This window comes from Streptomyces sp. NPDC101166 (genome assembly GCF_044768125.1).
Classification (GTDB): Bacteria; Actinomycetota; Actinomycetes; order Streptomycetales; family Streptomycetaceae; genus Streptomyces.
The window spans coordinates 1-110,131 of the sequence record NZ_JBIWPF010000013.1 but is presented as its reverse complement, the minus strand read 5'-3'; the positions used below and the strand labels follow the sequence as shown (position 1 = coordinate 110,131).

The 110,131-nt window shown below is 70.2% G+C and carries 116 protein-coding genes and 4 tRNA genes (1 of these 120 cut by a window edge); 93 read left to right on the top strand and 27 right to left on the bottom strand.

All coding sequences use genetic code 11. The features are described 5' to 3' along the window. The 11 genes from ACIRS4_RS23495 to ACIRS4_RS23445 form a co-directional block, all read left to right on the top strand. Positions 1–1,193, top strand: partial view of an NADH-quinone oxidoreductase subunit C gene (locus ACIRS4_RS23495; protein ID WP_404199139.1) — the 3' portion only. The gene continues 433 nt to the left of window position 1, outside the view; the window shows 1,193 of its 1,626 coding nt (coding positions 434–1,626); its start codon lies beyond the left edge, outside the window; it ends in the stop codon at positions 1,191–1,193. Further along, positions 1,190–2,158 (top strand): NADH-quinone oxidoreductase subunit H, encoded by a 969-nt coding sequence (locus ACIRS4_RS23490; protein WP_404199136.1) that lies wholly within the window; start codon positions 1,190–1,192, stop codon positions 2,156–2,158. The genes ACIRS4_RS23495 and ACIRS4_RS23490 overlap by 4 nt, the downstream gene beginning before the upstream one ends. 2 nt (positions 2,159–2,160) lie before the next feature. Then, a complete protein-coding gene (locus tag ACIRS4_RS23485; RefSeq protein WP_404199133.1) occupies positions 2,161–2,757 on the top strand; it encodes a NuoI/complex I 23 kDa subunit family protein in 597 nt (198 codons plus the stop codon). After that, positions 2,754–3,398, top strand: a complete 645-nt coding sequence (locus ACIRS4_RS23480; RefSeq protein ID WP_404199130.1) for an NADH-quinone oxidoreductase subunit J — start codon at positions 2,754–2,756, stop codon at positions 3,396–3,398. The genes ACIRS4_RS23485 and ACIRS4_RS23480 overlap by 4 nt, the downstream gene beginning before the upstream one ends. After that, on the top strand, positions 3,398–3,823 hold the full coding sequence (nuoK, locus tag ACIRS4_RS23475) for an NADH-quinone oxidoreductase subunit NuoK (protein ID WP_404199126.1): 426 nt from the start codon (positions 3,398–3,400) through the stop codon (positions 3,821–3,823). The genes ACIRS4_RS23480 and nuoK overlap by 1 nt, the downstream gene beginning before the upstream one ends. Next, positions 3,820–5,814, top strand: coding sequence for an NADH-quinone oxidoreductase subunit L (locus tag ACIRS4_RS23470; protein ID WP_404199123.1), 1,995 nt, complete (start codon positions 3,820–3,822; stop codon positions 5,812–5,814). The genes nuoK and ACIRS4_RS23470 overlap by 4 nt, the downstream gene beginning before the upstream one ends. Positions 5,815–5,820: 6 nt before the next feature. Next, positions 5,821–7,395 (top strand): NuoM family protein, encoded by a 1,575-nt coding sequence (locus ACIRS4_RS23465; RefSeq protein ID WP_404199120.1) that lies wholly within the window; start codon positions 5,821–5,823, stop codon positions 7,393–7,395. Beyond that, positions 7,392–8,906, top strand: a complete 1,515-nt coding sequence (locus ACIRS4_RS23460) for an NADH-quinone oxidoreductase subunit N (protein ID WP_404199117.1) — start codon at positions 7,392–7,394, stop codon at positions 8,904–8,906. Before ACIRS4_RS23465 ends, ACIRS4_RS23460 begins: the two co-directional genes overlap by 4 nt. Before the next feature lie 219 nt (positions 8,907–9,125). Then, a complete protein-coding gene (gene htpX, locus ACIRS4_RS23455; protein WP_130440993.1) occupies positions 9,126–9,989 on the top strand; it encodes a zinc metalloprotease HtpX in 864 nt (287 codons plus the stop codon). Continuing rightward, positions 9,986–10,378, top strand: coding sequence for a YccF domain-containing protein (locus ACIRS4_RS23450; RefSeq protein ID WP_404199114.1), 393 nt, complete (start codon positions 9,986–9,988; stop codon positions 10,376–10,378). Before htpX ends, ACIRS4_RS23450 begins: the two co-directional genes overlap by 4 nt. Positions 10,379–10,530: 152 nt before the next feature. Next, complete coding sequence (locus tag ACIRS4_RS23445; RefSeq protein ID WP_404199111.1) at positions 10,531–10,797, top strand: GlsB/YeaQ/YmgE family stress response membrane protein; 267 nt, start codon at positions 10,531–10,533, stop codon at positions 10,795–10,797. Between the two features lie 109 nt (positions 10,798–10,906). Here ACIRS4_RS23445 and ACIRS4_RS23440 read toward each other — a convergent pair whose 3' ends face one another. Next, positions 10,907–11,395 carry a YajQ family cyclic di-GMP-binding protein gene (locus ACIRS4_RS23440; protein WP_404199108.1) on the bottom strand — a complete coding sequence of 163 codons (489 nt, stop codon included), beginning with the start codon at positions 11,393–11,395 and terminating at the stop codon, positions 10,907–10,909. Positions 11,396–11,621: 226 nt separating this feature from the next. On the opposite strand from ACIRS4_RS23440, the gene ACIRS4_RS23435 reads away from it, so the two are divergent. Next, positions 11,622–11,703 (top strand) — tRNA-Tyr (locus ACIRS4_RS23435). Positions 11,704–11,804: 101 nt separating this feature from the next. Here ACIRS4_RS23435 and ACIRS4_RS23430 read toward each other — a convergent pair. After that, on the bottom strand, positions 11,805–12,095 hold the full coding sequence (locus ACIRS4_RS23430) for a hypothetical protein (RefSeq protein WP_404199105.1): 291 nt from the start codon (positions 12,093–12,095) through the stop codon (positions 11,805–11,807). A gap of 103 nt (positions 12,096–12,198) precedes the next feature. Here ACIRS4_RS23430 and ACIRS4_RS23425 point away from each other — a divergent pair, with 103 nt between their 5' ends. Further along, positions 12,199–12,411 carry a hypothetical protein gene (locus ACIRS4_RS23425; RefSeq protein ID WP_351094572.1) on the top strand — a complete coding sequence of 71 codons (213 nt, stop codon included), beginning with the start codon at positions 12,199–12,201 and terminating at the stop codon, positions 12,409–12,411. Positions 12,412–12,434: 23 nt separating this feature from the next. On the opposite strand, the gene ACIRS4_RS23420 is transcribed toward ACIRS4_RS23425, so the two are convergent. Next, a complete protein-coding gene (locus ACIRS4_RS23420) occupies positions 12,435–13,091 on the bottom strand; it encodes an SDR family oxidoreductase (RefSeq protein WP_404199102.1) in 657 nt (218 codons plus the stop codon). 87 nt (positions 13,092–13,178) lie between these two features. Continuing rightward, complete coding sequence (locus tag ACIRS4_RS23415) at positions 13,179–14,447, bottom strand: amidohydrolase family protein (protein ID WP_404199099.1); 1,269 nt, start codon at positions 14,445–14,447, stop codon at positions 13,179–13,181. Positions 14,448–14,703: 256 nt separating this feature from the next. Between ACIRS4_RS23415 and ACIRS4_RS23410 the strand changes: the two genes are divergently transcribed. The 6 genes from ACIRS4_RS23410 to ACIRS4_RS23385 all read left to right on the top strand — a co-directional run bounded on the left by ACIRS4_RS23410 (position 14,704) and on the right by ACIRS4_RS23385 (position 17,258). Next, positions 14,704–14,776: transfer RNA gene (locus tag ACIRS4_RS23410), tRNA-Thr, on the top strand. Between the two features lie 45 nt (positions 14,777–14,821). After that, positions 14,822–14,894, top strand: a tRNA-Met gene (locus ACIRS4_RS23405). A 90-nt stretch (positions 14,895–14,984) separates the two neighbouring features. Continuing rightward, the gene (gene rpmG, locus ACIRS4_RS23400; protein ID WP_003948671.1) at positions 14,985–15,149 is read left to right on the top strand and encodes a 50S ribosomal protein L33; all 165 of its coding nucleotides are present in this window, start codon (positions 14,985–14,987) and stop codon (positions 15,147–15,149) included. Positions 15,150–15,249: 100 nt separating this feature from the next. Next, the gene (locus ACIRS4_RS23395; RefSeq protein WP_404199096.1) at positions 15,250–15,702 is read left to right on the top strand and encodes a MaoC family dehydratase N-terminal domain-containing protein; all 453 of its coding nucleotides are present in this window, start codon (positions 15,250–15,252) and stop codon (positions 15,700–15,702) included. Position 15,703: 1 nt separating this feature from the next. Continuing rightward, a complete protein-coding gene (locus ACIRS4_RS23390; RefSeq protein ID WP_404199093.1) occupies positions 15,704–16,132 on the top strand; it encodes a MaoC family dehydratase in 429 nt (142 codons plus the stop codon). A 70-nt stretch (positions 16,133–16,202) separates the two neighbouring features. Continuing rightward, on the top strand, positions 16,203–17,258 hold the full coding sequence (locus tag ACIRS4_RS23385; RefSeq protein ID WP_404199090.1) for a UDP-N-acetylmuramate dehydrogenase: 1,056 nt from the start codon (positions 16,203–16,205) through the stop codon (positions 17,256–17,258). A gap of 130 nt (positions 17,259–17,388) precedes the next feature. On the opposite strand, the gene ACIRS4_RS23380 is transcribed toward ACIRS4_RS23385, so the two are convergent. Both ACIRS4_RS23380 and ACIRS4_RS23375 read right to left on the bottom strand, forming a co-directional pair. Beyond that, a complete protein-coding gene (locus ACIRS4_RS23380) occupies positions 17,389–18,426 on the bottom strand; it encodes an adenosine deaminase (RefSeq protein WP_404199087.1) in 1,038 nt (345 codons plus the stop codon). 128 nt (positions 18,427–18,554) lie between these two features. Beyond that, positions 18,555–19,781, bottom strand: a complete 1,227-nt coding sequence (locus ACIRS4_RS23375; RefSeq protein ID WP_404199084.1) for a pyridoxal phosphate-dependent aminotransferase — start codon at positions 19,779–19,781, stop codon at positions 18,555–18,557. A 293-nt stretch (positions 19,782–20,074) separates the two neighbouring features. Here ACIRS4_RS23375 and ACIRS4_RS23370 point away from each other — a divergent pair. From ACIRS4_RS23370 to ACIRS4_RS23315, 12 genes are all read left to right on the top strand, one after another. Beyond that, positions 20,075–20,147: transfer RNA gene (locus tag ACIRS4_RS23370), tRNA-Trp, on the top strand. A gap of 105 nt (positions 20,148–20,252) precedes the next feature. Further along, positions 20,253–20,537 carry a preprotein translocase subunit SecE gene (gene secE, locus ACIRS4_RS23365; RefSeq protein WP_404199082.1) on the top strand — a complete coding sequence of 95 codons (285 nt, stop codon included), beginning with the start codon at positions 20,253–20,255 and terminating at the stop codon, positions 20,535–20,537. 79 nt (positions 20,538–20,616) lie between these two features. Next, positions 20,617–21,492 carry a transcription termination/antitermination protein NusG gene (gene nusG / locus ACIRS4_RS23360; protein ID WP_404199079.1) on the top strand — a complete coding sequence of 292 codons (876 nt, stop codon included), beginning with the start codon at positions 20,617–20,619 and terminating at the stop codon, positions 21,490–21,492. 190 nt (positions 21,493–21,682) lie between these two features. Continuing rightward, on the top strand, positions 21,683–22,117 hold the full coding sequence (gene rplK, locus ACIRS4_RS23355) for a 50S ribosomal protein L11 (RefSeq protein WP_130441023.1): 435 nt from the start codon (positions 21,683–21,685) through the stop codon (positions 22,115–22,117). Between the two features lie 108 nt (positions 22,118–22,225). After that, the gene (rplA, locus tag ACIRS4_RS23350; RefSeq protein ID WP_130441025.1) at positions 22,226–22,951 is read left to right on the top strand and encodes a 50S ribosomal protein L1; all 726 of its coding nucleotides are present in this window, start codon (positions 22,226–22,228) and stop codon (positions 22,949–22,951) included. A 198-nt stretch (positions 22,952–23,149) separates the two neighbouring features. Beyond that, the gene (locus ACIRS4_RS23345) at positions 23,150–24,064 is read left to right on the top strand and encodes a hypothetical protein (protein WP_404199076.1); all 915 of its coding nucleotides are present in this window, start codon (positions 23,150–23,152) and stop codon (positions 24,062–24,064) included. Positions 24,065–24,180: 116 nt separating this feature from the next. Further along, the gene (locus tag ACIRS4_RS23340; RefSeq protein WP_404199074.1) at positions 24,181–25,158 is read left to right on the top strand and encodes a hypothetical protein; all 978 of its coding nucleotides are present in this window, start codon (positions 24,181–24,183) and stop codon (positions 25,156–25,158) included. 332 nt (positions 25,159–25,490) lie between these two features. Continuing rightward, positions 25,491–26,021, top strand: coding sequence for a 50S ribosomal protein L10 (gene rplJ, locus ACIRS4_RS23335; RefSeq protein ID WP_130441031.1), 531 nt, complete (start codon positions 25,491–25,493; stop codon positions 26,019–26,021). Positions 26,022–26,145: 124 nt separating this feature from the next. Beyond that, positions 26,146–26,529, top strand: a complete 384-nt coding sequence (gene rplL / locus ACIRS4_RS23330; RefSeq protein ID WP_358798442.1) for a 50S ribosomal protein L7/L12 — start codon at positions 26,146–26,148, stop codon at positions 26,527–26,529. A gap of 567 nt (positions 26,530–27,096) precedes the next feature. Next, positions 27,097–30,582 carry a DNA-directed RNA polymerase subunit beta gene (rpoB, locus tag ACIRS4_RS23325; protein WP_404199071.1) on the top strand — a complete coding sequence of 1,162 codons (3,486 nt, stop codon included), beginning with the start codon at positions 27,097–27,099 and terminating at the stop codon, positions 30,580–30,582. Between the two features lie 94 nt (positions 30,583–30,676). Continuing rightward, on the top strand, positions 30,677–34,576 hold the full coding sequence (locus ACIRS4_RS23320; RefSeq protein ID WP_351094554.1) for a DNA-directed RNA polymerase subunit beta': 3,900 nt from the start codon (positions 30,677–30,679) through the stop codon (positions 34,574–34,576). Between the two features lie 237 nt (positions 34,577–34,813). Then, a complete protein-coding gene (locus ACIRS4_RS23315; RefSeq protein ID WP_404199507.1) occupies positions 34,814–35,296 on the top strand; it encodes a DUF1707 and DUF4190 domain-containing protein in 483 nt (160 codons plus the stop codon). Between the two features lie 70 nt (positions 35,297–35,366). Here the strand turns inward: ACIRS4_RS23315 and ACIRS4_RS23310 are convergent, their stop codons facing one another. After that, the gene (locus ACIRS4_RS23310) at positions 35,367–36,644 is read right to left on the bottom strand and encodes a hypothetical protein (protein ID WP_404199068.1); all 1,278 of its coding nucleotides are present in this window, start codon (positions 36,642–36,644) and stop codon (positions 35,367–35,369) included. A 217-nt stretch (positions 36,645–36,861) separates the two neighbouring features. Between ACIRS4_RS23310 and ACIRS4_RS23305 the strand changes: the two genes are divergently transcribed. The 5 genes from ACIRS4_RS23305 (at position 36,862) to tuf (ending at position 42,454) form a co-directional block, all read left to right on the top strand. After that, positions 36,862–37,842, top strand: coding sequence for a glycosyltransferase family 2 protein (locus tag ACIRS4_RS23305; RefSeq protein WP_404199504.1), 981 nt, complete (start codon positions 36,862–36,864; stop codon positions 37,840–37,842). A 252-nt stretch (positions 37,843–38,094) separates the two neighbouring features. Further along, the gene (gene rpsL, locus ACIRS4_RS23300; RefSeq protein WP_003948652.1) at positions 38,095–38,466 is read left to right on the top strand and encodes a 30S ribosomal protein S12; all 372 of its coding nucleotides are present in this window, start codon (positions 38,095–38,097) and stop codon (positions 38,464–38,466) included. Between the two features lie 2 nt (positions 38,467–38,468). Then, positions 38,469–38,939, top strand: coding sequence for a 30S ribosomal protein S7 (gene rpsG / locus ACIRS4_RS23295; RefSeq protein WP_130441039.1), 471 nt, complete (start codon positions 38,469–38,471; stop codon positions 38,937–38,939). Between the two features lie 39 nt (positions 38,940–38,978). After that, complete coding sequence (gene fusA / locus ACIRS4_RS23290) at positions 38,979–41,105, top strand: elongation factor G (RefSeq protein ID WP_404199065.1); 2,127 nt, start codon at positions 38,979–38,981, stop codon at positions 41,103–41,105. Positions 41,106–41,260: 155 nt separating this feature from the next. After that, complete coding sequence (gene tuf / locus ACIRS4_RS23285; protein WP_130441043.1) at positions 41,261–42,454, top strand: elongation factor Tu; 1,194 nt, start codon at positions 41,261–41,263, stop codon at positions 42,452–42,454. A 76-nt stretch (positions 42,455–42,530) separates the two neighbouring features. On the opposite strand, the gene ACIRS4_RS23280 is transcribed toward tuf, so the two are convergent. Both ACIRS4_RS23280 and ACIRS4_RS23275 read right to left on the bottom strand, forming a co-directional pair. Next, positions 42,531–43,211 (bottom strand): LuxR C-terminal-related transcriptional regulator, encoded by a 681-nt coding sequence (locus ACIRS4_RS23280; RefSeq protein ID WP_404199501.1) that lies wholly within the window; start codon positions 43,209–43,211, stop codon positions 42,531–42,533. Next, on the bottom strand, positions 43,208–44,440 hold the full coding sequence (locus ACIRS4_RS23275) for a sensor histidine kinase (RefSeq protein WP_404199061.1): 1,233 nt from the start codon (positions 44,438–44,440) through the stop codon (positions 43,208–43,210). Before ACIRS4_RS23275 ends, ACIRS4_RS23280 begins: the two co-directional genes overlap by 4 nt. Positions 44,441–44,652: 212 nt before the next feature. On the opposite strand from ACIRS4_RS23275, the gene ACIRS4_RS23270 reads away from it, so the two are divergent. Both ACIRS4_RS23270 and ACIRS4_RS23265 read left to right on the top strand, forming a co-directional pair. Next, positions 44,653–45,429 (top strand): ABC transporter ATP-binding protein, encoded by a 777-nt coding sequence (locus ACIRS4_RS23270; protein ID WP_404199058.1) that lies wholly within the window; start codon positions 44,653–44,655, stop codon positions 45,427–45,429. 15 nt (positions 45,430–45,444) lie between these two features. Beyond that, complete coding sequence (locus ACIRS4_RS23265; RefSeq protein WP_404199056.1) at positions 45,445–46,908, top strand: FtsX-like permease family protein; 1,464 nt, start codon at positions 45,445–45,447, stop codon at positions 46,906–46,908. 436 nt (positions 46,909–47,344) lie between these two features. On the opposite strand, the gene ACIRS4_RS23260 is transcribed toward ACIRS4_RS23265, so the two are convergent. The 5 genes from ACIRS4_RS23260 to ACIRS4_RS23240 form a co-directional block, all read right to left on the bottom strand. Then, positions 47,345–48,034: a toxin glutamine deamidase domain-containing protein gene (locus tag ACIRS4_RS23260; RefSeq protein ID WP_404199053.1), complete on the bottom strand. Its 690-nt coding sequence runs from the start codon at positions 48,032–48,034 to the stop codon at positions 47,345–47,347. Continuing rightward, positions 48,027–49,073, bottom strand: coding sequence for an ADP-ribosylglycohydrolase family protein (locus tag ACIRS4_RS23255; RefSeq protein ID WP_404199498.1), 1,047 nt, complete (start codon positions 49,071–49,073; stop codon positions 48,027–48,029). The genes ACIRS4_RS23260 and ACIRS4_RS23255 overlap by 8 nt, the downstream gene beginning before the upstream one ends. Positions 49,074–49,519: 446 nt before the next feature. Beyond that, on the bottom strand, positions 49,520–51,508 hold the full coding sequence (locus tag ACIRS4_RS23250) for a putative T7SS-secreted protein (RefSeq protein ID WP_404199051.1): 1,989 nt from the start codon (positions 51,506–51,508) through the stop codon (positions 49,520–49,522). Next, positions 51,508–52,239, bottom strand: a complete 732-nt coding sequence (locus tag ACIRS4_RS23245; RefSeq protein WP_404199048.1) for a hypothetical protein — start codon at positions 52,237–52,239, stop codon at positions 51,508–51,510. The genes ACIRS4_RS23250 and ACIRS4_RS23245 overlap by 1 nt, the downstream gene beginning before the upstream one ends. Further along, positions 52,236–52,844 (bottom strand): hypothetical protein, encoded by a 609-nt coding sequence (locus tag ACIRS4_RS23240; RefSeq protein ID WP_404199045.1) that lies wholly within the window; start codon positions 52,842–52,844, stop codon positions 52,236–52,238. The genes ACIRS4_RS23245 and ACIRS4_RS23240 overlap by 4 nt, the downstream gene beginning before the upstream one ends. Positions 52,845–53,351: 507 nt before the next feature. Between ACIRS4_RS23240 and rpsJ the strand changes: the two genes are divergently transcribed. From rpsJ to truA, 31 genes are all read left to right on the top strand, one after another. Then, positions 53,352–53,660 carry a 30S ribosomal protein S10 gene (gene rpsJ / locus ACIRS4_RS23235; protein ID WP_003948644.1) on the top strand — a complete coding sequence of 103 codons (309 nt, stop codon included), beginning with the start codon at positions 53,352–53,354 and terminating at the stop codon, positions 53,658–53,660. Positions 53,661–53,677: 17 nt separating this feature from the next. After that, positions 53,678–54,322 (top strand): 50S ribosomal protein L3, encoded by a 645-nt coding sequence (gene rplC / locus ACIRS4_RS23230; RefSeq protein ID WP_393253876.1) that lies wholly within the window; start codon positions 53,678–53,680, stop codon positions 54,320–54,322. An 8-nt stretch (positions 54,323–54,330) separates the two neighbouring features. Continuing rightward, positions 54,331–54,990 carry a 50S ribosomal protein L4 gene (gene rplD, locus ACIRS4_RS23225; RefSeq protein ID WP_130441053.1) on the top strand — a complete coding sequence of 220 codons (660 nt, stop codon included), beginning with the start codon at positions 54,331–54,333 and terminating at the stop codon, positions 54,988–54,990. Further along, a complete protein-coding gene (rplW, locus tag ACIRS4_RS23220) occupies positions 54,990–55,409 on the top strand; it encodes a 50S ribosomal protein L23 (protein ID WP_351094523.1) in 420 nt (139 codons plus the stop codon). The genes rplD and rplW overlap by 1 nt, the downstream gene beginning before the upstream one ends. Positions 55,410–55,449: 40 nt before the next feature. Then, entirely contained in the window at positions 55,450–56,286 is an 837-nt protein-coding gene (gene rplB / locus ACIRS4_RS23215) for a 50S ribosomal protein L2 (protein ID WP_030788280.1), read from the top strand. A gap of 12 nt (positions 56,287–56,298) precedes the next feature. Next, positions 56,299–56,580 carry a 30S ribosomal protein S19 gene (rpsS, locus tag ACIRS4_RS23210; protein WP_055718840.1) on the top strand — a complete coding sequence of 94 codons (282 nt, stop codon included), beginning with the start codon at positions 56,299–56,301 and terminating at the stop codon, positions 56,578–56,580. Positions 56,581–56,622: 42 nt separating this feature from the next. Continuing rightward, positions 56,623–56,970: a 50S ribosomal protein L22 gene (gene rplV, locus ACIRS4_RS23205; RefSeq protein WP_019329637.1), complete on the top strand. Its 348-nt coding sequence runs from the start codon at positions 56,623–56,625 to the stop codon at positions 56,968–56,970. After that, positions 56,970–57,797, top strand: coding sequence for a 30S ribosomal protein S3 (rpsC, locus tag ACIRS4_RS23200; protein WP_130441059.1), 828 nt, complete (start codon positions 56,970–56,972; stop codon positions 57,795–57,797). Before rplV ends, rpsC begins: the two co-directional genes overlap by 1 nt. A gap of 5 nt (positions 57,798–57,802) precedes the next feature. Beyond that, entirely contained in the window at positions 57,803–58,222 is a 420-nt protein-coding gene (gene rplP, locus ACIRS4_RS23195) for a 50S ribosomal protein L16 (RefSeq protein ID WP_003992362.1), read from the top strand. Beyond that, complete coding sequence (gene rpmC, locus ACIRS4_RS23190; protein WP_030930505.1) at positions 58,222–58,446, top strand: 50S ribosomal protein L29; 225 nt, start codon at positions 58,222–58,224, stop codon at positions 58,444–58,446. Before rplP ends, rpmC begins: the two co-directional genes overlap by 1 nt. Then, complete coding sequence (gene rpsQ, locus ACIRS4_RS23185; protein WP_067249205.1) at positions 58,446–58,730, top strand: 30S ribosomal protein S17; 285 nt, start codon at positions 58,446–58,448, stop codon at positions 58,728–58,730. The genes rpmC and rpsQ overlap by 1 nt, the downstream gene beginning before the upstream one ends. 128 nt (positions 58,731–58,858) lie before the next feature. After that, entirely contained in the window at positions 58,859–59,227 is a 369-nt protein-coding gene (gene rplN / locus ACIRS4_RS23180) for a 50S ribosomal protein L14 (protein ID WP_003998823.1), read from the top strand. A gap of 2 nt (positions 59,228–59,229) precedes the next feature. Further along, positions 59,230–59,553, top strand: a complete 324-nt coding sequence (rplX, locus tag ACIRS4_RS23175) for a 50S ribosomal protein L24 (RefSeq protein ID WP_358800133.1) — start codon at positions 59,230–59,232, stop codon at positions 59,551–59,553. Next, entirely contained in the window at positions 59,553–60,110 is a 558-nt protein-coding gene (gene rplE, locus ACIRS4_RS23170; RefSeq protein ID WP_016434630.1) for a 50S ribosomal protein L5, read from the top strand. Before rplX ends, rplE begins: the two co-directional genes overlap by 1 nt. A gap of 5 nt (positions 60,111–60,115) precedes the next feature. Continuing rightward, positions 60,116–60,301 (top strand): type Z 30S ribosomal protein S14, encoded by a 186-nt coding sequence (locus ACIRS4_RS23165; RefSeq protein WP_003948630.1) that lies wholly within the window; start codon positions 60,116–60,118, stop codon positions 60,299–60,301. A gap of 212 nt (positions 60,302–60,513) precedes the next feature. Further along, positions 60,514–60,912: a 30S ribosomal protein S8 gene (gene rpsH, locus ACIRS4_RS23160; RefSeq protein WP_013001411.1), complete on the top strand. Its 399-nt coding sequence runs from the start codon at positions 60,514–60,516 to the stop codon at positions 60,910–60,912. Between the two features lie 24 nt (positions 60,913–60,936). Further along, positions 60,937–61,476, top strand: coding sequence for a 50S ribosomal protein L6 (gene rplF / locus ACIRS4_RS23155; protein WP_404199039.1), 540 nt, complete (start codon positions 60,937–60,939; stop codon positions 61,474–61,476). Positions 61,477–61,479: 3 nt separating this feature from the next. Then, positions 61,480–61,863: a 50S ribosomal protein L18 gene (rplR, locus tag ACIRS4_RS23150; protein ID WP_351094518.1), complete on the top strand. Its 384-nt coding sequence runs from the start codon at positions 61,480–61,482 to the stop codon at positions 61,861–61,863. Between the two features lie 39 nt (positions 61,864–61,902). Beyond that, a complete protein-coding gene (rpsE, locus tag ACIRS4_RS23145) occupies positions 61,903–62,511 on the top strand; it encodes a 30S ribosomal protein S5 (protein WP_013001409.1) in 609 nt (202 codons plus the stop codon). After that, positions 62,511–62,693 carry a 50S ribosomal protein L30 gene (gene rpmD, locus ACIRS4_RS23140; RefSeq protein WP_009190145.1) on the top strand — a complete coding sequence of 61 codons (183 nt, stop codon included), beginning with the start codon at positions 62,511–62,513 and terminating at the stop codon, positions 62,691–62,693. The genes rpsE and rpmD overlap by 1 nt, the downstream gene beginning before the upstream one ends. A 2-nt stretch (positions 62,694–62,695) precedes the next feature. Next, positions 62,696–63,151, top strand: coding sequence for a 50S ribosomal protein L15 (gene rplO, locus ACIRS4_RS23135; protein WP_003974249.1), 456 nt, complete (start codon positions 62,696–62,698; stop codon positions 63,149–63,151). A gap of 245 nt (positions 63,152–63,396) precedes the next feature. After that, on the top strand, positions 63,397–64,710 hold the full coding sequence (gene secY / locus ACIRS4_RS23130) for a preprotein translocase subunit SecY (protein WP_404199035.1): 1,314 nt from the start codon (positions 63,397–63,399) through the stop codon (positions 64,708–64,710). Continuing rightward, the gene (locus tag ACIRS4_RS23125) at positions 64,710–65,381 is read left to right on the top strand and encodes an adenylate kinase (RefSeq protein WP_404199033.1); all 672 of its coding nucleotides are present in this window, start codon (positions 64,710–64,712) and stop codon (positions 65,379–65,381) included. The genes secY and ACIRS4_RS23125 overlap by 1 nt, the downstream gene beginning before the upstream one ends. Positions 65,382–65,503: 122 nt before the next feature. Continuing rightward, positions 65,504–66,340: a type I methionyl aminopeptidase gene (gene map / locus ACIRS4_RS23120; RefSeq protein WP_404199030.1), complete on the top strand. Its 837-nt coding sequence runs from the start codon at positions 65,504–65,506 to the stop codon at positions 66,338–66,340. 161 nt (positions 66,341–66,501) lie between these two features. Next, positions 66,502–66,723 carry a translation initiation factor IF-1 gene (gene infA, locus ACIRS4_RS23115; RefSeq protein WP_003948620.1) on the top strand — a complete coding sequence of 74 codons (222 nt, stop codon included), beginning with the start codon at positions 66,502–66,504 and terminating at the stop codon, positions 66,721–66,723. Positions 66,724–66,793: 70 nt separating this feature from the next. Then, on the top strand, positions 66,794–66,907 hold the full coding sequence (gene rpmJ, locus ACIRS4_RS23110; RefSeq protein WP_003948619.1) for a 50S ribosomal protein L36: 114 nt from the start codon (positions 66,794–66,796) through the stop codon (positions 66,905–66,907). Positions 66,908–67,124: 217 nt separating this feature from the next. Next, the gene (gene rpsM / locus ACIRS4_RS23105) at positions 67,125–67,505 is read left to right on the top strand and encodes a 30S ribosomal protein S13 (RefSeq protein WP_030811707.1); all 381 of its coding nucleotides are present in this window, start codon (positions 67,125–67,127) and stop codon (positions 67,503–67,505) included. A gap of 68 nt (positions 67,506–67,573) precedes the next feature. Then, entirely contained in the window at positions 67,574–67,978 is a 405-nt protein-coding gene (gene rpsK / locus ACIRS4_RS23100; protein WP_010354218.1) for a 30S ribosomal protein S11, read from the top strand. Between the two features lie 142 nt (positions 67,979–68,120). Continuing rightward, positions 68,121–69,143 (top strand): DNA-directed RNA polymerase subunit alpha, encoded by a 1,023-nt coding sequence (locus tag ACIRS4_RS23095; protein WP_003966937.1) that lies wholly within the window; start codon positions 68,121–68,123, stop codon positions 69,141–69,143. 163 nt (positions 69,144–69,306) lie between these two features. After that, a complete protein-coding gene (gene rplQ / locus ACIRS4_RS23090; RefSeq protein ID WP_404199026.1) occupies positions 69,307–69,789 on the top strand; it encodes a 50S ribosomal protein L17 in 483 nt (160 codons plus the stop codon). A gap of 142 nt (positions 69,790–69,931) precedes the next feature. Further along, positions 69,932–70,789, top strand: coding sequence for a tRNA pseudouridine(38-40) synthase TruA (gene truA, locus ACIRS4_RS23085; RefSeq protein WP_404199023.1), 858 nt, complete (start codon positions 69,932–69,934; stop codon positions 70,787–70,789). 27 nt (positions 70,790–70,816) lie between these two features. Here the strand turns inward: truA and ACIRS4_RS23080 are convergent, their stop codons facing one another. Further along, complete coding sequence (locus tag ACIRS4_RS23080; protein ID WP_404199021.1) at positions 70,817–71,689, bottom strand: hypothetical protein; 873 nt, start codon at positions 71,687–71,689, stop codon at positions 70,817–70,819. 288 nt (positions 71,690–71,977) lie between these two features. On the opposite strand from ACIRS4_RS23080, the gene rplM reads away from it, so the two are divergent. From rplM to glmM, 3 genes are all read left to right on the top strand, one after another. Continuing rightward, on the top strand, positions 71,978–72,421 hold the full coding sequence (rplM, locus tag ACIRS4_RS23075; protein ID WP_130441081.1) for a 50S ribosomal protein L13: 444 nt from the start codon (positions 71,978–71,980) through the stop codon (positions 72,419–72,421). Between the two features lie 43 nt (positions 72,422–72,464). After that, entirely contained in the window at positions 72,465–72,977 is a 513-nt protein-coding gene (gene rpsI, locus ACIRS4_RS23070) for a 30S ribosomal protein S9 (RefSeq protein ID WP_404199018.1), read from the top strand. A gap of 219 nt (positions 72,978–73,196) precedes the next feature. Next, positions 73,197–74,555: a phosphoglucosamine mutase gene (gene glmM / locus ACIRS4_RS23065; RefSeq protein WP_404199015.1), complete on the top strand. Its 1,359-nt coding sequence runs from the start codon at positions 73,197–73,199 to the stop codon at positions 74,553–74,555. Positions 74,556–74,729: 174 nt separating this feature from the next. Here the strand turns inward: glmM and ACIRS4_RS23060 are convergent, their stop codons facing one another. Further along, positions 74,730–75,650, bottom strand: coding sequence for a DUF389 domain-containing protein (locus tag ACIRS4_RS23060; RefSeq protein WP_404199013.1), 921 nt, complete (start codon positions 75,648–75,650; stop codon positions 74,730–74,732). 17 nt (positions 75,651–75,667) lie between these two features. Beyond that, the gene (coaA, locus tag ACIRS4_RS23055; protein ID WP_404199495.1) at positions 75,668–76,636 is read right to left on the bottom strand and encodes a type I pantothenate kinase; all 969 of its coding nucleotides are present in this window, start codon (positions 76,634–76,636) and stop codon (positions 75,668–75,670) included. Between the two features lie 234 nt (positions 76,637–76,870). Between coaA and glmS the strand changes: the two genes are divergently transcribed. Next, complete coding sequence (glmS, locus tag ACIRS4_RS23050) at positions 76,871–78,718, top strand: glutamine--fructose-6-phosphate transaminase (isomerizing) (protein WP_404199010.1); 1,848 nt, start codon at positions 76,871–76,873, stop codon at positions 78,716–78,718. Between the two features lie 116 nt (positions 78,719–78,834). On the opposite strand, the gene ACIRS4_RS23045 is transcribed toward glmS, so the two are convergent. Beyond that, positions 78,835–80,586: a M16 family metallopeptidase gene (locus tag ACIRS4_RS23045; protein ID WP_404199007.1), complete on the bottom strand. Its 1,752-nt coding sequence runs from the start codon at positions 80,584–80,586 to the stop codon at positions 78,835–78,837. Next, positions 80,583–81,560: a hypothetical protein gene (locus ACIRS4_RS23040; RefSeq protein ID WP_404199005.1), complete on the bottom strand. Its 978-nt coding sequence runs from the start codon at positions 81,558–81,560 to the stop codon at positions 80,583–80,585. Before ACIRS4_RS23040 ends, ACIRS4_RS23045 begins: the two co-directional genes overlap by 4 nt. A 123-nt stretch (positions 81,561–81,683) precedes the next feature. Between ACIRS4_RS23040 and ACIRS4_RS23035 the strand changes: the two genes are divergently transcribed. The 5 genes from ACIRS4_RS23035 (at position 81,684) to tsaE (ending at position 86,730) form a co-directional block, all read left to right on the top strand. Further along, the gene (locus ACIRS4_RS23035) at positions 81,684–82,055 is read left to right on the top strand and encodes a holo-ACP synthase (RefSeq protein WP_404199002.1); all 372 of its coding nucleotides are present in this window, start codon (positions 81,684–81,686) and stop codon (positions 82,053–82,055) included. Positions 82,056–82,134: 79 nt separating this feature from the next. After that, the gene (locus ACIRS4_RS23030) at positions 82,135–83,571 is read left to right on the top strand and encodes an NAD(P)H-hydrate dehydratase (RefSeq protein WP_404198999.1); all 1,437 of its coding nucleotides are present in this window, start codon (positions 82,135–82,137) and stop codon (positions 83,569–83,571) included. 76 nt (positions 83,572–83,647) lie between these two features. Next, positions 83,648–84,844, top strand: a complete 1,197-nt coding sequence (gene alr, locus ACIRS4_RS23025; RefSeq protein ID WP_404198997.1) for an alanine racemase — start codon at positions 83,648–83,650, stop codon at positions 84,842–84,844. A gap of 142 nt (positions 84,845–84,986) precedes the next feature. Beyond that, the gene (locus ACIRS4_RS23020; protein WP_404198994.1) at positions 84,987–86,243 is read left to right on the top strand and encodes an alpha/beta fold hydrolase; all 1,257 of its coding nucleotides are present in this window, start codon (positions 84,987–84,989) and stop codon (positions 86,241–86,243) included. Continuing rightward, a complete protein-coding gene (gene tsaE, locus ACIRS4_RS23015) occupies positions 86,209–86,730 on the top strand; it encodes a tRNA (adenosine(37)-N6)-threonylcarbamoyltransferase complex ATPase subunit type 1 TsaE (protein WP_404198991.1) in 522 nt (173 codons plus the stop codon). Before ACIRS4_RS23020 ends, tsaE begins: the two co-directional genes overlap by 35 nt. Positions 86,731–87,004: 274 nt before the next feature. On the opposite strand, the gene ACIRS4_RS23010 is transcribed toward tsaE, so the two are convergent. The 3 genes from ACIRS4_RS23010 to ACIRS4_RS23000 form a co-directional block, all read right to left on the bottom strand. Continuing rightward, complete coding sequence (locus ACIRS4_RS23010; protein ID WP_404198988.1) at positions 87,005–87,628, bottom strand: hypothetical protein; 624 nt, start codon at positions 87,626–87,628, stop codon at positions 87,005–87,007. A 141-nt stretch (positions 87,629–87,769) separates the two neighbouring features. After that, positions 87,770–87,946 (bottom strand): hypothetical protein, encoded by a 177-nt coding sequence (locus tag ACIRS4_RS23005; protein ID WP_404198986.1) that lies wholly within the window; start codon positions 87,944–87,946, stop codon positions 87,770–87,772. Between the two features lie 153 nt (positions 87,947–88,099). After that, complete coding sequence (locus ACIRS4_RS23000; RefSeq protein WP_404199492.1) at positions 88,100–88,645, bottom strand: hypothetical protein; 546 nt, start codon at positions 88,643–88,645, stop codon at positions 88,100–88,102. A gap of 142 nt (positions 88,646–88,787) precedes the next feature. Here ACIRS4_RS23000 and tsaB point away from each other — a divergent pair, with 142 nt between their 5' ends. From tsaB to ACIRS4_RS22980, 4 genes are read left to right on the top strand one after another with little or no spacing between them, the layout of a single operon-like run. After that, the gene (gene tsaB / locus ACIRS4_RS22995; protein WP_404198983.1) at positions 88,788–89,441 is read left to right on the top strand and encodes a tRNA (adenosine(37)-N6)-threonylcarbamoyltransferase complex dimerization subunit type 1 TsaB; all 654 of its coding nucleotides are present in this window, start codon (positions 88,788–88,790) and stop codon (positions 89,439–89,441) included. 44 nt (positions 89,442–89,485) lie between these two features. Further along, a complete protein-coding gene (rimI, locus tag ACIRS4_RS22990) occupies positions 89,486–90,010 on the top strand; it encodes a ribosomal protein S18-alanine N-acetyltransferase (protein WP_404199489.1) in 525 nt (174 codons plus the stop codon). Further along, positions 90,003–91,130 carry a tRNA (adenosine(37)-N6)-threonylcarbamoyltransferase complex transferase subunit TsaD gene (tsaD, locus tag ACIRS4_RS22985; RefSeq protein WP_404198980.1) on the top strand — a complete coding sequence of 376 codons (1,128 nt, stop codon included), beginning with the start codon at positions 90,003–90,005 and terminating at the stop codon, positions 91,128–91,130. Before rimI ends, tsaD begins: the two co-directional genes overlap by 8 nt. A 10-nt stretch (positions 91,131–91,140) precedes the next feature. Continuing rightward, on the top strand, positions 91,141–91,401 hold the full coding sequence (locus tag ACIRS4_RS22980) for a hypothetical protein (protein WP_404198978.1): 261 nt from the start codon (positions 91,141–91,143) through the stop codon (positions 91,399–91,401). Positions 91,402–91,414: 13 nt separating this feature from the next. Here the strand turns inward: ACIRS4_RS22980 and ACIRS4_RS22975 are convergent, their stop codons facing one another. Continuing rightward, on the bottom strand, positions 91,415–93,784 hold the full coding sequence (locus tag ACIRS4_RS22975; protein ID WP_404198975.1) for a glycoside hydrolase family 3 N-terminal domain-containing protein: 2,370 nt from the start codon (positions 93,782–93,784) through the stop codon (positions 91,415–91,417). A gap of 140 nt (positions 93,785–93,924) precedes the next feature. Here ACIRS4_RS22975 and ACIRS4_RS22970 point away from each other — a divergent pair, with 140 nt between their 5' ends. Next, complete coding sequence (locus tag ACIRS4_RS22970; RefSeq protein ID WP_404198973.1) at positions 93,925–95,004, top strand: LacI family DNA-binding transcriptional regulator; 1,080 nt, start codon at positions 93,925–93,927, stop codon at positions 95,002–95,004. Positions 95,005–95,110: 106 nt separating this feature from the next. Beyond that, entirely contained in the window at positions 95,111–96,172 is a 1,062-nt protein-coding gene (locus ACIRS4_RS22965; RefSeq protein WP_404198970.1) for an LCP family protein, read from the top strand. Between the two features lie 38 nt (positions 96,173–96,210). On the opposite strand, the gene ACIRS4_RS22960 is transcribed toward ACIRS4_RS22965, so the two are convergent. Continuing rightward, positions 96,211–97,401 carry an SAM-dependent methyltransferase gene (locus tag ACIRS4_RS22960; protein ID WP_404198968.1) on the bottom strand — a complete coding sequence of 397 codons (1,191 nt, stop codon included), beginning with the start codon at positions 97,399–97,401 and terminating at the stop codon, positions 96,211–96,213. Positions 97,402–97,491: 90 nt separating this feature from the next. Here ACIRS4_RS22960 and ACIRS4_RS22955 point away from each other — a divergent pair, with 90 nt between their 5' ends. The 4 genes from ACIRS4_RS22955 (at position 97,492) to groL (ending at position 101,603) form a co-directional block, all read left to right on the top strand. After that, on the top strand, positions 97,492–98,418 hold the full coding sequence (locus ACIRS4_RS22955) for a polysaccharide deacetylase family protein (RefSeq protein WP_404198966.1): 927 nt from the start codon (positions 97,492–97,494) through the stop codon (positions 98,416–98,418). Continuing rightward, on the top strand, positions 98,415–99,185 hold the full coding sequence (locus ACIRS4_RS22950; RefSeq protein ID WP_404198963.1) for a polysaccharide deacetylase family protein: 771 nt from the start codon (positions 98,415–98,417) through the stop codon (positions 99,183–99,185). The genes ACIRS4_RS22955 and ACIRS4_RS22950 overlap by 4 nt, the downstream gene beginning before the upstream one ends. A gap of 347 nt (positions 99,186–99,532) precedes the next feature. Next, on the top strand, positions 99,533–99,841 hold the full coding sequence (gene groES / locus ACIRS4_RS22945) for a co-chaperone GroES (protein ID WP_020132158.1): 309 nt from the start codon (positions 99,533–99,535) through the stop codon (positions 99,839–99,841). 136 nt (positions 99,842–99,977) lie between these two features. Further along, positions 99,978–101,603: a chaperonin GroEL gene (gene groL, locus ACIRS4_RS22940; RefSeq protein WP_358798739.1), complete on the top strand. Its 1,626-nt coding sequence runs from the start codon at positions 99,978–99,980 to the stop codon at positions 101,601–101,603. 227 nt (positions 101,604–101,830) lie between these two features. Here groL and ACIRS4_RS22935 read toward each other — a convergent pair whose 3' ends face one another. Next, positions 101,831–102,520, bottom strand: coding sequence for an ester cyclase (locus ACIRS4_RS22935; RefSeq protein WP_404198961.1), 690 nt, complete (start codon positions 102,518–102,520; stop codon positions 101,831–101,833). Positions 102,521–102,607: 87 nt separating this feature from the next. Beyond that, the gene (locus tag ACIRS4_RS22930; RefSeq protein WP_404198958.1) at positions 102,608–103,381 is read right to left on the bottom strand and encodes an SDR family NAD(P)-dependent oxidoreductase; all 774 of its coding nucleotides are present in this window, start codon (positions 103,379–103,381) and stop codon (positions 102,608–102,610) included. 124 nt (positions 103,382–103,505) lie between these two features. Between ACIRS4_RS22930 and ACIRS4_RS22925 the strand changes: the two genes are divergently transcribed. Then, the gene (locus ACIRS4_RS22925) at positions 103,506–104,405 is read left to right on the top strand and encodes a LysR family transcriptional regulator (protein ID WP_404198955.1); all 900 of its coding nucleotides are present in this window, start codon (positions 103,506–103,508) and stop codon (positions 104,403–104,405) included. A gap of 146 nt (positions 104,406–104,551) precedes the next feature. Here ACIRS4_RS22925 and ACIRS4_RS22920 read toward each other — a convergent pair whose 3' ends face one another. Next, a complete protein-coding gene (locus ACIRS4_RS22920; RefSeq protein WP_130441147.1) occupies positions 104,552–104,878 on the bottom strand; it encodes a WhiB family transcriptional regulator in 327 nt (108 codons plus the stop codon). Positions 104,879–105,257: 379 nt separating this feature from the next. Here ACIRS4_RS22920 and ACIRS4_RS22915 point away from each other — a divergent pair, with 379 nt between their 5' ends. From ACIRS4_RS22915 to ACIRS4_RS22900, 4 genes are all read left to right on the top strand, one after another. After that, a complete protein-coding gene (locus ACIRS4_RS22915; RefSeq protein WP_003948568.1) occupies positions 105,258–105,869 on the top strand; it encodes a response regulator transcription factor in 612 nt (203 codons plus the stop codon). 609 nt (positions 105,870–106,478) lie between these two features. Continuing rightward, on the top strand, positions 106,479–107,072 hold the full coding sequence (locus tag ACIRS4_RS22910) for a sigma-70 family RNA polymerase sigma factor (RefSeq protein ID WP_404198952.1): 594 nt from the start codon (positions 106,479–106,481) through the stop codon (positions 107,070–107,072). Between the two features lie 163 nt (positions 107,073–107,235). Next, positions 107,236–108,738, top strand: a complete 1,503-nt coding sequence (gene guaB, locus ACIRS4_RS22905; RefSeq protein WP_404198950.1) for an IMP dehydrogenase — start codon at positions 107,236–107,238, stop codon at positions 108,736–108,738. A 137-nt stretch (positions 108,739–108,875) separates the two neighbouring features. Then, positions 108,876–110,000, top strand: a complete 1,125-nt coding sequence (locus tag ACIRS4_RS22900) for a GuaB3 family IMP dehydrogenase-related protein (RefSeq protein WP_404198948.1) — start codon at positions 108,876–108,878, stop codon at positions 109,998–110,000. Positions 110,001–110,131: the final 131 nt, after the last annotated feature.

Sequence of the window (110,131 nt, the reverse complement as noted above, 5' to 3'; positions counted from 1 at the left end):
TCGCCGCCCGCGTCGCCAAGGCCTGGCCCGGCGCCAAGGAACCCGGCGAGTCCGAACACGGCGGCCCCAAGCGCCGGCAGATGCTTCCCCCCGGCGTCCCGGACCCCAACGACTGGGGCCCCCTCAAGGGCCAACTCCCCCCGGCCCCCGCCCGCCCGGCCCGCGGGGCGGCAACCTCCCGCGCGGCGGGCGAACGCCCGGCACGCCCCACCGGACCGGCCGGCGAGCGCCCGCCACGGCGCATGCGCTCAGCATCCGCAGGCTCAGCCAGCCAGACCGACCCCGCCCCGACGACGCCGACGCCGACGCCCGCGCGGGAGGCAGCGCCCCGGCAGGCGGCGGCCCCCGAACGGCGCGCCGCCCGGGACGCGGCGAGCGGACCGGCGACCCCGACCGCGGGGGAAGCGGCGACTGCCCGGCGAGCCACGCCGGATGCGGCCCTCCAGCCACAGACCGCGCCCGGGTCGGCCACCGACCCGCGTGCCGTGGGCGACGCCGTGACCGAGCCCTCGGCCGAGTCGCGAATCACCGCCGCCGAAGCCGCCGAAGCCGCCGGAGCCGCCGGAGCCGCCGGAGCCGCCGGAGCCGCCGGAGCCGCCGAAGCCGCTGGAGCCGCCGGAGCCGCCGGAAACGAAGAAGCCGCCGGAGCCGTCCGGTCTGGCGGCGCAGGCGAGACCGGCGGTGCCGACCGGCCCCTCGCGTCCGAGCCCCAGGCCCCGCGACCGTCGCGGGGCCCCCGGCGGGCGCGCAGTGCCTCTCAGGGATCGGCCAGTCAGCGAGCCGTCGCCCCGGACGGGCCCGCCCCGGAAACGCCCCCTCCCGGTGAAGCCGCTGCCGAGGGACCCGCCACCGGTGAGGCCCCTGCGGAGGAACCCGCCCCCGGAGCGGTCACCCGCCGCGCCCGGCCTCCCCGCAGCTCCGACGCTCCCTGGCACCACGCCCGCCCCGCCTTCGACGACTCCGAGCGCCAGCAGGAGCGGACAGCCTCGGACCGACCGGACGCGGACCGACCGGACGTGGACCCACCGGACGCGGACCGGCCGGACCCTGACCGCCTGACGCCGCCCGCCGACGACCAAGGCGCCGAAGACCCTCCCGCCGACCGCGCCCCCGGCGAAGCCCCGCCCGAAGAAGCAACTCCCGCCGCCCCTCCGGGCGACGGCCACGACACCCCCCGAGGAGGCCCGCAGTGAACGACGCTCTGGACGTCGCCCTGCGACTCCTCATCGTCTTCGTCGTCTTCCTCACCTTCCCCCTGATCGTCGGTCAGACCGAGCACAAGGTCATGGCCCACATGCAGGGCCGCCTCGGACCCATGTACGCCGGCGGCTTCCACGGTTGGGCCCAGCTCATCGCGGACGGCGTGAAGTTCGCGCAGAAGGAGGACGTCGTCCCCGCGGGCGCGGACCGCCGTGTCTTCCAGCTCGCTCCCGCCGTGGCGCTCCTGCCGTACCTCCTCGTCCTCCTCGCCATCCCCATCGGCCCCGGTGAGGGCGCGGTCGGCGAGGTCGTCGACGCCGGAGTGTTCTTCGTCCTCGCGGTGATGGGCGTGGGCGTTCTCGGCTCGCTCATGGCCGGCTGGGCCTCCGCCAACAAGTTCTCCCTTCTCGGCGGCCTGCGCACCGCCGCCCAGCTCCTCGCCTACGAACTCCCCATGCTCCTCACCGCCGCCTCCGTCGCGATGGCCGCCGGGACGGTCTCGGTACCCGGCATCGTCGACGCCTTCGAGTGGTGGTGGCTGCCCTGGCAGATCGTCGGCGGGATCGTCTTCTTCGTCGCCGGCCTAGCCGAACTCCAACGGCCTCCCTTCGACATGCCCGTCGCCGACTCCGAGATCATCTTCGGCGCGTACACCGAGTACACAGGCCTCCGTTTCGCTCTGTTCCTCCTCGCCGAGTACGCCGGCATCATCGTCCTGTGCGGCCTGACCACCGTCCTCTTCCTGGGCGGCTGGCACGGCCCCTGGGGCGCCGACGGCCTCGGCTGGGTCTGGACCCTGCTGAAGACCGCCCTCCTCGCCTTCGTCGTCATCTGGCTCCGCGTCACCTATCCGCGGCTGCGCGAGGACCAGCTCCAGAAGCTCTCCTGGACCCTCCTCGTCCCCCTCTCCCTCGCTCAGATCGCTCTCACCGGCGTCGTCAAGGTGGTGATCCGGTAACCATGGCCCCCATCCCCGGAAGCGGCCTCGCCAAGGGCCTGGCCGTCACCCTCCGCACGATGACGCGGAAGACCGTCACCGAGCAGTACCCGGACACCCAGCCCGACCTCCCGCCCCGCACCCGCGGAGTGATCGGCCTGTTCGAGGAGAACTGCACGGTCTGCATGCTGTGCGCCCGCGAGTGCCCCGACTGGTGCATCTACATCGACTCCCACAAGGAGACGGTCCCGGCGGCGACCCCCGGCGGCCGGGAACGCAGCCGCAACGTCCTCGACCGTTTCGCCATCGACTTCTCCCTGTGCATGTACTGCGGTATCTGCATCGAGGTGTGTCCTTTCGACGCCCTGTTCTGGTCTCCGGCGTTCGAGTACGCCGAGACCGACATCCGCGACCTCACCCACGAGCGGGACAAGCTCCGCGAGTGGATGTGGACGGTCCCGGCCCCGCCCGCCCTCGACCCCGGAGCGGAGGAGCCCAAGGAGATCGCCGCCGCCCGCAAGGCCGCCGAGAAGCTGGCAGCCGCCCAGGAGGCGCAAGCCGCTCAGGAGTCCCAGGCCGCTCAAGCCGCACCGAACACGCCCCCGGAGGGAGAGGCATGACCCTCGCTCAGGCCCCGCAGGGCTTCCTCTCCCCGACCGGCGTCGAGATCGCGTTCCTCCTCGTCGGTCTGGTCACCTTCGGCGCCGCCCTCGTCACCGTCACCACCCGTCAACTGGTGCACGCCGCTCTGTGGCTGGTGGTCGCCCTCGGCGGCCTCGCCGTCGAATACCTCCTCCTCACCGCAGAGTTCATCGCCTGGGTGCAGGTCCTCATCTACGTCGGTTCCGTCGTCGTCCTCCTCCTGTTCGGTCTGATGCTCACCAAGGCGCCCATCGGCCACTCACCGGACGCCGACTCCGGCAACCGCTGGGCCGCCCTCACGGTCGCCGTCGCCGCCGCGGCCGCCCTGGTCTGGGTGGTCGTCGACGCCTTCCGCGCCACCTGGATCGACCTCGACGGCCCGGCCGCCGGCTCCACCGAGGTCACCGGCGCGAGCCTCTTCCAGCACTGGGTCCTTCCCTTCGAGGCCCTCTCCGTCCTCCTCCTCGCCGCACTGGTCGGCGCGATCGTCCTGTCCCGCAAGGCGAAGGCGGAGTCGAGCTCTCCCCCTGTGAACTCCCGACCGGTCACCAAGAGTTCCCGGGCCGTCACGGAAAGTTCCGGAACTTCGCCGGTCGAGCCGGAAGGCGGCGCCCGCTGATGCACCTCGCCTATCCCGCCGTCCTCGCCGCCCTCCTTTTCTGCACGGGCCTGTACGGCGTGCTCGCCCGCCGCAACGCGATCCTGGTGCTGATGTCGGTCGAGCTGATGCTCAACGCCGTCAACCTCAACCTCGTCGCCTTCGACGTCTGGCTCAGCCGGACCGCCGAGGAGAACCTGCACTCCGGCCAGGCCCTCACCCTGTTCACCATCGCCGTCGCCGCCGCCGAGATCGGCATCGGCCTGGCCATCGTCCTCGCCGTCCACCGCAACCGCGGCACCGCGGACATCGACAAGCTCCGCGACACCGCCGAGGGCCGCGAAGGCCCGGACGCCGACGGCCCTGACGGCCCCAACGAACCCGACAGCGGCGCCCGCGCGGCCGAACAGGCCGGCCGGGCCGGGAAGTCCGAGGCCACCGCGTGACCACCACCACCCTCGCCGTCCTCGTCCCGCTCCTGCCGTTCCTCGGCGCGGTCGCCGGACTGCTCCTCGGCCGCACCGCCCCCGGATTCGTCCGCCCGCTCGCAGTCCTGCCGACCCTCGCCTCCCTCGTCCTGGCCGCCGTGGTCGCCGTACGGCAGGGCGGGGACGCCGCCGTCGACGCGGCCACCGAGCTCGCCCCCACCGGTTCGGTGCCCATCGAACTGGCCCTGCACATCGACGGCTTCGCCGCGCTCGTCGCCGTTCTGGTCGGTCTGGTCGCCGGCTGCGTGCAGATCTACTCGACCGCCTACCTGCGCGAGGACCCGCGCTACCCGTCCTACGCCGCGCTCGTCTCCCTGTTCACCTCCGCGATGTTCCTGGTCGTCTACTCCGGCGACCTGATCGTGCTGCTGGTCGGCTGGGAAGTCATGGGCATCTGCTCCTACTTCCTCGTCGGCCATTACTGGGAGACCCCGGAGGCCCGCGCCGCCTCCATCAAGGCCTTCCTCGTCACCAAGCTCGGCGACGTCCCCTTCCTCCTCGGCCTGTTCGCCCTGGCCACCGACGCCGGCTCCTTCCGCATCACCAAGGTCCTCGGCGCCGTCGCCCACGACGGACTCGACCACCCGACCCTCATCGCCCTGCTGCTCCTGGCGGGCGTGGCCGGCAAGTCGGCCCAGTTCCCGCTGCACACCTGGCTCCCGGACGCCATGGCGGGCCCGACACCGGTCTCCGCGCTGATCCACGCCGCGACGATGGTCGCCGCCGGCGTCTACTTCGTCGCCCGTCTCCTCCCGGTCTTCGAGGCCTCCCAGGCCGCGATGGTCGTCCTCGCCGTCATGGCCGCCGTCACCATGGCCGGCTCCGGTGTCGCCGCACTCGCCCAGGACGACATCAAGCGCGTCCTCGCCTACTCGACGATCGGCCAGCTCGGTTACATGACCGGGGCCCTAGCCGTCGGCGACCGCGGCGCCGCCGTCTTCCACCTCCTGTCGCACGGCGCCTTCAAGGCGCTGCTGTTCCTCGCCGCCGGCGTGATCATCCACGCCGCCGGCACCAACTCCCTGGCCGCCATGTCCCGCATGAGCCACCTGCGCGACCGCGTCCCCGACGCGTTCTGGACGATGACCGTGGCGCTCCTCGCGCTCGCCGCGATCCCGCCGTTCAGCGGCTTCTTCTCCAAGGAGTCCGTCCTCGGGGCCGCCGAACACGCCTCCACCGGCCACAGCGAGTACGCACCCGCCGCCGCGGGCTGGATCGTCCTCGTCACCGGACTGCTCACCGCCCTCCTCACCGCCGCCTACGCGGCCCGCCTGTGGCTGCTGGCCTTCAACGGCCGGGGCGCCGAAGCCCCCGACCACGGCCGCGAGCCGCTGCCGATGACCGCCGTGCTGTGGGTGCTCGCCGTCCCCTCCCTCGCCGTCGGTGGACTCGCCTACCGCACGCTGCCCGACTGGTTCGACGGCGGCGACCTGGCCCCGACCCTCACCACATCCGTCCTCGGCACGGGCCTGGCGCTGACCGGTGTCCTCGTCGTGGTCGCCGCCTGGCGGCACACCACCGCGCAAGCCGCACGCGTCCCCATGGGCGCGGTCGCCGCCCACCCCGAGCGCGACGCCGCGGCCGTGGAGGCCGAGGCCATCGCGGCGCACACGCCCGCCTACGGTGACGTGGCCGCCGCGCCCGACCCGGCGGACCCCGGTCGGCTCCTGCTCGGCCCGCTGCACCGCCACGCCGCCGCCGGCTTCCACCTCGACGCCGTCTACGGGGCCCTGTTCGTGCGCCCGGTGCAGGCCGGAGCGAGCCTCGTCCGGTTCCTCGACCGCGAGGTCGTCGACACCTACGTGAGCGGAGCGGGCGCCCTGCCCCGCTGGCTCGGCGCCGCCGTGCGGCGCGCCCAGACCGGCAACGTCCAGACCTATGTGAGCGCGCTGCTCGCCGGCGCCGTCGTCCTGGCGGTCGCCGCCGTCCTCGTCGCGACGGGAGCGTGAGCAGGAGTGATCGATATCAACGAGTCCGTGATGCAGTTCCTTCTGGCGTTGATCGTGGTCGGCCCGCTCCTCGGCGCGGCCGCCGCTCTCCTGCCCGCCCCGCCCGGACTGAAGGGGACGTCACCCGAGCAGGCCGTCCTGCGGCACGGCGTCACCGTGACCGGCGCGATCCTTCTCGCCGCGATCGCCCTCGCGGTGGGCTTCGACCATGACCATCCCTCGAAGATGCAGGCCACGACCGACATCAGCTGGATCCCCGCACTCGACGTGCGCATCCACCTCGGCGTCGACGGCATCTCCCTCCCCCTCCTGGTCCTGACCGCGCTGCTGACCTTCCTCTGCGCGCTCTACTCCTACTTCAACCCGCCCAAGGGCCCGAGCCCCAAGGCCTTCGTCGCTCTCCTGCTCGTCCTGGAGGCCGGCACCCTCGCCACCTTCGCCGCCCTCGACCTGATTCTTTTCTTCCTCGCCTTCGAGACCGTGCTGATCCCGATGTACTTCCTCATCGCCCGCTGGGGCGGCGAGGGCCGGACCCGGGCGGCCTGGAAGTTCATCCTGTACACGCTGCTCGGATCCGTGGTCATGCTGCTCGGCCTGCTCGTGATCGGCGTCACGGCGGGCACGTTCGACATGATGGCACTCGCCACTGACAACGGCCGGTCGCTGAGCACGTCCGTGCAGCTCATCGCCGTTCTCTCGGTCGGGATCGGGCTCGCTGTGAAGACCCCGATGTGGCCCCTGCACAGCTGGCTGCCCGACGCCCACACCGCCGCCCCGACCGTCGGCTCGGTCCTCCTCGCCGGCGTCCTGCTGAAGATGGGCACGTACGGTTTCGTGCGGATCCTCCTCCCGGTCGCGCCCGACGGCTTCCACACCTTCGCGCCCTACCTCGCCGCCTTCGCCGTCGTCGGCATCGTCTACGGCTCCCTGGCCTGTCTCGCCCTCGCCAAGCGGGGCGCCAAGGGCGACCTCAAGCGCCTCATCGCCTACTCCTCCGTCGGCCACATGGGCTTCGTCCTCCTCGGCATCGCCTCCACCACCCCGACCGGAGTGAACGGCGCCCTGTTCGCCAACGTCGCCCACGGCCTCATCACCGGCCTGCTCTTCTTCCTCGTCGGCGCCCTCAAGGACCGCACCGGCACCACCGACCTCGACACCCTCGCCCAGCAGACCGGCGCCGCGCTCTACGGCAAGGCCCCGCGCCTCGGCGGCCTGCTCGCCTTCGCCGCGGTCGCCTCCCTCGGCCTGCCGGGACTCGCCGGATTCTGGGGCGAGATGCTGGCGATGTTCGGCGCGTTCGACCCCGCCGCCGGACTCAGCCGTCCCGCCTTCCTCACCTTCACGGCGATCGCCGCGTTCGGCACCCTGCTGACCGCCGCCTACCTCCTCGTCGTCGTCCGCCGCGTCTGCATGGGCGCCATCCCGCAGGACGCGCCGCGACTCGCCGACGTCCGCGGGTACGAGTTCGCGGCCTGGACCCCGCTCGTCGTCCTCACCGTCGTCGCGGGCCTGTGGCCCAAGGCACTGCTCGGCCTCACCGACCCGGCCGTGCAGCAGCTCCTCGCAGGAGGCACCCGATGAGCTCCCCGGCCGCACCGTCCCTCGTGCAGTCCGTCGACTGGCTCGCGATCGCCCCGCCCACCCTCGCGGCGGTCGTCGCGCTCGTCGTCCTCGTCGCCGACCTGTTCCTCGACGGCCACCGCAAGGCACTCCTCGGATGGTTCTCCGTCGCCGGCCTCGCCGCCTCCACCGCCCTCCTCCTGCCCCTCCTGGACGGCGACCGCTCCACCTTCTGCCTCACGAGCGACACACGCGTGTGCAGCTACACGGCCGACCACTTCACCCTCGTCATCCAGTTCCTGGTCCTCGGGGGAGCGCTGCTGACCGCCCTGCTGTCGGTCACCGCCCTGAAGGACGCGCGCGGACGGCTCCCCGAGGGCGAGTTCTGGTTCCTGCTGCTGTCCTCCGCCGCCGGCGCCGCCCTGCTGCCCGCCTCCCGCGACCTCGCCACCCTCGTCGTCGCCCTGGAGGTCGCGTCCCTGCCCGCGTTCGCCCTCGTCGGCATCCGCCACGGCGACCGCAGGTCCTCCGAAGCAGCCCTGAAGTTCTTCCTGTCGTCCGTCACCGCGACCGCCGTGAGCCTCCTGGGCATCAGCTTCGTCTACGCCACCACCGGCACCCTGCACCTCACCCGGGTGGCCGAGCGCATCCAGGACGTCGGCGGACAGTTCCACACCCTGGCCCAGGCCGGAGTCGTCCTCACCCTCGTCGGCTTCGCCTTCAAGACGGCCGCCGTCCCCTTCCACTTCTGGGTCCCCGACACCTACGTCGGCGCCCCCCTGCCCATCGCGGCCTACCTCTCCGTCGTCGGCAAGGCGGTCGGCTTCTCCGGCCTCATCCTCGTCACCGTCGTCGCCTTCCCCTCGTACGCCGACGTGTGGGGCCCGGCTCTGGCCGCACTGGCCGCCCTCACCATGACCGTCGGCAACGTCGGCGCCCTGCGCCAGCAGGCCACGCGCGCGTACAGCGCCGTACGCCTGCTCGCATGGTCCTCCGTCGGCCAGGCCGGCTACCTCCTCGTCCCGATCGCCGCCGCCGCGTACTCCGACGCCCCCCAGCGCTCCATCGGCTCCACCGTCGCCTACGCCCTGACGTACGCCGCCGTGAACCTCGGCGCCTTCGCCGTGGCCGCCCTGGTCGGCCGCACACGCCCCGCGAACCGCCTCGCCGACTACCGGGGCCTCCACGCGAAGAACCCGCTCGCCGCGCTCCTCCTGGCCTTCTTCCTGCTCTGCCTGGCCGGCCTGCCGCCGGGCGTCATCGGCCTCTTCGCGAAGGTCACCGTGTTCTCCGCCGCCGTCGACGCGGGCCTGGGCTGGCTGGCGGTCGTCATGGCCGTCAACGTGGTGATCGCCCTGTACTACTACCTCCAGTGGACGGCCCTGCTGTTCCGCGCCCCCGAGGGCGAGCCCGTACGGCACCGGATCCCCGCCCCCCTCACCGCCGCGCTCGCCCTCACCGCCGTCGTCGGCGTCGTCCTCTCCGGAGCACCCCAGCTGGTCCTGCGCTTCGCCGGCACAGCCCTCTTCTGAGGGTTCACCCGCCCTGTCACAGGCCCTCACCGGCCCTCACCCGGACGGCCCACCCCGGCCGCCGGTCGCGCAAGGGAACCCGAGCCCCCCGTCTGGCGTTGACCAAAACGGGAGGTTCCACTGGACGTGGCACCACGACACCAGGGGCCTCGCACATCAGACGGCAAGATCAGGCAACACGTTCAGGGGTCCCCTGCCGCACGACTTGGAGGGCGCACCGTGCACCGCCGGCACAACGGGCTAAGGACCGCAGTACTCCTCGGGGGGCTGTCGGCACTCATCATCGTCATCGGCAGCTTCTTCGGGCGAGCGGGGCTCGTCGTGGCGGTCCTCGTCGCGCTCGGCACCAACGCGTACGCGTACTGGAACAGCGACAAGCTGGCGCTGCGCGCGATGCGCGCCCGGCCGGTCAGCGAGTTCGAGGCCCCGGCGCTCTACCGCATGGTCCGCGAGCTCTCCACGCAGGCCCGCCAGCCCATGCCCCGGCTGTACATCTCCCCGACCGAGGCACCCAACGCCTTCGCCACCGGCCGCAACCCGCGCAACGCCGCCGTGTGCTGCACAGAAGGCATCCTCCGCCTCCTCGACGAACGCGAACTGCGTGGCGTCATCGGCCATGAACTGAGTCATGTCTACAACCGGGACATCCTCATCTCCTCGGTCGCCGGCGCCCTCGCCTCCGTGATCATGTTCTTGGTCAACTTCGCCTACTTCATCCCGATCGGCCGCTCCAGCGACGACGACGGTCCCGGCATCCTCGGCATGCTCCTGATCATGCTGCTCGGCCCGCTGGCCGCCAGCCTCATCCAGCTCGCCATCAGCCGCTCACGCGAGTACGAGGCCGACGCCTCCGGCGCCCAGCTCACCGGCGACCCCCTGGCCCTCGCCGGCGCCCTGCGCAAGCTCGAACTGGGCACCAAGCAGCTCCCACTGCCCCCCGAGCCCCGGATCGAGACCGCGAGCCACATGATGATCGCCAACCCGTTCCGCCCGGGCCAGGGGCTCTCCAAGATGTTCTCGACGCACCCGCCCATGGCGGAGCGCATCGCCCGTCTCGAGAAGATGGCAGGTCACCGACAGTGAAGACCATCCTCAACGTCATATGGCTCGTCCTCAGCGGCTTCTGGCTGTTCCTCGGCTATCTGCTGGCCGGCCTGCTGCTGTGCGTCACGATCATCGGAATCCCCTTCGGTCTGGCGGCGTTCCGGATCGGTGTCTACGCCCTCTGGCCCTTCGGCTACACCACGATCGAGCGCCGCGACGCCGGCGCACCCTCCTGCGTGGGCAACGTGCTGTGGCTGGTCCTCGCCGGGTGGTGGCTCGCCCTCGCCCACATCGTGACCGGCATCGCCCTGTGCGTCACGATCATCGGCATCCCGTTCGGCATCGCCAACTTCAAGCTGATCCCCGTGTCCCTGCTGCCGCTCGGCCGCGAGATCGTCAGCACTGACCAGCCGTTCGCCGCCCGCTGAACCGACCCGCCCGGGGAACCGGTGGGCGCCGCCCGATCGTCGTCACATCGACAGGGCGCGAAACGGGGCACGAGCCGCGAACGCCGCCGCCGGGGAGCGAGATCACAGCGCCCGGACGGTCAGCGCACAGCGCGGAAGGGCAGGTTCAGGGCATGAGCATCATCAGCTGGATCATTCTGGGGCTGCTGGCCGGCGTCATCGCCAAAGTCCTGCTGCCCGGCCGCGACCCGGGCGGTTTCATCGGCACGACGGTCATCGGCGTCGCCGGCGCGTTCATCGGCGGCTGGATATCGGCCCGCTGGCTGGACCACCCGATCAGCAAGGACTTCTACGACGGCGCCACCTGGGCCGCGGCGATCGGCGGATCACTGGTGCTCCTCATCGCCTACCGCATCCTGTTCGGCCACTCACGCGACTGAGGGGTCCTCAACCATGAGCGTCGTTCCCGTCGGCGCGCGACCACGGGAACACGCCGAGCACGCCGACGGGCGGACACCCTGAGGCGTCCGCCCGTCAGCACGGCCATCCCTACCGGTAGTTCACGAACTGCAGGGCGAACTCGAAGTCCTGGCCCTTCAGAAGGGCGATGACGGTCTGGAGGTCGTCGCGGCTCTTGGAGCTGACGCGCAGCTCGTCACCCTGGACCTGGGCCTTCACTCCCTTGGGGCCCTCGTCACGGATGAGCTTGGCGACCTTCTTCGCGTTCTCCTGAGAGATGCCCTCCTCGATCGACGCGAAGATCTTGTACTCCTTGCCGGACAGCTGCGGCTCGCCCGCGTCCAGCGCCTTCAGCGAGATCCCGCGCTTGATCAGCTTCGACTGGAAGACGTCGAGGACAGCGTTCACCCGGTCCTCGGAGTTCGCCTCCATCAGGATCTTTTCTCCGGACCACGAGATCGAGGCGCCGACGCCCTTGAAGTCGTAGCGCTGGGAGATCTCCTTGGCGGCCTGGTTGAGGGCGTTGTCGACCTCCTGCCGCTCGACCTTCGAGACGATGTCGAAACTGGAGTCGGCCATGTCCTGTGGCTCCTTGTATTCGGTGTGCGTATCGGGTGCGTGTCGGCGTCCGTGGGGCTGCCGCCGAGCCCGCCGAAAGCCGCGGGCCGCATCCGGACAAGCCTAGCCACCCGGCAGGGCCCGGGCGGCGCGGAATCGGGTGGCGAAGCACCCCTCCGCATCAGGTATCGTTTACGTCGTTGCCAGGGAGCACCGCCGAAAAGCGGTTCGAACGGCAGCAAACCCCGGCGGTGTGCCCGAGCGGCCAAAGGGAGCAGACTGTAAATCTGCCGGCTCAGCCTTCCCAGGTTCGAATCCTGGCGCCGCCACACGGGAACGAAGGGCCCGTGATCCGCTGTCACAGCGGATCACGGGCCCTTCGTCATGCGCTGATGGCATCCTCGGCTCTCAGGGACGGGAGTGCACGGCCCTACTCCTCCTCCGCGGCAGCCCGTTCCGGGGATTTCGCCGCCCTTCTCACCTCCGCCTCCACGTCCGTCCGCGGTCTGCCCGCCTCCTTGGCGAAGTCGGTCGTCGCGGACCTCACATCACGGGCGAGGTCGCGCGAGGCGCGCCAGGCGGTCTCGTAGGTGTCGCTCTGGATCTCCGACCAGGCGGCCGCCGTGGGCGCGCCGTAGGTGTCCCGCAGGTGCAGGACCCTCGCGTGGGCCTCGTCGGCCGCGCGCTGCTTCTCCACGAGTTCCTCGAAGGTATGTGCCATATGTACGGATGCTAGGGAGGAGCGCCGGGTTCCGCGCGACGAGCGACGAGGGTAACCGGAGCGGGCCGGATGCCCGCCCCGCCCGCTGGGGCACACTGACGGCATGTCCAGCCGTCGTAGAACCTGCCCCGAGTGCCGCCGCGAGATCGCCGTCGTCGCCGGACGGTTCGCCCGGCACGACCCGCCGGGCGCGCGCGGGAGCGGGCAGCTCACCTCCTGCCCCGGCTCGCGCCGCGCGGCTCAACTGGGCGCGGCGCAGCCCTCCTTGGACGGATACGTCGTCCCCGAGGTCCCCGGGCAGCTGCCGCTGTTCTGACGCCCGGCGTCCAGGGTGCCCCGTCAGTTCCCCGCGACCGACTTCACCGCCACCGACACCGGCGTCGACCCGCCGATCAGCTCCAGCGTCAGGCCGGCCGTCGCCGGGGTGTCCAGCAACTCCGCCAGCACGGCCGCCACGTCGTCGCGCGGGATCGAGCCGCGGCCCGTCCGCGCCTCCAGACGGACCAGCCCGTTGCCCGTGTCGTCCGTCAGCGAACCGGGGCGCAGGACCGTCCAGTCGAGGGCGTCCAGGCCCTGCACGTACGCGTCCGCCTCGCCCTTGGCCCGCAGGTAGACGTCGAAGACCTCGTCGCCCTGGTGCCCGGCGTCCGCGCCGTAGGACGACACGACCACGAACCGCCGTACGCCGGCCCGTACCGCCGCGTCCGCGAACAGCACCGCCGCACCCTTGTCCACGGTCTCCTTGCGTCCCGTCCCGCTGCCCGGGCCCGCGCCCGCGGCGAACACGGCCGCGTCCGCGCCCCGCAGCCGCTCCGCGACCTCGTCGACCGACGCGGACTCCAGGTCCAGCACGACGGGTTCGGCACCCGCGGCCCGCAGGTCCTCGCCCTGCTCCGCATTGCGGATGATCCCCGCGACCTCATGTCCGCGCGCGGCGAGCACCCGCTCCAGCCGCAGCGCGATCTGACCATGACCTCCAGCAATGACAATGCGCATGCTTTCGACCGTACGCCCGACCCACCCGTACCGCCCCACGGGCGAACGCGCGTGCGACGCCCCCGCTCCACAAGGCCTCGGCTCGGCCTACGACAGTTCGCCCCGCCCCTGCCGAGGCAGCCCCAGCTCCGCCGCCGGGCCCTCGGCCGAAGCGCAGTACTCCCGCACCGCGCTGGTGCGCGCCACCACACGCCCCGCGTGGATGACGATCCGGCTGTACGCCAGGGACAGGGCGCTCGCCAGCCGGTCGCCGCGGATCGCCAGCAGGTCGGCCGGGAAGCCCGCCTCGACGCGGACCTCGGGCAGCCCGAGGGCGGCACGCGCGGACGTGCTCACCGTGTCGTAGGCGTCCTCGGGGCGCAGGCCGTGGCGGGAGGCGAGGCGGTAGGCCGCCTCCAGGGGGTCGCCGCGGCCGACGGGGTTCGACACGTCGCGCAGGGCGCCGCTCCCGGCCGCCACCCGGACCCCGGCCGCGCGCAGCAGCCGTACGGGCGCGGTGCCCCGGCGTTCGACGGCCCCGCAGCCGCCCTGCGGGAGGCAGACCACCGTCACGCCGGCCGCGGCGAGCTGGTCGGCGGTGCGGGCGGCGGCTTCGGCGGGGAAGGCGGAGAGGCCGGCGCACGGCCCGAGGGACACGCCGGGGCGCAGACCGCCGGCCATCGCGGCGAGGCGGGCGAGCCGGGCCGGGTCGGTGGCGTCGGTGTGCAGGTCGACGGGGCGGCCGTATTCGGAGGCGAGCGCCAGGACGGTCTCCGCGTAGCCGACCGGGTCGGGATCGAGATCCGGGCAGCCGCCCACCACCGAGGCGCCCATGCGCACCGCGTCCCGCAGTATCGCGAGCCCCTCCGCTCCGGCCGGCCCGGTCAGTACCCGGGGCATCGCCACCGTCGTCAGCTCGGCGAGGCCGCGCAGCGAACGACCGGCCTCCAGGACGGCGGCCAGCGCGCCGAGGCCCTGCACATCGCCCACGCGTACGTGTGCGCGCAGTGCGGTCGTGCCGTGGCCGAGATGCAGCAGCGCCGCCTCGGTGGCCCGGCGCCGGACGTCGTCCGGGGCGTAGGAGACGGGGCCGTCGGTGTCGGCGGACAGGGCGGTGTCGGCGTGCAGATGCGGTTCGGCGGGCGCGGGGAGGAGGAGATAGCCGCTGAGATCCACGCGGGCGCCGCGAGCCGTGCCGGACGCCAGGCTGCCCGCCGTGCCGACCGCCTCGATGCGGCCGCGGCCGAGCCGGACGTCCACGGTCCGGCCGTCCGTCAGACGCGCGCCGCACAGCAGGAGCGCGGCGGGCTCCGGCCGGCCTGCCGGCGAGGCCGAGGAAGAGGACGACCAAGGCGGGGGCGGCGGGCTGTCGGGCATCGCGCTCCTGGGGCGTCGGCGGTGCGAAGGGCTCAGGCGCCCCGTGCGCGGGGCACGGGGCAAGATCACGCAGAGTGAGTCGAGCCTAGGGCGGAGCTCCGGCGCCGGCGGGGAGGAGCGCAATAGTCGTACCGGTGTGGTCCAGGGGCGGAAGGGGCGGTGGAGGCCGCCGGGGCGCTGAGGAAACGGCACCTGGCGGGGTACACGGAACGGATTTGGGCGATCGGCTGCGGACCGTGTAATGTCTTCATCGCTCGCCCCAATAGCTCAGTCGGTAGAGCGTCTCCATGGTAAGGAGAAGGTCTACGGTTCGATTCCGTATTGGGGCTCTGGTGTGAGAGGTCCCCGCCGTGAGGCGGGGCCGATCGCATCAAAGCGGTGTAGCTCAGTCGGTAGAGCAAGCGGCTCATAATCGCTGTGTCACCGGTTCAAGTCCGGTCACCGCTACACACAGTAGCCGATTGCGGGGTCGGTCCTTCGATCGGCTACTCTTTCTTGCGTTAAACCAGTCCTATCCGTTCGTCAAGGAGCACTCACGTGGCTGCCACCGACGTCCGCCCGAAGATCACGCTGGCCTGCGTGGAGTGCAAGGAGCGGAACTACATCACCAAGAAGAACCGGCGTAACAACCCGGACCGTCTTGAGATGAAAAAGCACTGCCCGCGTTGCAACGCGCACACCGCGCACCGCGAGACGCGATAAATCAGGTTCGTATGCGAGGCCGTCCCCGAGTGATCGGGGGCGGCCTCGCGTCGTTGAGAGACGCGTACCGTTCAGTAGAGCAACCAGGAGGTGCCGAGCCATGGCGCTCGACCAGTCCTTCGTGGGGCGGACCTACCCGCCCACCGAGCCCTACGAGGTGGGCCGGGAGAAGATCCGTGAGTTCGCGGAGGCGGTGGGGGACCCGAACCCCGCGTACACCGACCCGGAGGCCGCCAAGGCCCTCGGCCACTCGGATGTGATCGCTCCGCCGACCTTCGTGTTCTCCATCACCTTCAAGGCCGCCGGCCAGGTCGTCCAGGACCCCCAACTCGGCCTGGACTACAGCCGCGTCGTGCACGGCGACCAGAAGTTCGCCTACCGGCGCCCCGTGCGCGCCGGGGACCGGCTCACCGTCACCTCGACCATCGAGGGCATCAAGTCCATGGCGGGCAACGACATCCTGGACATCCGCGGCGAGGTCCACGACGAGGCCGGCGAACACGTCGTGACCGCGTGGACCAAGCTCGTGGCCCGCGCGGCCGAGGAGGGCTGACATGACGGCGACCATCTCCTACGACGACGTCGAGGTCGGCGCCGAGCTCCCGGCGCGGACCTTCGACGTCACCCGGGCCACCCTCGTGCGCTACGCGGGCGCCTCCGGCGACTTCAACCCGATCCACTGGAACGAGAGGTTCGCCAAGGAGGTCGGCCTGCCGGACGTCATCGCGCACGGCATGTTCACCATGGCCGAGGCGATCCGGGTCGTCACCGACTGGATCGGCGACCCGGGTGCGGTCGTCGAGTACGGCGTCCGCTTCACCCGGCCCGTCGTCGTCCCCGACGACGAGCAGGGCGCGACCATCGAGGTCAGCGGCAAGGTCGCCGCCAAGCTCGACGACAACACGGTCCGCGTCGACCTGACGGTGACCAGCGCGGGGCAGAAGGTCCTGGGCATGTCTCGGGCGCTCGTGCGACTCGCCTGAGGAGACAAGCGGCAGTAAGGGGCGTCCGCCATTGCGAGCGCCCCTTACCCATGCCCTTAGGCTTGGGCGCGTGCAGGAACTCCACGACGCCCCCCTCGCCCCGCTGACCACCTTCCGGCTGGGCGGCCCCGCCACCCGGCTGGTCACCGCGACGACCGATGCCGAGGTGATCGCCGCCGTCCGCGAGGCCGACGCCGACGGCACACCGCTGCTGATCATCGGCGGCGGCTCCAACCTCGTCATCGGCGACAAGGGCTTCGAGGGCACCGCCCTGCGCATCGCCACCAGCGGCTTCGAACTCGCCGGCACCACGCTGGAGCTGGCGGCCGGCGAGGTGTGGTCCGACGCCGTCGCCCGCACCGTCGAGGCCGGGCTCGCCGGCGTCGAATGCCTCGCCGGCATCCCCGGCTCCGCGGGCGCGACCCCCATTCAGAACGTCGGAGCGTACGGACAGGAGGTCTCCTCCACGATCACCGAGGTGATCGCCTACGACCGCCGCGCCGGCGAGACCGTCGCCCTCAGCGCCGCCGAGTGCGCCTTCTCCTACCGGCACAGCCGCTTCAAAGCCGACCCCGACCGGTACGTCGTCCTGCGCGTCCGTTTCGCGCTGGAGGACGCGGACGGGCTGTCGGCGCCCCTGAAGTACGCCGAGACGGCCCGCGTGCTCGGCGTGGAGCCCGGGGAGCGCGTAGCGCTGGCCGACGCCCGCGAGACCGTGCTCAAGCTGCGCGCGGGCAAGGGGATGGTGCTCGACCCCGAGGACCACGACACCTGGTCCGCCGGGTCGTTCTTCACCAACCCGATCCTCACCGACGCCGACTTCGCGGTGTTCCACACGCGCGTGAAGGAGCGGCTCGGAGACGGCGTCGAGCCGCCCGCCTACCCGGCGGGGGAGGGGCGCACGAAGACCTCCGCGGCCTGGCTCATCGACAAGGCGGGGTTCACCAAGGGGTACGGCGACGGGCCCGCGCGCATCTCCACCAAGCACACTCTTGCGCTCACCAACCGGGGGGCGGCCACGACGGAGGATCTGCTCGTGCTGGCCCGGGAGGTCGTCGCCGGGGTGCGCGAGGCTTTCGGCGTGACGCTGGTCAACGAGCCGGTGACGGTCGGCGTGAGCCTCTAGGAACGGCGCTCACCGCGCCCGGCGCGCATCCGGCCCCCAGGGGGCGGATGCCAGACGCACGGCATCTGACGCAGCCCGGCCATGGGAGACGCGGCCGCCCGCAGCCACGAGGGGACGCGGCCGCCCGCCGTCACGGGGACGCCGTCAACCAGTCGTCCACTCCCGACAACAGCTTGGTGCGCACGTCCTCCGGGGCCGCCGAGGCGCGGATGGACTGGCGGGCCAGTTCCGCCAGCTCCTCGTCGGTGAAGCCCTGGTGCTGCCGGGCCAGTTCGTACTGGGCGGCCAGGCGGGAGCCGAAGAGCAGCGGGTCGTCGGCGCCCAGCGCCAACGGGACGCCCGCGTCGAACAGCGTGCGCAGCGGCACGTCCTCGGGCTTCTCGTAGACCCCCAGCGCCACGTTCGAGGCGGGGCACACCTCGCAGGTCACCCCCCGCTCCGCCAGCCGCTTCAGCAGCCGCGGGTCCTCCGCGGCCCGCACGCCGTGCCCGATGCGCGAGGCGTGCAGATCGTCCAGGCAGTCCCGCACCGACGACGGCCCCGTCAACTCGCCCCCGTGCGGCGCGGACAGCAGCCCGCCCTCCCGCGCGATGGCGAACGCCCGGTCGAAGTCACGGGCCATGCCCCGCCGTTCGTCGTTCGACAGCCCGAAACCGACGACGCCCCGGTCCGCGTACCGCACCGCGAGCCGGGCCAGGGTGCGCGCGTCCAGCGGATGCTTCATCCGGTTCGCCGCCACCAGCACCCGCATCCCGAGCCCCGTCTCCCGCGAGGCCGAGTCCACGGCGTCCAGGATGATCTCCAGCGCCGGGATCAGCCCGCCCAGCCGGGGCGCGTACGACGTCGGGTCCACCTGGATCTCCAGCCAGCCCGAGCCGTCCCGCACGTCCTCCTCGGCGGCCTCGCGCACCAGGCGCTGTATGTCCTCGGGCTCCCGGACGCATCCGCGGGCGGCGTCGTACAGACGCTGGAAGCGGAACCAGCCCCGTTCGTCCGTCGCCCGCAGCTGCGGCGGCTCCCCGCTGGTCAGGGCCTCGGCCAGCGTCTCCGGCAGGCGCACGCCGTACTTGTCGGCCAGCTCCAGCACGGTCGAGGGCCGCATCGATCCGGTGAAGTGCAGGTGCAGATGGGCTTTCGGCAGTTCAGAGACATCACGTACACGCTCCATCTGGCGATCCTGCCGTACACGGGCGCCGTTCGGACAGTCGATTCCCCGAACGTGGTCTTGCTCGCACAAAGCAGCGGGGCCCACCCGCCGCGTCCGGCGAGTGGGCCCCGTACGACGACGGGCCGACGTCAGTCGGTGGCCTCCGCCAGCAGCTTCTGGATCCGGCTCACGCCCTCGACGAGGTCCTCGTCGCCCAGCGCGTAGGACAGCCGCAGGTAGCCCGGGGTGCCGAAGGCCTCGCCCGGGACGACCGCGACCTCGGCCTCCTCCAGGATGAGCGCCGCGAGTTCGACGGTGTCCTGCGGACGCTTGCCGCGGATCTCCTTGCCGAGCAGGTCCTTCACCGACGGGTAGGCGTAGAACGCGCCCTCGGGCTCCGGGCAGAGCACTCCGTCGATCTCGTTGAGCATCCGCACGATGGTCTTGCGGCGCCGGTCGAAGGCCTCGCGCATCTTCTCGACGGCCGACAGGTCACCGGAGACGGCGGCCAGCGCGGCGACCTGGGCCACGTTGGAGACGTTCGAGGTCGCGTGCGACTGGAGGTTCGTCGCGGCCTTCACCACGTCCTTCGGGCCGATGATCCAGCCGACCCGCCAGCCGGTCATCGCGTACGTCTTGGCGACGCCGTTGACCACGACGCACTTGTCCCGCAGCTCCGGCAGGATCGCCGGAAGCGAGGTGAACGTCGCGTCGCCGTAGACCAGGTGCTCGTAGATCTCGTCCGTCATCACCCACAGACCGTGTTCCACGGCCCAGCGGCCGATCGCCTCGGCGTCCTCGGCGCTGTAGACCGCGCCGGTCGGGTTGGACGGGGAGACGAAGAGCACGACCTTCGTCTTCTCCGTGCGCGCCGCCTCCAGCTGCTCCACGCTCACCCGGTAACCGGTCGTCTCGTCCGCGACGACCTCGACCGGGACACCGCCGGCCAGCCGGATCGACTCCGGGTACGTCGTCCAGTACGGCGCCGGGACGATGACCTCGTCACCCGGGTCGAGGATCGCGGCGAACGCCTCGTAGATGGCCTGCTTGCCGCCGTTGGTGACCAGGATCTGCGACGGGTCGACCTCGTAGTTCGAGTCGCGCAGGGTCTTCGCGGCGATGGCGGCCTTCAGCTCGGGCAGACCGCCCGCCGGCGTGTAGCGGTGGTACTTGGGGTTCTTGCAGGCCTCGACGGCCGCCTCGACGATGTAGTCCGGGGTCGGGAAGTCGGGCTCGCCGGCGCCGAAGCCGATCACCGGACGTCCGGCGGCCTTCAGGGCCTTGGCCTTGGCGTCCACGGCGAGGGTGGCGGACTCGGAGATCGCGCCGACTCGGGCGGAGACCCGGCGCTCGGTGGGAGGGGTTGCAGCGCTCATGGGCCCATGGTTCCAGACCGGAAACGAGCCGGGCACGCGGGTTTCACAGACTGAACAGGTACGGGCAAACCCCTGAACATCCGTACGGATCGAAGCCGGGGTGAGGCGGTGGCCTGGGTGATCTTCCGGCCGTTTCCCGACGATCTTGCGCGGATGGCGCTCCACGGCCCGCTTTCCGTTCGACGGAGGGCCCGGGACCACGTACACTCCTACGTCGTTGGCCTTCGACAGCCGTGCCGTGACGGGTGCACACCGAGCATCCGGGTGGATGCGGTACGTTGGGGGACACACAAAGGGTCGTAGCTCAATTGGTAGAGCACTGGTCTCCAAAACCAGCGGTTGGGGGTTCGAGTCCCTCCGGCCCTGCTACACACACCGCCAGGATGTGTGCGCATGTACGTACAGCAATGCACCGCCGTGCGGCTCAGACCGGGCGCGGCACGGCCACGACCCGGGAACAGGTGAGGACGAATGGCGGATGCCGTGGGCTCCATCGACACGCCTGATGCCCAGGACGAAGCGCCTGAGACGCAGAAGGCGCGCAAGGGCGGCAAGCGCGCCAAGAAGGGCCCGCTGAAGCGGCTCGCCCTCTTCTACCGCCAGATCATCGCGGAGCTCCGCAAGGTCGTCTGGCCCACGCGGAATCAGCTGACGACGTACACGACCGTGGTGATCGTCTTCGTCGTGATCATGATCGGCCTGGTGACCGTGATTGACTATGGACTCAGCCACCTCGCCAAGTACGTCTTCGGCTGAGCCAAGAGCGAAGGGCGCCGGGTGATCGGCGCCCCTTTCGCGTGTTCCACCCCTATGTATCCAGGAAGAAGCAGCCACCGTGTCTGACCAGAACCTGAACGACGCCATCGAGCCGGACCAGGCTGACGACGAGCTCGACATCGTCGAGGGCGCTGACGAGGACCTGGACGAGTTCGAGGCTGCCGACGCCGAGGCCGGGGACCCCGCGGAGGAAGCCGCGCTGCACGTCGAGGGTGACGAAGAAGAGGGCGCCGAGGGCACCGCCGCCGACGACGAGGACGCCGAGAGCGCCGAGGCCGTCGCGGAGGACGAGGTCGAGGAGGAGCCGGCCGAGCCCGTCGACCCCATCGCCGCCCTGCGCGAGGAGCTGCGCACCCTGCCCGGCGAGTGGTACGTGATCCACACCTACGCCGGCTATGAGAACCGCGTGAAGACCAACCTGGAGCAGCGCGCCGTCTCGCTGAACGTCGAGGACTACATCTTCCAGGCCGAGGTGCCGCAGGAAGAGGTCGTCCAGATCAAGAACGGCGACCGCAAGACCATCCGCCAGAACAAGCTCCCCGGCTATGTGCTGGTGCGCATGGACCTGACGAACGAGTCCTGGGGCGTCGTCCGCAACACCCCCGGCGTCACCGGCTTCGTGGGCAACGCCTACGACCCGTACCCGCTGACCCTGGACGAGATCGTCAAGATGCTCGCCCCGGAGGCCGAGGAGAAGGCCGCCCGCGAGGCCGCCGAGGCCGAGGGCAAGCCGGCTCCGGCCCGCAAGGTCGAGGTCCAGGTGCTGGACTTCGAGGTCGGCGACTCGGTCACCGTCACGGACGGTCCGTTCGCCACGCTGCAGGCCACGATCAACGAGATCAACGCCGACTCGAAGAAGGTCAAGGGTCTCGTGGAGATCTTCGGCCGTGAGACCCCGGTCGAGCTCAGCTTCGACCAGATCCAGAAGAACTAGCTTTTTCTGGACCACCTGCCTCCGAACAGGTCAGACAGGCTGATGAGGCCGGTCTGACCTGCTCGGTTTTTGGCCGCGCATCTATACCCGCTATCGTTGTGCGGTATGCCTGCGTCCGGAGCGGCTTGTCGGCTTTCCGGACGGTGTCCCGAACGCGGGCAGGACCCGAACCGAAAGGACCCGGAGAGCAATGCCTCCCAAGAAGAAGAAGGTCACGGGGCTCATCAAGCTCCAGATCAACGCCGGTGCGGCCAACCCCGCGCCGCCGGTCGGCCCCGCGCTCGGCCAGCACGGCGTCAACATCATGGAGTTCTGCAAGGCCTACAACGCCGCGACCGAGTCGCAGCGTGGCTGGGTGATCCCGGTGGAGATCACGGTCTACGAGGACCGCTCCTTCACCTTCATCACCAAGACGCCGCCGGCCGCGAAGATGATCCTCAAGGCCGCCGGTGTCGAGAAGGGCTCGGGCGAGCCCCACAAGACCAAGGTCGCCAAGATCACCCAGGAGCAGGTCCGCGAGATCGCGCAGACCAAGCTCCCCGACCTCAACGCCAACGACCTGGACGCCGCCGCGAAGATCATCGCCGGCACCGCGCGTTCCATGGGCGTCACGGTCGAGGGCTGACCTTCTCGACCCCCGCAGCACCTTCGTAGAACTCATGCGGCCTCGGCCGCGCGTGGCAGGGCCTGCTCGGCCCGCACCACGACTCCTCAGAACACATCAGGAGCAGCAGTGAGCAAGCGCAGCAAGTCTCTCCGCGCTGCGGACGCCAAGATCGACCGGGAGAAGCAGTACGCCCCGCTCGAGGCCGTCCGTCTCGCCAAGGAGACCTCCACGACCAAGTTCGACGGCACCGTCGAGGTCGCCTTCCGCCTGGGTGTCGACCCGCGCAAGGCCGACCAGATGGTCCGTGGCACCGTGAACCTGCCGCACGGCACCGGCAAGACCGCCCGGGTCCTGGTCTTCGCGACCGGTGACCGTGCTGCGGCCGCGGAGGCCGCGGGCGCCGACATCGTCGGCTCCGACGAACTGATCGACGAGGTCGCGAAGGGCCGTCTGGACTTCGACGCCGTCGTCGCCACCCCGGACCTCATGGGCAAGGTCGGCCGCCTCGGCCGCGTGCTCGGTCCGCGTGGCCTGATGCCGAACCCGAAGACCGGCACCGTCACCCCCGACGTGGCCAAGGCCGTCACCGACATCAAGGGCGGCAAGATCGAGTTCCGTGTCGACAAGCACGCGAACCTGCACTTCATCATCGGCAAGACGTCGTTCGACGACAGCAAGCTGGTGGAGAACTACGGCGCGGCGCTGGAGGAGATCCTCCGTCTGAAGCCGTCCGCCGCCAAGGGTCGCTACATCAAGAAGGCCGCCATCTCCACCACGATGGGCCCCGGCATTCAGCTCGACCCGAACCGCACGCGCAACCTCCTCGTCGAGGAGGACCCGGCCGCTGTCTGACCGGGTGGAGCATCCGCTCACAGCGATCGGCGACGAGCCCCGCAACCTTTCGAGGTGCGGGGCTCGTCCCTTTTCCCGTGCGGGGCCCCTGGGGCGTCGGTCGGTACCCGAGTCACGACCATCGGAACCCGAGTACCGGCATCAATGTCAGTGCCGTGCGTTAGCGTGCGAGCACGGGATTCGTTGGGGGTGGGACGGATGGGGAAGTCCACGAGCGCGCGCCGCGCGGGCGTGTCGATCGTCGCGGTGGGCCTGCTGGCCGGGGTGGCCGGGTGCGGGGGGAGCGGCTCCGCAGGGGCGCGCGAGGGGTCCGGCGGGGACAGCGGGGCGTCGGGCCGAGGCGGCGCCGTCCTCAGCCCCGTCGCGGCGCTGCTCAGTGCGGAGAAGTCCACGAACGCGGCCGACTCCGCGAGGGTGGAGTCCACGACGACCATGGGCTCGCTGATGTCGGTGACGGCCGAGGGCTCCGTGGGCTGGAGCGACGGGCTCAGCGGCAGACTCACCCTCACGTACACGGGCGGCACGATGGCCGCCACCATGCGCCAGATGGGCAGCACCTCGATGGAGGCCCGCTACCTGCCCGACGCCTACTACGCGCGGATGGGCGACTCCTTCGCGGCGCAGGCCGGGGGCAAGCACTGGATCAGATACCCCTACGACGCCCTGGCGGACCTCGGGGGCGGGTCGGGCGCGTATCTGAAGGACCAGATGCAGAACTCCACGCCGAACCAGTCGGTGAAGCTGCTGCTGGCCTCCGGGGACGTGCGCCGGGTCGGCGAGGAGACGGTGCGCGGCAAGGAGACCACGCACTACTCGGGCACGCTCGATGTCGCGGACCTCGCCTCCCGCAACTCCGGCCTCAGCGCGGCCCAGCTCGCCGACCTGAAGAAGCAGCTGGAGCAGGTCGGCGTGACCACCGAGACGATCGACATCTGGGTCGACGGCGACGACCTGCTGGTCAAGAAGGTCGAGCAGGGCCGGACGACCAACGGGACGTACTCGCAGACCGTCCACTACAGCGACTACGGCGCCGACGCGTCCGTGCAGGCGCCGCCGGCGGGCGACACCGCCGAGTTCACCGAGCTGCTGCGGAAGCAGTCCTCGACCCGGTAGACGGCCCTGAAAAGCGCCCGAAACTCGCACGACGGCGAAGAGACCACCGGGATAAGGTCCCGGTTGGGTGATGGACGCGGGGGACGAACGCGTCCCGATGTCCTGGGGGGACACACATGAGCGTAACTAGAAACACCGCCGCGGCCACGGTCGTGGTCCTGATGCTCACGGGCGCGGTGGGCTGCGCGGGGGCGGGCAAGGGCGTCAAGCGGGGGGCCGAGCGGTCCGCGGCTCAGGTGCTGACGGCCGCCTACGAGAAGACGTCCGAGGCCAAGTCGGCCAAGGTCTCCATGACGATGTCGATGCCGGCCGCCATGAAGGGCGGCGGCGACATGAAGATGTCCGGGACCATGGGCTGGGACCCGGCCGTCATGGACCTGACGATGGAGAGCTCGGCGCTGGCGCAGGAACCCGGCGCCCCGGAGCGGGTACGCATGATCATGCGCGACAACGTCATGTACCTGGACATGGGGGACAAGGCGGCCGCCGAGATGGACGGCAAGCGCTGGATGAAGATGGACCTGAACGCGATGGCGGAGGCCACCGGCGATCCGGCGCTGCGCAAGCAGATGTCCTCCGGCCTGGAGAACATGAACCAGGACCCGGCGCAGCAGCTGGCCATGCTCCTCGACTCGCCCAACCTGAAGCACGTGGGCAGCGAGAAGATCGGCGGCGAGGAGGCCGAGCACTACAAGGGCACCCTCACGGTGAAGGAGATGCTGGAGGCCAACGACTCGCTGGACGTCCTCGACCCGAAGAAGCGTGCCGAGGTGCTCAAGCAGGTCGAGAAGGCCGGCATCAAGGGCTACGACACGGATGTGTGGGTCAACGGCGACGACCTGCCGGCGCGGATGGACATCGGCATGGACGCTCCGCAGGGCAAGGTCCGCATGTCGATGACCTTCTCCGACTACGGTGCCAAGGCCGAGGTCAAGGCGCCGCCGGCGGCCCAGACCTTCGACATGGCGCAGATGTTCAAGGAGATCGCGAAGGGCATCGGCGAGAGCACCGGCGACCCGGCGCTCGACAAGGAGCTCTCCGACATCGGGTCGGACCTGGACGTCTCCGGGCTGGACCCCGCGCCCGCGGCCTGACCCGTTCTCCTCACCGCGTCCCCTGACTTACTCACTCACTCACGACCGTGCGGGGAACGGATTTGCTTGACGGCGATCCGTTCCCGTACTCTTCCGGAGAAGCCAAAGACCGCTGGTCGTTGCCGTGCCCTTGCGAAAGAGCCCGGTGACCGAAGGATCCGCTGATATGCGGGCGACCCGCGCAGGTGTGAGTGGAAGTGCTCCCGGCCGCAGTCCGTCCTTCGACGGATGTCGTCCGGTCGAGCTACGCCCCGTGCGCCTGCGCCGGGGCGTTTCGTCTGTCGTAGCCCCTTCTGAGCGGTCCTCATCACCCGGAAGGAGGCCGACGCTCTATGGCAAGGCCCGACAAGGCTGCCGCGGTAGCCGAGCTGACGGAGCAGTTCCGCAGCTCGAACGCCGCTGTGCTGACCGAGTACCGGGGTCTCTCCGTGGCGCAGCTCAAGAACCTGCGCCGTTCGCTCGGTGAGAACGCCCAGTACGCCGTGGTGAAGAACACGCTGACCAAGATTGCGGCCAACGAGGCCGGGATCACGACGCTCGACGACCTGTTCAACGGTCCGACGGCGGTCGCCTTCGTCACCGGTGACCCGGTGGAGTCGGCCAAGGGTCTTCGTGACTTCGCCAAGGACAACCCCAACCTCGTCATCAAGGGCGGTGTCCTTGACGGCAAGGCGCTGTCCGCCGACGAGATCAAGAAGCTTGCGGACCTCGAGTCCCGCGAGGTTCTGCTCAGCAAGCTGGCGGGTGCCTTCAAGGGCAAGCAGTCTCAGGCTGCTCAGCTCTTCCAGGCGCTTCCCTCGAAGCTCGTCCGCACCGTGGACGCTCTTCGTGCCAAGCAGGCCGAGCAGGGCGGTGCCGAGTAACTCGGCTCGCGAAATGACCGTGGCCTCCAGGCAAGCCTGAGGCGACGGTCGTAGCGGGCCGCACGTACGCCCGCCAGACATGTACATCCGGCACCAGCCGAATTAAGTGGAAGGATCGCCCACCATGGCGAAGCTCAGCCAGGAAGACCTGCTCGCGCAGTTCGAGGAGATGACCCTCATCGAGCTCTCCGAGTTCGTGAAGGCGTTCGAGGACAAGTTCGACGTCACCGCCGCCGCCGCGGTCGCCGTCGCCGGTCCGGCCGGTCCGGCCGCCACCGCCGAGGCCGAGGAGGAGAAGGACGAGTTCGACGTCATCCTCACCGGTGCGGGCGACAAGAAGATCCAGGTCATCAAGGTCGTGCGTGAGCTGACCTCCCTGGGTCTGAAGGAGGCCAAGGACCTCGTGGACGGCGCCCCGAAGCCCGTCCTCGAGAAGGTCGCCAAGGACGCCGCCGAGAAGGCCGCCGAGTCCCTCAAGGGCGCCGGCGCCTCCGTCGAGGTCAAGTAAGCGCCGGCCCCGAGAGGGGCTGTAACGCTCACGTACCGAGGAGCGATCATCCATCTGGGTGGTCGCTCTTCGGCGTTTCCGGGGTCCGGCCACGGTTGCCTTGCACCTGAGTGCGTGAGGGGTATGGTGATCTTCGTCGTGTCGCCGGGCACCTCTGTTCGGGCAACGGTTCGGACAGGGAGTTCGAGCCGGGGGGCCTTGACGAACCGCACGCAGCGCGCAATTCTCAGGACGCGTCGTCACAACGATCCGGGTTCCGAGGCATGGATCGACGACGAAGAGGGCAGTATCACCGTGCGTTGAGGACTAGCAGACCGAGGGCGTTGAGAACAACGAGGGTCGCGAGAAACCCGCACTGGACATCAGTGTGCCAAGTGGCTACACTGACCCTTTGCGCTGCCTGTTAGCTGTCCCCTGCCCGTCACCAGGGGCATGCCCTCGCCTTAGCACCGACGACCGGATACGTCTGACCTGGCCCTTCGGCCGATCGGGCACCACCTGTCCTCCGTGCGTGGGAGAGGGGCCGGCACGCGCGTAGTGAGTCCGAGCCCTCGGAAGGACCCCCTCTTGGCCGCCTCGCGCAACGCCTCGACCGCGAATACGAACAACGGCGCCAGCACCGCCCCGCTGCGCATTTCCTTTGCAAAGATCAAGGAGCCTCTCGAGGTTCCGAACCTGCTCGCGCTGCAGACCGAGAGCTTCGACTGGCTGCTCGGCAACACCGCTTGGCAGAGTCGGGTCGAGGAGGCTCTGGAGAACGGTCAGGACGTCCCCACGAAGTCCGGGCTCGAGGAGATCTTCGAGGAGATCTCCCCGATCGAGGACTTCTCCGGGTCGATGTCCCTGACCTTCCGTGACCACCGTTTCGAGCCGCCGAAGAACTCCATCGACGAGTGCAAGGACCGCGACTTCACCTACGCCGCGCCGCTCTTCGTCACGGCCGAGTTCACCAACAACGAGACCGGCGAGATCAAGTCCCAGACGGTCTTCATGGGCGACTTCCCGCTCATGACCCACAAGGGCACCTTCGTCATCAACGGCACCGAGCGTGTCGTGGTGTCGCAGCTGGTCCGTTCGCCGGGTGTCTACTTCGACTCCTCCATCGACAAGACGTCCGACAAGGACATCTTCTCCGCCAAGGTCATCCCCTCCCGGGGCGCCTGGCTGGAGCTGGAGATCGACAAGCGCGACATGGTCGGTGTGCGCATCGACCGCAAGCGCAAGCAGTCCGTCACCGTCCTTCTGAAGGCTCTCGGCTGGACCACCGAGCAGATCCTCGAGGAGTTCGGCGAGTACGAGTCCATGCGCGCCACCCTGGAGAAGGACCACACCCAGGGCCAGGACGACGCGCTGCTCGACATCTACCGCAAGCTGCGTCCGGGCGAGCCCCCCACGCGTGAGGCCGCGCAGACGCTGCTGGAGAACCTCTACTTCAACCCCAAGCGCTACGACCTCGCCAAGGTCGGCCGCTACAAGGTCAACAAGAAGCTGGCCGGCAACGCGCCGCTCGACGCGGGCGTCCTGACGGTCGAGGACGTCATCTCGACCATCAAGTACCTGGTCAAGCTGCACGCCGGTGAGACCGAGACGGTCGGCGACAACGGTCAGACGATCGTCGTCGAGACCGACGACATCGACCACTTCGGCAACCGTCGTCTGCGCAGCGTCGGCGAGCTCATCCAGAACCAGGTCCGCACGGGTCTGGCTCGTATGGAGCGCGTCGTCCGCGAGCGCATGACGACCCAGGACGTCGAGGCGATCACGCCGCAGACCCTGATCAACATCCGGCCGGTCGTCGCCTCCATCAAGGAGTTCTTCGGCACCAGCCAGCTGTCGCAGTTCATGGACCAGAACAACCCGCTGTCCGGGCTGACGCACAAGCGTCGTCTGTCCGCGCTCGGCCCGGGTGGTCTCTCCCGTGAGCGGGCCGGCTTCGAGGTCCGTGACGTGCACCCCTCGCACTACGGCCGCATGTGCCCGATCGAGACGCCCGAAGGCCCGAACATCGGTCTGATCGGTTCGCTCGCCTCCTACGGCCGCGTCAACGCGTTCGGCTTCGTGGAGACGCCGTACCGCAAGGTCGTCGAGGGTGTCGTCACCGACGAGGTCGACTACCTGACGGCCGACGAAGAGGACCGGTTCGTCATCGCGCAGGCCAACGCCACGCTCGACGACGACCTGCGCTTCACCGAGAACCGCGTCCTGGTCCGCCGCCGTGGCGGCGAGGTCGACTACGTCCCCGGTGACGACGTGGACTACATGGACGTCTCGCCGCGCCAGATGGTGTCGGTCGCGACCGCCATGATCCCGTTCCTCGAGCACGACGACGCCAACCGTGCCCTCATGGGCGCGAACATGATGCGTCAGGCCGTGCCGCTCATCAAGAGCGAGTCCCCGCTCGTCGGCACCGGCATGGAGTACCGCTCCGCCGTCGACGCCGGCGACGTGGTCAAGGCCGAGAAGGCGGGTGTGGTCCAGGAGGTCTCCGCCGACTACATCACCACCACCAACGACGACGGCACGTACATCACGTACCGCCTGGCCAAGTTCGCCCGCTCCAACCAGGGCACCTCGGTCAACCAGAAGGTCATCGTCAACGAGGGCGACCGGATCATCGAGGGCCAGGTCCTGGCCGACGGTCCGGCCACCGAGAACGGCGAGATGGCGCTGGGCAAGAACCTGCTCGTGGCGTTCATGCCGTGGGAGGGTCACAACTACGAGGACGCGATCATCCTGTCGCAGCGCCTCGTGCAGGACGACGTCCTCTCCTCGATCCACATCGAGGAGCACGAGGTCGACGCCCGTGACACCAAGCTCGGCCCCGAGGAGATCACCCGGGACATCCCGAACGTCTCCGAGGAGGTCCTCGCCGACCTCGACGAGCGCGGCATCATCCGCATCGGCGCCGAGGTCGTCGCCGGCGACATCCTCGTCGGCAAGGTCACGCCCAAGGGCGAGACCGAGCTGACCCCGGAGGAGCGCCTGCTGCGTGCGATCTTCGGTGAGAAGGCCCGTGAGGTCCGTGACACCTCGCTGAAGGTGCCGCACGGCGAGATCGGCAAGGTCATCGGCGTCCGCGTCTTCGACCGCGAGGAGGGCGACGAGCTTCCCCCCGGTGTGAACCAGCTGGTGCGCGTCTACGTCGCGCAGAAGCGCAAGATCACCGACGGTGACAAGCTCGCCGGCCGCCACGGCAACAAGGGCGTCATCTCCAAGATCCTGCCGATCGAGGACATGCCGTTCCTTGAGGACGGCACCCCGGTCGACATCATCCTCAACCCGCTCGGCGTCCCGTCCCGAATGAACCCGGGACAGGTGCTGGAGATCCACCTCGGCTGGCTCGCCAGCCGCGGCTGGGACGTCTCCGGTCTCGCCGAGGAGTGGGCGCAGCGCCTCCAGGCGATCGGCGCCGACTCGGTCCAGCCGGGCACCAACGTCGCGACCCCGGTCTTCGACGGCGCCCGTGAGGACGAGCTGGCGGGTCTGCTGCAGCACACCATCCCCAACCGCGACGGCGAGCGCATGGTGCTCCCGTCCGGCAAGGCGCGGCTGTTCGACGGCCGTAGCGGTGAGCCGTTCCCGGACCCGATCTCGGTCGGCTACATGTACATCCTGAAGCTGCACCACCTGGTCGACGACAAGCTGCACGCCCGTTCGACCGGCCCGTACTCGATGATCACCCAGCAGCCGCTGGGTGGTAAGGCCCAGTTCGGTGGCCAGCGCTTCGGTGAGATGGAGGTGTGGGCGCTGGAGGCTTACGGCGCCGCCTACGCCCTCCAGGAGCTCCTGACCATCAAGTCCGACGACGTCACCGGCCGCGTGAAGGTCTACGAGGCCATCGTCAAGGGCGAGAACATCCCCGAGCCCGGCATCCCCGAGTCCTTCAAGGTGCTCATCAAGGAGATGCAGTCCCTGTGCCTGAACGTGGAGGTGCTGTCCAGCGACGGCATGTCCATCGAGATGCGCGACACCGACGAGGACGTCTTCCGCGCTGCGGAGGAGCTTGGCATCGACCTGTCCCGGCGCGAGCCGAGCAGCGTCGAAGAGGTCTGACGGGAGTCCGGCCGGGCTCGTCACGAGCCCGGCCGGCCCCAGGACCCCCGTATCAGACCCCATGACTTACAACCCTGAGAGGGATTGACGCATAGTGCTCGACGTCAACTTCTTCGATGAGCTCCGGATCGGTCTGGCCACCGCTGACGACATCCGTCAGTGGAGCCACGGCGAGGTCAAGAAGCCCGAGACCATCAACTACCGCACCCTCAAGCCCGAGAAGGACGGACTCTTCTGCGAGAAGATCTTCGGTCCGACCCGGGACTGGGAGTGCTACTGCGGCAAGTACAAGCGCGTCCGCTTCAAGGGCATCATCTGTGAGCGCTGCGGCGTCGAGGTGACCCGCGCCAAGGTGCGCCGTGAGCGGATGGGCCACATCGAGCTGGCCGCCCCCGTCACCCACATCTGGTACTTCAAGGGCGTTCCGTCGCGGCTGGGCTACCTGCTCGACCTCGCCCCGAAGGACCTCGAGAAGGTCATCTACTTCGCGGCGTACATGATCACGTACGTCGACGAGGAGCGCCGCACCCGCGACCTGCCCTCCCTGGAGGCGCACGTCTCCGTCGAGCGGCAGCAGATCGAGAACCGCCGGGACGCCGACCTGGAGGCCCGCGCCAAGAAGCTCGAGACCGACCTGGCCGAGCTGGAGGCCGAGGGCGCCAAGGCCGACGTGCGCCGCAAGGTGCGCGAAGGCGCCGAGCGTGAGATGAAGCAGCTGCGCGACCGCGCGCAGCGCGAGATCGACCGTCTCGACGAGGTGTGGACCCGCTTCAAGAACCTCAAGGTCCAGGACCTGGAGGGCGACGAGCTCCTCTACCGCGAGCTGCGTGACCGCTTCGGTACGTACTTCGACGGCTCGATGGGCGCCGCGGCGCTGCAGAAGCGCCTGGAGTCCTTCGACCTCGACGAGGAGGCCGAGAAGCTCCGCGAGATCATCCGCACCGGCAAGGGCCAGAAGAAGACCCGTGCGCTCAAGCGCCTGAAGGTCGTCTCCGCGTTCCTGCAGACCAGCAACAGCCCCAAGGGCATGGTGCTGGACTGCGTGCCGGTCATCCCGCCGGACCTGCGTCCGATGGTGCAGCTGGACGGTGGCCGCTTCGCGACCTCCGACCTGAACGACCTGTACCGCCGTGTGATCAACCGCAACAACCGTCTCAAGAGGCTCCTCGACCTCGGCGCGCCCGAGATCATCGTCAACAACGAGAAGCGCATGCTTCAGGAGGCTGTTGACGCCCTCTTCGACAACGGTCGTCGCGGCCGCCCGGTGACGGGCCCCGGCAACCGCCCGCTGAAGTCCCTCAGCGACATGCTGAAGGGCAAGCAGGGCCGCTTCCGTCAGAACCTGCTCGGCAAGCGTGTGGACTACTCCGCGCGTTCCGTGATCGTCGTCGGTCCGCAGCTGAAGCTGCACCAGTGCGGTCTGCCGAAGGCGATGGCGCTGGAGCTGTTCAAGCCGTTCGTGATGAAGCGCCTGGTCGACCTGAACCACGCGCAGAACATCAAGAGCGCCAAGCGCATGGTCGAGCGCGGCCGCACCGTGGTGTACGACGTCCTCGAAGAGGTCATCGCCGAGCACCCGGTGCTGCTGAACCGTGCGCCCACCCTGCACCGCCTCGGCATCCAGGCCTTCGAGCCGCAGCTGGTCGAGGGCAAGGCCATCCAGATCCACCCGCTCGTCTGCACCGCGTTCAACGCGGACTTCGACGGCGACCAGATGGCCGTGCACCTGCCGCTGTCCGCGGAGGCGCAGGCCGAGGCCCGCATCCTGATGCTGTCCTCGAACAACATCCTCAAGCCCGCCGACGGCCGTCCGGTGACGATGCCGACCCAGGACATGGTCCTCGGTCTGTTCTTCCTCACCACCGACGGCGAGATGCGGGACGTGAAGGGCGAGGACCGCTCCTTCTCCTCCGTCGCCGAGGCGATCATGGCCTTCGACGCGGGCGAGCTGTCGCTCCAGTCGAAGATCGACGTCCGCTTCCCGGTGGGCACCATCCCGCCGCGCGGCTGGACGCCTCCGGCCCAGGAGGAGGGCGAGGCCGAGTGGCAGCAGGGTGACAGCTTCCGGCTGAAGACCACGCTGGGCCGTGCGCTCTTCAACGAGCTGCTGCCCGAGGACTACCCGTTCGTCGACTACGAGGTCGGCAAGAAGCAGCTCTCCGAGATCGTCAACGACCTCGCCGAGCGCTACCCCAAGGTCATCGTGGCGGCGACGCTCGACAACCTGAAGGCGGCCGGCTTCTTCTGGGCCACCCGTTCCGGCGTCACCGTCGCCATCTCCGACGTCGTCGTCCCCGAGGCGAAGAAGGAGATCGTCGCCGGGTACGAGGCCAAGGACGAGAAGGTCCAGAAGCAGTACGAGCGCGGTCTGATCACCAAGGAAGAGCGCACGCAGGAGCTCATCCAGATCTGGACCCAGGCGACCAACGAGGTCGCCGAGGCGATGAACGACAACTTCCCGAAGACCAACCCGATCTTCATGATGGTGAACTCGGGCGCACGAGGCAACATGATGCAGATGCGTCAGATCGCCGGTATGCGTGGTCTGGTGTCGAACGCGAAGAACGAGACGATCCCGCGTCCGATCAAGGCGTCGTTCCGTGAGGGTCTGTCCGTGCTGGAGTACTTCATCTCCACGCACGGCGCCCGTAAGGGTCTCGCGGACACCGCTCTGCGTACCGCCGACTCGGGTTACCTGACCCGTCGTCTGGTCGACGTGTCGCAGGACGTCATCATCCGCGAGGAGGACTGCGGCACCGAGCGCGGTCTGAAGCTGCGGATCGCCTCGAAGGACGAGAACGGCGTTCTGCGCAAGGCCGGGGACGTCGAGACCAGCGTCTACGCCCGCATGCTCGCCGAGGACGTCGTCATCGACGGCAAGGTGATCGCGCCGGCCAACGTGGACCTGGGCGACGTGCTCATCGACCAGCTGGTGCGCCACGGCGTCGAGCAGGTGAAGACCCGCTCGATCCTGACCTGTGAGTCGCAGGTCGGCACCTGCGCCATGTGCTACGGCCGCTCGCTGGCCACCGGCAAGCTGGTCGATATCGGTGAGGCGGTCGGCATCATCGCCGCCCAGTCCATCGGTGAGCCCGGCACCCAGCTGACGATGCGTACCTTCCACACCGGTGGTGTGGCCGGTGACGACATCACCCAGGGTCTGCCGCGTGTCGTCGAGCTCTTCGAGGCCCGTACCCCGAAGGGTGTCGCCCCGATCTCCGAGGCCTCCGGCCGCGTGCGGATCGAGGAGACCGAGAAGACCAAGAAGATCGTCATCACGCCGGACGACGGCAGCGACGAGACGGCCTACCCGATCTCCAAGCGCGCCCGTCTGAAGGTCAGCGAGGGCGAGCACGTCGAGGTCGGCCAGCAGCTGACCGTGGGTACGCAGAACCCGCACGACGTGCTGCGCATCCTCGGCCAGCGCGCCGTCCAGGTCCACCTGGTCGGCGAGGTCCAGAAGGTCTACAACTCGCAGGGCGTGTCGATCCACGACAAGCACATCGAGATCATCATCCGGCAGATGCTGCGCCGGGTGACGATCATCGAGTCCGGCGACGCGGAGCTGCTGCCGGGCGAGCTCGTCGAGCGCGGCAAGTTCGAGACCGAGAACCGTCGTGTGGTCCAGGAGGGCGGTCACCCGGCCTCCGGTCGTCCGCAGCTCATGGGTATCACCAAGGCCTCGCTGGCCACGGAGTCCTGGCTGTCGGCGGCGTCCTTCCAGGAGACGACCAGGGTCCTCACGGACGCGGCGATCAACGCCAAGTCCGACTCCCTGATCGGCCTCAAGGAGAACGTCATCATCGGTAAGCTCATCCCGGCCGGTACGGGTCTGTCCCGCTACCGCAACATCCGGGTCGAGCCGACCGAGGAGGCCAAGGCCGCGATGTACTCGGCCGTCGGCTACGACGACATCGACTACTCGCCGTTCGGCACGGGCTCCGGCCAGGCCGTTCCGCTGGAGGACTACGACTACGGTCCGTACAACCAGTAAGGCGTACGTCTGACGCTCTGAAGGGCGGTCACCCCCTGGGGTGGCCGCCCTTCGGCGTGGACGGGGGCGTCCGCCCCGTCGTCGCACGGTTTCCGGCGAGTCGGTGCGAGGGGGGAACCATCGCGCCGCGCCGAGCGTAGGTGAATGATGGAGGCGTTCATGCCGTCCGGGGGAGGTGAGGTGCCCGTGTCGTTTCCGTCGCCATGGCAGCCGTGGCAGGGCCAGAGCAGCCCGTCGATGCTGGCCGCGAACGCGGACCGCGAGCGCGCCGTCGACGTGCTCAGAGCCGGTTTCGCCGAAGGACGCCTTCAGCAGGCCGAGCTCGACAAGCGGGTGGCGCGGGTCTACCAGGCCCGTACGGTGGGCGAGTTGTCCCTCGTCGTCGCCGACCTCCCGCAGGGGCCCATGCCCGTCCAGTCGGCCCTGCAGGCCTATCCCACGGCGGTTCCGCGCACGTTCCTGCCCGCCCCGCCGCCGCCCACGAACGGCAAGGCGATCGGCGCCCTGGTCTGCGGTGTGCTCACCACGATGACGGCGGGCATCACCGGCATCCCCGCGGTGATCCTCGGGCACTCGGCCCGCGCGGAGATCCGCCGCACGGGGGAGGGCGGCGACGGGTTCGCCCTGGCCGGCCTGATCCTGGGCTGGCTGGCGGTGGCGGGATGGGCCTTCATCCTGGCGGTCATGCTGGTGGCCGTGGGGTCGTCCTCGTCCGGCTGAGCACGGCGCCCCGCCGGTGGGAGTCTCCGCCGTCCAAGGGAGCCTCCGCCGTCCACGGAGGCCCTGCCGGTTACGGGATGCCCAGTTCGAACATCACGTAGTGCGCGTACCAGCCCGACGCCAGCGCCGCCGTGGTGAAGAACACCGTCAGGCTCGGCCACTTCAGCCGGCTCATCGCGGCCGCCGGTCCGAGCAGCAGCGGGAACACCGGCAGCAGATAGCGAGGGGTGTTGCCGAACATCTGCTGGGTGCCCAGCACGGTCACGACGCTCGCCAGCGTGTACGCGACCAGCACCAGCGGCGGCTTCTTGCGCAGCATCAGCGCGATCAGGAACGGCAGCGCCAGCACCAGTTGGACGGCGATGAGGTCGGACGTGGTGAACGAGAACAGGTAGTGGTCGTGCCCGACGGCGATGTTGCCCAGGACGTCGAGCGTGTAGGCGCCGAAGTCGAAGTAGTGCGCCCACCCCTCCCGCTGGAGCGTGAAGTACGCCGTGAAGGAGCCCATGTTGAGGCTGACCCAGGTGATGTAGGTGATCAGGCCGAGCGGCGCGGCGAACATGGCGTACAGCGGGCCGGCCACCCCGTGCTCGCGTCGGCTCTCCCGCCGGACCAGCGTCACCAGCGCGGCCAGCCCCACCGCGCCGATGAGCGAGGCGGCCGTCGGCCGGTTCAACCCGGCGACGAAGGCGAGCAGCCCCGCGGCCACCCAGCGGCGCTTCATCACGCAGTAGCAGCACCAGGCCGCGATCGCCACGAACAGGGACTCCGAGTACACCGCCCACTCGACGCCCGCGCCGGGCGCCACGGCCCACAGTCCGGCGGCGATCGTGCCGGCCCGGACGCCGGCGAGCGTCGAGATCACGGCATAGATCCCGGCCGCCGCGACGAAGGACGCGACCACCGAGACGAGGAGCCCGGAGCCGAACAGGCCGAGCCCGGTGACCTCGGAGACGCCCCTGATCAGGCCCGGGTAGAGGGGGAAGAAGGCGACGGAGTTCTGCTTCACCGTGAACAGCCCGCCCGGGGCGAGCCGCTCCAGGGGCGCCGGGTCGTACCCCTTCTCGGCGACCTGGAGGTACCACCAGCCGTCCCAGGTGCCGAGCACGTCCCACCAGTGGGCGCCGCCGCCGAACCGCGGCTCCTTCTTCTCGTAGTCCCCGGCGGCCTCCAGCAGCACGGCGAAGACGGTGAGCCCGACGAGCTTGGTCACGCCGTACAGGAGCAGCGGGGCGAGGTACGGTCGTACACCGGCCGGCAGGGTGAGGCGGCTCAGTCTTCGGGGCCGCGCCTCCTGCTCGCCGGGCACGGCGGGATCCGTCGCCGCGCTGCTGGAAGCCGTGCTCATGAGTGTGGACCCCCCTCGGCCCCGACCATCGGATCCCCGAGGAACCACTGTCCGGATGGTCGTGAAGTGTCAGTCGTAAGATCACACCAGAGTCGCACATTCACGCCACAGGTTGGGGGACGGGCGGGTGACTGAAGCGAGGGATCCCACGGACGTCGTACCCACGGGTGTCACAGCCGCGACGGCCGCGCCGACCGTCCTGTCGGTCGTCGTCCCCATGTACAACGAGGAAGAGGTCCTCCCCGCGCTGGTCACCCGGCTCCGCCCGGTCCTCGCCTCCCTCGGCGTCGGCTACGAGGTGGTCGCCGTCGACGACGGCAGCAGCGACCGCACGGCCGAACTGCTCGCCGCGTTCCGGCTGGGCTGGCCGGAGCTGCGGGTGATCCGGCTGCGCCGTAACTCCGGCCACCAGGCCGCTCTGACCGCCGGTCTCGACCGGGCGCTCGGCGCGTATGTCGTGAGCCTGGACGCGGACCTCCAGGACCCGCCGGAGAAGATCCCCGAGATGCTGTCGCTCGCCCGCGGCGAGGGCCTCGACATCGTCTACGGCATCCGCGCCGACCGGGCCAGCGACACCGGCTTCAAGCGCTGGACCGCCGGCCTCTACTACCGCCTGGTGCGCCGGCTGGCCGGACCTTCGGTGCCCGCGCACGCCGGTGACTTCCGGCTGCTCAGCCGGGCCGCCGTGGACGCCCTCAAGGCCCTGCCGGACCAGCAGCGGGTCTACCGCCTCCTGGTGCCCTGGCTCGGCTTCCCCAGTGGCCGGGTCACCTATGAGCGCGCCCCGCGTCCGGCGGGCGTCAGCAAGTACCCGCTGGGCCGGATGATCCGGCTCGCCGTGGACAGTGTGACCGGCTTCTCCGCGGCCCCGCTGCGCATCGCGACCTGGCTGGGCGGCTTCGCCTTCCTCGTCTGCCTGGGGCTGATGGTCTACACCCTCGCCGCCCACGCGTTCGACCACACCGTCCCCGGCTGGACCTCGCTCTTCACCGGCGTGCTGTTCATCGGCGCGGTGCAACTGGTCTGCGTCGGCCTGCTGGGCGAGTACGTGGGCCGTATCTACACGGCGGTGCAGAACCGGCCGACCTACTTCGTGGGCGGCGACACGGCGTTCTCCGACTCCGGCCCCGACTCCGTGGGAGTCGACAGCGGTCCCGCGCCGCGGCTGCCACAGAGATCATCGAGCCCGCGAGGGTAACCGCGGCAGGTCGGGCCTACTGCCTCTGTTTTGACCGGAGTGGTTGCGCTCGGTACGCTCAGACCTTGTGCCTGGGGTGTGCCCTGGCCCTCGTGCGTGCCATGAACAGCACCGGGGGTCCGTGAGCGGCCACTGTGATCTGCGTCTCTCTGCCTCGCGGCGGAAGTCCGCCGGATTCGACACACCCGACCGCGTGGGTCGGCGAAGTTCCAGGTTAGCTGTACAACTCGGCACACAGAAACCGGAGAAGTAGTGCCTACGATCCAGCAGCTGGTCCGTAAGGGCCGGCAGGACAAGGTCGAGAAGAACAAGACGCCCGCACTCGAGGGTTCGCCCCAGCGTCGTGGCGTCTGCACGCGTGTGTTCACGACCACCCCGAAGAAGCCGAACTCGGCCCTGCGTAAGGTCGCGCGTGTGCGTCTGACCAGCGGGATCGAGGTCACCGCTTACATTCCGGGTGAGGGACACAACCTGCAGGAGCACTCCATCGTGCTCGTGCGCGGCGGCCGTGTGAAGGACCTGCCCGGTGTTCGTTACAAGATCATCCGCGGTTCCCTCGACACCCAGGGTGTCAAGAACCGCAAGCAGGCCCGCAGCCGTTACGGCGCCAAGAAGGAGAAGTAAGAATGCCTCGTAAGGGCCCCGCCCCGAAGCGCCCGGTCATCATCGACCCGGTCTACGGTTCTCCTCTGGTGACCTCCCTCATCAACAAGGTGCTGCTGAACGGCAAGCGCTCCACCGCCGAGCGCATCGTCTACGGCGCCATGGAGGGCCTGCGTGACAAGACCGGCAACGACCCGGTCATCACGCTGAAGCGCGCGCTCGAGAACATCAAGCCGACCATCGAGGTCAAGTCCCGCCGTGTCGGTGGAGCCACCTACCAGGTCCCGATCGAGGTCAAGCCCGGCCGCGCCAACACCCTGGCGCTGCGCTGGCTGGTCGGTTACTCCCGCGCCCGTCGCGAGAAGACCATGACCGAGCGCCTGCTCAACGAGCTCCTCGACGCGTCCAACGGCCTCGGCGCCGCTGTGAAGAAGCGTGAGGACACCCACAAGATGGCCGAGTCCAACAAGGCCTTCGCGCACTACCGCTGGTAGTCGCTACCCACATCGAGACCGAGAGAAGACTGAAGCCTTATGGCTACCACTTCACTTGACCTGGCCAAGGTCCGCAACATCGGGATCATGGCCCACATCGACGCGGGCAAGACGACCACCACCGAGCGGATCCTGTTCTACACCGGCGTCTCGTACAAGATCGGTGAGGTCCACGACGGCGCCGCCACGATGGACTGGATGGAGCAGGAGCAGGAGCGTGGCATCACGATCACGTCTGCTGCGACCACCTGTCACTGGCCGCTCGAGGACAACGACTACACCATCAACATCATCGACACCCCGGGTCACGTCGACTTCACCGTCGAGGTGGAGCGCTCCCTGCGTGTGCTCGACGGTGCCGTGACGGTGTTCGACGGTGTCGCCGGTGTCGAGCCGCAGTCCGAGACGGTGTGGCGTCAGGCCGACCGTTACGGCGTGCCCCGCATCTGCTTCGTCAACAAGCTGGACCGCACCGGCGCCGAGTTCCACCGCTGCGTGGACATGATCTCGGACCGCCTGGGCGCCCAGCCGCTCGTCATGCAGCTGCCGATCGGCGCCGAGGCCGACTTCAAGGGCGTCGTGGACCTGGTCCGCATGAAGGCGCTCGTGTGGTCCGCCGAGGCCGCGAAGGGCGAGATGTACGACGTCGTCGACATCCCGGCCACGCACACCGAGGCTGCCGAGGAGTGGCACAACAAGCTCGTCGAGGCCGTCGCGGAGAACGACGAAGAGATCATGGAGCTGTTCCTGGAGGGCCAGGAGCCCACCGTGGAGCAGCTGTACGCCGCGATCCGTCGCATCACCATCGCGTCCGGCAAGTCCAGCGACACCACGGTCACCCCGGTGTTCTGCGGCACCGCGTTCAAGAACAAGGGCGTCCAGCCCCTGCTCGACGCGGTCGTGCGCTACCTGCCGACCCCGCTCGACGTCGAGGCCATCGAGGGCCACGACGTCAAGGACCCCGAGGTCGTGATCAAGCGCAAGCCGTCCGAGGACGAGCCGCTGTCCGCCCTGGCGTTCAAGATCATGAGCGACCCGCACCTCGGCAAGCTCACCTTCGTCCGGGTCTACTCGGGCCGCCTGCAGTCCGGCACCGCTGTGCTGAACTCCGTCAAGGGCAAGAAGGAGCGCATCGGCAAGATCTACCGCATGCACGCGAACAAGCGTGAGGAGATCGAGTCGGTGGGCGCCGGCGACATCGTCGCCGTCATGGGCCTGAAGCAGACCACCACCGGTGAGACGCTGTCCGACGACAAGAACCCGGTGATCCTGGAGTCCATGGACTTCCCGGCGCCGGTCATCCAGGTCGCGATCGAGCCCAAGTCCAAGGGCGACCAGGAGAAGCTGGGTGTCGCCATCCAGCGCCTGGCCGAGGAGGACCCGTCCTTCCAGGTCCACTCGGACGAGGAGACCGGCCAGACCATCATCGGCGGCATGGGCGAGCTGCACCTCGAGGTGCTGGTCGACCGTATGCGCCGTGAGTTCAAGGTCGAGGCCAACGTCGGCAAGCCGCAGGTCGCCTACCGCGAGACGATCCGCAAGGCCGTCGAGCGCGTCGACTACACGCACAAGAAGCAGACTGGTGGTACCGGCCAGTTCGCCAAGGTGCAGATCGCGATCGAGCCGATCGAAGGCGGAGACGCCTCGTACGAGTTCGTGAACAAGGTCACCGGTGGCCGTATCCCGAAGGAGTACATCCCTTCGGTGGACGCCGGTGCGCAGGAGGCCATGCAGTTCGGCATCCTGGCCGGCTACGAGATGACGGGCGTCCGCGTCACGCTCATCGACGGTGGCTACCACGAGGTCGACTCCTCCGAACTCGCGTTCAAGATCGCCGGTTCGCAGGCCTTCAAGGAGGCCGCGCGCAAGGCCAGCCCCGTGCTGCTCGAGCCGATGATGGCCGTCGAGGTCACCACGCCCGAGGACTACATGGGTGAGGTCATCGGCGACATCAACTCCCGCCGTGGCCAGATCCAGGCCATGGAGGAGCGTGCGGGCGCCCGCGTCGTCAAGGGCCTCGTGCCCCTGTCGGAGATGTTCGGCTACGTCGGCGACCTCCGCAGCAAGACGTCGGGTCGCGCAAGCTACTCGATGCAGTTCGACTCCTACGCCGAGGTTCCGCGGAACGTCGCCGAGGAGATCATCGCGAAGGCCAAGGGCGAGTAACGCACCCCGTTCACACGCTTTAGGCTTGACTCCGGAGCCTCACGGGGCAAACAACCGCATTCCCGGATGTTTGCCCCTGGGCCCGGGCTTCCCAGCAAAGATCACCTGGCGCCGTTGAAGCAAGGCGTACAGAACCACTCCACAGGAGGACCCCAGTGGCGAAGGCGAAGTTCGAGCGGACTAAGCCGCACGTCAACATCGGCACCATCGGTCACATCGACCACGGTAAGACGACCCTCACGGCCGCCATTACCAAGGTGCTGCACGACAAGTACCCGGACCTGAACGAGGCCTCGGCCTTCGACCAGATCGACAAGGCTCCCGAAGAGCGCCAGCGCGGTATCACCATCTCCATCGCGCACGTCGAGTACCAGACGGAGGCGCGTCACTACGCCCACGTCGACTGCCCGGGTCACGCGGACTACATCAAGAACATGATCACCGGTGCCGCGCAGATGGACGGCGCGATCCTCGTGGTCGCCGCCACCGACGGCCCGATGCCGCAGACCAAGGAGCACGTGCTCCTGGCCCGCCAGGTCGGCGTTCCGTACATCGTCGTCGCCCTGAACAAGGCCGACATGGTGGACGACGAGGAGATCCTGGAGCTCGTCGAGCTCGAGGTCCGTGAGCTCCTCTCCGAGTACGAGTTCCCGGGCGACGACGTCCCGGTCGTCAAGGTCTCGGCGCTCAAGGCGCTCGAGGGCGACGACAAGTGGGGTCAGTCCGTCCTGGAGCTCATGGACGCCGTCGACAGCGCGATCCCGGAGCCGGAGCGCGACGTCGACAAGCCGTTCCTCATGCCCATCGAGGACGTCTTCACGATCACCGGTCGCGGTACGGTCGTCACCGGCCGTATCGAGCGTGGTGTCCTGAAGGTCAACGAGACCGTCGACATCATCGGCATCAAGACCGAGAAGACCACCACCACGGTCACCGGTATCGAGATGTTCCGCAAGCTGCTCGACGAGGGCCAGGCCGGTGAGAACGTCGGTCTGCTGCTCCGCGGCATCAAGCGCGAGGACGTCGAGCGCGGCCAGGTCATCATCAAGCCGGGCTCGGTCACCCCGCACACCGAGTTCGAGGCGCAGGCCTACATCCTGTCCAAGGACGAGGGTGGCCGCCACACGCCGTTCTTCAACAACTACCGCCCGCAGTTCTACTTCCGTACGACGGACGTGACCGGCGTCGTGACCCTCCCCGAGGGCACCGAGATGGTCATGCCGGGTGACAACACCGAGATGAAGGTGGAGCTCATCCAGCCCGTCGCCATGGAGGAGGGCCTGAAGTTCGCCATCCGTGAGGGTGGTCGCACGGTGGGCGCCGGCCAGGTCACCAAGATCAACAAGTAAGTCCGCTTGCTTGAAGGTCGCTTGACCTGAGAGGGCCCGTACGACTTCGGTCGTACGGGCCCTTTCGCGTGCGCGGTCAGCGCCGCAGATAGGCGAGGACCGCGAGGACCCGGCGGTGGTCGGCGCTGCTGGTGTGCAGACCGAGCTTGTCGAAGATGTTGCCGATGTGCTTGGAGACCGCGGCCTGGCTGACGTTCAGAGCGCCGGCGATCGCCGAGTTGGACCGCCCCTCGGCCATCAGGGCCAGCACCTCGGTCTCTCGGGGAGTCAGGTCCTGCACGGAGGTGCGCCCACGGCGGGTGCCCAGCAGACGCCGGATGATCGCCGGATCGACGACCGTCTCGCCGTCGGCGACCCGCTGTGCCTGGCCGACGAAGTCCAGCACGTCGCCGACCCGGTCCTTCAGCAGGTAGCCGACCCCCGCGGACGCCTCGTCCGGCGCCGCCCCCGGGAGGCGCCTGTCATCCTGGTCCGTGGCTCCCAGCAGTTCGGCGGCGTAGTCCGCCTCCAGGTACTGCGAGAGGACCAGCACCCCGAGTCCGCGATGCTCACGACGCAGGGTGACCGCGGCGCGCAGCCCCTCGTCCCGGAAGCCGGGAGGCAACCGGACGTCGACGACGGCAAGTTCGGGCGCGTGGGTGCGCACCTCCGCCAGGAGCGAAGGAGCGTTGTCCACGGCCGCGACCACCTGGTGACCGAACTTGGTGAGGATCTGCACCAGGCCCTCGCGCAACAGCGCCGAGTCCTCCGCGATCACGATGCGCACGGTATCTCCACGTGTAACAGGGTCGGCCCGCCGAGCGGGCTCGACAGATGAACGGTCCCCTCCAGGGCGGCGACCCGGTCGGCCAGTCCCAGCAGCCCGCTGCCGGCCTCCGCGTCGGCCCCGCCGCGACCGTCGTCGTACACCTCGAGCACCAGCCGCGATCCGCGCCGTCGCAGTGACAGCCGGGCCTCGGTGGCTCCGCTGTGCTTGGCGACGTTGGAGAGCGCCTCGCAGGCCACGAAGTACGTGGCCGCCTCCACGGCCTCGTCGGGACGCCCGCCCGGCTCCAGATCGGTCGTCACCGGCAGGGGGGCCTCCTCGGCCAGCGCGGTCAGGGCGGCGGTCAGACCGCGGTCGGTGAGGATCGCGGGGAAGATTCCGTGGACGAGGTCCCGCAGCTCGGTCAGGGTGACGCGCGCCTGCTCATGGGCCCGTTCCACCAGTCGGCGCGTCTCGGGAGGGCTGTCGGCGACGGCCAGGCGGGCCAGCCCGAGCGTCATGATCAGCGCCGTCAGCCGCTGCTGCGCGCCGTCGTGCAGATCGCGCTCGATGCGCCGGCGCTCAGCGTCGTAGGCGTCGAGGATGCGCGCCCTGGACCGCACCAGACGGCCGATGTACCGCTCCTGGTCCATGACGTGGGTGTCGGCGCCCCTGGTCAGCACGGCAGCGGAAAGACGCGCCCGCAACGCGGCGTACCGGGTGAGCGCGGCGTACGAGAGCACCACGCACACACCGCCGCACAGCACCAGCACGACGGCCTGCGGTGTGGAGTCCGCCTGGAAGACCGCCACGCGGAACCGGCCGTCGCGCGCGAACGGGCGCAGCAGGGGAGCCGTCAGCAGGAAGGCGGGAATGATCACGCTGCCCAGGACGAGCACGAACTCGGCGACGGACAGGGCGCTGTGCACTACGGCGTAGGCCAGCTCCCGCCATGTCGCAGGCTCGGTCAGTCGCCGCCGGATCCAGGCGAGCGGCCCGCCGCCGGCCGGCTCGGGCCCCGCGCGCAGGCTCAAGCGGTGGTCGTCTCCGGAGAACCACCGCAGGCGCAGCCGCTCCACGACGCCGAGCGGGATTCCTGACAGGGCGGCCGCGCAGATCAGCCCGGCCCCGACCACCAGGGGCAGTGTCGCCACGCCGACGCCCAGCAGGACGGTGCAGGAGACGAGCCACACCAGGCCTGTGGGCAGCCCGCCGGCCAGATACAGGGCGGCCCGGGCCATGCGCCCGGCACCTCGCCGTGCCCGTGCCGCCACCGGACCCCGGCCCGTCACCGGTCCCCACTCCGTCACCGTCCCCCGCCCCAGCACTGTCCTCGATCCGCCCGCCCGGTCCCGGCGGCGGCCGGCGCAGCGCCTGGGGGTAGAGCTGTCCCCACCCCGGACGTCCACCGCCCTCCACCGACAACGCCCTTGCCGCGACGTTGACTTGAGGTATGTCCACACCACAAGCGACGCTCGTGCCTCACGTTACTACCGGCCCTGCCTTCGCGGTCCGGCTGCGCTCCCTGACCAAGGTCTACGGCGGGGGAGCGACGGCGGTCACCGCGCTGGACGACGTCCGTCACGACTTCCCGGCGGGCACCTTCACCGCGGTGATGGGGCCTTCGGGCTCCGGCAAGTCCACCCTCATGCACTGTGCGGCGGGCCTGGAGCCGGTCACCTCGGGCAGCGTCGAGATCGGGGAGCGGGACATCACCGGCTGGTCGGAGCGACGCCTCACCCTGCTGCGGAGGCGGCACATCGGTTTCGTCTTCCAGAACTTCAATCTCGTCCCCGCGCTGACCGTGGCGGACAACGTGGCGCTGCCGGTACGCCTGAGCGGCCGCCGTCCCGACCGGGCGCGTCTGGACGATCTGCTCGCCAGGGTCGGGTTGTCCGACCGCCGCGCACATCGCCCCGCGGAACTCTCGGGCGGACAGCAGCAGCGGGTCGCCGTGGCGCGTGCGCTGTTCACCCAGCCCGAGGTCGTCTTCGCGGACGAGCCCACCGGCGCCCTGGACCGTGCCTCCGGTCGTGACGTCCTCGCCTTGCTCCGGGACGCGGTGGACGGCCTCGGCACCACGGTGATCATGGTGACCCACGATCCACAGGCGGCGGCCTGGGCCGACCAGGTGCTGGTCCTCGCGGACGGACGACTCGCCGACCGCCTCCACGGCCGTCAGGTCACGGCAGAGACGATCGCGGCCCGCCTGGCCGCCCTGGGGGACTGAACGGTGTTCTCGCTGGTGACGAATTCCTTCCGCGCCCGGATCGGCCAGTACGCGGGCTCACTCCTGGTGGTCGTCATGACGTCCGCCCTCCTCACCACGCTCGCCACGATCCTGGACCGGGTCCGGACGGCCGGCCTGGGACCCGGAGCGGTGCGGTCGGCGGAGTCCCTCATGGGGCTCGTGGGCAGCACGTCCGGTCTCGCCGCACTCCTCCTGGTCGCCAACACCTTCTCCCTGGTGGTGGACCAGCGGCTGCGGGAGATCGGCGTCCTGCGGACCGTCGGAGCCACGCCGTCCCAGATCAGGCTCCAGATCGTCGGTGAGGCGCTGCTCCTCTCCCTGGCCGGCGGACTGGCCGGCGGGGTCCTCGGCACGGCCGGAACCGGCCCCGCGCTGGACTGGCTCGTCCGCAACGAGGTCGTCCCGACCGTTCCCGAGGCGCACTTCTCGGTGACGGGCGCGCTGACGGGGCCCCTGTGCACGGCTGTCATCGCCGTACTCGCGGCACTCACCGCGGTGCACCGCCCCCTCCGCATGGGCGCGCTGACCTCGCTGCGGGAGGCCGAGGTGCCGCGGCGCGCGATGCCCACCGGCCGGGTGATCTCCGTACTGCTGATGTTCGCGCTGGCACTGGCGGTCCACCAGCACTACGAGCACCGCTACGACGCCGACGCCGACGCCGGCGACGTGGTCGACGGGGCGATGGCTCTGGGCCTGATGCTGCTGCTGGCCGCCTGGTTGCTCCTGCCGGTGCTCGTGCGCCCCCTCATGGCCGTCGGCGCTCGCCCGGGCCGGGTGCTGTCCCGGTACACGGGGCGTATGGCGACGGTGAACGCCGTGAGCGCGCCGCGGCGGACGGCGGCCATGACCGGGCCGGTGCTCATCGCCGTCGGCCTGAGCGCGATGTTGCTCTGCTCAGCGGGCGCAGCTGGAGCGCTCGAGGGCGCGGAGGCCCGCGGGGCGGCGAGCACGCGGACCGCCGAGCCGTCTGAAGCGGCCGCACGGGCCGGCGGCGCCCTGGTGGGCCTCGACCAGGAGGACTTGGCCACGGCCGAGGCGACCCTTCAACGGCGCCGGAACGCGGTGGGCATCAAGGTGCTGATGGCGCCCCTGATCGTCTTCTCCGGCGTCGGCATCCTCAACACACTGCTGCTGGCCACCCGGCAGCGGCGCCGGGAGTTCGCGGTGCTGCGCCTCACCGGCGGTACGACCGGGCAGTTGCTGCGGATGCTCCTGTGGGAGTCGCTGGCCGTGGTGGTCGCGGGCGTCGCCACCGCGGGCGCGGTGGTCGGCGTCTTCCTCGCGGTGCTGTCCCGGCGGCTGACCCCGTTCGGCGTGGAGACGGCAGCGGCCCTGCCCTGGGGTCAGCTGACGTGGGTGGTGACGGGCTGCACCGCCCTGGGCCTGCTGGGGGTGCTGATCCCGGCCCGTTCCGCCCTGCGGACGAAGGCGGTGAGGGCGACGCGGACCGCGGACTGAGGAACGGCGGCGGGAGGTGCGCCGTTGAGCACCTAGCCGTTGTTGTGCGCGTACGGCAGATTCCCGGTCGCCTTGGAGGGATGCCTCGCTATCTGTTCCTGGGAGGCCAGTTGCCCGTGGCGCACAGTTCCATGTAGTCGGCCACGGGGAGGTGGGTCGGAGGGAAGTGCGCTGCGCCGGCGTGGGGGACGACGACGACCGAGGTGAACGCCTTACGAAATTCTGCGCACCGGAGCGGGACATCGCCGGCGCGGGCATGAAAAAGGACGGCGCAGGAGCCAGAATGCAGGCCGCCGAGTCGGCGGTGAAGCGAATCGTCGATATTCGGGAGTCGACGGAGACGGCCTTCCTGGGAAACCCTCAGAGGGCTCCTCGGCTGCACATCGGACGCCGGGCTGCCGAGCACATTCAGGACATGCCCGAGGCGCAGGGCGGCTCAGGGGCTAGGTGCGACCGGTGCACTCCTAAGCAACGTCAGTTCACGGATGTGGGACGTGTCCAGGCGGGCCAGGGACGAGGTCAGGCCGTCGAGGAAGACCACCCTGCCCATGTTGTTGTGGGCGTACAGAAGGTTTCCCGTCGCCTCGTGCCCGCCGATCTCCCGGCGCAGCCAGATCACGCCCCGGGTGTCCGGGCCGAATTCCGACATCGCCTTGACCACGTCGTCCCAGGTGTCGGCCGGGGTGTGGGTGAATCCGGCGAAGTAGCGGCGCATCAGGCGGGCGACCCAGCCGGGGGCCTCGTCGGAGGGGCGCCAGGGGAGGGGGGTGGAAGGCGCGCCGGAGATCAGTGAATGGACGGCGACGGTGCAGCCGCGGGCGTTGATGCGACGTGGCTGGCCCTGGACCCGCGCCGCCGCCTCCGTGGAGGAGGCGGGCGGGGCCATGTCGGCGAGCGGGTCGGCGGGCGCCGGGTGGAAGGGGGCGGTGCCGTCCTTGGGGACCACGATCGAGGCCGCCAGCATCGGCGTCCGCGGATATCCGGGTTGGGGCACTGTCCGGCAGGGCAGCAGCCACGCCGTGGCCGTCTCGTGGACCGGGTGCGCCGTGGCCGGCTCGACGAGACCGCCGTAGACGAGACGGAGCCAGTCCGTCGCCCGCTGCGTCGGGTCCGGCAGCTCAGCCACGGCCACGGCCGCCACGAGCGCCACCGGTACCAGGGGGGGCGGTCAGACCCTCGTCCCAGGGGGCGACCATCATGCGGATCCGCTCTCGGTGCTCGACGCCGCGGGACCAGGTTCCGGGCCAGGCGGGCCCGCCCACCGAGGCCCCGGCCAACGCCCCCGCCAGTGCCGCGATCGAGTCCGAGTCGCCCGACGACCATGCCGCCCGGCGCAGCGCGGTCACCGGCTCTTCGGGGAAGAGGAGGAAGCAGTACAGGCCCGCCGCGAGGGCTTCCTCGGCGATCCAGCCCGCGCCGACCGCCGCGCACGGGTCCTGTTCCGGATCCGGGGTGCGCAGTGCCGCCTCGACGGTGTCCAGGGCGCGCAGGCACTCGTCCCAGCCATGTGCGATGTACGCCGCCGGGTCCGAGGCCCCCGCCCGCTGCGCAAGGTCCCCGAGCCATGCGGTGTGGTAGGTCGTCCGCGACTTCAGGGCGTAGTGGCGCAGCCAGTGGAGGAGCTCCACCGGAGCGCAGTTGTGGGTGAGGAGCCAGACGGCGTGGGCGGTCAGGTCGCTGGCGGCGAGCGCGGTGGGATGTCCGTGCGTCAGCGCTGCCTGCAACTGGGCTGCTCCGGCCCGCTGTTCGGCGCTCAGGCCCGGCGTCAGGCCGACCGGGGCGACCCGCATGTTGGCACCGCAGCCCTTGGACCCCAGCACGCTGGCCGCCTGCCACGGCCCGCCGCGTTCGAGAGCGGCACAGGCGTTCAGGCACGTCTGCCCCGGCGCGCGGTTGTTGTCGGGGGAGCGCAGCCACCGCACGAAGTGGGCCCGCAGAGCCGGTTCGAGCGTCTCGGCGGAGAACGGCGCGGTGGTGTCCCGCGTGACGTCCACCAGCGCCTCCCCGACGGCCAGGGCCATCTGGGTGTCGTCGGTCACCAGGGCCACACCGTCGGTGAAGGGCAGCTCCAGATCCCGCCAGGCGCCGTACCGGGCGGCCATCTGCTGCAAGGTGAGGAACTCGGTCGGGTAACCCAACGCGTCCCCGATGGCCAGGCCGACCATCGAGCCCGACGGGCCGTTCTTGACCCGGTCCAGACGCCATTCCTTCCCGGCGAGATCGTCGACGACGATGATGCTCGGCGCCTCGGTGAGCGAGCCGGGGACGACATGACTGCGGGGGCTGAAGGGCGAGTCGCGGATCATTTCGGCGAGGGCCTGGGTGGGGGGCAGTCCACGCTGCTTGGCGTCGCGCAGCCGCCGGCCCCACACGCCGAACTCGTTGTGCGCCGCTGGGCTCGCGTCGCTGCGGATCCGGACGCCTCCGGCTTGGTCCTCGTCGTTGGCCCACACGTAGCCGATCACCCGGTCATCGGTGTCGGCCACGGCCAGGTACACGACCGGCTTGCCCGTGTGGCGGGCGTAGCGCGGCGGCCCCCCCGTCACCACGAACGGCAGGTCGGCCTCGAAGCGGGGATTCTTTCTCGGTTGCGGTTCCATATGCGTCCGTTCTAGCTTCCCGGCAGCACTTCGCCGTAGATCTGGTACTGGCCATTTTCGTCTTTGAAGGCCCGGGTGACTTTGTAACTCATCCCCCGACCGAGCAACAACTCCCGCTCGGTCACTCCGAAATCGCTGACCTTCTCGATCCACGCCCCGTGCGTGCCTTCGGGAACACGAAGGCGCAGAATCGCGTCTTTACCTTCGAAACTCGGCACCGGATGGTTTCCGAGGGAGCTCGACGTGTATCCAGGGTCCGGCACTTTCCGGCCCACGAGGTCCTCGATTTGGTCGAATTCGAGGTGGCTGATCCCAGTGCCCCGCACCACCATGACGTCCTCCGGAATCGGATTGCCGGCGAGCGCACGGTCGACCTCGTCGATGTTGCGCAGCACCTCCGGGGTGCCGTAGTCGGCATTGCCGCGCAGAAAGCCGTTCATCTCCTTGTACGTGGCGGAGCCGGGCGCACCCGGGATCGGGGGCTCCTTGCTGTAGTCCCGGAGGGCGTCCTTGGCCGACTCCGGGAGGTTTTCCACATAGTGGTTCCACTGGTCCCGGCCGTACGAGATCGCCGCGTCGGGGTCCTTGAACGACACCGCGCCGTCCGCCAACTCGGCGGCGGCCACCTCGTGTCGCTGTGCCTCGGTGAGGTTGTCCCAGACGTCGTCCGGGACGTGCGGAGAGTGCTGGAAGCCGCCCTCCGGCTTCCCGCCGTTGAGGTCCCTGATCTCCGGATAGTTCTCGTCCAGAAATTTCTGCGCCGCAGCCGGGTCCATCGAGTCCGAGTGGAGTGTGCGACCGGACGGCGCCAGATCGTCGCCGAGCCGCATCCCCCTGGACGCCAGGTTCGAGGCGCCGGCCTCCAGCCCCTCCTTCACGCCCAGGCGGATGCCGGTCCGGGCCAGTCCCGCGCCCTTCGTCCCGATCAGTTCCGGCAGGAGGCGGCCGATGAACTCGGAGGGGTCCTTCTTGAAGCCGTCCACCGTCGCCTGGACGACGCGTTCGGGGTGGGCGGCGGTGGAGACGAGACCGGCGAGCGTCATGTTGACGTTCTGTACGTACGCCGCCGGGTGCGTGAGGTTGTACGGGTCGACGGGGTTCAGGCCGCGGACGAAGTTGAGCAGGCCCGCGGTGCCCTTGAGCGCACCGCCGACGACATGGGTCAGCTCGGTGTTGAGGGCCTGGTAGCCGTCGATCAGGTTGTCGCCGAGCCGGTCCAGGGGCGGCGGTTCGGCGGGGGCGTGCGCGAGGGCGGCCTTGACCTTGGCCTGCGTCTCGGAGGCGACGGCGTTGCGCTGCTTGCGGGCTTGCGCGAGTTTCTCCCGCGCGGCCCTGATGTCGGCTATACCGGGATCGTGGAACGGCGGGGGCTGCGGACCGGGGTCCTGATCCGCCTTGATCTTGGCGTTGTAGGCGTCGACCTTCTTGTTGTACGCCTCCACGGCGTCCACCGAGGCCTTCTTGCCCTGCTTGTAGAGGGAGACGGCCTCCTTGGCCTGGGCCTGCGCCCAGGCGACGGTCTCCGCGAAGGAGTCCAGCGCCCCGGCGGCCATCTCACAGGCGTCGGCGGCGTGCAGCCACTTCGTGGGGTGCACGCCGAACTTCTCCCGGAAGGCGTCACCGCCCTCGCCCTTCCAGCCGGAGGAGTCGACCTGCTTCATTCCGGCGCCGACCTTGTCGAAGGCGGCCTGGAAGTCCTTCAGGTGCTTGGCGCTCGCCCGGATCCTCGCCGGTTTGCCGTGGACGAGCTCGTCCGCCTGCTCGGTCTCGCCGAGCTGCTGCTCGCCGGGCATCGCGCCGAGGCCGGCCGCGAGCTCGTCGCCGAAGTCCTCCACCGCGTCGGCGGCGTCGTGCAGCCCGACGTAGTCGAGTCCGTCGCCGAGCTTGTCGGTGCCGTAGTCGACGGCCTCGCCGACCTTCTTCTTGCCCTCGTCGATGAGGTTCTCGCCGTACTCGAGGCCGCTGTTGATGCCGCCCTTGATGTCGTCGACGATGCCCACTACCGCTCGCCCCCGGCCTGCTGCTGGGCGGCCGCGGCCTGCGCACGCGCCTCGGGCGAGGGACCGAAGGTGTCGTCGAGCATCCGGTCGTACTCGGCCTCGGACACCCCCAGGGTCTCGTGCACGTTCTCGGGGTTGAGGCCGAGGGGACCGACGGTGCGCGAGGTCATCACGTCACGGCCGGCGTCCTTCCAGCCCTGCTTGATGTTCTCGCCCGCCCGGTCCCACGACTCCTGGCTGTAGTCGACGTTGCCGCCCCACACACCCGACTCGGCGATGTCGCCCCAGCCCATCTGCGTGACCTCGTCCTCGGAGGCGTACGGGTTGCCGATGGCGGCATTGGTGACGACCTTGAACGTGCCCTCGACGTACTCCTCGGTCTCGTGGAGAGTGCCGGCCGCCAGACCCGTTTTGACGGCGAACGCGTTGCCCTCGTTGACCAGCGAGCGCACCCCCCACTCCCAGCGCTCGCAGAACGACCCGAACGTCTCGGTCAGCCCCTCGTGCCCCAGATCCAGCCCGGTCAGGGCGATGTCACCGAAGCCGCGCCCGGCCCCGGCCATGCCGACCATGCCCAGTTCCTTCAGCTCACCGAGCGCCTCGGTCAGCCCCTTGGCCACCAGGTCCAGGCCGACCGCCTTCAGATCGGGAACCCCGCCGCCCTGCCTCGGGAACCAACCCCCCCTAGCCGGAAAACCACCACCGCTCACCGGCACGCCATCCTCGTTCACGCGACATCCCCCTCTTCACGGTCGACGGCGGCCTCGTCCGGCACGACACCCCGCACGGGCGGGAACACCACGCCGTCCGGGCCGTCCGCGCAGTCCAGCGCCACTCCGCAGGGCACGCCCGCCGCGGGCACCGCCACGTCCAGCAGGCGTGCGCCGAGGATCGTCTGGTAGACCCACTCGCGGTGGTACTCGCCGCGCGCCTGGGCGTAGCGGGCCAGGGCCGGGCCGTCGGAGAAGGCCAGGATGAACCGGACGCCGTTCAGGTCGGCGGTGAGCAGGCCCCATTCGTGGTCGGGACCGGGCCCGTCGCCCAGGGGCACCAGCACGGGCGTGCGCCGGAACTCCTCCATTACCTCCAGGAACCGCTGCCGACGGGCCTCGGCCTCGGGATCGTCGAGGACAGGCTCGTCGAGGGCGGGATCGTCGAGCGCGGGCTCCGGACCGGGCGCCCCGGCGATCGGTCCGGAGCCCGGATCAGGCCACGGGCCCCGGACCACGGGTCGTTCTTCCCGTGGTGGCGCCGTCATCTCCGCGTAGTCGTCGAGCCGTGACCTCGGAACCTTCTTCTCCGGCGGTTCGCTCGCCCCGCCCCCGTGCTCAGACATGCGGATGATTATGGCGACCGTGGATGACGGGAAAGCGCCCAACCCCGGCATGCGCGTGGGTTGCGCACCGCTTGCACACAACGTGGAGCGCCTGTTTGACCTGCGTCACGTCCGGGGTATTCTCTCCGGCTCGATTGGCGTAGATCCCGCCCCGTATGGCAGACTAGCGGGGTTGCTCGGTCGAGTGTTGATGCTGCGCGCCTCCCGCCGGGAGGACCGGAAGCAAGTCCCACAGTACTCGTCGCCCCAACTGCCTCACGGCAGCGCTGGAGCGGACGTACGGGAATCTTTCGGGAAGTGTCAGTGCGCCACTGGCCAGGCACCCGGTGGGCTTCCGCCCCCGGCCTGCGGTTCCGGAAGGGCCGTGTTTCCCGGACGAGGGATGCTCGAACAAGGGGCATCCGTGTCAGCGGGGGCGCGACACACCCGACCGCGTGGGTCGGAGGGGCGGGTCATGGAACACCGGGTTCCAGAGCGTTAAACGAGACAAAGGACTACTGAGTAGCCATGGCGGGACAGAAGATCCGCATCCGGCTCAAGGCCTACGACCACGAGGTCATCGACTCCTCGGCGAAGAAGATCGTCGAGACGGTGACCCGCACTGGTGCGTCGGTCGCGGGCCCGGTGCCGCTGCCCACTGAGAAGAACGTGTACTGCGTCATCAAGTCGCCGCACAAGTACAAGGACTCGCGCGAGCACTTCGAGATGCGCACGCACAAGCGCCTGATCGACATCCTCGACCCGACCCCCAAGACCGTTGACTCTCTGATGCGACTCGACCTCCCGGCCGGTGTCGACATCGAGATCAAGCTCTGAAGGCCGGTGATCTGAGAATGGCTAAGCAGATCAAGGGCATCCTGGGCGAGAAGCTCGGCATGACGCAGGTGTGGGACGAGAACAACCGCGTTGTTCCGGTCACCGTCGTCAAGGCCGGCCCCAACGTCGTCACCCAGGTCCGCACGAACGACGTCGACGGCTACGAGTCCGTCCAGATCGCGTTCGGCGAGATCGACCCGCGCAAGGTGAACAAGCCCCTCAAGGGCCACTTCGCCAAGGCCGACGTCACTCCCCGCCGCCACCTCGTCGAGATCCGTACCGCTGACGCCAGCGAGTACACCCTCGGCCAGGAGATCACCGCTGAGGTGTTCGAGGCCGGCCTCAAGGTCGACGTGACCGGCAAGAGCAAGGGCAAGGGCTTCGCCGGTGTCATGAAGCGTCACAACTTCAAGGGCCTCGGCGCCGGACACGGCACCCAGCGCAAGCACCGCTCCCCCGGCTCCATCGGTGGCTGCGCCACCCCGGGCCGCGTGTTCAAGGGCCTCCGCATGGCGGGTCGCATGGGCAACGAGCGCGTCACCACCCAGAACCTGACCGTCCACGCCGTTGACGCGGAGAAGGGTCTGCTGCTCATCAAGGGCGCTGTCCCCGGTCCGAACGGCGGCCTCGTCCTGGTCCGCACCGCGGCCAAGGGGGCCTGAGGTAACCGATGAGCACTGTTGACATCCTTTCGCCTGCCGGCGAGAAGACCGGTAGCGTCGAGCTCCCCGCGGAGATCTTCGGCGTGGAGAAGGTCAGCATCCCGCTGATCCACCAGGTCGTCGTCGCGCAGAACGCGGCTGCCCGTCAGGGCACGCACAAGACCAAGACCCGCGGTGAAGTCCGTGGTGGCGGCAAGAAGCCGTACCGCCAGAAGGGCACCGGCCGCGCCCGTCAGGGCTCGACCCGCGCCCCGCAGTTCGCCGGCGGTGGCGTCGTGCACGGTCCCGTGCCGCGTGACTACTCGCAGCGGACCCCGAAGAAGATGAAGGCTGCCGCGCTGCGTCACGCCCTCACCGACCGGGCCCGCCACAACCGCATCCACGTCGTCACCGGCGTGATCGAGGGCGAGACCCCCTCCACCAAGGCCGCCCGGTCGCTGTTCGGCAAGATCTCGGAGCGCAAGAACCTGCTCCTGGTCGTCGACCGCGCCGACGAGGCCGCGTGGCTGTCCGCCCGCAACCTGCCCCAGGTCCACATCCTGGAGCCGGGCCAGCTGAACACGTACGACGTGATCGTCTCGGACGATGTGGTCTTCACCCAGGCCGCTTTCGAGTCCTTCGTCGCCGGCCCGAACAAGGCCAACGACACCGAAGGGAGCGAGGTCTGATGGCTATCCGTCACCCCGCTATCGCCTCGAAGGCTGCCAAGAAGGCCAAGGAAGCGCGCCTGAAGAAGGCCCGCCGCCACGCCGCCGAGGGCAAGAACACCGTCGTCACCGCGCCCAGCAAGGCGTACACGGACCACCGTGACGTGCTGCTGAAGCCGGTCGTGTCGGAGAAGAGCTACGCGCTCCTCGACGAGAACAAGTACACGTTCATCGTCGACCCGAACGCCAACAAGACCCAGATCAAGCAGGCCGTCCAGGCGGTCTTCTCGGTCAAGGTCACCGGGGTCAACACGATCAACCGTCAGGGCAAGCGCAAGCGGACCCGCACGGGCTTCGGCCAGCGTGCCGCCACGAAGCGCGCGATCGTGACCCTTGCTGAGGGCGACCGTATCGACATCTTCGGCGGTCCGACCGCCTGAGGGCGGTCCGGATCGTCCGATATCGGACGAGGACTGAAAAATGGGAATCCGCAAGTACAAGCCGACTACGCCGGGCCGTCGTGGCTCCAGCGTCGCCGACTTCGTCGAGGTCACGCGGTCCACGCCGGAGAAGTCGTTGGTCCGCCCCCTGCACAGCAAGGGTGGCCGTAACAACTCCGGTCGTGTGACCGTCCGCCACCAGGGCGGTGGCCACAAGCGCGCCTACCGCGTGATCGACTTCCGTCGTCACGACAAGGACGGCGTGCCGGCGAAGGTCGCGCACATCGAGTACGACCCCAACCGCACCGCGCGCATCGCGCTGCTGCACTACGCCGACGGCGAGAAGCGCTACATCCTCGCCCCGCGCAACCTGCAGCAGGGCGACCGCGTCGAGAACGGTCCCGGGGCCGACATCAAGCCGGGCAACAACCTGGCGCTCCGCAACATCCCGGTCGGTACCACGATCCACGCGATCGAGCTCCGTCCCGGTGGCGGCGCCAAGTTCGCCCGCTCCGCCGGCGCCTCGGTGCAGCTGCTCGCGAAGGAGGGCTCGATGGCCCACCTGCGCATGCCGTCCGGTGAGATCCGCCTGGTCGACCAGCGCTGCCGCGCCACGGTCGGCGAGGTCGGCAACGCCGAGCAGAGCAACATCAACTGGGGCAAGGCCGGCCGCAAGCGCTGGCTGGGCGTCCGCCCGACCGTTCGCGGTGTGGCGATGAACCCGGTTGACCACCCCCACGGTGGTGGTGAGGGCAAGACCTCCGGTGGTCGCCACCCGGTCAGCCCCTGGGGTCAGAAGGAGGGTCGTACTCGTTCGCCGAAGAAGGCTTCGAACAAGTACATCGTCCGCCGCCGCAAGACGAACAAGAAGCGCTAGGAGCGGGTTTAGATGCCGCGCAGTCTCAAGAAGGGACCCTTCGTCGACGGCCACCTCGTGAAGAAGGTGGACGCCCAGAACGAAGCCGGTACCAAGAACGTCATCAAGACCTGGTCCCGTCGCTCGATGATCGTCCCCAGCATGCTGGGCCACACGATCGCGGTGCACAACGGCAAGACCCACATTCCGGTGTTCGTCACCGAGTCGATGGTCGGCCACAAGCTCGGCGAGTTCTCGCCGACGCGCACCTTCCGGGGTCACGTCAAGGACGACCGGAAGTCGAAGCGCCGCTAGTAGCGGGGTGGAATGACCATGACAGACACTGGAAGGACAACCATGGAAGCCAGGGCCCAGGCGCGGTACATCCGCGTCACGCCCATGAAGGCCCGCCGCGTGGTGGACCTTATCCGTGGCATGGACGCCACGGAGGCTCAGGCGGTCCTGCGTTTCGCCCCGCAGGCCGCGAGCGTGCCGGTCGGCAAGGTGCTGGACAGCGCCATCGCCAACGCCGCGCACAACTACGACCACACTGACGCCGACAGCCTCTACATCTCCGAGGCCTACGTCGACGAGGGCCCGACCCTGAAGCGGTTCCGTCCGCGTGCCCAGGGCCGTGCCTACCGGATCCGCAAGCGGACCAGCCACATCACCGTGGTCGTCAGCAGCAAGGAAGGAACCCGGTAATGGGCCAGAAGGTAAACCCGCACGGGTTCCGGCTCGGTGTCACGACCGACTTCAAGTCGCGTTGGTACGCCGACAAGTCCTACAAGGAGTACGTCGGGGAAGACGTCGCCATCCGTCGGATGATGACGTCCGGCATGGAGCGCGCCGGCATCTCGAAGGTTGAGATCGAGCGCACCCGTGACCGCGTCCGCGTCGACATCCACACCGCCCGGCCGGGCATCGTCATCGGCCGTCGCGGCGCGGAGGCCGACCGTATCCGCGGCGACCTGGAGAAGCTGACCAAGAAGCAGGTCCAGCTGAACATCCTCGAGGTCAAGAACCCCGAGACGGACGCTCAGCTGGTCGCTCAGGCCGTCGCCGAGCAGCTCTCCTCCCGCGTCTCCTTCCGTCGGGCCATGCGCAAGAGCATGCAGTCCGCCATGAAGGCCGGCGCCAAGGGCATCAAGATCCAGTGCGGCGGCCGCCTCGGTGGCGCCGAGATGTCCCGCTCGGAGTTCTACCGCGAGGGCCGTGTGCCCCTGCACACGCTCCGCGCGAACGTGGACTACGGCTTCTTCGAGGCCAAGACGACCTTCGGCCGCATCGGCGTGAAGGTCTGGATCTACAAGGGCGACGTCAAGAACATCGCCGAGGTCCGCGCCGAGAACGCTGCTGCCCGCGCCGGCAACCGCCCGGCCCGTGGCGGCGCCGACCGCCCGGCCCGTGGTGGCCGCGGTGGCGAGCGTGGCGGTCGCGGTCGCAAGCCGCAGCAGGCTGCCGGCGCCGAGGCCCCCAAGGCCGAGGCCCCCGCGGCTGCTCCGGCTGAGAGCACCGGAACGGAGGCCTGACCGAAATGCTGATCCCCCGTAGGGTCAAGCACCGCAAGCAGCACCACCCGAAGCGCAACGGTATGTCCAAGGGTGGAACGCAGGTTGCGTTCGGCGAGTACGGCATCCAGGCGCTGACCCCGGCGTACGTGACGAACCGCCAGATCGAAGCGGCTCGTATCGCCATGACCCGTCACATCAAGCGTGGCGGCAAGGTCTGGATCAACATCTACCCGGACCGCCCGCTCACGAAGAAGCCGGCCGAGACCCGCATGGGTTCCGGTAAGGGTTCTCCGGAGTGGTGGATCGCCAACGTCAAGCCCGGACGCGTGATGTTCGAGCTGTCGTACCCCAACGAGAAGATCGCGCGCGAGGCCCTGACCCGTGCGGCTCACAAGCTGCCGATGAAGTGCAAGATCGTCAAGCGCGAGGCAGGTGAAGCGTGATGTCGGCCGGTACCAAGGCGTCAGAGCTGCGCGAGCTGGGCAACGAGGAGCTTCTCGCGAAGCTCCGCGAGTCCAAGGAAGAGCTGTTCAACCTCCGCTTCCAGGCGGCGACCGGACAGCTCGAGAACCACGGCCGTCTGAAGGCGGTCCGCAAGGACATCGCGCGGATCTACACCCTGATGCGCGAGCGTGAGCTGGGCATCGAGACGGTGGAGAACGCCTGATGAGCGAGAACAACGTGACTGAGAACGCAGAGGCGCGCGGCTTCCGCAAGACCCGTGAGGGTCTCGTCGTCAGCGACAAGATGGACAAGACCGTCGTCGTCGCCGTCGAGGACCGTGTGAAGCACGCGCTGTACGGCAAGGTCATCCGCCGTACGAACAAGCTCAAGGCCCACGACGAGCAGAACGCCGCGGGTGTCGGCGACCGCGTCCTCCTGATGGAGACCCGGCCGCTGTCCGCGACGAAGCGCTGGCGCGTCGTCGAGATCCTCGAGAAGGCCAAGTAGGTAATTCCCGCAAGGGAATTCCAGCAAGTAGGCCTGCGGCAAACCCCGCAGGACAGTTCCGCCAGGCTCGGCAGGGGTCCTCGTCGTGAGGCCCCTGCCGGGAACCGGCAGACAAACAGGAGATAGACGTGATCCAGCAGGAGTCGCGACTGCGTGTCGCCGACAACACTGGTGCGAAGGAGATCCTTTGCATCCGTGTGCTCGGTGGCTCCGGTCGCCGCTACGCGGGCATCGGTGACGTCATCGTCGCCACCGTCAAGGACGCGATCCCCGGTGGCAACGTGAAGAAGGGTGACGTCGTCAAGGCGGTCATCGTTCGCACCGTCAAGGAGCGCCGCCGTCCGGACGGCTCGTACATCCGCTTCGACGAGAACGCCGCCGTCATTCTGAAGAACGACGGCGACCCTCGTGGCACCCGCATCTTCGGCCCGGTCGGGCGTGAGCTGCGCGAGAAGAAGTTCATGAAGATCATCTCGCTGGCTCCGGAGGTGCTGTAAGCATGAAGATCAAGAAGGGCGACCTGGTCCAGGTCATCACCGGTAAGGACAAGGGCAAGCAGGGCAAGGTCATCGCGGCCTTCCCCCGCGAGGACCGCGTCCTGGTCGAGGGTGTCAACCGGGTCAAGAAGCACACCAAGGCCGGGCCGACCGCCAAGGGTTCGCAGGCCGGCGGGATCATCACCACCGAGGCGCCGATCCACGTCTCCAACGTCCAGCTGGTCGTTGAGAAGGACGGCAACAAGGTCGTGACCCGCGTCGGTTACCGCTTCGATGACGAGGGCAACAAGATCCGCGTTGCCAAGCGGACGGGTGAGGACATCTGATGGCTACCACCACGACCCCGCGTCTGAAGCAGAAGTACCGCGAGGAGATCGCGGGCAAGCTGCGTGACGAGTTCAAGTACGAGAACGTCATGCAGATCCCCGGCCTCGTCAAGATCGTGGTCAACATGGGTGTGGGCGACGCCGCCCGCGACTCCAAGCTGATCGAGGGCGCCATCCGCGACCTCACCACGATCACCGGTCAGAAGCCGGCCGTCACCAAGGCCCGCAAGTCCATCGCGCAGTTCAAGCTGCGTGAGGGCCAGCCGATCGGTGCCCACGTCACGCTCCGTGGCGACCGCATGTGGGAGTTCCTGGACCGCACCCTGTCGCTCGCGCTGCCGCGCATCCGCGACTTCCGCGGCCTGTCCCCCAAGCAGTTCGACGGCCGTGGCAACTACACCTTCGGTCTCACCGAGCAGGTCATGTTCCACGAGATCGACCAGGACAAGATCGACCGCGTCCGGGGTATGGACATCACCGTGGTGACCACGGCGACCAACGACGCTGAGGGCCGCGCGCTCCTTCGTCACCTCGGCTTCCCCTTCAAGGAGGCGTGAGCGAGATGGCGAAGAAGGCTCTGATCGCGAAGGCTGCTCGCAAGCCCAAGTTCGGCGTGCGTGGCTACACGCGCTGCCAGCGCTGCGGCCGTCCCCACTCCGTGTACCGCAAGTTCGGCCTGTGCCGCGTGTGCCTTCGTGAGATGGCTCACCGTGGCGAGCTGCCGGGCGTGACCAAGAGCTCCTGGTAATTCCCTAGTTCAGGGTTTATCCGGGCTCTCGGTAAGCATCTGGGTCGGCAGGAGCCCATCCCCTCATGCCTTAGGCTTGTGGGGTTGGGCGCTTGCCGCGCCCGTACGACTTACTACGCCGTAGGTCCACCGCGCCGCACCCGTCCCGTCTCGGATCGGGGAGAGGGATGGCGCACCAGGAAACCCCGGCGAGAGAGGCCACAGGCCAATTCATGACCATGACTGATCCGATCGCAGACATGCTTACGCGTCTGCGGAACGCGAACTCGGCGTACCACGACTCCGTGACGATGCCGGCATCGAAGATCAAGTCTCACATCGCGGAGATCCTCCAGCAGGAGGGCTTCATCACGGGCTGGAAGGTCGAGGACGCCGAGGTCGGCAAGAACCTCGTCCTGGAGCTGAAGTTCGGCCCCAACCGTGAGCGCTCCATCGCGGGCATCAAGCGGATCTCCAAGCCCGGTCTCCGGGTTTACGCGAAGTCCACCTCCCTGCCCAAGGTGCTCGGTGGCCTCGGCGTGGCGATCATCTCCACGTCGCACGGTCTCCTCACCGACAAGCAGGCCGGCAAGAAGGGCGTAGGCGGAGAAGTTCTCGCCTACGTCTGGTAGCGGAAGGGAACGGAGGAAACAGCTATGTCGCGCATTGGCAAGCTCCCCATCACGGTTCCCGCCGGCGTGGACGTCACCATCGACGGCCAGACGGTCTCGGTCAAGGGTCCCAAGGGAACGCTGACCCACACCGTCGTCGCGCCGATCGAGATCGCCAAGGGTGAGGACGGCGTTCTGAACGTCACCCGCCCCAACGACGAGCGTCAGAGCAAGGCCCTGCACGGCCTGTCCCGCACGCTGGTGGCGAACATGATCACCGGCGTGACCCAGGGTTACGTGAAGAAGCTCGAGATCAGCGGTGTCGGTTACCGCGTGACCGCCAAGGGTTCGAACCTCGAGTTCGCGCTCGGTTACAGCCACCCGATCCTCGTCGAGGCCCCCGAGGGCATCACCTTCACCGTGGAGGCCCCGACCCGTTTCTCGGTCGCGGGTATCGACAAGCAGAAGGTCGGCGAGGTTGCGGCGAACATCCGCAAGCTGCGCAGGCCCGACCCGTACAAGGCCAAGGGCGTCAAGTACGAGGGCGAAGTCATCCGCCGCAAGGTCGGAAAGGCGGGTAAGTAAGCCATGGCATACGGGCAGAAGATCCTGAAGGGCGACGCCTACAAGCGCGCCGCGATCAAGCGCCGTCACATCCGGATCCGCAAGCGGATCAACGGTACGGCGGAGCGTCCCCGTCTGGTCGTGACCCGCTCCAACCGCCACATCGTGGCGCAGGTGATCGACGACCTCAAGGGCCACACTCTGGCTTCGGCGTCCACGCTGGACACGTCGATCCGCAGTGGCGAGGGCGACAAGTCCGCGCAGGCCAAGCAGGTCGGCGCCCTGGTCGCCGAGCGCGCCAAGGCCGCCGGTGTCGAGGCTGTCGTGTTCGACCGTGGTGGCAACCAGTACGCCGGGCGCATCGCCGCCCTGGCGGACGCCGCCCGCGAAGCCGGGCTCAAGTTCTGAGCCTGCCGTAGCTAGCGGAAACAGAGAGAGGTAATTCCAATGGCTGGACCCCAGCGCCGCGGTGGCGGTGCCGGTGGCGGCGAGCGGCGGGACCGGAAGGGCCGTGACGGCGGCGCTGCTGCCGCCGAGAAGACCGCGTACGTTGAGCGCGTCGTCGCGATCAACCGCGTCGCCAAGGTTGTGAAGGGTGGTCGTCGCTTCAGCTTCACCGCGCTGGTCGTGGTGGGCGACGGTGACGGCACCGTGGGTGTCGGTTACGGCAAGGCCAAGGAGGTGCCGGCCGCCATCGCCAAGGGTGTTGAGGAGGCCAAGAAGCACTTCTTCAAGGTCCCCCGTATCCAGGGCACCATCCCGCACCCGATCACGGGTGAGAAGGCGGCGGGCGTCGTCCTGCTCAAGCCGGCTTCCCCCGGTACCGGCGTCATCGCCGGTGGCCCGGTGCGTGCCGTGCTCGAGTGCGCCGGCGTTCACGACATCCTGTCGAAGTCGCTCGGTTCGTCGAACGCGATCAACATCGTGCACGCGACCGTGGAGGCCCTGAAGGGCCTGCAGCGTCCCGAGGAGATCGCGGCTCGCCGTGGTCTGCCCCTCGAGGACGTCGCTCCCGCGGCCCTGCTGCGTGCGCGTGCCGGGGCTGGTGCTGCGTAATGGCTCAGCTCAAGATCACGCAGACGAAGTCGTACATCGGCAGCAAGCAGAACCACCGCGACACTCTGCGTTCCCTGGGCCTCAAGCGCCTGGGTGACGTGGTCGTCAAGGAGGACCGCCCCGAGTTCCGCGGCATGGTGCACACCGTCCGCCACCTCGTGACGGTCGAGGAGGTCGACTGATCATGGCGGAGAACAACCCGCTCAAGATCCACAACCTCCGTCCCGCCCCCGGCGCCAAGACCGCCAAGACCCGTGTCGGTCGTGGTGAGGCGTCGAAGGGTAAGACGGCCGGTCGTGGTACCAAGGGCACGAAGGCCCGCTACCAGGTTCCGGAGCGCTTCGAGGGCGGCCAGATGCCGCTGCACATGCGCCTCCCGAAGCTGAAGGGCTTCAAGAACCCGTTCAAGACCGAGTTCCAGGTCGTGAACCTCGACAAGCTGGCGGCTCTGTACCCGGAGGGTGGCGAGGTCACCGTCGAGGGTCTCGTCGCCAAGGGCGCCGTTCGCAAGAACAGCCTCGTCAAGGTCCTCGGCCAGGGCGAGATCTCCGTGGCGCTGCAGGTGACGGTCGACGCCGTCTCCGGCTCCGCCAAGGAGAAGATCACCGCCGCCGGCGGTACCGTCACCGAGCTCGTCTGAGCCCATCAGGCGTCTCGATGACTTGAGCGATCCCGACCGGGGATACCCCACAAATGGGGTATCCCCGGTTGGTCGTTCCTAGGGCGGCGGTGTCGCCGGTAAGGTGACCTGCACTGCCCACTTTCACAAGGTGCGCGCAAACGGGCACCTTGAGCGGCAGTCGTCCGTTACACCTGTCGTTGTTCTTATTGGACCTTCAAGACCGTCACCCTTGACGCAGTTGCGCGGGGGTCGCAGGAGGCACCGTGCTCACCGCGTTCGCCCGGGCGTTCAAGACGCCCGACCTGCGCAAGAAGCTGCTCTTCACGCTCGGCATCATCGTGGTCTACCGGGTGGGTACGCATGTACCGATCCCCGGCGTCGACTACACGTCCGTCCAGCGCTGCGTGGACGAGGCGTCCGGCAACCAGGGCCTCTTCGGGCTGGTGAACATGTTCAGCGGCGGTGCGCTGCTGCAGATCACGGTCTTCGCGCTGGGCATCATGCCGTACATCACGGCGAGCATCATCCTTCAGCTGCTGACCGTGGTCATCCCGCGCCTGGAAGCCCTCAAGAAGGAGGGACAGGCCGGCACCACGAAGATCACGCAGTACACCCGCTACCTGACCGTGGCGCTCGCCATCCTGCAGGGCACCGGCCTGGTGGCCACCGCCCGCAGCGGCGCCCTCTTCTCCGGCTGCACGGTCGCGAGCCAGATCGTCCCGGACCGCGCGATCTTCACCACCGTCACCATGGTCATCTGCATGACCGCCGGCACGGCCGTCGTCATGTGGCTCGGTGAGCTCATCACCGACCGCGGCATCGGCAACGGCATGTCGATCCTGATGTTCATCTCGATCGCCGCGACCTTCCCGTCGGCGCTGTGGGCCATCAAGAAGCAGGGCACCCTGGCGGGCGGCTGGATCGAGTTCGGCACGGTGATCGCCGTGGGCCTGGTCATGATCGGCCTGGTGGTCTTCGTCGAGCAGGCCCAGCGCCGCATCCCGGTCCAGTACGCCAAGCGCATGATCGGCCGCCGGTCCTACGGCGGGACCTCGACGTACATCCCGCTGAAGGTCAACCAGGCGGGCATCATCCCTGTGATCTTCGCCTCGTCGCTGCTCTACATCCCGGCGCTGGTGGCTCAGTTCGCCGGCGGCACCGCGGGCTGGAAGACCTGGATCGAACAGAACCTCGCAAAGCCCGACGCGCCCGCGCACATCACGCTCTACTTCTTCTTGATCATCTTCTTCGCGTTCTTCTACGTGGCCATCTCGTTCAACCCCGAGGAAGTGGCCGACAACATGAAGAAGTATGGTGGCTTCATCCCGGGCATCCGGGCTGGCCGACCGACCGCTGAGTACCTGAGCTACGTACTCAACCGGATCACCTGGCCGGGCTCGCTGTATCTGGGGCTGATCGCTCTCGTCCCGACAATGGCGTTGGCCGGCTTCGATGCGAACCAGAACTTCCCGTTCGGCGGGACCAGCATCCTGATCATCGTGGGTGTCGGCCTGGAGACGGTGAAGCAGATCGAGAGCCAGCTTCAGCAGCGCAATTACGAAGGGTTCCTCCGCTGATGCGAATCGTCCTCGTCGGGCCGCCGGGCGCCGGAAAGGGAACGCAGGCCACGCGCCTGGCCGAGAAGCTGCGCGTTCCGCACATCTCCACGGGCGACCTGTTCCGGACCAACATCAGCCGGCAGACGGAACTCGGGAAGCTCGCGAAGTCCTACATCGACGCCGGTGACCTCGTCCCCGACGAGGTGACCATCGGCATGGCCAAGGACCGCATGGAGCAGCCGGACGCCGAGCGCGGCTTCCTGCTGGACGGCTTCCCCCGCAACGTCTCGCAGGCCGAGGCGCTGGACGAGCTCCTCACCACCGAGGGCATCAAGCTGGACGCGGTGCTGGACCTGGAGGCCCCCGAGGAGGAGGTCGTCAAGCGGATCGCCGGCCGGCGCATCTGCCGCAACGACTCCGCCCACGTCTTCCACGTGACGCACAAGAAGCCGGCCAAGGACGGCGTCTGCGACGTGTGCGGCGGCGAGCTGTACCAGCGCGGCGACGACACCGAGGAGACGGTGCGCACGCGGCTGGAGGTCTACCACACGCAGACCGAGCCGATCATCAGCTACTACGAGGCGCAGGGCCTGGTCACCACGATCTCCGCCCTGGGCGAGGTCGCCGAGGTCACCGAGCGCGCCCTGGCGGCGCTGCCCCAGCTGGAAGACCCCGCGCACTCCCACTGAGCGCTTCTGGCAGAAGCCCCCGGCGTCCCGCGCATCCGCGCTCGGACTCCGGGGGTTTCTTCGTCGGGCGGGCGCGTATCCTGGAGTGCCGCGAGACGAGTGGCCAGGAGGCGCGACCGAGCATGGTGCAGATCAAGACCCCCGAGCAGATCGCCAAGATGCGTGCGGCGGGGCTGGTCGTCGCCGCGATCCACGCGGCCACCCGTGAGGCCGCGGTGCCCGGGGCCACGACGAAGGACCTGGACGAGGTCGCCCGCAAGGTGCTCGCGGAGAACGGCGCGAAGTCGAACTTCCTCGGCTACGGCGGCTTCCCCGCGACCATCTGCACCTCGGTGAACGACGTGGTCGTCCACGGGATCCCCTCCGACGAGGTCGTCCTGAAGGACGGGGACGTCATCTCCATCGACTGCGGCGCGATCGTGGACGGCTGGCACGGTGACGCCGCCTACACGGCGTTCGTGGGCTCGGGGCACTCCCCGGAGCTGATCGAGCTCTCCCGGGTGACCGAGGAGTCGATGTGGGCCGGCATCGCGGCCATGAAGCAGGGCAACCGGCTCGTCGACGTCTCCCGTGCCATCGAGACGTACATCCGCCGTCAGCCGAAGCCCGGCGGCGGCCGCTACGGCATCATCGAGGACTACGGCGGCCACGGCATCGGCACCGAGATGCACATGGACCCGCATCTGCTGAACTACGTGGACCGCCGGCGCGGCAAGGGCCCCAAGCTGGTCACCGGCTTCTGCCTCGCCATCGAGCCGATGGTCTCCCTCGGCACCCCGAAGACCGAGGTCCTCTCGGACGACTGGACCGTCATCACGACGGACGGCACCTGGTCCTCCCACTGGGAGCACTCCGTCGCCCTGACGGACGAAGGCCCCCTGGTCCTGACGGCTCCCGACGGAGGCAGGGCGAAGCTGGCGGAGTACGGCGTCACGGCCGCGCCGGACCCTCTTGCATGATGTGGGCCACGGTGGGGCAGGCTTTCTCGATTCGTGTTTCTGGGTGCGCTGACGTAGACTGACTCGTCGGCTCTTGTGCACCCGCATGTCTGCATGCGATCGCTGCTCGCCAGCGAAAATGCCCGGGAGTCGATCAAGGTAGTCGATTCGAAGGGCGAAGCGTGGCCAAGAAGCAAGGTGCCATCGAGATCGAGGGCACTGTCGTCGAGTCTCTGCCGAACGCCATGTTCAAGGTCGAGCTCCAGAACGGCCACCAGGTCCTGGCACACATCAGCGGCAAGATGCGTATGCACTACATCCGTATCCTCCCTGACGACCGGGTCGTGGTGGAGCTGTCTCCGTACGACCTGACGCGTGGCCGGATCGTCTACCGCTACAAGTAGATCTTGCCAAAACCCCGTGCGCCGCTCGGTGTGCGGGGCTGTCGGCAACTGACCCGGAGAACCTCATCACATGAAGGTCAAGCCGAGCGTCAAGAAGATCTGCGACAAGTGCAGGGTGATCCGCCGTCACGGTCGGGTCATGATCATTTGCGACAACCCGCGCCACAAGCAGCGCCAGGGCTGATCCCACTCTGATCACCCTCTGCATCGATATCGCAGAGACTTCGCGCGACGCGAGCTGAATATGTTCATACGCAGGGCCCAGGCGGATTCGACACCCGTCTGACACCCCCGGTTCGGAGGCCGGGGACCCAGTCGTACCAACTCTTTCCGAGGGAAGAGGCCGGCGGCTGGGAGCCGGTTCTGTGGAAGACCTCCGAAGATCACCAGGAGCCATTGAAATGGCACGCGTTTCCGGTGTTGACATCCCGCGCGAAAAGCGCGTGGAGGTCGCCCTCACCTACGTGTTCGGCATCGGCCGGACCCTCTCGCAGGAGACGCTGGCTGCGACCGGCGTCGACCCGAACACCCGTGTTCGCGACCTGAGCGAAGAGCAGCTGGTCGCCATCCGCGAGTACGTCGACAACAACATCAAGACCGAGGGTGACCTCCGTCGCGAGATCCAGGCCGACATCCGCCGCAAGGTTGAGATCGGCTGCTACCAGGGTCTTCGTCACCGTCGCGGTCTGCCCGTCCGCGGTCAGCGCACCAGCACCAACGCCCGCACCCGCAAGGGCCCGCGTCGCGCCATCGCCGGCAAGAAGAAGCCGGGCAAGAAGTAGTCCGCAGCGGACTCGCCGTCCAGCGGTCTTCGCTGTAGGACCGACCACCTCCCGTAGGAGTTTTCGACATGCCCCCCAAGGGACGTCAGGGCGCAGCCAAGAAGGTGCGCCGCAAGGAAAAGAAGAACGTCGCGCACGGCCAGGCGCACATCAAGAGCACGTTCAACAACACGATCGTGTCCATCACGGACCCGGCCGGCAACGTGATCTCGTGGGCCTCCGCCGGTCACGTCGGTTTCAAGGGCTCGCGCAAGTCCACGCCGTTCGCCGCGCAGATGGCCGCCGAGTCGGCTGCCCGTCGCGCTCAGGAGCACGGCATGCGCAAGGTCGACGTCTTCGTCAAGGGCCCGGGCGCCGGTCGTGAGACCGCCATCCGTTCCCTGCAGGCCACGGGCCTCGAGGTCGGCTCCATCCAGGACGTCACCCCGACCCCGCACAACGGCTGCCGTCCGCCCAAGCGCCGCCGCGTCTGACGCACGGTCGTCTTCAAGGTTCGCGGGCGGTACGGCTCTTCGGGGGCGTGCCGCCCGTACCCTTGCAGGAGTAGTGACACCGGGTTCCCCCCGGTGAGCCAGGACGTCAAATAGCGGGCGTCCATGACTGAAGGAATCCAACATGCTGATCGCTCAGCGTCCCTCGTTGACCGAAGAGGTCGTCGACGAGTTCCGCTCCCGGTTCGTCATCGAGCCGCTGGAGCCGGGCTTCGGTTACACCCTCGGCAACTCCCTGCGCCGGACCCTCCTCTCCTCGATCCCGGGTGCGGCGGTCACGTCCATCCGCATCGACGGCGTGCTGCACGAGTTCACCACCGTGCCGGGCGTCAAGGAGGACGTCACCGACCTGATCCTCAACATCAAGCAGCTGGTCGTCTCCTCGGAGCACGACGAGCCGGTCGTGATGTACCTGCGCAAGCAGGGCCCGGGTCTGGTCACCGCCGCCGACATCGCGCCCCCGGCCGGTGTCGAGGTCCACAACCCCGACCTCGTCCTCGCCACGCTCAACGGCAAGGGCAAGCTGGAGATGGAGCTGACGGTCGAGCGCGGCCGCGGTTACGTCTCCGCCGTGCAGAACAAGCAGGTCGGCCAGGAGATCGGCCGTATCCCGGTCGACTCCATCTACTCGCCGGTCCTCAAGGTCACGTACAAGGTCGAGGCGACCCGTGTCGAGCAGCGCACCGACTTCGACAAGCTGATCGTCGACGTCGAGACCAAGCAGGCGATGCGGCCGCGCGACGCCATGGCGTCCGCCGGTAAGACGCTCGTCGAGCTGTTCGGTCTCGCCCGTGAGCTGAACATCGACGCCGAGGGCATCGACATGGGTCCGTCCCCGACGGACGCCGCCCTCGCCGCGGACCTGGCGCTGCCGATCGAGGAGCTGGAGCTCACCGTTCGGTCGTACAACTGCCTCAAGCGTGAGGGCATCCACTCCGTGGGTGAGCTCGTCGCCCGCTCCGAGGCCGACCTCCTGGACATCCGCAACTTCGGTGCGAAGTCCATCGACGAGGTCAAGGCGAAGCTGGCCGGCATGGGCCTGGCGCTCAAGGACAGCCCGCCCGGATTCGACCCCACCGCTGCGGCGGACGCGTTCGGCGCGGACGACGACGCGGACGCCGGGTTCGTCGAGACCGAGCAGTACTGAGAGCTCGGGACCGACTGCCGGTTCTTGGCTGCCGGCCCGCTGTGGCTGGTCGCGCAGTTCCCCGCGCCCCTGTGGGGCGCGGGTCTCCGACGAGCAAACCCGCTCGCTCGGATACTGACCCCGGTACCTGATACGGCCGGGGCAGACACACAGGAGAAGAACAATGCCGAAGCCCACCAAGGGTGCCCGTATGGGCGGCAGCGCCGCGCACGAGAAGCTGCTCCTCGCGAACCTCGCGAAGAGCCTCTTCGAGCACGGCCGCATCACCACCACCGAGGCGAAGGCCCGCCGCCTGCGCCCGTACGCCGAGCGTCTGGTCACCAAGGCGAAGAAGGGCGACCTTCACAACCGCCGTCAGGTGCTCCAGGTCATCACGGACAAGAGCGTCGTCCACACGCTCTTCACCGAGATCGGCCCGCGTTACGAGAACCGTCCGGGTGGCTACACCCGCATCACCAAGATCGGTAACCGCCGTGGCGACAACGCGCCCATGGCCGTCATCGAGCTGGTCGAGGCGCTGACGGTGGCGCAGGAGGCGACCGGCGAGGCCGAGGCCGCGACGAAGCGCGCGGTCAAGGAGGCCGAGGAGGCCAAGGTCGAGGAGACCAAGGCCGACGAGGCCGCCGAGGAGTCCAAGGACGCGTAAGCGTTCTGCCGGGGACTGATTCGTCGGCGGGTGCGGCTCCGTCGTGGCTTGTCGCGCAGTTCCCCGCGCCCCCGAAGGGCGTTTGCGGGCCCGTTCCTTTCGAGGAGCGGGCCCGCTCTCGTGTTCTTGAGAGGATCTGTACGTGAGTGATGAAGTAGCGCCCGGGTACGTGCGGGTGCGCCTCGATCTTTCCTATGACGGCACCGAGTTCTCCGGGTGGGCCAAGCAGGCCGGCGGGCGGCGGACCGTGCAGGGGGAGATCGAGGACGCGCTGCGGACCGTCACCCGGTCCCGGGAGACGTACGAGCTGACCGTGGCCGGGCGGACCGACGCCGGGGTGCACGCCCGGGGGCAGGTCGCGCACGTCGATCTGCCGGAGCAGGTCTGGCGTGAGCACCACGAGAAGCTGCTGAAGCGGCTCGCCGGCCGGCTGCCCAGGGATGTGCGGGTGTGGGCGCTGCGGGAGGCGCCCGACGGCTTCAACGCGCGGTTCTCGGCGGTGTGGCGGCGCTACGCGTACCGGGTCACCGACAACCCGGGCGGCGTCGACCCCTTGCTGCGCGGCCATGTGCTGTGGCACGACTGGCCGCTCGACGTCGACGCGATGAACGAGGCCGCGCGGCGGCTGCTCGGCGAGCACGACTTCGCGGCCTACTGCAAGCGGCGCGAGGGGGCGACCACCATCCGCACGCTGCAGGAGCTGAGCCTGGTGCGGGGCGACGACGGGATCGTCACCGCGACCGTCCGCGCCGACGCCTTCTGCCACAACATGGTGCGCTCGCTCATCGGCGCGCTGCTGTTCGTCGGGGACGGGCACCGCGGGCCCGAGTGGCCGGGCAAGGTGCTCGCCGCGGGCGTCCGGGACTCCGCGGTGCACGTCGTACGGCCGCACGGGCTGACGCTGGAGGAGGTCGGCTACCCGGCCGACGAGCTGCTCGCCGCCCGCAACAAGGAGGCGCGCAACCGGCGGACGCTGCCCGGTGCGGCCGGGTGCTGCTGACGGGGACGCGGGCCGGCGGTCAGCGGGTCACCGGTTCGCCGCGGCCGAGGCCTGGGCCTGGCCGCGGCGGCTGATCTGCTGGAACGCGAAGTCGGCGAGACCGTCGCCGGTGGTGAAGATCTGCGCGTCCTTCTTCGTCACGTCCTTGCCGTCGGTGAAGCCGGTGATCGTGAAGTAGGCGTAGCGGCCGTAGGAGTTGGTCGTCGAGCGGCAGATCGCGCCGGCGCAGAAGGGCTTGACCCCGGAGCCGTCGAGAGCCTTGACGATGCTGCGCTTGTCGGCCTGGCTCTTGGCCTTGAGGGCCTGCGCCTCGGTGTCGAAGACGGCCACGCCGACCGTGGCGGCGATGCCGTCCTTCACGTAGGTGACGCGCATCATCCGGGTGCAGCCGTTGTCGGTGAGGACCTTGGGCAGGGTGCCCTGGACGGCGCCGGCGCAGGTGGTGGTGTCGGCCTTGCCGGCCTTCTTGTAGACCGTCGAGCCCATCGTCAGCTGGGTGCCCGGGAAGAGGATGTCCGGGCCGTTGGGCGCGGTGTCCTTGGCCTTGCTGGAGACGAACTCCTTCGGGTCCAGCGGCGGCGGCGCGCTGGTCGGGGCGAAGGAGGGGTTGCCGGAGGCGCTCGGCAGGCCGCCGCTCGCGGGGAGCGAGGAGGTCGGCTTGTTCGGTTCGTCGTCGTTCGCCGACACCACTGCCATGGCGACGGCGGTGCCTATCGCGAGGGTCGCGACGGCGCCCCCGCCTATGAGGAACACGCGTCGGCGCCTGCTGCGGGTCTCGGACGCCTCGGCGAGCGCGGCCCAGTCCGGAGTCGGATCCGAGGCGCCGGCGGTCCACGGCTGTTCGGAGTTCGGTTTCCAGGGATCCCACTGGGACTGAGGTCCCCCCTGCCCATAGCTCATGGGGCGCATCTTAGACGGGCACGGGCAGTGGGTGGCCTCCGTGCAGGTCCACGGAGGGCCCACGAGGCCGGTCGGACTCGTTTTGACCTGGCTCGGGCGGCCCGGGTATCCTGCATCTTCGTTGTGTATTGGCTTGCTCATTCTCACGGGACGGGCCCTTACACCGGTCCACCGGGCCGATGACCAGCGACCAGCACGCGGTTTGCGTCACCGCTGTGCGGTCAGGGCTGTCGTGATCGTCTTCGGTGACCTGTCAGGACCACTCACTCGAAGCGAAGGCTACGAACCGTGCGTACGTACAGCCCCAAGCCCGGCGATGTGACGCGCCAGTGGCACGTCATCGACGCTCAGGACGTTGTCCTGGGCCGTCTCGCCACCACTGCCGCCTCCCTTCTGCGCGGCAAGCACAAGCCGATCTACGCCCCTCACGTCGACACCGGTGACTTCGTCATCATCATCAACGCCGACAAGGTGCACCTGTCGGGCAACAAGCGGAACCAGAAGATGGCGTACCGCCACTCCGGCTACCCGGGCGGTCTGCGCTCGGTCCGCTACGACGAGCTGCTCGACAAGAACCCGGAGAAGGCCGTCGAGAAGGCCGTCAAGGGCATGCTCCCCAAGAACTCGCTGGGCCGTCAGATGCTCTCGAAGCTGAAGGTCTACAAGGGTGACCAGCACCCGCACGGCGCGCAGCAGCCGCAGCCGTTCGAGATCACCCAGGTCGCGCAGTAAGTCCGGCCACACCACCCCAAGCACAGAGAATCTGAGGAGAACCGTGGCCGAGACCACTGCCGAGCAGCCGCTCGAAGAGCTTGACATCGACAGCTACACCACCGAGTCCGACGTCCCCGTCGAGGGCGAGTACACCTCGGAGTCGCTGGCTTCCCGCTTCGGCGAGCCGCAGCCGGCCGCCGGCCTGGGCCGTCGCAAGAACGCCATCGCCCGCGTCCGGATCGTCCCGGGCACCGGCAAGTGGAAGATCAACGGTCGCACCCTCGAGGACTACTTCCCGAACAAGGTGCACCAGCAGGAAGTCAACGAGCCGTTCAAGGTCCTGGAGCTCGAGGGCCGCTACGACGTCGTCGCCCGCATCACCGGCGGCGGTGTCTCCGGTCAGGCCGGTGCGCTGCGTCTCGGTGTCGCCCGCGCGCTGAACGAGGCCGACGTCGACAACAACCGCGGCCCGCTGAAGAAGGCCGGCTTCCTCACGCGTGACGACCGTGCGGTCGAGCGCAAGAAGGCCGGTCTGAAGAAGGCCCGCAAGGCCCCGCAGTACAGCAAGCGCTAAATCTCAGCTGCCTGCACGTACGTCGAACGCCCCGGCGGCACGCCATTGTGCCGTCGGGGCGTTCGTTTTATCGCAAACCTGGGCGTATAACGGCACAAGATGCTCAAAGGGTTGTGTGATCGGATGCTAAGGGCATCAAATGCCTGGGTGCGGGAGCCGGCGCCGACCATCCCGGGCACCCGTGACGACTACGCAACTGATGCTTCCTCAGGAGGACACGTGGGACGACTCTTCGGCACGGACGGCGTGCGCGGTGTGGCCAACGCGGATCTCACGGCCGAGATGGCGCTCGGCCTGTCCGTGGCCGCGGCGCACGTACTGGCCGAGGCGGGCACGTTCGCGGGCCACAGGCCGACGGCCGTGGTGGGACGTGACCCGCGCGCGTCCGGGGAGTTCCTGGAGGCCGCTGTGGTGGCCGGCCTGGCGAGCGCCGGGGTGGACGTGCTGCGGGTGGGCGTGCTGCCCACGCCCGCGGTCGCCTACCTGACCGGCGTGCTCGGCGCCGACCTCGGCGTGATGCTGTCCGCCAGCCACAACGCCATGCCCGACAACGGCGTCAAGTTCTTCGCCCGCGGCGGGCACAAGCTCGCCGACGAGCTGGAGGACAGGATCGAGGGCGTCTACGAGGAGCACCGCACCGGCGCTCCCTGGGACCGGCCGACCGGCTCCGGCGTCGGCCGCGTGCGCTCCTACGACGAGGGGTTCGACCGGTACGTCGCCCACCTCGTCGCCGTCCTGCCGAACCGGCTCGACGGGCTGAAGATCGTCCTGGACGAGGCGCACGGCGCGGCCGCCCGGGTCTCGCCGGAGGCGTTCACGCGGGCCGGCGCGGAGATCGTCACGATCGGCGCCTCGCCGGACGGGCTCAACATCAACGACGGCTACGGCTCCACCCACCTGGACAAGCTGAAGGCGACCGTCGTCGAGCAGGGCGCCGACTTCGGCATCGCGCACGACGGCGACGCCGACCGCTGCCTGGCCGTGGACCACACCGGCGAGGAGATCGACGGCGACCAGATCCTGGCCGTGATCGCCCTCGCCATGCGGGAGCGGGGCGTGCTGCGCTCGGACACCGTCGTCGCCACCGTGATGTCCAACCTGGGCTTCAAGCTGGCCATGGAGCGTGAGGGCATCCGGCTCGTCCAGGCCGCCGTCGGCGACCGGTACGTGCTGGAGGAGATGAAGCAGCACGGGTACGCGCTCGGCGGCGAGCAGTCCGGGCATGTGATCATCCTGGACCACGCGACGACCGGCGACGGCACGCTGACCGGGCTGATGCTGGCCGCCCGGGTCGCGCAGAGCGGGCGGTCGCTGCGGGACCTGGCCTCCGTGATGGAGCGGCTGCCGCAGGTGCTGGTGAACGTGCCCGACGTCGACAAGTCGCGGGTGTCCTCCTCGGCGGAGCTGGCCACGGCCGTGGACGAGGCGGAGCGGGAGCTCGGGACGACCGGGCGGGTGCTGCTGCGGCCCTCCGGGACCGAGCCGCTGGTCCGGGTCATGGTCGAGGCGGCCGACATCGAGCAGGCCCGCGCCGTCGCCGGACGGCTGGCCGACGCGGTGAAGTCCGCGCTCGGATGACCAGGGCCTGTTCCGGGTTTCCCGCCTGCGGCGCGACGCCTGGCACGGTTCCCCCACGCTCGGCTTCGCTCGCGCGGAGGGGCCCCACTGCCTGAAAGGCGTGGGAGGGGCCCCCAGCACCAGACGCCGCGCCGCCCGCGCTCGGCGCGGACGACGGGAAACCCGGGACAACCCTTAGCTGCGTTTCCCCCACGCCCACTTCTGGATCAGCAGGGTGAGCGTCCCGGCGAGGATGATGCCCAGCAGGTTCAGCAGGAGCTGCTGGGTGGACCCCCAGGTCTGCCCGGTGTCGCCGTAGCTGAGGGCTACGGCGGCATTGGCCGCGGCGGGGACCGTCGTCACCGAGATGGCGACGCCGACCAGCGCGCCCGACTTCGCGGAGGTGAGGGAGAGCGTGCCGGCGGCCCCCGCCAGAACCGCCACGACGAAGGAGAACCAGTCGGGGGCGTAGATGAAGCCCGTGTTCGGCCGGTCGGCCTCCAGCTGATCCTTGGTGAACAGGCCCACGGCGTCCATGAACAGGCTGAAGCCGGCGGTCACCGCCATCGCCGCGGCGAAGCCGACCAGCAGGGCGACGAGGGAGCGCACGGCCAGCCGGGGAGTGCGCTGCACGATCGCCGTGGAGACGCCGGCCAGCGGGCCGAACTCGGGGCCCACCGCCATCGCGCCCACGATCAGGACCGCGTTGTCCAGCACCACACCGCAGGCCGCGATCATCGTCGCCAGGACGATGAAGGCGAGGTAGGTGGCGGAGAGCGTGGACTCCTCGTGGGTCGCGTCGGTCAGATGCTCCCAGAGCACCGCGTCGGCGGGCTCGCCCGGCGCCTCGGCCTCCGCCTTGTCGGCGCGCAGGGAGAGGGAGAGGTCGATGTTCTCGACGGCGATGGAGCCGCTCTTCTGCAAGCCCAACTTCTGGAGTGAGCTGAGCAGTTCGTCGCCCGCCTCGCGGGCCACGTCGCACAGGACGACGTCGCCCGCCGGGTTGCGGGCGGCTCCCCGGAGCACCACCAGGTGGGCGGTGCCGACGGTGTTCTCGATCAGGCGGACCACGTCGTCGGTCTGCTCGGCCGGCGAGATCAGGCGCAGATGCAGCATGACGTCTTTCTAGCGCATCAGAGTTTCCGCAGGCTCAGCCGCTGCACCTTGTGATCCGGGCCCTTGCGCACGACCAGCGTGGCGCGGCCGCGGGTGGGGGCGATGTTCTCCGTCAGATTGGGCTTGTTGACGGTGCGCCACATCGTGCGGGCGTAGTCGAGGGCCGCCTCCTCGGACACCTGGGTGTACTTGCGGAAGTACGAGGAAGGGTCCTGGAAGGCGGTGGCGCGCAGCTTGCGGAAGCGGTTGAGGTACCAGCGCTCGATGTCCTCGACCCGGGCGTCGACGTACACGCTGAAGTCGAAGTAGTCGGCGAGGCCGACACGGGTGCGGCCGTCCTTGCCGGGCAGCGCGGGCTGCAGGACGTTCAGCCCCTCGACGATCAGGATGTCCGGGCGGCGGACGGTGAGCCGCCGGTCGGGGACGATGTCGTAGATGAGGTGGGAGTACACGGGGGCCGTGACCTCGTCCTTGCCGGCCTTGATGTCGGCGACGAAGCGGGTGAGGGCACGGCGGTCGTAGGACTCGGGGAAACCTTTCCGCGACATCAGGCCGCGGGACTCCAGTTCCCTCGTGGGGAGCAGGAAGCCGTCGGTGGTGACCAGTTCGACGCGGGGGTGCTCGGGCCAGCGGGAGAGCAGGGCCTGCAGGAGCCGGGCGACGGTCGACTTGCCGACGGCGACCGAGCCGGCGACCCCTATGACGAAGGGGGTGCCGGCCTGGGAGCCCTGCTCGCCCAGGAAGGTGTTGAGCGCGCCGCGCAGGCCGTCGGTGGCGCCCACGTAGAGGTTGAGGAGACGGGAGAGCGGGAGGTAGATGTCACGGACCTCGTCGAGGTCGATGACGTCGCCGAGGCCGCGCAGTCTCTCGACCTCGTCGGCGGTGAGCGGCAGCGGCGTCTTGTCGCGCAGCGCGCTCCACTCACAGCGGGTGAGGTCGACGTAGGGAGTCGCCTCCGGCCTGTGCCGGTGGGCGCTCCGGGGCATCGGGGAGACCGGAGAGATCACGCTCCATTGTTAACGGAGTTCGAACCCGATGGCGGGTGGGGTCCGTCACGCGAGGCTCCGCCGCCGCCGTTCCATCGGTGCGACGAGGCAGTCTCGGGGTGAGGGCTGAGAACCGTCTGTGAGTGCGTCAGGCGTGCGAAACACGGCGGGGATTTCCGAAATCGGGCACGTGCGCCCTCTTTTCGGTCGGGCTTTCGCCGTACGCTGCGGCTCATGTGCGGAATCGTGGGATACGTGGGATCGCAGTCGGCCCTGGAGGTCGTGACGGCCGGGCTGAAGCGGCTGGAGTACCGGGGATACGACTCGGCGGGCGTCGCCGTGCTGGCGGACGGGGGGCTCGCCGCCGCCAAGAAGGCGGGCAAGCTCGTCAATCTGGAGAAGGAGCTCGACGAGCGGCCGCTGCCGACCGGGACGACGGGGATCGGCCACACGCGGTGGGCCACGCACGGCGGGCCTACGGACGCCAACGCGCATCCGCATCTGGACAACGCCGGGCGGGTCGCCGTCGTGCACAACGGGATCATCGAGAACTTCGCCGCGCTGCGGGCCGAACTGGCCGAGCGGGGGCACGACCTGGCCTCCGACACCGACACCGAGGTCGTGGCCCATCTGCTCGCCGAGGAGTTCTCCTCCTGCGCGGACCTCGCCGAGTCGATGCGGCTGGTGTGCCGGCGGCTGGAGGGGGCGTTCACGCTGGTCGCGGTGCACGCCGACGAACCGGACGTGGTCGTGGGCGCACGGCGCAACTCACCGCTGGTGGTGGGCGTCGGGGACGGCGAGGCCTTCCTCGCCTCGGACGTCGCCGCGTTCATCGCCCACACGCGGTCGGCGATCGAGCTGGGCCAGGACCAGGTGGTGGAGTTGCGCCGGGACGGGGTGACGGTGACCGGCTTCGACGGCCGTCCGGCGGAGGTCAGGTCGTACCACGTCGACTGGGACGCGTCCGCCGCGGAGAAGGGCGGCTACGACTACTTCATGCTCAAGGAGATCGCCGAGCAGCCCAAGGCGGTCGCCGACACGCTGCTGGGGCGCGTCGACGCGTCGGGTTCGCTGACGCTCGACGAGGTGCGGATCCCCGCGGGGGTGCTGCGCGAGGTCGACAAGGTCGTCGTGGTCGCCTGCGGTACGGCCTTCCACGCCGGGCTGATCGCCAAGTACGCCATCGAGCACTGGACGCGGATCCCGTGCGAGGTGGAGCTGGCGAGCGAGTTCCGCTACCGGGACCCGATCCTGGACCGGCAGACGCTGGTGATCGCGATCTCGCAGTCCGGCGAGACCATGGACACCCTGATGGCGCTGCGGCACGCCCGTGAGCAGGGGGCCAGGGTGCTGGCCGTCTGCAACACCAACGGCTCGACGATCCCCCGTGAGTCGGACGCCGTGCTGTACACGCACGCCGGACCGGAGGTGGCGGTCGCCTCGACGAAGGCGTTCCTGACGCAGCTGGTGGCCTGCTACCTGGTGGCGCTGTATCTCGGCCAGGTGCGGGGCACCAAGTGGGCGGACGAGATCCGGGCCGTGGTGCGCGACCTCGCGCGGATCTCCGCTGAGGTCGAGCGGGTGCTGGAGACGATGGAGCCGGTGCGGGAGCTGGCGCGTTCGCTCGCCGGCAAGGACACCGTGCTGTTCCTGGGCCGGCACGTCGGCTATCCGGTGGCCCTGGAGGGCGCTCTGAAGCTGAAGGAACTGGCCTACATGCACGCCGAGGGGTTCGCGGCCGGTGAGCTCAAGCACGGGCCGATCGCGCTGATCGAGGAGGACCTGCCGGTCGTCGTGGTCGTGCCGTCGCCCCGGGGGCGGTCCGTGCTGCACGACAAGATCGTGTCCAACATCCAGGAGATCCGGGCGCGGGGCGCGCGGACGATCGTGATCGCGGAGGAGGGGGACGAGGCGGTCGTGCCGTACGCCGACCACCTCGTGCGGATCCCCGCCACGCCGACACTGCTGCAGCCGCTGGTGGCGACGGTGCCGCTGCAGGTGTTCGCCTGCGAACTGGCGACGGCCCGGGGCAACGAGGTGGACCAGCCCCGCAACCTGGCGAAGTCGGTGACGGTGGAGTAGCGGCCCCGAGATCGCCGTGGGCGATCGAGGGGCGCGGGGAACTGCGCGACCAGCCACGACGAACCAGCACGCGCGCGGCGGTCGGTGTCCCCCGCCCCTGCGGGCGCCCCCCCCGGTCAAGCCCTCCGCTGGTTACGGGCCTTCCTCAACTGCCAGGTGGTCCAGAGCAGCGGAGCCGCCAGCAGCCAGACGATGGCGACGATGTCCCACTCCGCGGTCTTGCCGGTCGCCTCGTCCGCGGTGATCAGGACGCACAGCAGGGTCCAGATCGCGGCGAGCGTGCCCACGGAGCACAGGGCCAGGGTCCAGGGCCACGTCGCGCGCCCGCCGGCACCGCCACGGGCGTTGCCCGCACCGCCGGACCGGGCGGAGGGCTGGGGGATGCGGTCGGGGGTGCGCGGCGGCATGTGCACGACCGCCTGCGGCGGCACCCCCGCGTCCAGTGCCGCGATGCGCTCCGGGGTGATCCCCCTGAAGAGGGTCGGCTCGACGGAGACCGAGAACCCGTCGTGGCCGGTGAGGGCGCGGGCGCCGTCGGGACGGGTGGTCATCGCCGCGCAGGCGTCGTAGCGGACGGTCACCGGGCCCCGCGGAGTCGTGAGGCTGACGCCCTCCGTGCCGATGACCAGGGTGACCTGGTCGTCCTCCAGGGACGGGTGCCGGGTGCCGGTGACGGAGGTCGTGGAGTACTGGGGCGCGGGGCTGAAGCCCGCCCAGTCGACGCCACGGCCGGGCGTCTGGAGCAGCCCGTTGTCCCAGGCCTGGCGGGCGACGTCGTGCAGGTCGGCGAGAGTGACCGCGTGCAGCTCGGCCCTTTGCTGCTCGGGGGAGAGGATCCGGTGCCCGAGCAGCAGGCTCAGCGCGTACGACGGCAGCGAGACGGCGCCGAAGTCCGGCATGTCGTACAGCTTGAGGGTCTTGGCGCGCGCCGAGTCCAGCTCGGACTGCTCGATGCGGCCGGCGCGCAGCCGCGCGAGGGTGTCGACGAAACCGCCGATCACCGCGTCCTGCTTCTGCGGGAGGGCGTCGGCGTACGCGGTGAGAGTGGCGAAGTCGGCGTCGCGCGGGGAGTACTCGGCCTCGGCGGAGTAGGAGTAGCCGCCTTCCTGGCGCAGGTCCTGGAAGAGGGCCCGGCCGAGGACGTCGGCGAAGACGGAGGCCGCGGTGGAACGGGGCAGCACCGCCGAGAACGCGACGTGGCCGTCGTCCCCGCGGATGAACGCCGGGGTGACGGGCAGCGCGCTGGTGGGCGTCGGCGCGGGAACGCGGACGCCGACGGGCAGGGTGAGGTCCAGGCCGTCGGGCACGCGGTCGCTGGTGATCCACAGCACCGCGTTGTCCCGGGTGAAGCGGGTGTGCGCCCAGTGCCGCACCTGGTCGGGGGTCAGGCTCCAGGTGCCGAGCTCGTTGTAGCTGGACAGGCCGTAGCTCTGGGCGCCGTAACGCCACAGCGGGAGCTGGGAGCCGCCGCCGCGGCCCGCGGCCTCGGTGCGCAGGATCTCCTTCTCGGTCTCCAGCCGGTCCATCGGCAGCTCGCGCAGCCCCGCGCACACGCTGTTGAGGTAGGAGACGACCTCCGCCTCGCTGCCGGTGACGTGGAAGAGGGTGTACGCGTTCGCCGTCGCCCCGTTGTAGTGCAGGTCGGACAGGCCGAGCCGGTACAGGGCGAGGTGCTCGACGAGGTGGGTGATGCCGGCGGTGGCCAGCGTCTCGTCGGCGCGGCCCACCCGGAAGAACAGCCCGGCGGTGATCTCGTTGCTGCCGGGGGCCGGGGCGTGGAGGGTGGGGATGCCCTGGACGGCGGTGTGGGAGATCAGCCCGTCGAGGGCGGCGAGGCCGCCGCCGATGTCGTGCAGGTCGGTGGTCACCGGTATCCGCCTCCTCGGGACTCCAGCGCGGACTTGCGGAACTTGCGGAAGGACGCCTTCGGGTCGTTCAGGTAGTGCCACGGGCCCTCGGAGGCGCGGTTGCCGAGGAAGGCGAAGTGCGGGGCCGCGTCATCGAAGTGGCCGCCGAGCGAGAAGGCGAACGCGAACGTGCTGTGCGCGCCGATGGAGTGCCAGTCGACCCGGTGGGCGGGGTGCAGCACGGAGGCGTGGGCGGCGAAGCGCAGGTCGTCGCGGACCGGGACGCCCCGCAGGTACGCCGTGCCCTCGGAGCCGCCGAGCTCCAGCCAGTGCTCGATGTGGGCGTAGGCGACCAGGGCGCCGTTGGCGAAGCCGTCGGGCGCGGCCTTCGCGCACTCCTGGGCGAAGCCGTGCGCGGCCTCCCAGGAGCCGCCCCACTTGGGGCAGAGCTGCTGGAGCAGGTTCGTCTGGGCGTGGTAGTCGTGCGGGTGGTGCGCGGCCAGCCGGTCGTAGCGCCGGCGGACCTCGGACTGCCCGAGCTCCAGGCCGCGCGCGGTGGTCAGGCGGGCGTTCCAGGCGGGGGTGTACGACGGTTGCTCCGCGCAGACCTCGATCAGCAGCTGTTCGGCCCGGCGCAGCCAGGAGTGGAACTGGTCGAACTGGTCCCGGGAGACGTGCTGGGCGCGGGCGGAGCTGCGGATGTCCCAGCCGATGTGCACATAGCGCTGGGCGAGCAGGGTGCGGGGCAGCGGGTCCCCGGGCTGCTCCCGGACGGCTCGCTCCAGCATGTTCTCGACGCCGGGGATGTCCGATACCAGGCTCACGGCCGAGTTGACCCTGTCGACGGAGTCCAGCCGCGCGATGTACGCGCGGACGGACGGCCAGTCGCCGGACTGCGCGGCGGTGCGCAGCGGGATGAGCTCGGGCGTGTTGTCGTACGGGTCGAAGGTCGGCCCGGACGGGTCCGTGAATGCGCCGTGGGGGCTGCTGCTCATTCCTCCACCGTGTGGTTGGTGTGACTGATGTGATCAGTATGAGAAGACGCGCAGGCTAGCAGCAGGGGGTGACAGCCGCGCGGCCGACCGGTCGTGGAGGGGCCCCGCCGTAGGGTGCTCGGCATGAGCATCATCGGGGTCGGCATCGACGTTGCCGAGATCGAGCGGTTCGCGGCGTCGCTGGAGCGGACGCCCGCGCTGGCCCGACGGCTTTTCCTGGACAGCGAGTTGCTGTTGCCGAGCGGGGAGCGGCGGGGGATCGCCTCGCTGGCGGCGCGGTTCGCGGCGAAGGAGGCCCTCGCCAAGGCGCTGGGGGCGCCGGCGGGGCTGCTGTGGACCGACGCGGAGGTGTACGTCGAGGACAGCGGGCAGCCCCGGCTCCGGGTGCGGGGCAGCGTCGCCGCACGGGCGGCGGAACTGGGGGTGCGCAGCTGGCATGTGTCGTTGAGTCATGACGCGGGCGTGGCGTCGGCGGTGGTGATCGCCGAGGGGTGAGGCGGGACGTGCGCCTGCCGCCGGTCGGCCGGTGGGTGGCTGAAGCCGTGTCGGGGGCGGCGGTGTGAGACTGGGGTGCATGCGTACTGCCTACTGTGTGGACACCGTCAGGGCCGCCGAGCGGGAGGCGATGGCGCGGCTTCCGGAGGGCGCGCTGATGCAGCGGGCCGCCGCCGGTCTCGCCGCCGCCTGCGCCGACGTACTGGGGCGGGTGTACGGGAGCCGGGTCGTGCTGCTGGTCGGCAGCGGGGACAACGGAGGTGACGCCCTGTACGCCGGGGCCCGGCTGGCCCGGCGGGGCGCGGGGGTGACCGCCGTGCTGCTCGCGCCGGAGCGCACGCACCCCGGCGGGCTCGGCGCCCTGCGGCGCGCCGGGGGCCGCACGCTCACCCCGGGGGACGGCGCGGCCGAGGCGGTCCGGCGGGCCGACCTCGTGCTCGACGGCATCGTCGGCATCGGCGGACGCGGAGGGCTGCGCGGCGACGCCGTGGACCTGGCCGCGCTCGCCGAGCGGTCCCGGGCCGTGGTCGTCGCCGTCGATCTGCCGAGCGGGGTCGACGCCGACACGGGCGAGGTGCGGGGCGCGGCGGTGCGGGCCGACCTCACGGTGACCTTCGGGACGCACAAGCCCGCTCTGCTGATCGATCCGGCGCGGGAGCACGCAGGGTCGGTGCGGCTGGTCGACATCGGTCTGGAGCTGCCCGACCGGCCCGAACTGGAGGCGTTGCAGCACGCCGACGTGGCCCGGCTGCTGCCGGAGCCGGCGCCCGAGAGCGACAAATACCGGCGGGGCGTGGTCGGGATCGCGGCCGGGTCCGCGCGCTATCCCGGGGCCGCCGTGCTGGCGGTCGCCGGCGCGCTGCGGGGCGGCGCGGGCGCCGTCCGGTACGTCGGCCCCGCGGGGGACGCGGTGCTCACGCGGTTCCCCGAGACGCTCGTCTCCGACCAGGGGCCGCGGCGGGCCGGGCGGGTGCAGGCATGGGTCGTCGGTCCGGGCGCCGGGGACGACGCCGGCGTCGTGGCGGAGGTGCTGGAGGCCCAGGTCCCGGTGCTGGTGGACGCGGACGGGCTGCGGCTGGCCGACGCCGAGGCGGTGCGGGGCCGTACCGCGCCCACGCTGATGACCCCGCACGCGGGGGAGGCGGCGGCGCTGCTCGGGGTGTCGCGCGAGGAGGTCGAGTCGGGGCGGCTCGCGGCGGTACGGGAGCTGGCCGCGCGGTACGGGGCGACGGTGCTGCTGAAGGGTTCGACCACGCTGGTCGCCGCGGCGGACGGGGGAGCGGTCCGCGTGAACGCCACGGGCACGGGCTGGCTGGCCACGGCCGGAAGCGGTGACGTTCTGTCGGGGCTGACGGGGTCGCTGCTGGCAGCGGGCCTGAGCGCGCTGGACGCGGCCGGCGCGGGCGCGTACCTGCACGGCCTCGCGGGGCGGTTCGCGGCCGAGGGGGCGCCGGTGGCGGCGGGAGACGTGGCCGAGGCGGTACGGCGGGCCTGGCGGGACGTCATGAGGGGCTGAGCCCGGCCCCGCCCCCCACCAGCCGGACACCGTGTCCGCTCCGGGGGTGTCCGGGGGCTCTGAGACACTGGGCGCGATGAGTGAGACTGCACTGCCGACCGCCAACCCGCAGCGCGCCCGCGCCGAGATCGATCTGGGCGCCGTGCGGGCCAATGTGCGGACCCTGCGCGCCAAGGCGCCCGGGGCGGCGTTCATGGCCGTCGTGAAGGCCGACGGATACGGCCACGGCGCGGCCCCCTGCGCCCGCGCGGCCGTGGAGGCGGGCGCCACCTGGATAGGAACCGCCACGCCGGAGGAGGCGCTCGCGCTGCGCGCTCAGGGCGGGCTGCCGGACGACGTCCGGATCATGTGCTGGCTGTGGACGCCGGGCGGCCCCTGGCGGGCGGCCGTCGAGGCCGGCCTCGACGTCTCCGTGAGCGCGCTGTGGGCGCTGCGTGAGGCGGAGGAGGGCGCCCGCCTCGCGGGACGGACCGCGCGTGTGCAGCTCAAGGCCGACACCGGCCTCGGCCGCAACGGCTGCCAGCCCGCCGACTGGCCCGGCCTGGTCGACGAGGCGCTGCGCGCCGAGGCGGAGGGCCTGATCCGGGTCACCGGCCTGTGGTCGCACCTCGCCTGCGCCGACGAGCCGGGGCACCCCTCCATCGCCGCCCAACTCGCCTGTTTCCGCGAGATGGTGACGTACGCGCAGACGCAGGGCCTGCGGCCCGAGGTGCGGCACATCGCCAACTCCCCGGCGACGCTCACCCTCCCGGAGAGCCACTTCGACCTCGTCCGCCCCGGCATCGCGATGTACGGCGTCTCGCCCAGCCCCGAGCTGGGCTCCTCCGCCGACCTCGGGCTGCGCCCGGCGATGACGCTCATGGCGTCGCTGGCCCTGGTCAAGCACGTGCCGGGCGGGCACGGCGTGAGCTACGGCCACCACTACACGACCCCCGGCGAGACCACCCTCGGCCTGGTCCCCCTCGGCTACGCCGACGGCGTCCCACGGCACGCCTCGGGTTCCGGCCCGGTGTTGATCGGCGGCAAGTGGCGCACGGCGGCGGGGCGGATCGCGATGGACCAGTTCGTCGTGGACCTCGGGGGCGACGAGCCGGAGGCGGGCGCCGAGGCGGTCCTGTTCGGGCCCGGCGACCGCGGCGAGCCGACGGCGGAGGACTGGGCGCAGGCCGCGGGCACCATCGGATACGAGATCGTCACGCGCATCGGAGCGCGCGTTCCGCGCGTCTATGTGGGCGAGGGCCGCAGACCGGCGGGCGCAGACGGGGACGGGTGAGCGTCGGTCGCGGCACTGGCCGCCGTGCCGCCGGGTATGAGGATCATCCGGTCGGTGCCCGCCGCACGACGGGCGCCGGCGGCACGGCACTGCACGACCGGTCATGTGGCACCACCCGGGATCAGGCGAAGAGGAGCGGTACGTGAGCGAGAGCAGCGCGGAGGCAGCGGCGGAGGTCGCCTCGGCGGCCGTCGCCGCCGTCTCCGCCACGGGGGCGGCCGGAGGGTGGCGCCGGGCGACCGGCGTCGCCGGCGCCGCGATAGGCGTGATCGCCGCGGGCGCTGCGGCCGGGGTCGCGCTGGAGCGGATGACCGTGGGGCGCGGGATGCGCGCCAAGGCCCGGCTGGCCCTCGACGCGGCAGGCCCCTACGGCGCGCTGCGCGGCACGCCGGGCAAGGCGTTCTCCGACGACGGCACCGAGCTGTACTACGAGGTCGACGACGTGGAGCCGGAGGGCGGGCCCGCGCCCCGGCGCCGGCGGCTCTTCGGCCGCAAGGCGCCGCTGCCCGTCACCGTCGTCTTCAGTCACGGCTACTGCCTGACCCAGGACTCCTGGCACTTCCAGCGGGCGGCCCTGCGGGGCGTCATACGGACCGTGCACTGGGACCAGCGCAGCCACGGCCGGTCCGCGCGGGGGGCCGGCCAGGTCCGGGGGGAGGCGCCCGTCAGCATCGACCAGCTGGGGCGTGACCTGAAGGCCGTCATCGACGCGGCCGCGCCCGAGGGGCCGATAGTCCTGGTGGGGCACTCGATGGGCGGGATGACCGTCATGGCGCTCGCCGCGCAGTACCCCGAGCTGATCCGGGAGCGGGTCGTCGCCACCGCCTTCGTCGGTACGTCGTCGGGGCGGCTCGGCGAGGTCAACTTCGGACTGCCGGTCGCCGGCGTCAACGCGGTGCGGCGGGTGCTGCCCGGTGTGCTGAAGGCGCTGGGGCAGCAGGCGGCGCTGGTGGAGAAGGGGCGGCGGGCCACCGCCGATCTGTTCGCCGGGGTCATCAAGCGGTACTCGTTCGCCTCCCGGGACGTCGACCCGGCCGTCGCCCGGTTCGCGGAGCGGATGATCGAAGGCACGCCGATCGACGTGGTCGCCGAGTTCTACCCGGCCTTCACCGATCACGACAAGACCGAGGCGCTGGCCTGCTTCACGGGCATGCCGGTGCTGGTGCTGGCCGGCATCGGGGACCTGGTCACGCCCAGCGAGCACAGCGAGGCGATCGCCGACCTGCTGCCCGACGCCGAGCTGGTCCTCGTGCCGGACGCCGGGCACCTGGTGATGCTGGAGCACCCGGAGGTGGTCACCGACCGTCTCGCCGACCTGCTCACCCGCGCGGGCGCCGTGCCGGCAGGGGCTACGGTGGGGGCTTATGGAAGCACCAGCAGCACCGCACGACCCAGCTGACCCGGTTTCTCTGGAGATCATCGTCAACTCCCCCGATCTGATGCGGGAGTTGGGACGCCGCCTGGCCAAGCTGCTGCGCGCCGGCGATCTCGTCATGCTCAGCGGGGAGCTCGGTGCGGGCAAGACGACGCTGACCCGCGGGCTCGGCGAGGGGCTCGGCGTCCGGGGCGCGGTGACCTCCCCGACGTTCGTGATCGCCCGGGTCCATCCGTCCCTCGGCGGCGGCCCGCCGCTCGTCCACGTCGACGCGTACCGCCTGGGCGGCGGGCTCGACGAGATGGAGGACCTGGACCTGGACGTGTCGCTGCCCGAGTCGGTCGTCGTCGTGGAGTGGGGCGAGGGCAAGGTCGAGGAACTGACCGAGGAGCGGCTCCAGGTGCGCATCCACCGGGCCGTCGGCGACACGACGGACGAGGTGCGCCACGTCACCGTCACGGGCCTCGGCGAACGATGGGCGGCGGCCGACCTCAGCGCCCTGGCGGCCTGAGGTCCGTCTACAAGCGGATCTTGCCCAGAGCGTCGGCGGGCCGGTCCACGGCCGAGTCGCCGACGCGGGTGCGTGATCGCGGGACTGGCTGTCCGAAGTGGTTCTCGTCGCCGGTCAGCCTCTGCCCGCCGGGCGGCCGCCGGATCAGGCGGCAAGCAGGTCCAGCACCGCACGCGCACGCGCGACTCGTCGCCGCCCCCTCGCACAGCACGGTCGATCATCTTCACCGTCACCCGCACCCCGCACCCCGCAGCACCGCCGGAGCGTTCAAGGACTACGCCGTCCGTATGTGTGCCGCGCGGCGAGATGTCACCTCGCGCCCCAGGGGGGACAGCGCCGCGGCGAAGAGGAGCCCGCCGAGCGGCAACAGATCCAGACTGGCGGCCATGGCTGCCGTACCGAGCATCACCAGTGCGGGACGCCAGACGCTGATGCGGTGCTGCACAGCGAGTTGGATCACCATCCACAGCAGGCCGACGTAGAACAGCATCGGGCCGACCGTGTACACCGCGGGCATCACGCCGGGGTGGCTCTGTACGTCCTCGAAGAGTCGCTCCATCCCGGCGCGGTCGGTGGCCCGGAAGCCGACGACGAGATCGATGACGCCCTGGGCGGTGACCGCCACCGTCCCCGTCAACCCGACTAACGTCGCCACCCGGGCGCTGAGCCGTGCCGCGCCGGTCGTCGGCTCCGACAGCCGCAGCAGGCCCAGGAAGATCGCGCCGAAGAGCAACACTCCGGCGATCAGCGCGATATGCCCGCTGGTCCAGGCAAGCCCCGGACCATGGTCCGGGTCGGAGAGACGGATGGTTCCGTAGGCGAGCATGCACAGGGGCGCGGCGATGAAAGCAGTCCGCGTCAGCGCGGTCCGGAGGGTTCCCCGAGGTTGGTTCGTCATGTGTCGATCTTGTCGGCCGGCCTTGTGCCCCGAGATCAGGCATGACCCTGAGGAGACCCTGCTCTCGCCCCTGACAAGCCATCAGGGGTGACACCTCGCACGGCCGGAGCCCGAGCCGGTACGCCTCTGCGGGGTGCTCGGTCAGGCGGCCTCGCGCTGTTCGATCCGCCGCTCCCTGGGGGTCGCCTCGGGCTCCGGGGGGCGCGGGGGGAGGGACACCGCCTCGGCGGCGGCGCAGGACGCGAGCAGGTCGCGCATGGACACCCCGGCGAGCGTGAACGGTCGCGGAGGCTGGGCCTTGGACTCGGTGGCGGGCACGGACGCCTCCTGCGGGCCGGGGCGGACTTGGTTAGGTTCACCTAACCAAGGGCTGACCACCATGTCACCACGTCCGAGACGCCGAACGCAACATCTTGCCGACGTCTTGTCGGAACCTTCATATGATCAGCCCGTGGGCTTCCGGTCACGGCACTAGCGGACCACGACGATCCGCTGGCCGATCGTCGCGAACCGCCACATCGCCTCGCCGTCCGCCGGCGTCTCGCGGATCCCGCCCGTCCGGGTCTCCGGGTCGGGCACCGGAATCGAGCCGTCCGTCGTCGCGCTGAAGCCGACGACCACATCGCCGACGTCGGTGAAGCGCACGACGTGCTCGACCGGCACGCCGTCGGTCCCCGTGGCCGTGCTGGAGCGGGAGGTGACGGCGTACGAGCCCGGCACGGGGTCGACGGTGCCCGGGGCGACCGTGAACGTCCGCTCGACCCGGCCGCCCGGGCCCACCAGCCACACCCGGTCGTCGTCCAGCGCGTACACGACCCGCTCGCCCACGCCGGAGGAGGCCGGCAGCGCGAGCGAACGGGTTCGCCCAGGGGACGCCTTCCTCGCCGCCGCGGCCTGCGCACGCGGCTCGGCCGGCCCGGTCGGCGCGGTCGCCGAAGCCTGCAGGGCGAGGAACCCGACGGTCGTCAGGGCCGCCGCGGTCAGCCCGGCCACGATCGTCGCGCTGCTCCCGGCCACCATCCACCTCTTCGTCGCTTTGGTCGGTTTGGTCATCTTCGAACCGGTATGTGCCCGGCCGTGACGTTAGCAGCCGTCGCGGCCGCTGCCCGGGTGGCCGTGCGCGGCACGCGCGCTCGCCGGGGAGCCGTAGGCTGTTTGTGTGCTCTTGCTCGCTCTGGATACCGCCACCCCCGCCGTCACCGTCGCGCTGCACGACGGCGCGGACGTCGTCGCCTCCTCCAGTCAGGTGGACGCGCGCCGGCACGGTGAGCTGCTGCTGCCGGCCGTCGACCGTCTGCTCGCCGAGGCGGGACGCCGGCTCGACGCCGTCACCGGGATCGTCGTAGGCGTCGGACCCGGCCCCTACACCGGGCTGCGTGTCGGTCTGATGACCGCCGACACCTTCGGTCTCGCGCTCGGCGTCCCCGTGCACGGGCTGTGCACGCTCGACGGCCTCGCCTACGCCGCCGACCTGTCCGGCCCCTTCGTCGTGGCGACCGACGCCCGGCGCAAGGAGGTCTACTGGGCCCGCTACGCCGACTCCCGCACCCGCGTCGGCGACCCGGCCGTGGACCGGCCCGCCGACATCGCCGACCAGGTGGCCGGGCTGCCCGCCGTCGGCGCGGGCGCGCTGCTCTACCCCGACGCCTTCCCGGACGCCCACGCGCCGGAGCACGTCTCGGCCGCGGCGCTCGCGAGCCTGGCCGCCGAGCGCCTCGCCGCCGGGGAGGAACTCCCCGCGCCCCGCCCGCTGTACCTGCGCCGGCCCGACGCCCAGGTGCCCAAGAACTACAAGGTGGTCACCCCGAAGTGACCGAGCCCGCCGTCTCCGAGACCGTCCTGCCCGCGCTGCGCGAGATGCGCTGGTGGGACATCGAACCCGTGCTGGAACTGGAGAAGGACCTCTTCCCCGAGGACGCCTGGTCGCGGGGCATGTTCTGGTCCGACCTGGCCCACGCCCGCGGCCCCGGCGCGACCCGGCGCTACGTCGTCGCCACCGACGGCGACCGCATCGTCGGGTACGCCGGTCTGGCCGTCGCGGGCACCGCGTCCGAGGGCGGGAGCGAGGGCGAGGACGGCTCCGCGACGGGCGCCGACATCCAGACCATCGCCGTCGCCCGTGCACGCTGGGGCACCGGGCTCGGAGCCCGCCTGCTGACCGAACTGCTGCGCGCGGCCACCGAATTCGACTGCACCGAGGTCATGCTGGAGTGCCGGGTCGACAACGTCCGGGCGCAGAAGCTGTACGAGCGTTTCGGCTTCGAGGCCATCGGCTTCCGGCGCGGCTACTACCAGCCGGGCAACGTGGACGCCCTGGTGATGCGCCTGACCGACCCCTCCACCTCCCTGAACGGCGTACAAGGAACCGAGATCAATGGCTGACGAACCGCTCGTCCTGGGCATCGAGACCTCCTGCGACGAGACCGGCGTCGGCGTCGTGCGCGGCACCACGCTGCTGGCGGACGCCATCGCCTCCAGCGTCGACGAGCACGCCCGCTTCGGCGGGGTGGTCCCGGAGGTCGCCTCCCGGGCCCATCTGGAGGCGATGATCCCCACCGTCGACCGCGCGCTGAAGGAGGCGGGCGTCTCGGCGAAGGACCTGGACGGCATCGCCGTCACCGCCGGACCCGGCCTCGCGGGCGCGCTGCTGGTCGGCGTCTCGGCGGCGAAGGCGTACGCCTACGCCCTCGGCAAGCCGCTGTACGGCGTGAACCACCTCGCCTCCCACATCTGCGTGGACCAGTTGGAGCACGGCCCGCTGCCCGAGCCGACGATGGCGCTGCTGGTGTCCGGCGGCCACTCCTCCCTGCTCCTGTCCTCCGACATCACCTCAGACGTCCGTCCGATGGGCGCGACGATCGACGACGCGGCCGGCGAGGCCTTCGACAAGATCGCCCGAGTGCTGAACCTCGGCTTCCCCGGCGGCCCGGTCATCGACCGCTACGCACGCGAGGGCGACCCCCGGGCGATCGCCTTCCCGCGCGGTCTGACCGGCCCCCGCGACCCCGCCTACGACTTCTCCTTCTCCGGTCTGAAGACCGCCGTGGCCCGCTGGATCGAGGCCAAGCGGGCGGCAGGCGAGGAGGTCCCGGTGCGGGACGTGGCGGCCTCCTTCCAGGAGGCGGTCGTCGACGTCCTCACCCGCAAGGCCGTGCGGGCCTGCAAGGACGAGGGCGTCGACCACCTGATGATCGGCGGCGGCGTCGCGGCCAACTCCCGGCTGCGCGCCCTCGCCCAGGAGCGCTGCGAGGCCGCCGGTATCCGGCTGCGCGTCCCGCGTCCCAAGCTGTGCACGGACAACGGCGCGATGGTCGCCGCACTGGGCGCGGAGATGGTCGCCCGGGGACGTGCCGCGTCCGGCTGGGACCTGTCCGCGGACTCCTCCCTCCCGGTGACCGACCCGCACGTGCCGGGCCCCACGCACGAGGACGACCACGGCGACGGCCACAGCCACGGTCACGATCACGTGCACGAGGTCAGCAAGGAGAACCTGTACTCATGAGTGCTGCGGCATGACGGTCGCGTTGATGTGGGAGGCCCGGGCGGCGGCGGGACGCGGCGAGGAACTGCTGGCCTGGGCCCGCGCCCAGCGGCTCGACGGCGCCCCCCTGCGCCGCGAGACCTTCCGCGCCCCCCAGGACCGGGTCCTGGTCATCACCTGGTGGGACGCCGCGTACGACGCCGAACTCCCCGAACTACCCGACCCGGAAGACGGGTTGACGACCAGGCCGGTGCACCGCTGGCGCTTCGAGTCGGTGACCGGCCAGGCGTGAGCCCGCGGGTCCCTCAGCCCGCCGACACCTCCGTCTCGCAGCGCAACCGGCGGTCCGTCCCCACCTCGCGCACCGGGCCCGTCAGCCGCAGCGACGCCGTGTGGCGGTGGTCGGCGCTGGAGGAGGACAGCCGCAGTTCCAGCGCGCCGGGCTCCACCACACGCCGGCCCTCGCGGTCGGTGAACGCCGACAGGTCGGTGTGGAAGCGGAAGGTGACCCGGCCGGCCTCACCCGGGGCCAGTTCCAGGCGCTGGTAGCCGACCAGGCGCACATCGGGGCGGGTCACGCTCGCCACCGGGTCGTGCAGATAGAGCTGGACGACCTCCGCGCCGGCGCGCTCGCCGGTGTTGCGGACGGTGAGGGAGAGGTCGTAGGAGCCGTCGGTGGAGATCTCGCCCTCAGGACCGCCCGTGACGTCCTCCCAGGCGAACGTCGTGTACGAGCGGCCGTGCCCGAAGGCGTACAACGGCGTCGGGTCCAGGTTGCTGACCTCGCCGGCCAGGCCCAGCGGCGGCTGGAGGTACGTCCACGGCTGGCCGCCGGGGACGCGCGGCACGCTCACCGGCAGGCGGCCCGAGGGGTTCACCCGGCCCGACAGCGCGCCCGCGACCGCCGGTCCGCCCTCCTCGCCGGGGAAGAACGCCTGGACCACCGCGCCCAGCCGGCCGTGCCAGCGGCCGAGCGCGTAGGGGCGGCCGGTCAGCAGGACCAGCACCACCGGTACGCCCGTCGCCGTCAGGGCGTCGAGCAACTCGCCCTGGACGCCCGGCAGTCGAAGATCCGTCACATCGCAGCCCTCGCCCGAGGTGCCCCGCCCGAACAGGCCCGCCCGGTCGCCGAGGACCGCCACGCAGACGTCGGCCTCCGCCGCCCGCGCCACCGCCTCGTCGAACCCGGACCGGTCCGGCTCCGACACCGGGCACCCCTCGGCGAACGTCACCTTGGCGTCGGGCAGTTCGGAACGCAGCGACTCCAGCAGCGTCGGGATGGAGATGCCGGTCTCCACGCCGGGGTGGTGGGTGAGGACATGGGAGGGGAAGGAGTAGCAGCCCAGCATGGCGAGCGGATCGGCCGCCCTCGGGCCCACCACCGCGATCCGGGTGCCGGGGGCGAGGGGGAGCAGCCCGTCGGGGTTGTCGAGCAGCACGACGGACTCCTCGGCCAGCCGACGGGCGAGCGCGCGGTTGGCCCCCGAGTCGAGCCGGATCCGAGACCGGCCCGCCGCGGCCGTCCCCCCGGCCGTCTCCCCGGCCGTCCCCTGCTCCGTCGCCGCCTCCGGCCGCCAGTCCTCGTCGAGGAGGCCGAGTTCGCACTTCTGCACCAGCACCCTGCGGGCCGCCCGGTCGACCAGGCCCTCCGGGACCAGCCCCTCCCGCACGGCCGCCACCAGCGCGTCGCCGTAGTACTTCACCGTCGGCAGCTCGACGTCGACGCCGGCCTCCAGCGCCAGCCGGGCCGCCTCCGCCGGCGTGCCCGCCACCCGGTGCAGGGTCTGGAGGAAGCCGATGCCGAAGTAGTCGGCGACCACCGTCCCGGTGAAGCCCCACTCCTCGCGCAGCAGCCCGGTCAGCAGCTCCGGGTCGGCGGAGGCGGGGACGCCGTCCCGTTCCGTGTAGGCGGCCATCACCGAGCGCGCCCCGCCCTCGCGCAGCGCCATCTCGAACGGCGGCAGCGTCACGTCGGCGAACTCGCGCGCGCCCGCCCGCACGGGAGCCAGGTTGCGCGCGCCCGCCGAGGAGGCGTACCCGGCGAAGTGCTTGAGCGTGGCGACGATCCCGGCCGACTCCAGGCCCCGCACGTACGCCGTGCCGACCGTGCCGACCAGGTACGGGTCCTCGCCGATCGTCTCCTCGACCCGCCCCCACCGCGGGTCGCGGACGACGTCGAGCACGGGCGCCAGCCCCTGGTGCACGCCGACCGAGCGCATGTCCCGCCCGATGCGCCGGGCCATCTCCTCCACCAGCGGCGGGTCGAAGGAGGCGCCCCAGGCCAGCGGGACCGGGTAGGCGGTGGCCCGCCAGGCGGTGAATCCGGCGAGGCACTCCTCGTGCGCCACCGCCGGGATGCCGAAGCGGCCCGCCCCGGCGATCTGCCGCTGCGCCCCGGCCAGGGCACGCGCGCCGACCGCCGGGTCCACGGGGGCGGTGCCGAAGGAGCGGGTCAGCTGGCCGAGCCCACGGGTGATCAACTCGGTCCAGTCCCGCTCGGCGGCCTCGTCGGTCATGTCGTGCTGGTGCGGCGCGACGCCCTCTCCGTCCGTCGCGGCGCCGACCCACACCCCGTACAGCTGGGCGGTCTTCTCCTCCAGGGTCATCCGGGCGAGGAGGTCGTCGACTCGGGCGGCGGCGGACAGAGCGCGGTCACGCCAGGGTGCGGTGGTCATGAAACTCCTGTCCCGGAGGTGTCCCGGAGGAAACCGGTCCCGAAGGATTCGAATGTTTCGTAACACACTTCGAATGTTCCGGGAACCTATGGTGCCGTACGAGGTTCGTCAAGAGGGGGTGCGGGGATACGATCGCCGCCATGACTTCCCCGGATCCCGCTGGAACGCGGACAGGAGCGCGGCCGACGCAGACCGCCACGCTCGCGGAGATCGCCCGCGAGGCCGGCGTCTCCGCCCCGACTGTTTCGAAGGTCCTCAACGGCCGCGCCGACGTCGCCCCCGCGACCCGCACCCGTGTCGAGGAGCTGCTGCGCGCCCACGGCTACCGGCGCCGGCGCGCGGAGGCGACCCGCTCGCCCCTGATCGACCTGGTCTTCCACGAGCTGGAGAGCGCCTGGGCGATGGAGGTCATCCGGGGTGTGGAGAACGTCGCGCGGGACGCCGGGCTGAGCGTGGTGCTGAGCGAGAGCGCCGGGCGGCTCACCCCCGGGCGGACCTGGGCCGACCAGGTCGCCGCCCGCCGTCCGCACGGCGTGATCCTCGTCCTGTCCGGGCTCGACGAGTCCCAGCGCGCGCTGCTGACCAGCCGTTCCATTCCGTTCGTGGTGATGGACCCGGCGGGCGACCCGGGCGCCGACGTGCCCTCCATCGGCGCCACCAACTGGCAGGGCGGGCTCGCCGCGACCCGGCATCTGGTGGAGCTGGGGCACCGGCGGATCGGTGCGATCAGCGGGCCCCCGCAGATGATGTGCAGCCGGGCCCGCATCGACGGTTACCGGGCCGCGCTGGAGACGGCCGGGCTGCCGGTCGACCCGGCGCTGATCAGGACCGGCGACTTCCACCACGAGACGGGCTACCGGATCGGCCGTGAGCTGCTCGACCGCCCCGACCGGCCCACCGCCGTCTTCGCCGGCAACGACCTCCAGGCGCTCGGCGTGTACGAGGCGGCGCGCGAGCTGGGGCTGAGGATCCCGGAGGACCTGAGCGTCGTCGGCTTCGACGACCTGCCGGTGGCGCCCTGGGTGGGGCCGCCGCTGACGACCGTACGGCAGCCGCTGATGGAGATGGCGGAGGCGGCGGCCCGGCTGGTGCTGGAGCTGGGGCGGTCCTCACCGGAGGAGGGACCGGCGGCGACGCGGGTGGAGCTGGCGACGAGTCTGGTGGTGCGCACCAGCACGGCGGCGCCGGGCGGATCGACGGGACCGAAGCCAGTCGGCTGACCGACCGAAACTTTCGACACCCGTTGCCCTGCCGGAGAACCGGTCCGCGACCGGTCCGGGCCGACTTCCTAACATCCCCCTAATAATTCGGACTTACGTTCATCGCGTGACGGAAATCGACGCGAGCGAGCACGGAGACGGCCGGCGCAAGCGGCCGAGAACGCTGAAGACCGCCGGCCTCACCCTCGCCGCAGCGCTGGTCCTGGGCGCGGCCGCAGCGGGCTGGGCGGCCTACCGGCACCTCGACGGCAACATCACGAGCGTCGACATCGACACCGCGCTCGGTGACGACCGCCCGGCGCGGGCGGTGAACGCCCCCGTGCCGTACGGCGCCGCGTCCCCCGCCCCGTTACCGGCGGGGTCCCTCAACATCCTCGTCCTCGGCTCCGACTCGCGCGGCGGCGCGGAGAACCGGGAACTCGGCGGCGGCGACAGCACCGGCGCCCGCTCCGACACCGCGATGGTCGTGCACGTCGACGCGGGCCGCCGCAGCGCCACGATCGTCAGCGTCCCGCGGGACACCCTGGTGACCCGGCCGTCCTGCCCGCTGCCCTCCGGCGGCTCCACGTCGGCGGCGCACGGCGTCATGTTCAACACCGCCTATGCGCTGGGCGGTCCGGTGTGTGCCGTGAAGACCGTCGAGTCGATCACCGGCGTGCGCATGGACCACTACGTCGAGGTCGACTTCTCGGGCTTCGCGAAGCTGGTGAACGCGCTCGGCGGGGTCACGGTGACCACGACAGAGGACATCGACGACGAGGACAGCCACCTCACCCTCGCGGCCGGCGTCCACCACCTCGACGGCGTCCAGGCCCTCGCCCTGGCCCGCACCCGGCACGGCATAGGCGACGGCAGCGACCTCGGCCGCATCGGCCTCCAGCAGACGCTGGTGAAGGCACTTCTGGAACAGATCGCCTCCACCGACCTGTTGACCAGCCCCACCCGCCTGTACGAGGTCGCCGACGCGGCCACCCGAAGCCTCACCACCGACACCGGCCTGGACTCCCTCTCCGAACTGACGGAACTCGCCCGGAGCCTGCAATCCCTGTCCGCCCCGCAGGTCACGACCGTGATGATGCCGGTGCGCCCGGCCCCCTCCGACCCCAACCGGGTGGTCGCCCGCAATCCCGCGGCGAGCGACCTCTGGAAGTCCCTGCGCCGCCCCTGAATCCGCCCGGCGACGACGCCGGGGCATGCGCGACTGAGCTACCGCCCCTGTTCGTTGGGCGTGGGGCCTTCGGCCGGCCGCCCGACGAGCATCGTCGGGGCTCCCGCCACGCGGGTCAGGAACACCGTCGCCGCGTTCGACCCCTGCGGCCTGACCTTCTTGCGGAGTTCCTCCGGCTCCACGGCCGACCCGCGCTTCTTCACCGTCAGGATCCCCACCTCCCGCTCCCGCAGCAGCGCCTTCAGCTTCTTGACGTTGAAGGGCAGCCGGTCGGTGATCTCGTACGCGGTGGCGTACGGCGTCGGCCTCAGGGCGTCCGCGGTGACGTAGGCGATGGTCTCGTCGACCAGGCCGCCGTCCAGGTCCCGGGCGACGTCCGCGACCAGGTGGGCGCGGACGACGGCCCCGTCGGGCTCGTAGAGGTAGCGGCCGACGGGGCGGACGGGCGGGTTCGGCAGACCGGCGCCGCGCAGGGTGCGCGGTCCGGGCAGCAGTGTGGCGCGGACGGTTCCCGGATCCGTCCCGAACCACAGCACCGCCTCCTTCACGTCCCCGCCGTCCGAGATCCACTCGGCCTCGGCCTCGGCCGGCACGGCCTCGTGGGGGATGCCCGGGGCCACCTTCAACGCGGCGTGCGGCGCCTTGAGCGCGGCACCGACGGCCCAGGACAGGGGCGGCGAGTACGCCTCCGGGTCGAAGATCCGTCCCCGGCCGCCCCGCCGGGCCGGGTCGACGAACACGGCGTCGTACCCGGCCGTGTCCACCTCCGTCACGTCCGCCTCCCGTACGTCGATCAGGCCGGCGAGGCCGAGCGCGTCCGCGTTCGCCCGGGCCGCCGCCGCCGTCACCGGGTCCCGGTCCACGGCCAGCACCCTGATGCCCGCGCGCGCCAGCGCGATCGCGTCGCCGCCGATCCCGCTGCACAGGTCGGCGACGCAGGACACGCCCAGCTCCCTCAGCCGCGCCGCCCGGTACGCCGCCACGCTCGCCCGCGTCGACTGCTCGACCCCGTGGGGGGTGAAGAACATCCGTGCCGCGTCCTCGGCCCCGAACTTCACCGTCGCCCGCTGCCGCAGCCGTTCCTGCCCCAGGGCGGCGGAGACGAGCGCGGCGGGGTGCGTGCGCCGCAGTCGCGTGGCGACGGCGAGTTCGTCGGCGGGGGCGGTGCCGCGCACGGCGTCGAGCAGGGCGCGGCCTTCGGGGGTGAGGAGGGGAGCGAGGTCATTCACCTGGTCATTGTGGGCCAGTCGGAGGACGGTGCGCCTGCGGCCGCGGTGTCTGACGGGGGTTTCGGGGCCGGACTGCGAGGATCCGGCGCCATGGGATCAGTCGTACGAAATGATAAATACCGGACGAAATGGACGGCGTGCCAGAGCGGTCTCACGGCCCTCGCCCTGGCCGCGATCGTCTCGGGCTGTGCGGACAGCGGCGACGGCGCGGCCGGCCCCGCCCCCGGCCGGCAGCCCGACGAGAGCCCGAAGGCCGGCCCCCTCCACTCGTACGCGGCCAGACTGCGCGCCGACCACGCGGCGAGGGCGGCCGCGGCCGAGCGCTGGGATCTGGAGAAGGTCCCGCTCACACCCCCCGCGCCGCCCGCCAGGAAACCGAGGATCGGCACCCGCGAAGGCTTCGAGGTCGACGATCACGAGGAACTCGGCCTCCCGCCGGTCTTCACCACCGTCCCCACCGACGACAAGGTCGTCTTCCTCACCGTCGACGACGGCGCGGAGAAGGACCCGGCGTTCCTGCGCATGATGACCGAGCTGCGCATCCCGTACACCGCGTTCCTCAGCGACTACCTCGTCAAGGACGACTACGGCTACTTCAAGAAGATGCAGGACGACGGGGTGACCCTGAACAACCACACCCTCCACCACCCCTACCTGCCGGGCCTGTCCTACCAGCGTCAGAAGCGCGAGATCTGCGGCATGCAGGACGTCGTCGAGGAGCAGTACGGCCGCCGCCCGAGCCTCTTCCGCCCGCCGTACGGCAACTACAACAGAGCCACCCTGCGAGCCGCGAAGTCCTGCGGCGTCACCCATGTGCCCCTGTGGAACGAGGAGGTGTTCGTCGACCACTGGGAGTACCGCGAGTGGGACCGCGAGCTCCACCCGGGCGACATCGTCCTGAGTCACTTCCGCGGCCCGGACGACTGGAAGGGCACAATGCCCGACATGATCCGCACCTTCCTGAACAAGGCGACGAAAGAGGGATATGCGGTGGCCCGCCTGGAGGACTACCTGTGAGACACCGGGGGCGGCCCTCGGCCCCCACGGCGCTGGCGCTCGTGGCGGCCCTCACCGGCTGCGCCCTCACCGCCTGCGCCCCCGCAGGCGAACCGGCGGCCGGGCCGGCGGCGACCCGAGCGCGCTCCGCGCCCGCCCCCGCGACGGGGCCGCCGTACCGCCGCTGGGGCCTGAAGTCCCCCCTGGCCCCCGCACCGGCCCCCACCCGCCCGAAGTCCCCGCCCCGCCCCCTCTCCCCGGTCCTCGACCGCGTCAGCACCTCCGACAGGGTCGTCTTCCTCACCTACGACGACGGCGCCGAACGCGACCCTCAGTTCGTCGACATGGTCCGCGAACTGCGCCTGCCCGTCAGCGTGTTCGTCACCGACAGCGTCGCCGGCCCGGCCTACGCCCACTTCGCCCGGCTGCGCGAGGTCGGCGCGGACCTCCAGAACCACACTCTCGACCACGCCGCCCTGCGCGGCCTGCCCTACGCCGGCCAGCGCGCCGAGATCTGCGGCCAGCAGCACAAGCTCAACGCCCGCTTCGGTCTGCGCCCCCGCCTTCTCCGCCCGCCCTACGGCGCGTACGACACCACCACCCGCCGAGCCGCCGCCGACTGCGGCATCACCGCGATCATCCTGTGGCGCGCCTCCGCCGACCCCGAAGACCCCCACCGCCTGCACCCCGGCGACATCCTCGCCACGACCCCCGACCGAACGCCGAGCCTGCTGCGCCAAATCCAGCGGCAACATCTGACGGTGGGCAAGCTGGAGGACTACCTGTAAGCCCGGTGAATTCAGCCCGTCCGGGGGTGCCCCCTCCGGGGGGGCTTGAGGACGAGGCCCGTTCAGGGCCGAAGCGGGGGCTTGGGGGCGGCGGCCCCCAAAGGACGCCCACCCCGGCACCGGGTGCCGAACACGCTCACCCGAGCGGAATTTTCGGCCGACGCGCCGCAGGCATTGGCACTCCGCTTGACCGAGTGCTAACCCCGGTCATAGTCTCGGCTCTGGCACTCCCCACTGGAGAGTGCCAACAACGCGACGGGCAGGTCCGGCACCCGCGACGACGGATCCACCTGGTCGCCACCTCAGACAGTTAACCCCGTGAGATCTCCGAAGGGGGAGGTCGGATCGTGACGACCACCAGCTCCAAGGTTGCCATCAAGCCGCTCGAGGACCGCATCGTGGTCCAGCCGCTCGACGCCGAGCAGACCACGGCCTCGGGCCTGGTCATCCCGGACACCGCGAAGGAGAAGCCCCAGGAGGGCGCCGTCCTCGCCGTGGGCCCGGGCCGCTTCGAGAACGGCGAGCGCCTGCCGCTCGACGTCAAGGTCGGCGATGTCGTCCTGTACAGCAAGTACGGCGGCACCGAGGTGAAGTACAACGGCGAGGAGTACCTCGTCCTCTCGGCTCGCGACGTTCTCGCGATCATCGAGAAGTAGTTCACCCCGGATCGTTCCGGAAGCACATTGATGCTTGACGCTGCGCCCCTGGCCCCCGCGACCACATAAGAAGCCGGGCGCCCGGGGCGCAGTGCGTTTTTTTCATCCACAGATCTCCGAGAGGGCTCCCGCTGTCATGGCGAAGATCCTGAAGTTCGACGAGGACGCCCGTCGCGCCCTCGAGCGCGGCGTCAACAAGCTGGCCGACACGGTCAAGGTGACGATCGGCCCCAAGGGCCGCAACGTTGTCATCGACAAGAAGTTCGGCGCCCCCACCATCACCAACGACGGTGTCACGATCGCCCGCGAGGTGGAGATCGACGACCCGTACGAGAACCTCGGCGCGCAGCTGGTGAAGGAGGTGGCGACCAAGACCAACGACATCGCGGGCGACGGCACCACCACCGCCACCGTGCTCGCCCAGGCGCTGGTGCGCGAGGGCCTGAAGAACGTGGCCGCCGGCGCGTCCCCCGCCCTGCTCAAGAAGGGCATCGACGCCGCCGTCAAGGCCGTCTCCGAGGACCTGCTCGCGTCGGCCCGCCCGATCGACGAGAAGTCCGACATCGCCGCCGTGGCCGCGCTGTCCGCCCAGGACCAGCAGGTCGGCGAGCTCATCGCCGAGGCCATGGACAAGGTCGGCAAGGACGGTGTCATCACCGTCGAGGAGTCCAACACCTTCGGTCTGGAGCTGGACTTCACCGAGGGCATGGCCTTCGACAAGGGCTACCTGTCGCCGTACTTCGTGACGGACCAGGAGCGCATGGAGGCCGTCCTGGAGGACCCCTACATCCTCATCAACCAGGGCAAGATCTCCTCGATCGCCGACCTGCTGCCGCTGCTGGAGAAGGTCATTCAGACCAACGCCTCCAAGCCGCTGCTGATCATCGCCGAGGACCTCGAGGGCGAGGCGCTGTCCACCCTCGTCGTCAACAAGATCCGCGGCACCTTCAACGCGGTCGCGGTCAAGGCCCCCGGCTTCGGCGACCGCCGCAAGGCGATGCTGCAGGACATGGCCACCCTCACCGGCGCCACCGTCATCTCCGAGGAGGTCGGCCTCAAGCTCGACCAGGTCGGCATCGACGTCCTCGGCTCCGCCCGCCGCGTCACCGTCACCAAGGACGACACCACGATCGTCGACGGCGCCGGCAACTCCGCCGACGTGCAGGGCCGCGTCGCGCAGATCAAGGCCGAGATCGAGAACACGGACTCCGACTGGGACCGCGAGAAGCTCCAGGAGCGCCTCGCGAAGCTGGCCGGCGGCGTGTGCGTGATCAAGGTCGGCGCCGCCACCGAGGTGGAGCTGAAGGAGAAGAAGCACCGTCTGGAGGACGCCATCTCCGCGACCCGCGCCGCGGTCGAGGAGGGCATCGTCTCCGGTGGCGGTTCCGCGCTCGTCCACGCCGTCAAGGTCCTCGAGGGCAACCTCGACAAGACCGGCGACGAGGCGACCGGCGTCGCCGTGGTCCGCAAGGCCGCCGTCGAGCCGCTGCGCTGGATCGCCGAGAACGCCGGCCTCGAGGGCTACGTCATCACCTCCAAGGTCGCAGAGCTCGACAAGGGCCAGGGCTTCAACGCCGCGACCGGCGAGTACGGCGACCTGGTCAAGGCCGGCGTCATCGACCCGGTCAAGGTCACCCGCTCCGCCCTGGAGAACGCCGCCTCCATCGCCTCCCTCCTCCTGACGACCGAGACCCTGGTCGTCGAGAAGAAGGAAGAGGAAGAGCCCGCCGCGGCCGGCCACGGCCACGGCCACGCCCACTGAGCGAACCGCTCGTAACAGGCGAAGCGCCGCAGGAAGGCCCCGCTCCCACGCCCACCGCGTGGCAGCGGGGCCTTCCCCGTGCGCGCCCGCTGCACGTCACGGGGTTCCGTGTCCCGAGCGGCTCGGAATCCGGACCGCTTCGGCCGCACCCCCCGCGCCGGTGGGTCGACGACGGGAAGGGTCCTGTTCCGCCCGGGCGGAACAGGACCCTGCGGTGAAATCTCGCGCTATCGGCCCAGCGCCCCCAACTGCTCCAGCAGACCTGCCCGGTCGTACTGCCACCAGCCCTCGCAGATCATGCCGTCGCGGAAGCGGTGCCAGGTCATGCCGGTCATGGTGACGTCCTGGCCGGTCGCCGGGATGCCGACGAAGTCGCCGTGGTGGCGCCCCGTGAAGGTCCAGCGGGTGCACACCCGCTCCTCCTCGGAGAGCTGGTCGTCGACCCGCATCGAGAAGTCGAAGGCCCGCCGCCAGCCCGCGACCTCCTCACGGGCGGCCCGCAAGCCCGTGTCCCGCGCGTTGGCCGGGTCGTGATCGAGGTAGTCGTCCGAGACGCGCTCGAACAGCCGGTCGATGTCGCCCCGTCCGAGCCCCTCGAAGAACTCACGGGCCATCACCCGGTTGAGCTGCTCGTCGCGCACGACATCCAGATCGGTGAAGGTCGGCGTCTCCTCGCACAGGGCGACCATGTCCCGGAAGATCCGCCCGGTCTCCGGCAGGTTCGAGTTCCGCATCGCCTCCTCGTACGACGGGAACTCCACGATCTCGATGAAGTGCGAATCGTCGGAGCGGTCCTTGCCGACCAGCGCGTGCGTGGCGGTCCGCTTCCCCTTGGTCTGTTCGACCCATGTGTCCAGCAGCCGGTTCATCTCGTCGAACCGGCTGGTCCTGCAGTCGATGAGCTGTACGAACGTCATGGCGCAGCCTCCGGCCCCCCTGGGTCCGGTTCCGTCACGCCCATTTTCCCACCGGAGCGCCGACGCCACCCACCGCTCACCGCACGCCTACTGCGGCCCGTACTTGCGCCCCGTCCGGGAGCTGACCCCGCCCAGCAGGCCCCTCGGCGTCACCTTCACCAGTCCCATCAGCGCCTTGTAGCGGGCGTCGGGGATCGACACGGACTTCCCGCGCGCCAGGTCGTGCAGCGCCGCCGCGACCAGCTTGTCCGCGTCGAGCCACATCCAGCCCGGGATGTTGTCCGTGCCCATCCCGGCCCGCTCGTGGAACTCGGTGCGCACGAAGCCCGGGCACAGCGCCATCAGCCGCACCCCGCTGCCCGCCAGGTCCTTCGCGGCCCCCTGGGTGAACTGCACGACCCACGCCTTGGAGGCCCCGTACGTCCCGCGCGGCAGGAACGCCGCCACCGAGGCCACGTTGACGACACCGCCGCGCCCCCGCTCCCGCATCGCCGCCGTGGCCGCCGAGGTCAGCCGCAGCACCGCCTCGCAGTGCACCTTGAGCATCTTCAGCTCGTCGGCCATCGGCACGTCGAGGTAGCGGCCCTTGTTCCCGAAGCCCGCGTTGTTGACCAGCAGGTCGACGGGGTTCCTGCGGTCGTCGAGCCGGGCGGCCACCGCCTCGATGCCGGCGTCCTCGGCGAGGTCGGCGGTCAGCACCTCCGCCTCGATGCCGTGCCGGTCGTGCAACTCGGTGGCCTGCTCGCGCAGACGCTTGGTGTCCCGGGCGACGAGGACGAGGTCATGCCCGTCCGCCGCCAGCCGCCGCGCGAACGCGGCACCGATGCCCGCGGTCGAACCCGTAATCAGAGCCGTAGTCATGGCGCAAGGTTAATGACCGGAAACCCGCGAGCCCGTTCCCCTCACCCGCTCGGAACCGACGGTCCTCGTCAAAGTGCCGGCGCATGATCGACCGATGATCCCAAGGGCCGCTTATGCTCGAAGGGTGATCGAGGCCCGTCATCTCCGTGTGCTGCGCGCCGTCGCCGCCACCGGTTCCTTCTCGGCGGCCGGGCGCGAGCTCGGCTGCACCCAGCCGGCCGTCAGCCAGCAGATGAAGGCGCTGGAGGCGTCCGTCGGCACGCCTCTGCTCGTGCGCAGCGGACGCGAGATGCGGCTGACCCAGGCGGGCGACGCCCTCGTACGGCACGCCGCCGGGATTCTCTCGGGGCTGACCGCCGCGGAGGAGGAGGTCGCCGCGATCGCCGGACTGCGCGCCGGGCGGGTGCGGCTCGTCTCCTTCCCGAGCGGCAGCTCCACGCTCGTGCCCACCGCCCTCGCCGCGCTGCGCGCCGCCCACCCCGGCACCCGCGTCTCCCTCGAGGAGGCGGAACCGCCCGCCTCGGTGGACAAGCTGCGCGCCGGCGACTGCGACATCGCGCTCGCCTTCCGCTACGAGAGCGCGCAGGGCTGCGCGCAGGAGTGGGCCGACCTGGTCGTACGCCCCTTGCTGACAGACCGGCTCGTCGCCCTCGTCCCGGAGCGGCATCCGCTCGCGCGGGCGGAGTCCGTCGCCATAGGCGAACTGGCCCGGGAGTCCTGGATCGCGGGCTGCCCGCGCTGTCGCGGCCAGCTGGTGGAGGTGTGCGCGGAGGCGGGCTTCACGCCCCGGATCGACTTCGCCACCGACGACTATCCGGCGGTCGCCGGCCTGGTGGGCGCGGGGCTCGGCGTGGCCGTTCTGCCCCAGCTCGCGATCGAGTCCGTACGGCCCCGTGGGGCGCGGGCGGTGACCCTGGAGCCGGCGGTGCGGCGGGAGATCGTCGCGCTGACCCTGCCCGACCTGGCGCAGGTGCCGGCGGTGGCGGCGACGCTGGACCAGCTGGAGCGGGCGGCGGCGCGCTGAGAGCGGCGCGCACATGAAGCAGGGCGCGCTGAGAGAGGCGCGCACATGACACAAGGGCACACGTATGCGTGCCCCATCCCTTTGCAGACCGTCGTGCGGGCCTGCGTGAAGAAACGTTCCTTCAGTTTGTCCTGATCTGCGGCCGTTCAGTCGTCCGGCGGTGTCTCCCCGCCGGTCGACGCCGATACCAGGCGGTGGCGCGCCCGGCCCATGAGCTCCTCGCGTTCATCCTCGGTCAACCCGCCCCACACGCCGTACGGCTCTCTCACCGCCAACGCGTGCGCCGCGCACTGCGCGCGGACCGGGCACCTCATGCAGACCTCCTTGGCCGAGTTCTCGCGAGCGCTCCGCGCCGCCCCGCGCTCACCTTCCGGATGGAAGAAGAGCGAACTGTCCACCCCGCGGCAGGCGGCCAGGAGCTGCCAGTCCCACAGGTCCGCGTTCGGTCCGGGAAGGCGGGAGAAATCTGCCATTGCGTGACCCCTTGTAGCCGTTTCGAGCGGATACGGTGCCAACGACCGTACAACTACGATCTAAGAAGATGAAAATATGACTCATTGCGAATCTAGCCTCAGACACCAGTAAATGGGAAGAAATGGGGCTAATCGGGGCATCGCTCATGACGAAAGCCCGGGGGTCCGCGCGGCTGCCTCCGCCGTGTCCGTCCCCTCACGTAGAGTGCCGAAGACTGCACGCAGCCCCGTAACTCTTTCGAGTGACCATCGTTGAGAGTGCGGAGGCGGTTGAAAACACAAACGCTCGGGCAGGCGTCCGAGACGGTCGACCGCACAGGTGACGATTCGTACCAGCCTGGAGGCACAAGGTGACGCGCATCAGCTGCGGAGGGCGGCCATGACTTCCGTCCTCGTCTGCGACGACTCCCCGCTTGCCCGAGAGGCGCTCCGCCGCGCGGTCGCGACCGTGCCCGGCGTCGAGCGCGTGACGACGGCGGCCAACGGCGAGGAAGTGCTCCGCCGCTGGGGCGCCGACCGCTCGGACCTGATTCTGATGGACGTACGCATGCCCGGGCTGGGCGGTGTCGAGACCGTCAGGCGGCTGCTGTCCGCCGACCCCGGCGCGCGCATCATCATGCTGACCGTCGCGGAGGACCTCGACGGAGTCGCCCTCGCGGTCGCCGCCGGCGCCCGCGGCTATCTGCACAAGGACGCCTCGCGCGCCGAACTGCGGGCGACCGTCACCCAGGCCCTCGCCGACCCGACCTGGCGGCTCGCCCCGCGCCGGCTGCGCTCGGCCGAGATGGGCGCGGCCCCCACGCTCACCGCCCGCGAGATCCAGGTGCTGGAGGGCATGAGCCACGGCCGCTCCAACGCGGAGATCGGCCGCGAGCTGTTCCTCTCCGAGGACACCGTGAAGACCCACGCCCGCCGGCTCTTCAAGAAGCTCGGCGCCTCGGACCGCGCGCACGCCGTGGCGCTCGGATTCCGCTGGGGGCTGGTCCGCTGAGGAACGGTCCGCCGAGTCGAACAACGGGACGAACATCCGTTCCCGTCGGGGCGGGCCTCGGCCCTCTCGGCACCCCGTTTCGACCACTCTCGGTGACGGGCGCGCAGCGACACGCGAGTGACGGGAGTCGCCGCGTGCGCCGTGCGTGTGGAAAACGTCACGGGTGAGGCAGGAGCCGCGACGGGCGTTCGCGACGCGGGGGAAATCGTCGTACGACCTCGGTGCACGGACTCGTCGTATGAGTGGGATCCGTCCCGTGCGCGTACTTCGTCACAGACGCGGTCCGCCGGACGGGACGGAGTGAGCCGACGTCGGCGGAGGGGAGCGGGGTATGCGGGAACGGCCCTGCTCGCGCGGCATGGCGAGCGCGCGGAGCGTACCCGTACGCCGGCCGCAGGCCGGCGGCGGCGCCGGGTCCCGCCGGACCGCCCGCTGCTCGTTTCCCGGCGGATGCCGCATCCTTGAGGTGTGGAGTTCCTCGGGGACGAGTCGGTCGAGCGGAAGGGGAGGGCGCAGGGGATGAGTTCCGGCGCACCTGCTCATAACGCTTCGGTGCACAACGACGGGCACGGCGCGGCGGCCGGACCGGCCGCAGGGCACCATGGACCGATGCGCGATGACGAGGCGGTCCGTGCCCACGCCCAGGGGGCGATCGGCGGCCTCGTGCATCGCGCCGTCGACGGCGACGAACAGGCCACCCACGACCTGCTCGCCCACGTCCACCCCCTCGCCCTGCGCTACTGCCGCACCCGGCTGTCCCGGCTCCCCGGCGACGCGCGCCACTTCGTGGAGGACCTCGCGCAGGAGGTCTGCGTCGCCGTCCTGCTGGCCCTGCCGCGCTACAAGGACACCGGCCGTCCCTTCGAGGCCTTCGTCTTCGCCATCGCCGCCCACAAGGTCGCCGACCTCCAGCGCGCGGCGATGCGCCACCCCGGCTCCACGGCGGTCCCCTCCGACGAGATGCCGGAACGCCCAGACGACTCCCTGGGTCCCGAGGAGCGGGCCCTGCTGAGCAGTGACGCCGAATGGGCGAAGAAACTGATGGCCAACCTGCCCGAGAACCAGCGGGAGCTGCTCCTGCTGCGCATCGCGGTGGGCCTCACGGCGGAGGAGACCGGTCAGATGTTGGGAATGTCACCCGGCGCGGTCCGCGTCGCCCAGCACCGGGCGCTCAGCAGACTGCGCGCCCTCGCCGAGCAGTAGTCCGGACCAGCGCCCCCTTGGGCCGGCCCGGGTTGAACGGGCCCGAGGCCGGCGCCGTACGAACATACGAAGCCGGGAGTCCTTCCGAACCGTGGAATGAGCGAAGCGCGCTTCCCGTTAGCATGGACATCCGCACCGATCAAGGCCATTTGGGGAAGGTGTCATGACTGCCAACGTCGACGGAGTGCCCGGAAAATTCGCGACCCTCGGGCTGACCTACGACGACGTGCTGCTGCTGCCGGGAGCGTCCGAGGTGCTCCCCAACGCGGTCGACACCTCGTCCCGGATCTCCCGCAACGTCCGGGTGAACATCCCGCTGCTGTCCGCTGCGATGGACAAGGTCACCGAGTCCCGCATGGCGATCGCCATGGCCCGTCAGGGCGGCGTCGGCGTGCTGCACCGCAACCTGTCCGTGGAGGACCAGGTCAACCAGGTCGACCTGGTCAAGCGGTCCGAGTCCGGCATGGTCACCGACCCGATCACGGTCCACCCCGAGGCCACGCTCGCCGAGGCCGACGCGCTGTGCGCCAAGTTCCGCATCAGCGGTGTCCCGGTCACCGACCCGGCCGGCAAGCTGCTCGGCATCGTCACCAACCGCGACATGGCCTTCGAGTCGGACCGCACGCGCCAGGTGCGCGAGGTCATGACGCCGATGCCGCTGGTCACCGGCAAGGTCGGCATCTCGGGCGGCGACGCCATGGAGCTGCTGCGCCGCCACAAGATCGAGAAGCTTCCGCTGGTCGACGACGCGGGCGTCCTCAAGGGTCTGATCACGGTCAAGGACTTCGTGAAGGCCGAGCAGTACCCCAACGCCGCCAAGGACGCCGAGGGCCGGCTGCTCGTCGGCGCGGCCGTCGGCGCGAGCCCCGAGGCGCTGGAGCGCGCCCAGGCGCTGGCCGAGGCCGGTGTGGACTTCCTGGTCGTCGACACCTCGCACGGCCACAACAGCAACGCCCTCAGCTGGATGTCCAAGATCAAGTCGAGCGTGGGCGTCGATGTGATCGGCGGCAACGTCGCCACCCGTGACGGCGCGCAGGCCCTCATCGACGCCGGTGTCGACGGCATCAAGGTCGGTGTCGGCCCCGGCTCGATCTGCACCACGCGTGTCGTCGCCGGCATCGGCGTCCCGCAGGTCACCGCCATCTACGAGGCCTCCCTCGCGGCCCGCCCGGCGGGCATCCCGCTGATCGGCGACGGCGGCCTGCAGTACTCCGGCGACATCGGCAAGGCGCTCGCCGCCGGCGCCGACACGGTGATGCTGGGCAGCCTCCTCGCCGGCTGCGAGGAGTCCCCGGGTGAACTGCAGTTCATCAACGGCAAGCAGTTCAAGTCGTACCGCGGCATGGGCTCGCTCGGCGCGATGCAGTCCCGCGGCCAGGCCAGGTCCTACTCCAAGGACCGCTACTTCCAGGCCGAGGTCGGCTCGGACGACAAGCTCGTGCCCGAGGGCATCGAGGGCCAGGTGCCCTACCGCGGCCCGCTCGCCAACGTGCTGCACCAGCTCGTCGGCGGTCTCCGCCAGACGATGGGGTACGTGGGCGCGGCCACCATCGGGGAGATGGAGAGCAAGGGCCGGTTCGTCCGGATCACCTCGGCGGGCCTGAAGGAGAGCCACCCGCACGACATCCAGATGACGGTCGAGGCGCCGAACTACAGCACCAAGTAGACGCAGGGCTTCCGCCAGGGCGGCCCCGGATCCCCCGGGGCCGCCCTCGCTCGTTCCGGGGGCCGCCCTCGGTGTGCCCGCCGGGCCCGTCGGCGATACTGGAAGACGCTGAAACGCATCAGGGAAAGGCCACAGACGTGACTGAGATCGAGATCGGGCGCGGCAAGCGCGGCCGCCGGGCGTACGCCTTCGACGACATCGCCGTCGTCCCCAGCCGCCGTACGCGGGACCCGAAGGAGGTCTCGATCGCCTGGCAGATCGACGCCTACCGCTTCGAGCTGCCGTTCCTGGCCGCCCCCATGGACTCGGTCGTCTCCCCGGCCACCGCGATCCGCATCGGGGAGCTCGGCGGGCTCGGCGTGCTCAACCTCGAAGGCCTGTGGACGCGGCACGAGGACCCCCAGCCGCTGCTGGACGAGATCGTCGCTCTGCCCGTCGAGGCGGCCACCCGGCGTCTGCAGGAGATCTACGCCGCCCCCATCAAGGAGGAGCTGATCGGGCAGCGCATCAAGGAGGTGCGCGACTCGGGCGTGGTCACGGCCGCGGCGCTCTCCCCGCAGCGCACCGCCCAGTTCTCCAAGGCCGTCGTCGACGCGGGCGTGGACATCTTCGTCATCCGCGGGACGACGGTTTCGGCGGAGCACGTCTCCGGCTCGCACGAGCCGCTGAACCTGAAGCAGTTCATCTACGAGCTCGACGTCCCGGTGATCGTCGGCGGCTGCGCCACCTACACCGCGGCCCTGCACCTGATGCGCACCGGCGCGGCCGGCGTGCTGGTCGGCTTCGGCGGCGGCGCGGCGCACACCACGCGCAACGTGCTCGGCATCCAGGTCCCGATGGCCACGGCGGTGGCCGACGTCGCCGCGGCGCGCCGCGACTACATGGACGAGTCCGGCGGCCGGTACGTGCACGTGATCGCCGACGGCGGCGTCGGCTGGTCCGGCGACCTGCCCAAGGCGATCGCCTGCGGCGCCGACTCGGTGATGATGGGCTCCCCGCTGGCCCGCGCGACCGACGCGCCGGGCCGGGGCCACCACTGGGGCATGGAGGCCGTCAACGAGGAACTGCCGCGCGGCAAGAAGGTCGACCTCGGCACGGTCGGCACCCTCGAGGAGGTCCTCACCGGCCCGTCGCACACCCCGGACGGCTCGATGAACTTCTTCGGCGCCCTCCGCCGCGCCATGGCCACCACCGGCTACAGCGAACTGAAGGAGTTCCAGCGCGTGGAGGTCACCGTGGCGGACTCGGTCCACCGCCGCTGACCCCGAACCCCCGAAGGGGCCGGGGGGGGCCCCCCCCCCGGGCGGCCCCCCCCCCCCCCCCGCCCCCCCCCCGGGGGGGGGGGGGGGGCGCGGCCCGGGGGGGGGGGGGGGGGGGGGGGGGGGCCCCGGGT

Excerpts from the sequence above, each read along its gene's own strand:
- ACIRS4_RS23485 (WP_404199133.1), top strand. The coding sequence starts at position 2,161 with ATGGCCCCCATCCCCGGAAGCGGCCTCGCCAAGGGCCTGGCCGTCACC.
- ACIRS4_RS23480 (WP_404199130.1), top strand. The coding sequence starts at position 2,754 with ATGACCCTCGCTCAGGCCCCGCAGGGCTTCCTCTCCCCGACCGGCGTC.
- nuoK (WP_404199126.1), top strand. The coding sequence starts at position 3,398 with ATGCACCTCGCCTATCCCGCCGTCCTCGCCGCCCTCCTTTTCTGCACG.
- ACIRS4_RS23460 (WP_404199117.1), top strand. The coding sequence starts at position 7,392 with ATGAGCTCCCCGGCCGCACCGTCCCTCGTGCAGTCCGTCGACTGGCTC.
- ACIRS4_RS23445 (WP_404199111.1), top strand. The coding sequence starts at position 10,531 with ATGAGCATCATCAGCTGGATCATTCTGGGGCTGCTGGCCGGCGTCATC.
- ACIRS4_RS23440 (WP_404199108.1), bottom strand. The coding sequence starts at position 11,395 with ATGGCCGACTCCAGTTTCGACATCGTCTCGAAGGTCGAGCGGCAGGAG.
- ACIRS4_RS23430 (WP_404199105.1), bottom strand. The coding sequence starts at position 12,095 with ATGGCACATACCTTCGAGGAACTCGTGGAGAAGCAGCGCGCGGCCGAC.
- ACIRS4_RS23425 (WP_351094572.1), top strand. The coding sequence starts at position 12,199 with ATGTCCAGCCGTCGTAGAACCTGCCCCGAGTGCCGCCGCGAGATCGCC.
- ACIRS4_RS23420 (WP_404199102.1), bottom strand. The coding sequence starts at position 13,091 with ATGCGCATTGTCATTGCTGGAGGTCATGGTCAGATCGCGCTGCGGCTG.
- ACIRS4_RS23415 (WP_404199099.1), bottom strand. The coding sequence starts at position 14,447 with ATGCCCGACAGCCCGCCGCCCCCGCCTTGGTCGTCCTCTTCCTCGGCC.
- ACIRS4_RS23395 (WP_404199096.1), top strand. The coding sequence starts at position 15,250 with ATGGCGCTCGACCAGTCCTTCGTGGGGCGGACCTACCCGCCCACCGAG.
- ACIRS4_RS23390 (WP_404199093.1), top strand. The coding sequence starts at position 15,704 with ATGACGGCGACCATCTCCTACGACGACGTCGAGGTCGGCGCCGAGCTC.
- ACIRS4_RS23380 (WP_404199087.1), bottom strand. The coding sequence starts at position 18,426 with ATGGAGCGTGTACGTGATGTCTCTGAACTGCCGAAAGCCCATCTGCAC.
- ACIRS4_RS23375 (WP_404199084.1), bottom strand. The coding sequence starts at position 19,781 with ATGAGCGCTGCAACCCCTCCCACCGAGCGCCGGGTCTCCGCCCGAGTC.
- secE (WP_404199082.1), top strand. The coding sequence starts at position 20,253 with ATGGCGGATGCCGTGGGCTCCATCGACACGCCTGATGCCCAGGACGAA.
- rplK (WP_130441023.1), top strand. The coding sequence starts at position 21,683 with ATGCCTCCCAAGAAGAAGAAGGTCACGGGGCTCATCAAGCTCCAGATC.
- ACIRS4_RS23345 (WP_404199076.1), top strand. The coding sequence starts at position 23,150 with ATGGGGAAGTCCACGAGCGCGCGCCGCGCGGGCGTGTCGATCGTCGCG.
- ACIRS4_RS23340 (WP_404199074.1), top strand. The coding sequence starts at position 24,181 with ATGAGCGTAACTAGAAACACCGCCGCGGCCACGGTCGTGGTCCTGATG.
- rplJ (WP_130441031.1), top strand. The coding sequence starts at position 25,491 with ATGGCAAGGCCCGACAAGGCTGCCGCGGTAGCCGAGCTGACGGAGCAG.
- rplL (WP_358798442.1), top strand. The coding sequence starts at position 26,146 with ATGGCGAAGCTCAGCCAGGAAGACCTGCTCGCGCAGTTCGAGGAGATG.
- ACIRS4_RS23315 (WP_404199507.1), top strand. The coding sequence starts at position 34,814 with ATGCTGGCCGCGAACGCGGACCGCGAGCGCGCCGTCGACGTGCTCAGA.
- ACIRS4_RS23310 (WP_404199068.1), bottom strand. The coding sequence starts at position 36,644 with ATGAGCACGGCTTCCAGCAGCGCGGCGACGGATCCCGCCGTGCCCGGC.
- ACIRS4_RS23305 (WP_404199504.1), top strand. The coding sequence starts at position 36,862 with ATGTACAACGAGGAAGAGGTCCTCCCCGCGCTGGTCACCCGGCTCCGC.
- rpsG (WP_130441039.1), top strand. The coding sequence starts at position 38,469 with ATGCCTCGTAAGGGCCCCGCCCCGAAGCGCCCGGTCATCATCGACCCG.
- fusA (WP_404199065.1), top strand. The coding sequence starts at position 38,979 with ATGGCTACCACTTCACTTGACCTGGCCAAGGTCCGCAACATCGGGATC.
- ACIRS4_RS23275 (WP_404199061.1), bottom strand. The coding sequence starts at position 44,440 with ATGGCCCGGGCCGCCCTGTATCTGGCCGGCGGGCTGCCCACAGGCCTG.
- ACIRS4_RS23270 (WP_404199058.1), top strand. The coding sequence starts at position 44,653 with ATGTCCACACCACAAGCGACGCTCGTGCCTCACGTTACTACCGGCCCT.
- ACIRS4_RS23255 (WP_404199498.1), bottom strand. The coding sequence starts at position 49,073 with ATGGTCGGCCTGGCCATCGGGGACGCGTTGGGTTACCCGACCGAGTTC.
- ACIRS4_RS23240 (WP_404199045.1), bottom strand. The coding sequence starts at position 52,844 with ATGTCTGAGCACGGGGGCGGGGCGAGCGAACCGCCGGAGAAGAAGGTT.
- rpsJ (WP_003948644.1), top strand. The coding sequence starts at position 53,352 with ATGGCGGGACAGAAGATCCGCATCCGGCTCAAGGCCTACGACCACGAG.
- rplC (WP_393253876.1), top strand. The coding sequence starts at position 53,678 with ATGGCTAAGCAGATCAAGGGCATCCTGGGCGAGAAGCTCGGCATGACG.
- rplD (WP_130441053.1), top strand. The coding sequence starts at position 54,331 with ATGAGCACTGTTGACATCCTTTCGCCTGCCGGCGAGAAGACCGGTAGC.
- rplW (WP_351094523.1), top strand. The coding sequence starts at position 54,990 with ATGGCTATCCGTCACCCCGCTATCGCCTCGAAGGCTGCCAAGAAGGCC.
- rplB (WP_030788280.1), top strand. The coding sequence starts at position 55,450 with ATGGGAATCCGCAAGTACAAGCCGACTACGCCGGGCCGTCGTGGCTCC.
- rpsS (WP_055718840.1), top strand. The coding sequence starts at position 56,299 with ATGCCGCGCAGTCTCAAGAAGGGACCCTTCGTCGACGGCCACCTCGTG.
- rplV (WP_019329637.1), top strand. The coding sequence starts at position 56,623 with ATGGAAGCCAGGGCCCAGGCGCGGTACATCCGCGTCACGCCCATGAAG.
- rpsC (WP_130441059.1), top strand. The coding sequence starts at position 56,970 with ATGGGCCAGAAGGTAAACCCGCACGGGTTCCGGCTCGGTGTCACGACC.
- rplP (WP_003992362.1), top strand. The coding sequence starts at position 57,803 with ATGCTGATCCCCCGTAGGGTCAAGCACCGCAAGCAGCACCACCCGAAG.
- rpmC (WP_030930505.1), top strand. The coding sequence starts at position 58,222 with ATGTCGGCCGGTACCAAGGCGTCAGAGCTGCGCGAGCTGGGCAACGAG.
- rpsQ (WP_067249205.1), top strand. The coding sequence starts at position 58,446 with ATGAGCGAGAACAACGTGACTGAGAACGCAGAGGCGCGCGGCTTCCGC.
- rplX (WP_358800133.1), top strand. The coding sequence starts at position 59,230 with ATGAAGATCAAGAAGGGCGACCTGGTCCAGGTCATCACCGGTAAGGAC.
- rplE (WP_016434630.1), top strand. The coding sequence starts at position 59,553 with ATGGCTACCACCACGACCCCGCGTCTGAAGCAGAAGTACCGCGAGGAG.
- ACIRS4_RS23165 (WP_003948630.1), top strand. The coding sequence starts at position 60,116 with ATGGCGAAGAAGGCTCTGATCGCGAAGGCTGCTCGCAAGCCCAAGTTC.
- rpsH (WP_013001411.1), top strand. The coding sequence starts at position 60,514 with ATGACCATGACTGATCCGATCGCAGACATGCTTACGCGTCTGCGGAAC.
- rplF (WP_404199039.1), top strand. The coding sequence starts at position 60,937 with ATGTCGCGCATTGGCAAGCTCCCCATCACGGTTCCCGCCGGCGTGGAC.
- rplR (WP_351094518.1), top strand. The coding sequence starts at position 61,480 with ATGGCATACGGGCAGAAGATCCTGAAGGGCGACGCCTACAAGCGCGCC.
- rpsE (WP_013001409.1), top strand. The coding sequence starts at position 61,903 with ATGGCTGGACCCCAGCGCCGCGGTGGCGGTGCCGGTGGCGGCGAGCGG.
- rpmD (WP_009190145.1), top strand. The coding sequence starts at position 62,511 with ATGGCTCAGCTCAAGATCACGCAGACGAAGTCGTACATCGGCAGCAAG.
- rplO (WP_003974249.1), top strand. The coding sequence starts at position 62,696 with ATGGCGGAGAACAACCCGCTCAAGATCCACAACCTCCGTCCCGCCCCC.
- ACIRS4_RS23125 (WP_404199033.1), top strand. The coding sequence starts at position 64,710 with ATGCGAATCGTCCTCGTCGGGCCGCCGGGCGCCGGAAAGGGAACGCAG.
- map (WP_404199030.1), top strand. The coding sequence starts at position 65,504 with ATGGTGCAGATCAAGACCCCCGAGCAGATCGCCAAGATGCGTGCGGCG.
- rpmJ (WP_003948619.1), top strand. The coding sequence starts at position 66,794 with ATGAAGGTCAAGCCGAGCGTCAAGAAGATCTGCGACAAGTGCAGGGTG.
- rpsM (WP_030811707.1), top strand. The coding sequence starts at position 67,125 with ATGGCACGCGTTTCCGGTGTTGACATCCCGCGCGAAAAGCGCGTGGAG.
- rpsK (WP_010354218.1), top strand. The coding sequence starts at position 67,574 with ATGCCCCCCAAGGGACGTCAGGGCGCAGCCAAGAAGGTGCGCCGCAAG.
- ACIRS4_RS23095 (WP_003966937.1), top strand. The coding sequence starts at position 68,121 with ATGCTGATCGCTCAGCGTCCCTCGTTGACCGAAGAGGTCGTCGACGAG.
- rplQ (WP_404199026.1), top strand. The coding sequence starts at position 69,307 with ATGCCGAAGCCCACCAAGGGTGCCCGTATGGGCGGCAGCGCCGCGCAC.
- ACIRS4_RS23080 (WP_404199021.1), bottom strand. The coding sequence starts at position 71,689 with ATGAGCTATGGGCAGGGGGGACCTCAGTCCCAGTGGGATCCCTGGAAA.
- ACIRS4_RS23060 (WP_404199013.1), bottom strand. The coding sequence starts at position 75,650 with ATGCTGCATCTGCGCCTGATCTCGCCGGCCGAGCAGACCGACGACGTG.
- coaA (WP_404199495.1), bottom strand. The coding sequence starts at position 76,636 with ATGCCCCGGAGCGCCCACCGGCACAGGCCGGAGGCGACTCCCTACGTC.
- glmS (WP_404199010.1), top strand. The coding sequence starts at position 76,871 with ATGTGCGGAATCGTGGGATACGTGGGATCGCAGTCGGCCCTGGAGGTC.
- ACIRS4_RS23040 (WP_404199005.1), bottom strand. The coding sequence starts at position 81,560 with ATGAGCAGCAGCCCCCACGGCGCATTCACGGACCCGTCCGGGCCGACC.
- ACIRS4_RS23035 (WP_404199002.1), top strand. The coding sequence starts at position 81,684 with ATGAGCATCATCGGGGTCGGCATCGACGTTGCCGAGATCGAGCGGTTC.
- ACIRS4_RS23030 (WP_404198999.1), top strand. The coding sequence starts at position 82,135 with ATGCGTACTGCCTACTGTGTGGACACCGTCAGGGCCGCCGAGCGGGAG.
- alr (WP_404198997.1), top strand. The coding sequence starts at position 83,648 with ATGAGTGAGACTGCACTGCCGACCGCCAACCCGCAGCGCGCCCGCGCC.
- tsaE (WP_404198991.1), top strand. The coding sequence starts at position 86,209 with ATGGAAGCACCAGCAGCACCGCACGACCCAGCTGACCCGGTTTCTCTG.
- ACIRS4_RS23010 (WP_404198988.1), bottom strand. The coding sequence starts at position 87,628 with ATGACGAACCAACCTCGGGGAACCCTCCGGACCGCGCTGACGCGGACT.
- rimI (WP_404199489.1), top strand. The coding sequence starts at position 89,486 with ATGCGCTGGTGGGACATCGAACCCGTGCTGGAACTGGAGAAGGACCTC.
- tsaD (WP_404198980.1), top strand. The coding sequence starts at position 90,003 with ATGGCTGACGAACCGCTCGTCCTGGGCATCGAGACCTCCTGCGACGAG.
- ACIRS4_RS22980 (WP_404198978.1), top strand. The coding sequence starts at position 91,141 with ATGACGGTCGCGTTGATGTGGGAGGCCCGGGCGGCGGCGGGACGCGGC.
- ACIRS4_RS22975 (WP_404198975.1), bottom strand. The coding sequence starts at position 93,784 with ATGACCACCGCACCCTGGCGTGACCGCGCTCTGTCCGCCGCCGCCCGA.
- ACIRS4_RS22970 (WP_404198973.1), top strand. The coding sequence starts at position 93,925 with ATGACTTCCCCGGATCCCGCTGGAACGCGGACAGGAGCGCGGCCGACG.
- ACIRS4_RS22955 (WP_404198966.1), top strand. The coding sequence starts at position 97,492 with ATGGGATCAGTCGTACGAAATGATAAATACCGGACGAAATGGACGGCG.
- groL (WP_358798739.1), top strand. The coding sequence starts at position 99,978 with ATGGCGAAGATCCTGAAGTTCGACGAGGACGCCCGTCGCGCCCTCGAG.
- ACIRS4_RS22935 (WP_404198961.1), bottom strand. The coding sequence starts at position 102,520 with ATGACGTTCGTACAGCTCATCGACTGCAGGACCAGCCGGTTCGACGAG.
- ACIRS4_RS22930 (WP_404198958.1), bottom strand. The coding sequence starts at position 103,381 with ATGACTACGGCTCTGATTACGGGTTCGACCGCGGGCATCGGTGCCGCG.
- ACIRS4_RS22920 (WP_130441147.1), bottom strand. The coding sequence starts at position 104,878 with ATGGCAGATTTCTCCCGCCTTCCCGGACCGAACGCGGACCTGTGGGAC.
- ACIRS4_RS22915 (WP_003948568.1), top strand. The coding sequence starts at position 105,258 with ATGACTTCCGTCCTCGTCTGCGACGACTCCCCGCTTGCCCGAGAGGCG.
- ACIRS4_RS22910 (WP_404198952.1), top strand. The coding sequence starts at position 106,479 with ATGCGCGATGACGAGGCGGTCCGTGCCCACGCCCAGGGGGCGATCGGC.
- guaB (WP_404198950.1), top strand. The coding sequence starts at position 107,236 with ATGACTGCCAACGTCGACGGAGTGCCCGGAAAATTCGCGACCCTCGGG.